Raw genomic sequence first — 99,231 nt, forward strand, 5'->3', positions numbered from 1 at the left:
AAGGACTGGACGGACTTGCACACCCTGCTGGAGAACGTCCCTTCCGGGCGGTGGACCACGTACGGAGACGTCGCCACCGCCATCGGCAGCCACGCCGTACCGGTCGGCACCCACCTCGCGAGCTGCTCCACGTGCCCCAACCCCTGGCGCGTCCTCACCGCCTCAGGACGCGTCAGCTCAGGCTTCCGCTGGCCCGACCCCACCCGCACGGAAACCCCGGAAGACGTCCTACGAGCCGAAGGCATCACCATCGACGCCGGCACCGCCGACCCCCGCGCCCGTATCCCCCTGGAAGACCTCACACGCCTGCTCGGCGCCTGACCGGTACGTGCCGTCGCCCGCAACGCCCCCATAACGGGGCGTTGCGGAAGGGTCAACTCCTCTTCATAGGGCCTGAATCGGCATGTCAACGGCGGAAACCCGAGTTTGCGCCAAATCGGCCTGCTGTGCCCGGCCACCCGTGTCGATGCGCCCGGTTCGCCCGATGTAAGGCCTGACCTGAGGATCATCGTCGGGTGTGCGGCCGGAACGTGCACGCCGGAGGGCCCGTGTGGTGGTGCGGGTGGGGAAGGTGTGACAAGGGTGCGGCGCCCCAGGGGCGTTCACCTGGCGGTTCCTTCCTTACCGGCCGGTTTTGATTACTTGGCGCGTTTTGCTCGAACCAGAGGGTCACTCTGCGAACATCAACGCCATTCCAGATTGGGCCGTACGGACTGCCGTGGGGGGAGTGGCCATGGGGCTGCTCGGCAATGAGCTGGCGTTTGCGCGTGCGCTGACACCGCGGGAGAACGAGAGCGTCATGGCTCTCGGGAACCGGAAGCACTACGAGGCCGACGCCCATCTCCTGACGGAGGGCGACCGGTCCACTCACGTCATGATCATACTTCAGGGGTGGGTGACCGTCTCCGTGGCGACGGACCGCGGTGCCACCCGGCTGATACTCGGACTGCGCGGCCCCGGTGAACTGCTCGGTGAGATGGCCGCGTTGGACAGCCATCCGCGCAGCGCCACCGTACGGGCGCTGGGCCCGATCGAGGCGCAGGTCATATCCGGGGACGCGTTCCGCCGGTTTCTCGCGCTGCACCCCCGGGTCAGTGGTCTGGTGATACGGCAGCTCACCTTCCGGCTCCGCAGCGCCGACCAGGAGCGGTCCGCGCTCGCCTCCCTGACGGTCCTTCAGCGTCTGGCCAGCCGGCTGACCGAGCTGTCGCGGGCCGAGCCCTCCGGCCCGTACACCCCCTCCGCCCTCCCCTCCGCGCCGGGCACCTCGCACCCGGGCACCGTCGTCCATCTCGCCCAGGACGAACTGGCCGCGACCGTCGGCGCCACCCGGGAGGCCGTCGCCAAGGCGCTGCGGCTGCTGCGCAGCCAGCAGATCGTCCGTACCGGCACCCGGAAGATCGAGATCCTCGACCCCGCGCTGCTCGCCCTCCTCGCCGACGGTCATCAGGAGCATCACGAGTAGATCCCCGCCCTGTCGTGTGTAAACGGCTACAGACGGCCCTTCGTCCCGGGCCGGAAGCTGAGGTGGGACGGCAAGCGGGCAAGGCGGAGAAGGACTGGGGGCTCGGGGTGGACGTGGACCACGGCGCGATGGATGTCGCCGAAGCGCGGTACGAGGTGGTGATCATGGTCGACGCCCGGCGTTCCGGGGCGTACGACGATGTGGACAAGCCGCGGATGCGCGCCCGGATCTACCGGGTCGTGGAGACGGCGCTCGCCCACGCGAAGGTGGCGCGCGACGCCGTCCACATGGAGGACCGCGGCGACGGTGTGCTGATGTCGGTGGCCGGCCGGATCCCGGTGACCCGGCTGCTCGGCCTGTGGATGGTCGAGGTGCACGAGAAACTGCGGGACGAGAACCGCGCCCTGCGCATACCGCTGGGGCTGCGCGTGGGCATGCATGTCGGCCCGGTCCGGTACGACACCAAGGGCATCAGCGGACGGGCCGTAGACCTCGCGTGCCGGCTGGCCGACGCCCCTGTCGCGCGGCGGCTGCTCGACGCCGAGCAGGCCGACCTCGTACTCGTGGTCTCCAATTCGCTGTACGAGGACGTGGTCAGCGGCGGCGGCAAGTTCATCGAGCCCGAGCGCTACTCGCCGGCCCGGCTGGACCTCAAGGAGGGCGAGGTCACCGGCTGGTGCCAGCTGCCCGGGCGGTCCGCTCCGGAGATCCCGGCGGCGGACGACGGTCCGCCGCCCGCCGCCGGGACGGGGACGGGGACGGCTGCACGAACGGCTTCGCGTACGGCGGAGAAGCCGGAGGCCCCGGCGCCCGGCACGGATGGCGCGGATGGCGCGGAGGCCAAAGCCACCGATGCGGATGACGTCCCGTCGGACACCTCCGACGCTCAGTACATCGTCCACGGCGACATGTCCCAGCACACCAACAACGAGTACCACCAGCCCGTCCACATCGGACGGATCACCGGCACCCCCCGGCCGCGGAAGGACTGAGCGACGTGGCCGACGACCAGCAGGCGGGCGACTCCCCCGACCGCGCACCCCAGAACGACGCCAGGGACGACCGGCCCGGCGACGACCGGCCGCCCAGGAACGACGGCAAGAACGACGGCAAGGCGGACGGCGACGCGGGCTCCTCCGACAGCGACGCCTCGGAGAAGGACAAGGAGAAAGAGAAGGAGAGGGAGCGCGAGCAGGAACGGGAGCTCGCCGCGGGCCGCTTCAAGGAGTTCACCCGCGATCCCCTCTCCGAGGAGCAGGACGACGACGGCCCCACCGACCTCGGCGCCGCCGAGCGGACCCGCCGCGCCACCCGGACGCTGTTCGCCACCGGCCGGGACCACAACAGCTTCCAGCACTCGACCATCCGGAGCGCCCACATCGGCGACATCCATGTGCGGATGGACGCCCGCCAGTCCGGTACGAGGATGCGCAGCGGGCCCGTACCGGAGGAGGAACTGCGCAGGCTCCGCCGCATCCATGTGGAGCCCGAGGGGTACTTACGGCTGCGCAAGGCGCTCACCGCACGGCGGCTGCTGGTGCTCGGTGCCGCGCCCGGCACCGGCCGTACCAGCACCGCGCTCTCCCTCCTCGACGAGGTCACCAAGCAGGTCGCCGCGCCCACAACAGGCGCCGGCGCGGACCCCGCGCCCGGCCCCCGCGTGGAGCGGGTCGACCCTGTGGGCGGAGTACGGCGGCTCGCCGACTCCCTCGCCACTGAAAACCGGGAGGCCCGGCCCGCCACCGGCTACCTCCTCGAACTCCCCCTCACCGAGCCCGGTTCGCTGCCGCCCGACGCCATGGACCTCGACGGGCTGGCCGCGGCCCTCGACGCCCGCGGTTCCTTCGCCGTCGTCGTCGTGACGGTCGGGTCGGCGGCCAACCCGCTGCTGGCCGGGCGGTACGGCATGCTCTGCCCGCCCGCGCCCACCCAGGAACTCCTCACCACCCGGCTGCGGGAACGCCTGGAGGAGCATGTCGCCGAGGCCCCGGACGGTGCCCCCCGACTGGACGAACTGCTGGCCCGCGCCGAGGAGTTGGCGGACAGGACCGAGATCCGGGACGCGGTCGGCCTGAACGATCTGCGCCCCGCCGAGGCCGAGCTGTTCGCGTCGCTGCTGGCCGGGCACCTGCTGGAGGACATCTCCCACGAGGAGCTGCTGTCCGGCTGCCGGAGCCTCGCCGCGGGCCAGGCCCAGGAGTGGTTCGCCGGGGTGGACCGGGCACTGACCGTCGCACTGCCGGCCGGTACGGACACACTCACAGCCACGGGTACGAGGGGGAGCGCGGCGCGGCCGGGTACGGCGGCCCTGTTCCACCCGGTGGCGTTCCGTATCGCGCTCGCCGTGCTGGGCGGGGCCTCGCACAGCGTCGTCGCCTCCGCCGCCCATCTGCTGACCTGGGAACTGTCCGTACAGAGCGATCCGGACAACACCCCGGCCCGCCCGCTGTTCTGTGACGACCCGGACTCCGATCTGGCGCTCTCACGCGCCGAACTGAGCAAGGGCCGGGTCGAGGTGGCCGGTGCGGAGGTGGACGCCCAGCTCATCTGGTACCGCGGGTCCGCCCTGCCCGCCGCCGTGCTGACCGAGGTCTGGGACCGGCACTTCCCCGTACGGGCACCGGTCGTGCGCTGGCTGCGGCTGCTGGCGGACGATCCGCGCCCCCAGGTGTGGATGCGCGCCGCGGTGGCCGCCGGTGAGCTGTGCGTACGGGACTTCGAGCACGGTTACGCGGAGCTGATCCGGCCCCTCGCGGAGGCCGCCACCCCGCGCCGGCGGATCTTCGCGGCCACCACGCTGGACCAGGCGGCCGGCCATGCCTCGCACCGCAGGGCGGTGCACAAGCTGGTCGGCGACTGGAGCGTGTACGGGGCGAAGTCGCTGCGCTGGACCGCTGCGATGGCACTGGGGTACGGGAACGCCGCGGCCACCACCGACGACACCCTCGACGCCCTGGCCAGGATCGGGATCCGCGACAAAGGGGAGCAGCTCGCGGTCGCCTCGCTCAATGTCGTACGGCTGCTCGCGCTGCCGGACCCCGCGGCGGTGGTACGGCGGATGGCCGCCTGGACCCACCACAAGCAGGAGGCGTACCAGGACCTCGGTCTGGTGACCACCGTCCGGCTGGCGGCGACCCGGGTGTCCGAGGTGCTGGACGACGAGCCGGACGCGCCGCTGGGCGGGCGCGGCGACTGGCCGCTGCTGCTCGCGCTGGCCGCGACGCGCCCCGAACTCGTGCGCCCGATGGCCGACTTGCTGTGGACCGCGCTGAACACCGCGCGGTCGAGAGATGTGGCGATGGACGCGCTGGAGGCCTTGCTGCGGACGGCCGTGCGCAAGGACGGCGCCGAGTGGACGCGGCAGGGCCTTGCGGCGCTGCTGCCCGCGCTGGCGGCCGAGGAGCCCGACCGGCGGCGGCTGGACTGGCTGCTGCGCCGAATGATGAACGATCCGGAGAATCCGCTCCCCGACGCGCAGGCGCGCTCCCTCTGGTGGCTCGCCGTCCCGTCGCGGGACCGGAGGGGCAGGGAGGAAAGGCATGGCTGAGGACCAGGGCGCCGGTTACACGAGGATGCCCGCCGGGCCCGGGAACGGGGGAGCGGGCCCGGGGAACGGGGCCGCCGGCCCGCAGCACCCGGGTCCGTACCTGCGGGAGCACACGGCCCCGGGCCCGTTCCCGCAGGCGAACACCCGTACGGCCCTGGTGGTGTTCTACCGGAACGGCGGCCACAGCGTGGCCACCGTCTCCGGGACCCAGCACTACGGGAAGCGGGCGCTGGCCCGGCCGGCCACCGTCTGCGAGATCGCCCTGGGCACCTTTGTGGCGACGCTCCAGATGGAGCTGCCGGCCGCGGGCGGCACCACGTTCTTCAAGGCCGAGGTGGACATCCACTGGACCGTGACCGATCCCCATCTCGCGGCCGTCGAGGTGGTGACCGATGTGGCCCAGCGGCTCACCGCGCCGGTGCTGGAGCGGCTGCGCGAGATCTCCTCGGAGTTCCCGGTGGCGCACGCCGAGCAGGCCGACCGCGCCATCACCCGCTACTGCGCGAGCGGGCGGTGGGACGACCTGGGCTCCGAACTGGGCCTGCGGGTACGGCTGTACGTACGCCTCCGGGTGGACGACAGGACGATCCACCACATGGACAGCGTCCGGGACGCGCAGGCCTCGGCCGAGGTGACCCGGGTGCACCAGGACACCTTCCGGTCGATGCTGCGCGGCGGGGAGCTGGAGCAGCTCAGCTACATGCTGGCGGCCGACCCCGGCGCGGCCAAGGACTTCCTGGAGAAGATCCGCCAGGAGGGCAGGCAGGACGAGAAGGAGCGCGTCGAGCGGCTCTTCGACATGGTCGCCAGCGGCCAGATCCAGTCCACCGACGTGGAGACCCAGGCGCTTGAGCTGCTCAACCAGGGCCGCCACCGCGTCGACGGGCCCATCGGTTCGCTGCCGGCGCGCCGGGACACCCCGCGGCTGGAGCGCTCCAGAAGCGAGCCCGAACCGTTCACCCCGGACTGGGTGTCGGACGAACCGCCCTCCCGGCCGGGGCACCGGCCGGACCCGCGCGAGGACTCACGGCCCGACCTGCGAGAGGCCCCGGTGGAGGACGCGCGGCCGGTCGAGGACTCACGGCCGGTCGAGGACGCCGTACCGGAGGCGCCGCGCCGCCGCGGCCGTGGCAGGGACGACGGATGGGCCTGGGCGGAGGAGGACTGATGGCGGGCGACGGGGGCGCGGGGACCTCCCCCGACCCGGTCGTGCCGGTGCCGGACGGGGGTCTGCACGGGCACGGCCGGGCGGGGGAGTGCACAACACGCGAGTGCGCGGCACCGGGGGAACGCGTGTCCGCCGGTGAGCGCATCGCGGAACGGCTGCTCAACACGGTCAGGGAGGACCTCGGCCGGGCCGACTCGAAGGCCGCCGTCCTGCTCTCGGGAGCGCTGGCACTGCCCGCGTTCCTGATCGGCCGGCACGGCGTACCGGAGTGGGACGGGCCGGCCGACGTCACCCTGGCCGTCGCGGGCGTGCTCTGGGGGATAGCGGTGGTCGCGCTGGTACGGGCGCTGTTGCCCCGTACCGGCACGGTCCGCACCCGCGACGGGGTGACGTTCTTCGGCGACCTGCTGACCCCCGGTGACATGGCGCGGCTGTCCGCCGAGGTCACCGACGCCGGGCGCGATCCGGCCCGCTGGCTGCTGGTCCAGGCCGTGGACGTCAGCTCGATCCTGTCCGCCAAATACCGGGCCATCCGCTGGGGGGCGGGCGCGCTGGCCCCTTCGGCGGCACTGGCACTGGCGTGGAGTCTGACCGCGCTCTGACCCGCGCCGTCACCGGCGGCGCGCCACTACGCACACGACGCAGAGACGAAACACAAAGGGGACGGGCCGTGGGAACAGTCAGCGAAAGACGCCGGGCAAGAAGGAGCGGGCCACACCGCTGGGCACACCGCCGTACACAGCGCCGTACACAGCGCTGGGCACATCGCTGGGCACACCGCCGGCCGGACCGTCCGACACCGGAGCATCGGACACCAGACCGTCGGACACCGGACCGTCGGACACACCGCGGGCCGCACCGCTGGGCGCACCGTGGTGCGGTCTCCGTGCTGGGCGGTGCCGCGGTGCTGATGTCCCTGCTGGCACCCCCCGGCCCCGGTCCCGTACCGGCGGCGGCGTCCGAACCGGCCTTCACCTCGGTCAACTACGCCGTCGCCGTGGACGAGTCCGCCAGTCTCGCGCCCGAGGACATGAAGGCCGAGAAGGCCGCCGCCGCGCGGATCGCGCTGGGCGATGTCTCCTCGTCCTCCCATGTCACGGTCTTCGGTTTCGCCGCCGCCGAGTCCGGCGACCAGCGGGCGGTGGACCCGGTGTGCCCGCGGACCACACTGGACGCGGCGGGGCGCGAGGCGGTCGGCGCGTGCGTCGGCAAGCTGCGCAGCCGCAAGAAGGACGAGGGCACCGGCACCGACTTCCCCAGCGCGATACGCCAGGGCGTGCACGAGCTGAGCACCGGCACCGACCCGTCGGAGCCCCGGGTGCTGTTCCTGCTCACCGACGGGGAGATGGACGTCACCGGCAGCCCCCAGTACGGCGACCCCGCGCACCGCGAGGCCGAGGGCGAACGGCAGTTGGAGCTCGAACTCAAGAACGCCGCCGCCCAGCGGGTGCAGATCTGGCCGCTGGGCTTCGGCCCCGCCCCGGACAAGGCGCAGCTCGACCGGATGGCCGCCGGCGGCTACCAGAAGGGCTGTGTCGAACTGCCCTCCGCCCGCCCCACGGCCGGCAAGGTCTCCGGGGCGAAGGACGTCGGTCCGATGCTGGAGAAGATCTTCGCCGCCGCCCACTGCCTGCGCTACGAGCAGGGCCCCAGCAAGCGCCCGCCGGCCACCCTGGAGATCGGTATCTCGCCGCTGGCGACCGTGGGCAGCATCGTGGTCGACAAGGGCGACCCCGCGGTACGGATCACCTACCTCGACCCGAGCGGCCACCCGGTCCCGACCTCGGGCACGTACCGCGAGTCACGCTTCGAACTCGCGGGCGCCGGCGGCCCCGTGGAGGCGCTGAGGATCACCGACCCGGTGCCGGGTGTCTGGAAGGTGAGGGCCGAGGCCGCCGAGGGACACCGTTCCCTGCCGGTCGGGGTCAGTGTGCTGTGGCAGGGCGAGCTGCGCGGCTCCATCACCATGGACCCGCCGTCGCCGCAGGCCGGCCAGAAGACCACCGTGACCATGCGGCTCCAGACCCGCGAGGGGTACGAGATCAAGGACCCGCGCGACTACGAGGGACTGCGGGTCAGCAGCGAGCTGACCGGCGACGGTTTCGCCCCGCTGGAGCTGCGCCTCGCCGACGACGGAAAGGCACCGGACCCCGGGAAGAGCGACGGCTCCTTCACCGGTTCCGTGACGATCCCGAAGAGCGCGAGCGGTGCGCTGAAGGTGAGCGGCACCCTGACGGCCTCCGGGCTGAGCGCCGACACCCGCAGCGAGGGCGGCCAGATCGCGCCCGGCGTGCTGCCCGTCACCACCGCGCTCACCCTGCCCGCCGCCGACACCCACCCCGGCGCCACCGTCACCGGCACCCTGGCCGTCCACAACACCAGCTCGTCCCCGCACACCCTGCGGCTCTCCGTCGCCGACCTCCAGCCCGGGCTGCTCTCGATCACCCCGGCCCAGATCGTCGTCGAGCCCGGGAAGTCCGAGACGCGGGAGGTGACGGTCGAGGTCGCCCCCGAAGGCGTCTTCGGCGACCGCCTCGGTGACGACGGACTGCGGCTCGGCGCCACCGTCACCGTGGTCGACACCACCGACTCCGGCCGTACGCTGGTGCGCTCCCCGCTCTCCGTACGGGTGACACCGGAGCCCGGGATCTGGGACACGTACTGGTGGGCGTTCCTGTCGGCCGCCGCACTGCTCGCGCTGGCCGTGGTGGCGGCCCTCGCCCTGCTGCGCCAGCGCCGCAGCCGCAGGGACCCGTTCGGACTGGTGCTGCAACTGGTCTCCGAGGACGGCGACATCCTCGGCGAGCACCCGGCCGGGCACGGACACAAGCAGTGGTACGAGTTCGCCGTCGTCGAACCCCACCGCAGCCCGCGCATCGAGCGCCGCAACCACGGCCCGTACGCGGTCCGGCGCAGCCCCGAGGGCGGAGCGGTCCTGCGCAGGCGCGGTGCCGGAAAGACCCGGCTGCCCGCGAACGGCCGGGTCCCGCTGACCGAGGCGCTGAGCCTGTCCCTCGGCGAGGAGACCCGTACACGTACCCGTACCCGTACCCCCAGCGACCGCAGACCACGGCCCGCCACCCCGGACTCCGCCACGGCCACCGCCCCCGCGACCGGCGAGGGCGGCAGCGGCGGCTACGGGTCCTACCTCTGACCGGCGCGGGCCGGGCCGGTACGCCACCGGCCCGGCCCCGCACGGCACTGCTCCACCGAGAAACGCACAGCACAGCCGCACCGAGGACGTACGTACGAACCGGCCGCCGACACGGCCGCAACGGGAGGAAACCCATGAAAATCTTCCAGCCGATGCTCTTCGTCGGTCTGGGCGGCACCGGCGGCCTGGTCGGTGCCGAGCTGGAACGCAAGCTGCGCGCCGAGCTGTGCGGTCCCGACGGCGTCGCGCTCAGCCATCTCAGCGGCCACGCCCCCTACCAACTGCCCGACTGCCTCCAGTTCGTGTACGCGGACTACAGCGAGTCCGATCTCCAGCGGCTGCCGCAGTTCAATGTGGACCCGTCGCTGCGCGCCGCGTACGCCCGTACCTCCCGGGCCACCCACAACCTGCTGCCGAACTTCGACAGTTCACCGGAAGTCACCAAGATGCTCCGGGCGAGCCTGCGCGACGAGGTCGCCGAATGGCTGCCGCCGCGCGTCGACGAGCCGAAGGTCACCCCGCTCCACAACGGCGCCGGCCAGCTGCCCACCGTCGGGCGCGCCGCCCTCTTCGCCACCCTCCGGCACAGCCTCGCGCCGGTCCTCGAACCGCTGCTCCAGGCGATCGACGCGATCGCCAAGTCGGCCGGTGAACTGGCCGAGCTGGGCGGCGGCAAGGTCAACGGCTGCGATGTGTTCGTGGCCTTCTCGGTCGCCGGAGGCACCGGCGCCGGGATCTTCCTCGACTATCTGCACCTCATCAACTACGCCTTCCAGCTCCGCCGGTTCGACGGCGTGAAGATCTATCCGCTGGTCGTCATGCCGTCCTCGTTCTCCTCGTCCGCCGGCGGCGGACGGGAGGCGGACCTCAACGCGGCGCGTGCGCTGGTCGACCTGTTCCGGCTGGTGGACGGGCAGAACGCGCCGACCGAGGGGGCGGAGATAGGGGACCTGGACCATGACTCCGGGTCCGGCATCCGCTACCCGGGCACCACACCGGTCCGGCTGCGCACCGGCATCCTGCCCACGGCGTTCCTGTTCAGCCCGACCGCGGGCATCCGCCAGGACGACCTCCGCCGCTCCATCGTGTCCCTGGTGATGTCCCTGATCGGCACCGAACTGGGCGACGGCCGCTCCCGGGGCCGCAAAACCGCCGCCGACGACGACTTCCAGACCTTCGCCGCCAGCTTCATCAACCGCGGAGTGCACCGCAGCGCCCTCTCCCCCACCGGCATCGGGCGGCAGGGCGTCTCCACCAGCCTGGTGGCCTCGATGACCGCCCCGATGGACCAGCTCGCCGATCTGGTGGCCGGCCGCCTGCTGCGGGAGGCGGTCACGGATCTGGTGGAGCGGCCGCGTACCGCGCTGCGCGAGACCGCGGTGCCGCTGATCCGCCAGCTCTTCGCCGACTCGCACCTCGAAGAGCTGTGGGAGCGCAAGCAGTTGCCCGTACCGGAGCCGGATCCGCTGCCGCGCGGCAGCAGGGCCATCGAGCAGGCGCTCGGCGAGCGGGTCGCGGACATGCAGCGGCTGATCTCCGACCTCCAGTCCATCGCCGACCGCCAGGCCGGCTCCATGGCCGACCGGTTCTCCCCGCGCCCCGCCATCGACAAGCTGCTCCGCGGCGTGGACCCGTTCCTCGCCGAACGCGTCGTCCGGGGCGTCCCCGGCAGCGAGGAACCCATCGCCCGGCTCGGCTTCCTCGGCATGCTCGCCAACCGTGCCGTCGCCCCCCAGCGCCCGCCCGGGGTCACCGAGCAGCCGCCCAAGGCCCCCCGGATCAAGGGCCGGCTGGCCGGCATGTCCCCGGCACGCTGGGGCGACGACGACGTACAGGCGGCCCTCCACGAGCAGGACACCTGGTACCAGTGGCGCAGCCGGACCGTCTGGCACGAGGCCTGGCGCGAGCAGCAGCAGCGCTGGCAGTCCCAGGCCGACACGGCAGGCACCGACCTCGGGCGCCTGGTGAACGCCTTCCGCAAACACTCCGACCAGGAGCGCAAGGTCTCCGCGCAGAAGGGCCTCGAACTGTACGAGGACCGCACCGGCATCTCGTACCTCCTGCCGCCGCAGCGCACCCTCAACCACTTCTACGAGGACCTGGTCACCCGGCTGATCCGCCGCGAGGGGCTGCGCGAGAACGAGGACGAGGCCACGCTCCTGCTGAAGATGATCGACGGGGACACCTGGCGCTCCGTCCACTCCCTCAGCCGCCGCAACCCGGACGGCGCGGTGGCCAACGTCAAGGCGCAGTTGGAGGCCCGGATCACCCGGCTGTTCGCCGAGAGCGGCGAGCATCTGGAGGAGCGGCCGCTGCTGCCGCCCATGAGCACGCTGCTGGCCGCCGCGGCGGGCGACGCGGACGCCACCGAGCAGGTCAGCAAGGAGGCGCTCGACCTGTTCGGCCGCAAGCTGACCGGGCTGCTGCCGGTGGGCTTCACCCCCGAGGGCACGGGACCGCTGCGGGCCCTGGTCACCTACCCGCGCGTCCAGGCCGTGGAGGAGGTGCAGGAGTATCTCGGCAAGGCGCTGCGGCTGCCCTCCGACGCCAAGAACTCCGTGGAGTACCGGGGAGTCGAGAGCGACTCGATCACCGTGGTCCTGTTCCGCAGCGAGATGAGCCTGACCCAGGTGCCCGAGGCCCGCAAGGTGCTGCGCCAGTGGGCCAGGGCGAAGGATTCCGAGCAGGCGCAGGACGTGCTCCGGTGGCGGCAGCGGCTCGGCTTCCGCGACAGCTGGATGGTGAGCAGCGAGGAGGACCGCCGCACCATCCTGCACCGGCTGCTCTGCTGCATGTGGAACGGCCAGGTCGATGTGGTGGACGGCGACCCGTCGTCGCCGGGCCGGGTACGGCTGCGCCTGTTCCCGGAGTCCGGCGACAACGTGCCCGGTGTCCGGCTGCGGCTGGGGGACTTCCCCGGCGACGTGTCGAGCTGGGCCGAGCTGCTCCGCTCGTACGAACGCTGGACCGTCCTCGACGACGAGCGGACCGTCGAGGACTACTGCCGCGAACTGATGGCGGCCCAGCCGATCGGTCTCGCCAGGTCCGTCGGCAAGCCGCATCCGCTCTTCGTCGAACTGGTCGAGAAGATCGCCCCGCGCCAGCTCCAGCTGCTGGAGGACCGCCGGGAGCGCGGCGGCGAGCGGGTCGAGGGCTGGGTGCGTCCGCTGTGGGAGTTCTGGGCGGAGACCCTGCCGGCCGCGCTGGACACGGAGTTCGGGGACCAGCGCGCGGTCCAGCCGACCTTGCGCACCCTGCTGGAGCAGGTACGCGGAGGTACGCCGAAGCCGCGCGTCCGCAGGGACCGTCCGGAGCCCGTGCGTGCCACGGCCGATGACGACGACTGGGGTACGGCGCCGCGTTCTTCGACACCCCGGGCCTCGGCGGACCGGGCCTCGGCGGACGCCCGGGTGGGCGGCGGTGGCGAGGAGCGCGGGCGGCGCGCCTCGGTGGACGACTATCGCGCGCCGGCGGACGAGGACGGGTACGACGGCGGGTACGGCGACGGGCGCCGACGTGGCACGGCCGAGCGGGACGAGCGGCAGCCGCGTGTTCCTGGCGGCCATGACGACGGCGACGCGTACGGCGACAGCGCCCGCCGCTCCCCCGCCGACCGCGTCAACGGCCACTCGGGCGGCACCCGCCGCCCGTCGGCCCCCTGGGACGACGACCCGGACGACCCCGGGGAACCCGGCGACTCCGGGGGTTCGCGCTCGGGCGCCGGCACCGACGCCGGCACCCGGCCGTACGACGAGACCAGGTCCGCCGACCCCCGCCCGTACGGCAGCCCCCGCGATCCCCGTTCCTACGGCGACGCAGACGACTCCCGCTCGTACGGCAGCCCCCGCGACCCTCGCTCGTACGACGACCCGGACGACCCCGGGGGCTCCGGCTCGTACGACGACCGCGGCGACCGCGGTGCTTCGCGCTCGTACGACCACCGCGAGGACCCCGGCCCGTACGGCGGCTCCCGCTCGTACGACGCCCCCCGCGACTCCCGCTCGTACGGCGACGACTCCGCCGACTCCAGCTCGTACGACGACAGTTCCGACCGCGGCGCCCGCTCGCCGCGCAACCCCTGGGACGGTGATCCGGAATGATCACGACCGAGGACATCGGCGCCGTCATCCATCTCGACCTCCGCGCGGGCGCGGCCGAACTCGACTCCGGCCCGGCCCTGCGCACCAGGGTCGCCCGCCAACTGGGCCCGGCCGGGCTGCCGGAGCCCGACCACCCGCTGTTCCTGGTGGTCGACACCCCGGCAGGACTGACCGACCACCAGCGGCAGTACGAACTCCTCACCGCCTACCGGGCCGTGGGCGAGGTACGGATCCTGGTCCTGCTGGTGGGCAGCGCGCCCGGTTCGTACGCCGGTGACGGCGAGCCGTTCCAGCCGGACCGCCGGCTGGTACGGCCCGCGGTACTGCGCTCCTCCGCTACGGCCCTGCTGTGGGCGGGCGATCTGCGCTCCGCCCGTACGGCGCTGGAGCGGCCCGCGCCCGACGACCCCGGGGCACTGGCCGTACTGGTCGACCTGCTCTCCGTACCGGACGTCTTCCTGCGGGTGCTCGACGACCTGCGGTCGCTGCCGGACGCCGTCGCCGCGCCCGGTGTGCGGCTGCTGGAGCAGGACCTGCCGCCGGAGGTACGGGACCGGGCCTGGCGGGACGCGCTCACCCGGTTCGCGGGCGAGGACGCCGAACTCCCCCCGGATCTGCCGGTGGCCGCCTGGTCCGGGGCCGAACTGCCGGAGCCCCTGCGGGGGCTGGCGGCGGGCCGGGCCTCCCGCGACCAGAAGCACCGGGAGCCGGACGGGGTGGCGGACGGCGCGTACCGCGCGTGCGCGGAGGCGCTCGGCGACGCCGAGGCGGCGCTCGCCGGGCTGCGGGCCCTGCCCGGGCTGCTGAGCACCTCTCGTAAGCACGCCTTCGCGGCGGACCTCGACCGGGCGCACCAGGCGCTCGGCGAGTACCGCGACCTCGTCGACTCCGCCCTGCGCGGCGACGGCGGCTCCGGTACGGCACCGTCGTCCGCCGAGGCGGCGGCCCGGCTCGCGGCCCTCGGTCTGCGGGTGCCGCCGGCCGAGGGCGTGGGCGACCGGATCGGCGAGGGGCTGCGGGAGTACGCGGGGAAGCTGCTGGGGCAGGGTCTTGCCCTGCGCGCGGTGGCCCAGCGCTTCACCGGGCTGGCCGGACGGGTGGAGCCGGTGCCGGGTTCGGCGCTGCTGCCGAAGCTCTCGGGCCACTCGGCCGACGCGGTGGCCCGGCAGTCCGTGGCTGCCGCGAGCGGCCCGGCGCCCGGCCGCCCGGCCGGTCCGCTCGCCGCAGCCGCCCTGGCGGGGCTGCTCGGCGCGCTGTGGCAAGGGCCGCTGGCGGCGCTGGCGCTGGTCGTGCCTCTGCTGTTCTTCGCGGTGGCGGCGCTCGGTGCCTCCCGGCTGCGGTTCGCACTGAGTCCGGGCCGGTGGGTCACCGGCCCCCGGGCCGCGGCGCTCGCCGGCGCCGTCGCCGGGGTGGGCGTGGCGTACGCGGCCGGGCCCCCGCTCTGGCTGAGCGCCGCCGGGCTGATGGCGGGTCTCGGCGTCGCCGTGGAAACGGGGCGCCGGCTCTGGCGCAGGGCCGCCGGAGCGTGGGCCGCCGACCAGGGGACGGGCGCGCTGCGCCGGGCCCTGGACGGGCTCGACGCCCTGCTGGCCGAGGCGGTCCGTGAGCACTGGGCCGCCGAGGAGCGGCTGTACTGCGCGGACGCGGCCCGGTCCGTCGCCGGCATGCTGCGGGCGACGGCCGCCGCCGCGGACGCCGAGGCGGTGCCCGGACCGGAGCAGCCGACGGCCGGAGGCGCGTCCAAAGGCGCTTCCGGTGGTACGTCCGGCGCTTCAGGCGCAACAGGTGCCTCGGGCACCTCAGGCACCGAGCCGCTCGACGCCGACGACTGGCTGTCCAGCGCCTCGGCCCTGGACACGGACACCTTCGCGGTGTCCGACGACGGGGACGGCGACTGGGCGGGCGCGTACGTCTGGGACGACGAGGCGCCCTGGGACCAGCCCGCCGAGCCCGCCATGACCACCGAGCCCGCGGACCGGCCCAGCGCCCCCGCCGGCCCCTCGGCGGACCGTACCGCCGCGACTCCGCGCTGGCTGGACCGGGAGAGCGGCGAGGGCGGCCCCGAACTGGTCGCCACCCTGGCCGGCGATCTGACGGACGCCGCGATGGTCGCGATGGCGCCCTACTGGGGTGCCGTCGAACGCGGCCAGGCCGGCGCCCTCGCCGTCCGCCGCACCGAGGAACGGGTCCGCGATCTGCTGTCCACGGCCCGCCACCACCTCCAGCGCAACGGAGTGCTGGCCCCGCCGCCCTTCGCCGCCGCGCACCGCACCCGTACCACCTCGGCGAACCTGCTGGGGACCACCCCGCACGGGGTGGCCGAACTGGTCGGCGCCGAGGCCGACCGGCAGGCCGTGGTGCAGCTCTCCTCGCCCGAGCAGGGCACACTCCTCAGCCGCGACCCCGCGGCGGCGGTGTGGATCCGGTTCGCGCCGGAGGCCGTACGCGGCGAGGTCGAGCAGGCCTGGCGGACGAGCGGTCAGTTCCACCCGGAGGACGCGCTGTGGACCTCCACCGGCCGGTACGCGGGCCTGATCCGGCTCACGCCGCTGCGGATGGGAGTGGTGGACACCGTCCGCTCCCGCCAGAGCGCCGAGCCGGAGCGGATGGACCCGTACGAACGGGCCGGCCAGGTGGATCCGTACGACCGGGCCGACGCCCGCGAAGGGTTCGGCCAGGCCGACGCGTACGAGCGAGACACGTACGGACGAAGGGACGGCGACCGCTGGTGACCAGTACCTCGCAGCGCGGCGGCCCGGTGGCGCCGGACAGTCCGCGCCGTACCACCCTCGCCTTCACCGTCCCCTCCGGACAGCACCGCGTCACCCCCGTGCGCTTCGGCCCCGAGTCCCGCCGCGATCCGCTGCTCCCCCAGCGGATCCGCAACGGAATGCTCGACGACGAGGGACAGAAGTGCGTCCAGGTGCGTCTGACCGCCGCCGACGCGGCCAACCCGGCGGCCCGCGCCCTGCTCGACGCCGAGGCGGGCACCGCCCTGCATCTGCACCGGGTGCTCGACGGCACGGAGTACGCACCGCTCTTCCCGCGGATCATTGGCTACGAACTGGACACGGCCGAGCCGTACCTGCTGTACGCGGCGCCGCGCGGCGAACCCGCCGGGCTCATCCATGTGATGGGCGCGAGCGACCAGCGGGTCTTCGCCCGTGACCTGATGCTGGCCCTCTGTCTGCTGGAGGGCCAGGGTCTGGTGTTACGGGGCATCTCGCCCGCCACCGTGCTCTGGGACGGCACGTCCGTCCAGCTCTGGGGCCTGGAGGGAGCGGCCCGTACGGGCAGGGCCAGGACCCGGTGGGGCCGGGCGCCGTACTGCCCGCCCGAACAGCGCCGCGGCGAGGGGCTCGTCGACCCCCGGGACATGGTGTGGAGCGCCGCCCAGGTGCTCTACCAGCTCGTCACGGGACGGGCCGGGCCCACCGACCGGGCGCCCGCCGATCTCGCCGCGCACCGGGTGCTCGCCGAGACCCTGCGCGGCGCCTTCGACCCGCTGGCCGCCGGCCGCCCGGCGCCCGCCCGGCTGCTGGACCTGCTGAAGCCGGGGGCGGCCCGCCGTATCGCGCTCGCCGTACCCGCCGACGAGACGCGCCCGCACCGGGAGGCGTTCGCGCAGGCGCTGGACCTCAAGCGGCAGGCGCCCGCCGCCGAACCGCCCGGCGGTCCCGCGGCCGCCGACCGGAGCGGCGGCGAGGTGATCTGCCCGTACTGCCTGGAGACGATCCAGCTCGACCTCGGCGCGCTGTTCGTCACCGACAGCAGGATGCAGTACAAGCCGCTGAACGTCTCGGGCATCGGCAATCCCCTGCGGCGCCAGGACGTCATGCGCGGCGCCGTCCAGAAGTGCACGGCGGACCCGGAGTTCCCCGAGCACTTCATCCCGGTGCCCTATCTCACCTACGGCCGGCCGCTGACCGTCGCGATGGTCGGCCAGTCCTCCACCGGCAAGAGCCATCTGCTGACCCAGATGATCGCGGCGATCACCGACGGCGGTCTGGAGCCGTTCGGACTGAAGTGGCAGTCCGTCAACCCGGAGCAGCACGCGCGGTTCGTACGGGATCGGGTGCAGCCGCTGCGCAACGGCAAGGTCCTCAGCCACACCGGCGGCGTCGGTCTGGAGGGCTTCGCACGGTTCGTGGAGTCCCTGCTGATCACGGACGCCCGGGGGCAGGTGCGTCCGGTCGCCTTCTTCGATCTGGGCGGTGAGGACCTCGTACGGACGGACGCGGCGCTCCGTTTCCTGCTCGGGGTCGACGCCCTGGTCTTTGTCGTCGATCCGGCACTGGCGCTGCCGCTGCCGCATCTCGACCGGGCCAGGGACCGGTGGGGACTTGAGGTGAACCGGGACGGCGATCTCGCCTTCGGCACCGTCCTGGACCGGCTGCCGAAGAACGGCCCCTATCTGGAGGTGGCGGCGGCGATGGTGCTGGGCAAGGCCGATCTGCTGCGGTTCCAGCCGCCGGTCGACCGGTGGCTGGGCGAGGCACCGCCCACCGCGCTCGACCCGGCGCGGATGCTCGAAGAGAGCCGGGACGTGTACGGACTGCTGCGCCACCACGCGGGCCAGGCATGGCTCCGGCCCTTCGACGCGATCCGCCGGTGCACCCTGCATGTCGCGTCGGCGACCGGCGGCCTGGAGGACCGCGGGCGCTACCCGGCGGGGGCGGGGCCGCGGCGGGTGCTGGAGCCGCTGCTGTCGCTGCTGGCGATGCACGGGCTGATCGACGTACCGGGCGGCGCGGAGGCGTTCGCGGTGGGGACAACGCCGGCGATGGAGGCGGTGCCGTCGCCGTCGCCTTCGGAGGCCGGGGGCGCCGGGGCTGTGAGAGCTGCGGGAGTTGCGGGAGGGGAAGCGGAGTGAACGGGTTCGGGGAGCGCGGGTACGGCGGGGCGGGGGGCCAGGGCGAGTTGCGCGGCCCGGGCGGGTACGGCGGGGCGGGCGGCCAGGGCGAGTCGCGTGCTCCAGGCGGGCACGGCGGGACGGGGGGCCAGGCCGTTCCTGGGGGCCAGGGCGAGGTGCGGGCGCCGGGCGGGTACGGCGGTGGGGGTGGCGGTGCGGCGGCCGGTTCGGTGCACCAGGTGGTCTTCCGGTGGGACGGCAACCAGGGCCGCCAGGGCACCGGCATGAACGCCGTCGCCCACTCCTGCCCGCCCGAGCGCGCCGAGGAACTGGGCCGGGAACTGGGCCCGTTGCTCTGGGTGTCCGGTACGGCGGCCCCGCGCCGCAGTGTCGTACGCACCCTCTCCCGCGACGGCGACGCCATGCTCGTCCAGCGCTGGCCCACCACCGACCGGGGCGGCCGGCCCAGCACGGTCAGCCATGTCCTGATCGGCGACCCGCGGACGCTGAAGACCCGCCAGTGCCTCGGCCTCGCGCACGGCGGCTGGGGCAGCCGGGAGTCCGCCGAGCAGGCCGCCGGGCGGCTGAGCACGGTGGAGGCCGAGGCACTCGACAAGCTGGCCCGCAAGCGGCTGCCCGGGATGCTGGACCTGCTGCCGACGGTCAAGAACGCGCTGATCCTGACCGCCGCGGAGTGGCTGCGCGATCCGGCGCAGCGTGTGTCGCTGCTGGTGGACGAGGAGGAACTGCCCGGCTGGCCGGACCGGGACGCGGCGCCCGTGGTGTATCTGGGCCTGTTCATGCTCTTCGGCTCCTGGCCCGGCCAGGAGTGGACGTTCGCCACGTACGACACGGCCGACACCCACCAGCTCCGGCTGATGTGCGTCCCGCGCTGGGAACCGGACACGGGCGGGTACGGTCCGCTCGCCCGGATCATGGGCCGCCCCCCGGCCGAGCCCCGCTTCGAACACGCGGCGGCGGCCCGCCTGGTGGACCACCTCCTGAAACACCCGGAGCAGCCCCCGGGCGTGCCACAGCTCATGGAGGGGCTGCGGGACGGCGCGGGCCTGGAGTGGCCGCGGCGGCGGACGCTGCTGAAGGAGATCCTGTCGCCGGGCGCCGGCCGGCCGGGCGGCCGCGCCGCGACCGCACCGTACGACGCGCCGTACGACGCCCCGGATGGGGACCTGGGCCAGGGACCAACCCAGGCGCCGGCTCCGGCCGATGAGCAAAAACAGGAACAGGGCCGGACCTGGACGCGGGAACAGGACCAGGCGCGCGCCCGGGCACGCGAGCAGGAACAGCAACCGGATCCGGGGCCGGAGCCGACCCCTGAGCACGATCCGAACCCGGCCCCGACCCCGGCCCCGGCCCCGAACCCGAACCCGAACCCGAACCTGGAACCGAAGCCGGAGCCGAACCCTGCGCGGGCACAAGAAGCGCCCTCACTCCACGACGACCTACGGACCCACCGCCGCGGCAACACCCTGGAGCGCCGCCGCCTGGCCGACCACCTGCACACCCTGTCCGACGACCGGCTCCTCGACGAACTGCGCTCCGGCGAACTGCCCCCGGACTCCATGGACCTGATCCTGGAGGAACTGGGCGACGACCACCGCGTCCGGATGCGCCGCCCGACGATGCGCCACGAACTGTGCGCGGAGGTGCTCCGTAACGGCCTGTACTTCACCCCGAACTGGCAGGACGCGGAACCCCTTTCGCGAACGGCCGTCGCCAGACGCGCGGCGGACCTCTTCATCTGGGCGGTCGCCCCGCTGGCCCGGGACGAACGCTATCTGCGCGATCTACAGGAACTGCTCCACCGCATCGGCCGCGACCGCCATCCCGCCGCGAGCAACTGGCTCCAGCAGACGGTCGTTTCCCCCGCGAACGGCCAGGCCCCCGATCTGCCGCCCGTTCTGTGGCAGCAGATCCTGCGTGATGTGATCGTCCAGAACCCCGCGCCGTTCACCCCGCCCCCGATATCCACATCCACGTCCACATCCACGTCCACATCCACCACACCCCCTCAACCCGCCACCCTCGGCACCCGCCTCTCCGACCTGACGAACAACCCGGGCTGCGTGGTAGGCACGGCCATCGGCGTCATCGCCGTACTCATCGCGATCGCTGTGATGCTGGCCTGAGTACGGATGCTCATGTGCCCCGACAGGGATGGTGTTTCGCTGACCCCATGGCTGAACGCACCCCCGGCGGCTGCGCCGCCATCGCCCTGGCCGCGTCCGAACTGGGCGCCCTGGCCCTGATCTTCCTGGCCTGGTCGGCCGACACCTACTTCTCCTGGGACCCCCAGCACATCGGCGGTCCCGTTGGCCCCTACATCCTGAAAATGGCCGTGGTAGCCGCCATCGCCGCCGCGGTGACAACAGTGGCCGCCCTACGCCACGCGCCAAGAACGCTGATCCGGAGCCAGGCGGCGATGACAGCCCTCACCCTGGCCGCCATGGCCGGACTGCACGCCCTGGGCGCAACCGCAGAGGAGCAACAACGCATAGAAGCCTGCCACTCAGGCCTGGCCGCCCCCTGGTGTGAAGACCTGCGCCAGGGTGCGTATCGAGTCGTGATCTAGTGGCGCAACAGCCAACGCCAGCGAGGCTGTTCGAGCACGACCGACGTCGGGTGTCCCGACGACGGCCGGCAGTCCGATCAGCAGGACCAGCGCGGCGATCGCGACCGCCCAGTCGACCCGGTGCAGCGCCCATGGGGTGGCCGTCCAGCCGATCAGTTCGGTCAGGAACCGCAGCCCCGAGGCGGCGTTGGTGCGGTTCGGGGAGTCGGCGGCCTGGGTCATGGTCCCTCCCCGGCATGGAGCGGCGCGGTGTCGGGCCCGCCGCTGGCGGCCTCGGTCAGCATGCCGTTGATCAGCGTGTCGACGACGAACCGGTAGCTGTCGGCGGGATCGCGCCCCATCAGGAAGGCATCGTCGCTTTCGAGGCCGACGAAGCCGTGGATGACGGTGCGCAGGGCTCGGACCGCATCGACGGCGCGCTCGTCGGTCAGCCCGAAGCCGGCGACCGCGTCGAACAGGATCTGCACCGATTCGTGGGCCACGGCCTGGTATTCCTCGTCTTCGGGGCGCGGGGCGCGGACGCTGGCGGCGTACCGGCCGGGGTGGTCGAGGGCCCACTTCCGGTACGTCTCGGCGATCGCGCGGACCGCGTCCGGACCGGACCGGCCGACGGCGGCCCGGGTCAGGACGGCGCCGATGTCGCGGACGGCCTGGAGGCCGACGCCCCGCTGGAGGGCGTTCAGCGAATCGACGTGCTTGTACAGCGACGGTGTCCGCACGCCGACCCGCTCGGCCAGCAGGCCCATGGTCAGGCCGGCGAAGCCGACCTCGTCGGCGAGTTCGGACGCGGCCGCGATGACCGTGGCCCGGTCGAGTCCGGCCCTAGGCACGGGCCGTCTCCAGGAACGAGCGCACCAGGCCGACCACTGCCGAGGGGAACTGGACCTGCGGGTAGTGGCCCGCCCCCGGGAGCATCTCAAGCCGGCCGACGCCCTCCGGCAGCGCGGCCACGATGGCCTCGCCCTCGGCCTTCGGGTCACCCCAGTCGGGATCGAGGGTGCCCATGACGACCAGGACCGGGCAGTGCACGTTGCCGAGTTGGGCACCGGCGTCGGCGGCGCTGTTCATCTGCTTCTGCAGGGCCTTCATCCGGCCCGGCTCGCGCAGCATGGCGTCGGTGCGCTCGATGCTCGCGGCCCAGTCCGCCGGGCGCGGCTCCGGGGTCGCGATCTCCAGGTATTTCCGCCACTGCTTGTGGCTGCCGAGCATCGCGACGGCCGAGATCGCCGTCGCGGCCTTGCGGTAGCGGGACACGCCCAGGGCGCTGAGCGGGTACTCCACCTTGCGGGTGAACGGCGCCAGTTCGACGACGGCACTCACGAGCGTCGGCGCCTTGGCAGCGGCGATCGTCGCGGCGCCACCGGAGATGGAGTGGCCGACCAGCACTGCGGGACCGCCGAGGTGCCCGATCAGTGCGATCAGGTCGCCGGCGATGTCGGTGCGGGTGTAGGACGGCCACGTCGCGGTCGACTCGCCGCTGCCTCGCAGGTCCACGGCCGCGACCCGGTAACCGGCGGCCACCAGCTCCGGGACCATGAACCGATAGGCGTCGCGGCTCTGTCCGATCCCATGCGCAAGCACCATCAGCGGCCCGGAGCCGGTCACCTCGTAGGCGAGGGTGCCGCCTTCCACGTTCAGGAACTCAGTCATGTCGACCTCCATAGCTAATTTCGATAGCTAGAAGGCTATTCGAGTTAGCCAAAGCGGTCAAGGCCGGTGCGCGAGGATCCATGGCAAGCCCGGTGAGATGGGAACCGTCCGGCGCCGCGGGCGGGAGGAGCGCGGCACGGCACCACCGACGGCCCCCGCTTCCTGCTCACCCATGTCGAGGACATCGAACTCTCCGAGTGGGCCTTGGCAGCCAAGTACGGTGCTTATGAAGGATCGCCCCTGTACGAGTCATTCAGTGGCCTCCGCTCCCTTGCGGTACGAGGATGGATGTACGAGACGGAAAGAGGGCGGACGCGTGGCGGGGTCGGAGGCGGCGCTGGGGCGTACGGAGCGGCAGGTCGTCGCCTGTGTGCGGTGTCCCCGGCTGGTGGCGTGGCGGCGGGAGGCGGCGCGGCAGGCGCCGGCCCGGTTCGCGGGGGAGGAGTACTGGGCCCGGCCCCTGCCGGGGTTCGGGGACCCGGCCGCCCGGCTCTATGTGCTGGGGCTGGCCCCGGCCGCGCACGGCGGAAACCGTACGGGCCGCAGCTTCACCGGCGACGCGTCCGGCGACTGGCTCATCCGCGCGATGCACCGGACCGGCTACGCCAACCGCCCCGTCTCCCTCCACCGCGGCGACGGCCTGCGCCTGACCGGCGCGTGGATCGCGTCCGCGGTGCGCTGCGCGCCCCCGGAGAACCGGCCCACCTCGGCCGAACGCGACAACTGCCTCCCGTACATGACCGCCGAACTCGACGCCCTCAAGGACGTCACCGTCATCCTCACCCTCGGCGCCTTCGCCTGGAACGCCGCCTGCCTCCAGGCCGCCGTCAGCCCCCGCCCCGCCTTCCACCACGCCGCCGAATTCCGCCGCCCCGACGGACGCGTCCAGCTCGGCTGCTACCACCCCAGCCGCCAGAACACCGCCACCGGCCGCCTGACCGAACCCATGCTCGAAGCCGTCTTCCACCGAGCCCGCCACCTGACGGCGCCGCTACCGGGGTGACGAAGAGCCGCCTTTGCGAGCCTCGATCATGGATCAGACGGCTACCGAGCGGTGACCGGTCCATGCCCTGGCGGCCTCTGTGAGGGCGCTGCGGTGGGGCATCACGCGCAGCGTGTCAACCAGCGCGGGCAGGTCTCCTGAGCCCGGGGACAGGTCAGGGTGCCGGCCCTCCAGAAACTCGTATCCGCAGAGCAGCCAGCCGCCGGCCTCGACTTCCCAGAGCAGCGATGGGGCGAGCGAGGCGGCGTGCGTCACCTGCGCCTCGGCGCGGTACATCCACGCCGCGGGAGCGTCCACCGGTGTGCCCTTGACGAAGACGCGCCCGGCGCTCGTGCGGAGCGTGCAGGCGAGCGGGGACATCACTCCCTCGCTCGCCGTTTCGGCTCCCTCAAGGGGACCTGTACGGCGCACGACGGCCCGTCGCGTCAAGATCGGAAGTTCATCCCAAGCTGTGCGCTGCAAGGCGGTGCCCTCCTGGACAGAGGGCCGGCCCCCGACCGGCCACAGCGTGGCACAGGACGGGGGCCGACAGGGTGGAGACGCTCGGACGGTGCTCAGACGGTCTGAGCGGTGTTACGCCGGCTGCCGTCCGGAACTGTCCCGCAGCACCGAGAGCTTGTCCTTGTACAGCGGGCCGGCGTAGTAGGTGGCTTCGTCGCGGGACGGAGCGGACTCCTCGATCAGGTGGTGGGCCCGGGCCTTGAGGTCAGCCGCCCACAGCAGTACGTGCTGCTGCGCGCTCTGCCCGCACTCCTGCGGCTCCCCGGGCAAGCACAGGGGAAGCTCCGGCCCGACCTTGTTGACCGCGTGGCGCACGTACCGTGCGATGTGGGCCCACTCCTCATCCGTCCGCGACACCACGCGCCTCCTGCAATCCGATCTGTCCGGGCGCCCCGATCGTAGCCGCGTCCGCCGGCCGGGGGTCGCAGTTCGCGACCGACGGCACGCACGGGGCACAGGGGCCGCACATGGGCAGGAACTGCGGCGGAGTGCACGCCTCCGCCGAGGCGCCCCCGGGTCCGTGCGCGGCCTCGATCTCCCGGCGGGCGTCCGCCGTAGGGACACCGTTCCAGATCTCTTCCAGCGGTGTGTCCTGGACGTTGCCGAGACTGATGAACCGGCCCAGCACACACGGCCATACGTCACCGTCCGGGCCGATCGCCGCTTTGCCGTGGGCGCAGTGGCCGCACAGGTCACCCACAGTGGGCCGGCCTCCCCGGCTGCCCCGTCCGAACCTCCGCGTGTGGTCCGCGCCCACGACCGTCAGACCCAGGGCGGTGAGATCCCGCAGAGCGCCCTGCGTGCGCTGCCCCTGACGGACGGAGATGATGCCGCCGCGCAACGGGATGCCCAGCTCGCGTGCCCGCTGGATGTTCGCCCGGGTGCGGGCGTGGGAGCCGCGCCGCTCGGTGACCTTGTCGTGGTCGTCCGCCTCGTCCGAGTAGTACGACGTCGCGAGGCTGACGCCGTGCTCGGCGAACGCGGACCACAGCTCGTCCGGGACGTGCGTCAGGTTCGAGAACACCTCCACCCCCAGGCCCGCGCCCCTCGCGTGGGCCACCAGCTCGGCGAGGTACGGGTACAGGGTCGGCTCGCCGCCGATCAACTGGACGTTCCGCGTTCCCATCGCGGCGAGTTGGTCGATGCAGTCCTTCCAGCGGGACACGGTCATGCTGCCGTGCGTGCCCTGCGGGGACGAGTCGGCGTAGCAGTGGATGCATTCGAGATTGCAGAATCCGGTGACCTCCAGCCACGCGAACGCCAAGGCCTCGGTGTCCGTCCCGTACTCAGGTAAGGATCGGATAGACATGTGCTGCCCTCTCTTCTTGTGGATGGGTGGGCACCGCCTCGGCCGGGGTTTCCTGGCGGGAGTCATCGGCCGAGGCGGGGACCACTGGGAGTGCCCGGCCCGCGCGCAGGGGCGGACGGGAGCAGCGCTTCGGCGCGCTGGGCCAGCGCCTGCTCGCACATTGGCGCAGACGGTCATCGCGCCGGTTCCTGCTCGGGGAGGTCCGCGTCGTACCGGGTGAGCAGCCACGCGCAGTCGAGCGCGAGGAGCCGTACCTGTACGTGCGCGGCCAGCCTGCTGGCAGCGAGGGGCTCTTCGACCTCGGTCGAGATGCTGTTCAGGCGAGCGGCCAGGACGTACCACTCCCGGCTCCCGCGCCACAGGCGGTCGGCCCGGGCCTGCGCGACGGGAAGCAACTGGGTGATATGGCCCCGGAGTTCCCCGGCCAGCCTGTCCAGTTCCTCGTGCGTGCATGCGCCATGGCCGACCACCCGGGCCCTGTCGATGGCGATCTGTACGGCGCTCGCGGCGTCCGTCTCTCTGCCCATGGCTCCTCCGTGCGCACTCGTGCCAGGTATCGCGCGCGGCGCGGCGCGAGGCGCCCGGAATGCCGCTGTGCCGACCGTAGGGAGCGAGTGTGTGCGCACACCAGGAATGTGCAGATATGTGCGCGCCTCCCAAGTTGCCCGCGACGGTGAGGAGTTCGCGCTATTGACCAAATACCCTGTACGAATGATGGTGGTGCACACAACTGCACAAGCCGACACCGGAGGCGGCCATGCCCCTACTGTTCATCGGAATTGATCCCAACACAGGCGACAAACAGAGCCCGACCGTCTGGGTTGACCAGGACGAACAGGAGCTTGTCTTCCAGGGCTGGAAGCCGAGCGTCGCTCTCGAAGCGGAGTGCGCGGCAACCGAGATCCCGGGACACGCCAAGGGAATCCCGGACAACGAAGCAGTGATTCGTATCCCCGCCAGGATGGTGCCGATGATCAGGGAGGCGTGCGATGCAGTCGAGCGTTCCCACCTTCGATGAGCTGATCTCCAGGTGCACACACTCCGCCGTGCACCTGGAGATGCGGGATTCCTACGCCGTCGACTACGAGGAGGGCCCGTTCGCGAAGTGGCGTGCCGGCTTCCGCCACGACCCTGCCGACCGGGCATCCTGGTGGCGGCCGTGGCTGGACCTGATGTCGGAGACAGTGGCTCGGGGCGTTGTCGTGCGCCGGGCCCGTATCGTGTCCGAACCGGTCAGCGAATACATCCGGTACGAACACTCCGGCACCTTCACCAACGTGGCTGCCGGCGAGCAAGTCCGCTGGCTCCCCCGCCGTAAGGCGTCCACCATCGCCCTGCCGGGAAACGACTTCTGGCTCTTCGACAAGCAATGGGTCCACTGGAACTACTTCGCCGGCGACGGCTCGTCCACAGGCGAGGAGATCACCGACGATCCGGCCGCCGCGAAGCTGTGCGCCGAGGCATTCGAGGCGGTGTGGTCGCGCGCTGTCCCACATGACCAGTACGAAATCCACTGACAGGAAGCATCGGACGGCCAGTTCATGCCCATCTCTCCATCGTCGTCCGCCCAAGCCGCCCGCGAGTCGGTAGCGCGACGCTTGCGCGACCTCCGCAAGGCGGCCGGACTTACGGTCACCGAACTGGCCGACCGATGCGCCTGGCACCACGCGAAGACATCTCGCATCGAAAACGCCCGCACGGCGCCTTCCGCCAAGGACATACTCCTGTGGTGCCGGGCGTGCGGCGACGAGGGCCAGGCGGAGGATCTGATCGCCCAGTCCCTCAACGCGGAGTCGATGTACAGCGAGTGGCGGCACCAGGTCCGCAGCGGGCTGAAGCAGCTACAGGACAGTTGGGTGCAGTTCTTTCACGACACCAGCCTGTTCCGGGTGTACTCCTCCACCATGATCCCCGGCCTGCTCCAGACCGAGGGATATGCCGCGGCTCTGCTCAGCACGATTGCGGACTTCCGGGAGATCCCCACGAACGACGGAGCGGAGGCGGCAGCCGCCCGGGTCGCCCGGTCACGTGTCATCCACGAGCCCGGGCACCGTTTCGTACTCCTCGTCGAGGAAGGCGCACTGCGCTACCAGTTGGGCGACCAGGACGCGATGGCAGCACAACTCGGCTACCTGCTGACCGCCGGCGCCTTGCCGTCCGTATCACTGGGGGTGATCCCCATGGCGACGAGAAGGCGGATGTGGCCGCAGGAGACGTTCCATGTGTACGACGACACGCTTGTGTCCGTGGAACTTCTGTCCGCGCAGGTGAACATCACTCAGCCCTCCGAGATCGCCCTGTACCTCAAGGCATTCGAGGAGTTGCGGGGTATGGCCGTGTACGGGGCCGAGGCCCGGGCGCTGATCGTGAAGGCCATCGACGCGCTGTCCTGATCCCGGGTACGACGAAGAGCCCCGCCGCTCCGAAGGGGAGGTGGCGGGGCTCAGCGTTGTGGCGCGCGGGTCATGCGTCGAGGGTACGGGCGAACTCGCCTGCCTTGACGCCCTCTACGAACGAGGCGAACGCGCCGACGGGGAGGTCCAGAACCGGACCGCTCGGATTCTTGGAGTCGCGCACGGGAACGATGCCGCGCGTGACGGCAAGGTTGGCGGCGACCTCGATGCAGGCGCCGCCGTTGTTGCTGTACGAGGACGTGAACCAACGGGGCGTTTCGGACGTCACAGGGTGCCCTTTCACGCGCCGAAGGTACGGGTGAACTCGCCTGCCTTGACGCCCTCTACGAACGAGGTGAACACGTCGGCGGGGAGGTCCAGAACCGGACCACTGGGGTTCTTGGAGTCGCGGACGGGGACCACGCCGCGCGAAGTGGCGAGGTTGGCAGCGACCTCGATGCACTGGCCGCCGTTGTCGCTGTACGAGGACGTGAACCAACGGGGGGATTCGGTCGTCACGGGGTGCCCTTTCGTAACTGCTCAATCATGGCCACAGATGCCGCCTGGGAGAGCGCTTCGGCCTGCAACTGATGGTAGGCCGTCAGCATGGGTAGTACAGACTTGCTGTCCCGTTCGAGATGGCCCCGCTGTGCGGACTCGGCGTACGACATGAGTGACCGGTCTGGCAACGTGAGTACCGTAATCGGCAGCCTGAACGAGCTGCGGTGCCCCATGGTGAACTCCGCGATCTGAAAGACGGTGTTCGGCAGTTCCGCGAACTCAAGCAGTCGCGCCAATTGCGCGTCCATGACGGCGGGCTCACCGATGGGCCGACGAATACAGCTCTCGTCCAGCACGACAAAGACCAGCGGCGAGGGCTTCCGGGCCAGCGCCGCTTGCCGCTCAGCGATGAACGAGATCCGTTCGCTTGCCTGGTCGGGCGTGATCGCTCCCCGCTTGACGGCGCTCTCGGCGAGCACGGTGGCGTACTCCGGTGTCTGAAGCAGACCGTGAATGATGCCCACTTCGTACAGCCGGATCTCCGCCGCCCGTCCCTCACGTTCGACGTATTCGGGGAACCCCTCCAGCAGGCTGCCGTGCCGGATCTCGCTCCACTCGCGCTCGAACGAGTCTGCGGTGCCTTCGGTGCCGAAGGCGCGGTCGGCGCTACGCACAAATCGCAGAGTCGGAGGCTTGCGACCAGTTTCCACGGCCGAAATGTGCACGCTGGAATATCCCATGCGTCCCGCCAACTCGTCCTGCGTCCAACCGCGCTTCTCCCGTGAGCTGCGGAGACGTGCCCCGAAGGCTGCTTGAGGACCGCTGTCGGGATGCAACTCCTTGACATTCAAAGGGGTTCCGCCCGCCCTTCCTTCGCCGGTGAAACGTTGAAGAGGCCCCAACTCTACGCCACTCTGAGTGCTCCCGGTAGCCGTATCGCTACGGAGAGGAGCGGGCCTTGCCATGCAAGCGCACTCCGCCCAAGTCCCGTAGCGGTGCCGCCGAGTTGGCCGAGAGTGAAAAAGGGCAGATGGAGGCCGTGTGACATGTACGGGAAACCCACGCCGAACCCAACGAACCCAACCGGCAGCCGCGTTGTGCTGCGCTGGAGCCCGGATCCGCGGTGCGTCGCGTTCGCGCGGCAGGAATTGCGGAAGGCGCTGGCCGATTGGGGGCTGTCCGTCCTGGAGGATTCCGCCGTTCTGATCTTGTCCGAGCTGCTGAGCAATGCCGGTCTGCACGCGAAGGTCACGCCGGAACAGGTCATCGAGACGCGCTACTTCCGCAGCTCGGGTGCCCTGCGGATCGAGGTGCACGACGGTTCGCCGGACCGGCCACGGCCTCGGTCGGCCGGTCCGGAGGCTCCGGACGGGCGGGGACTGCTGCTGGTCGAAGCACTTGCGGACGAGTGGGGAGTGGCCGACCGCGCCGGCCCGGGGAAAGTGGTCTGGGCGTCACTGTCGGTGCCGCTCGTACGGCCCGTTGAGCGGGACTGCTCATGACCGCGCCGGTGAGCAAGCCGACGGGTAAGCCTCCGGTCGTGCCGTACATCGCGTGCTGGTCGTCCGAGCACCGGCCCCAGGGCACGCTGATCATCCGCGGCGGCGGCATCGCATACGCCGACGAAGGACCGTACGAACGCGACGACCTCGGCATCCTGTGGAAACGCGTCGGCATCAGCCCCGGCAAGGGACGCCCGGAGTTCGGCAACGTCCACTTCCTCCGCCAGCGCCGCGCCATGCGCAAACTGCTGTGCCAGATCTGCGGCGGCCCGTCCGACCGTACCGACGACGGCACGCTGTGGATCGTGGGCGAGGACGCGGACTACCCGGAGCTGCACAAACCCGGCTTCGTCACCACCCACCCACCCCTGTGCGTACCCTGCGCGGTCGCGTCGGTCGGAGCCTGCCCCCACTTACGCAAACGGCATGTCGCGTTGCGCGTCAAGACATTCGTCGTGGCCGGCGTGCACGGGGTCGTGTACCAGCCGAACGGGATGCTCCCGGTCATGTACGAAGCAGGCGGGGTCGCCTTCGAGAGCCGACGGCTCCCCTGGGTACTCGCGGGCCAACTCATCATGGAACTCCAGGAGTTCACGGTGGTGGACCTGGACGCGGAACACGCCGCCTACCTCAAGCGGACGGAGGCGCGGAGCCAGATCTTCGGGGCACGTCTGAAACGCGCGTCCCAGTAAGCGCAGCCGCGCAGCGGGCCGGCGCTCTCTGCACCGCAACTACTCACACCCGTAATCACGTTTCAAGAAGGTCCGTTCACTCGTTCGGTGGGTTCGTATTTGCCTTGGGGGACGTGGTGGGCGGGGGCTTGCATAGTGGGGGGCGTCGCTGCGAGAAGGGGGTTGTCCATGCGGGCGGAAGCGGTTGAGCGGGTTCGGGTTGTGTTCGGGCTGTTCGATGTCGACGGCAATGGATATCTTGAGGCCGATGACTTCGAGCTGATGGCCGAGCGGGTCATCCGGTCGGTGCCCAGTGCCGGTGATGCGGCGAAGCGGGCGATGTTGGATGCCTTTCGGCGGTATTGGGGGACCCTGGTCGAGGAGCTGGACGCCGACCGGGACGGGCGGGTCAGTTTCGACGAGTACACCGCCTGCGTTCTCTCTCCGGAGCGGTTCGACGGCGCCATCGGGGAATTCGCCGAGGCGCTTTCCCGGCTGGGGGATCTGGAGGGGGACGGATTTGTTTCGCGGCCTGTTTTTGTCGCGCTGATGACCGCCATCGGGTTCCGGCTGCCGAATATTCATGCGCTCTTTGACGCGTTCGAGCCCACGGATTCGGACCGGATCGCCAGGGAGACCTGGGACCTCGGAATCAGGGAGTATTACGGGCCCGACAAGGCGGGCATTCCCGGTGACCATCTGGTCGGCGACATGGCGGCCTGAGCACCTGCGGCCCGAGCGGCCGGGCGGGCCCCTGAGGTCCCGCCAGGCCCGCGCCTACCCGCGCCCGTACCCGTAGCCGCGCCCGCGCCCGTACACCCGCGTCCGCTCCGTACCGCGTCACTCCGCCCCGCGGCCCCATGCCGTGCAGACCGCCAGGGACAGGTCGTAGAAATCGGGGGACGCCAGTTCGCGGTATGCGGCGTCGAAATCAGGGGCGGTCGCGAGGCCGGCGGAGATGATGGCCTCGCGGGACTGTTCCAGGTTCAGGCGCCACCACTGCGACTCTTCGTCACCGCCCCTGACCACATGGAGGCGGGCGTCCAGACCGATATCGGTGAGGCCCGCTTTCTCCAGGGGTACGGGGAGTGTCCGGGCCCAGAAGGTGTCCGAACCCACCGAGCGCTCAAGGTGCGTACGGAAAGCCCGCATGATGGTGCGATAGGCCGGGTGCGGGGAGTCCATCACGGGGAAGGACGCCGGTTCCTCGACCAACAGCACACCGCCTGGCTTGAGCCACTCCGCCAGCCGGGCAACTGCCTTGTCCGGATCGGGCAGATGGATCAGCACATAGCGGGCATGGATGAAGTCGAATGATCCGGGCGGGAATTCCTCGGTGTACATGTCGTGCCGCAGTACCCGTACGCCCTGTTCCGCCAATTCCTCAAGGAATGTGGTGTCCAGGTCCGTTACGGTCACTTCGGCGCCCTGTTCGGCCAGCCAGCGGGCCACCGAGCCGCCGCCGCCGCCGACTTCGAGAACCTGATGGCCCGGCTTCAGCCCAAGTGCCTCGAAACGCGCACGGGTATGCGCGTCCAGGAGGGATTCCAGCAGAGTGAGCCGCTGCCGCTCACTGCCTATCTCATGGCTGAACATTCCGTCCCGGTAGCGCGCCTGCGTCCACTCCCAGCGTTCCCCCACATCCATGGCGTCACGATCGCAGCCGCGGATGGAAAAGACATATGTTTGGCGTGGAGTTCACTCGATGTGATGATTCGATACGCAGAAATCGGCAACCGGACGGGAGCCATGATGGGACCCGTGATCAGCCCTCGCGCCATCGAACCGGGCCGTACGGAAAGCTCGTCGCCACAGCACGTCTGGTACGCCTCGTACGGTTCGAACACGTACCTCGGCCGCCTCGCGTACTACATCACCGGCGGGCGCCATCCCGGCGCCGCCCGTACGTACCCCGGCTGCCGGGACCGGCGGCTTCCCGAGCGGTCCGTACCGGTGGAGCTGGACGGGGTCCTGTACTTCGCCACCGAGTCGGCCGTCTGGACCGGCGGGCGCGCGTTCTACGATCCGGACGCCGACGGGCGCGTACTCGCCAGAGCGCACCTCGTCACGGCACAGCAGTTCTCGGACATCGCTGCGCAGGAGATGTACAGGCAGCCGGGGAACGAGCTGGACCTCACCGGCGTACTGAGGCATGGCCGGGCGGTGCTGGGAGAGGGACGGTACGAAACGCTGGTCTGCCCCGGCACTCTCGACGGGGCGCCCGTGCTCACCTTCACCGCGCCCTGGCCGGTCGCGGACGCCGAGCTGAACAGCCCGTCCGCCGCGTATCTCGCCTTCCTCGCCCGCGGTCTCCTCGAAGCGGGGGCCTGGGACGCGGCCGCCGTCGCCGCGTACCTGGCGGGATGCCCGGGCGCGGCCGGCCACTGGACCGCACAGGACATCCGCCACCTGATGACGGCGCCGGGCGCACCATAGCCCCGGCGCCGCCGATCGTCAGGCTCAGTCGTTCGTCAGACTCAGATGTTCGTCAGACTCAGATGTTCGTCAGACTCAGGCGTTCGTCAGACTCTGCCGTTCGTCAGGCTCAGGCGTTCGGGTCGAACGGGATGCCGGCCGGCTTGGCCCGCTCCAGGTGGTAGTTGAAGTTGCCGTCCTTCAGACCGAAGACGGCACTGCCGAAGTTGGCCTGACTCAGCTTGTCGCGGAAACCCGCCGGGTAACCGTTCCAGCCGACCAGCCGCGGGAACTGCCACCCGCGGTAGTGGTTCTCCGGCGGCTCGTCGTTGTTGTTCGCCGGGCGGAACGCGTGCGTGCTCACGCCGTCCTTGTGGTAGACGATCTTGGGGTGCGTACCGTCCCAGCGGATCTGGTCACGGTTGTAGACATTGAAGTTGCCGTGTGCGGAGGTGGAGACGTACTTGGCCTGGTTGTCCTGGACCCAGACCACGACATGCTCCCAGTCGTGGCGGTGGCCGCCGAGCCCGCTGCCGGCGACGGCCTGGTCCTTCTCGAAGTAGAGGCCGTACATGATCGCGCACCAGCCGTTGTTGCACTTGTACCGCGCGTACCCGTTGGTGTTGTCGAGGTCCCAGGAGTCGCGGCACGAGCCGTTGAGGGCGCCCGAGGGATTGAGGCCGGGGGCTATGGTCCCGTCGGAGCCGATGGCCGGGGTCGGGTAGCAGCCGTCGGTGTCGTAGTCGTACGCCGGCTGGAACGTCTGCTCCAGACCATCCGCGTTGGCGGGCAGAGCCGTGGGGGGATCGGCGAACGCCATGCCGGGGAAGGCGACAACCATCGCCATGGCGCTGCCGAGGATGACCGAGATCTTGCGGATGCGCGAGTTTTTCTTCACTGCGTGCGTCCTCCTGATCGACCGTGGCGTGGGGCTCACGGTTCCACTGAGCGGATTGTGACGGGAGAGACGGCTGAAGTGAAGGTGGCCTCAGGCGAGTTGAAGGCCTGAGGCGCTGCCCGGCGGATCAGCGGGTCATGCGAGGAAGGCCGTCAGGCTGTCCAGGAGCATGGTGGTGCCCTGCTCGGCCATGTCGCGCTCGTCGGCGGTGTCGCAGGTCTGGGCCACCACGATGCGAGTCCGGTCGGCACTCTCCTCGGCGAGTTCGACGGTCATGAGCGCCTGCTCGTTCTTCCCGGGTACGTCCATGCCGATCACCAGACGCCGGTTCTCGTCGACCTCGGAGTAGGAGCCGGTCAACGGGAACTGCCCGCCGTCCGGGGTGACCATCGTCGCCTTCCATGCCCCGCCCGGCCGCACGTCCATCTCGACGGATCCGGGAGCGGCATAGGACCACTGTGCGTAGGACTCCGCAACGGTCCAGGCCTTCCACACCGCCGCCACAGGAGTCTCCAGCGTCCGCTCCAACGTGTAGGAGAAACCCTCGGCCGTCGTCTGTTCCGTGGTCATTTCGTGCTCCCTGTCTCGCTCTTGTGAGGTTGTCGGACTGTAGACAGGGGCCGGCCCCAAAACTCATCGGTCTCCCGCGCCTTTTCTTTTCTGAGCAGGCAACCAGTTCCCGGGCCCCCAGACCCCAGCCCCGTCCCCCTCACCGCCCCGCGAACCTCACCGCCCCACGAACGGCACCTCCGCCGTCTCCGCCCGCTCCCCCGCCTCCGCCGTCGGATGCCGCCACAGCCCCTGGCCCGCCAGCAGGGGCAGGACGCCCTCGCCGAACCAGTACGCCTCCTCCACATGCGGATGCCCGGACATGATGAACTCGTCGATCCCCAGCCGGTGATACTCGACGATCCGCTCCGCCACCTCCGCATGGCTGCCGACCAGCGCCGTTCCCGCCCCGCCGCGCACCAGCCCGATGCCCGCCCACAGATTCGGCGAGACCTCCAGATTCGCGGTGCTGCCGCCGTGCAGACCGAGCATCCGGCGCTGCCCCTCCGACTCGCTGCGGGCCAGCCCGGCCTGGACGGCCCGTACCGCTTCCTCGGAGAAACCGTCCAGCAGCCGCTGCGCCTCGGCCCACGCCTGCTCGGACGTGTCACGTGTGATCACATGCAGACGGATGCCGAACCGTACGGAACGCCCCTCGCGCGCCGCCAGTTCACGGATCCAGGCGATCTTCTCGGCGACCTGCGCGGGCGGTTCGCCCCAGGTCAGGTAGACATCACTGTGCCGGGCCGCGACATCGCCGGCCGCCGGTGAGGAGCCGCCGAAGTAGATGGGCGGCACCGGATCGGGCACCCGCGCCAGCTTCGCGTCCTCGATCTGGATGTGCTCGCCCTTCAGCGTCACCGACTCGCCGCGCCACAGGGCCCGGACGACCTCCAGGAACTCTCCGGTACGGGCATATCGCGCGTCCTTGTCGAGGAAGTCGCCGTACGCGCGCTGCTCGTGGCTCTCGCCGCCGGTCACCACATTGAGCAGCAGCCGCCCGGGGGCATGGCGCTGGAAGGTGGCGGCCATCTGCGCCGCGAGGGTCGGCGACAGGATGCCGGGCCGGAACGCGACCAGGAACTTCAGGCGTTCGGTCTCGCGCGCCAGCATGGCGGTGGTCAGCCAGGCGTCCTCGCACCACGCGCCGGTGGGGGTGAGCGCGCCCTCGAACCCCAACTGCTCGGCTGCGCGGGCGATTTGGGTGAGATAGCCGAGAGTCGCGGGGCGCTGTCCGCCGGCCGCACCGGCCGGCAGACCGTGGCCGCCGCCGACGACATGACGGCTGTCGCCGTAGGTGGGCAGGAACCAGTGGAAGGTGAGGTTCACGGGTGTCTCCGAGGGTGGGTGACCGGACCGGGGGGAGGGGGAGTGGAGGGGGACGGGGGTACGAAACGAGGTGGGCGAGGCGGAGGGGGCGGGGAGCCCGGGGCCGGACCGTACGGGACGGGATCCGCGCCGCCTCAGAGCAGGCCGTGCCGGGGCGGCCGCGTACCGCTCAGCACGTACCGTCCGATGTGCTGCACCTTCCAGCGGACCGGATCGTGCAGCGTATGCGTCCGGGCGTCGCGCCAATACCGGTTCAGATTCAGGCTGTCGAGCGCCGAGCGCGTACCCGCCACCTCGAACAGCGCGCTGCTCGTCTCGACCGCCGCCTCCGCCGCCCGTACCTTCGCCGCGGCGACCGCGATCGACGCTTCGGCCGCGCTGTCGTCCGTGAGATCGGCCGTCGCCGCGTCCACCGCGTCCGCGGCGGCGGCGAGCAGCGCCTCTCCCGCCCGTACCTGAAGGGCGAGTTCACCGAACCGCTGGATCAGCAACGGGTCCTCGGCCGCCGTCTCGTACCCGCTCTCGAACCACGGCCGGCTCTTCGTACGCACGAACTCGGCCGCCTCCGCCAGCGCCGCCGCCGCGATACCCGCGTCGATCGCGGCATGCAGAAGCTGCGCGACGGCGCCGTGCAACTGCGGCCCCTGGAAGGTCAGATGGTGCGGTACGACCCGGTCAGCCGGGACCGTCACATCGGCCAGCCGGACCGTACCGCTCGCGGTGGTGCGCTGCCCCATGCCGTCCCAGTCGTCGAGGACGGTCACGCCCGGGGCGTCACGCGGTATGTACGCGACATGCAGGGCGTCGTCCTCGGCGCGCGCAAGAACCGGGATCCAGTCGGCGAAGAGGGCGCCGGTGGAGTAGTGCTTCTGACCGTTGAGCAGGTACGAGCCGGAGCCCGCGGCAACGCCATCGCCACCCGAGCCGCTCCCGGCCGCGCCACCCGAGCCGTTCTCACCGGCGGCGCCGTTCTCACCGGCGGCGGGCACCGGCGTCAGCCGCGTACGGATGTCCTGGACATGCTTGGTGCCGGCCTCCGACTGCGCGTTGCCGAACCGCCGCCCCGCCAGCACCTCCCCGAAGAAGAACTCCCGCTGCTCCGGAGTGCCCTGCCGCCGCAGCACATTGATGTACACGAAATGGCTCTGCGGGATCTGGGCCAGGCTCGCGTCCGCGCCCGCCAGCAGCCGGAAGATCTCGGCGAGCGTACGCGCGGACACATCCGCACCGCCGTATTCGCGCGGCACGGTGACGCCGAGCAGACCGCTGGCCGAGAGGCGTTCGAGTTCGGCGCGCGGCAGCCGCCGCTCCTGGTCCCGCTCGGCGGCCCCCGCCCGGAATTCATCGGCCAGCTCCCGGGCCAGGGCGAGCGCCTCGGCGTCGTCGGCCACCGTACGGACGGGGGCGGGGCCGGGGACGGAGCCTGGGGAGGAGGCGTTACGAGCGGGTGCGGCGGTCACGGTACGGCCTCCAGAAGGGGGAAGGGGCCCGGCACGCCCGGCCCTTGCACGCCCCGGGCACACCGGATGAACGGCTCACATGGTGATGTACGTACGGAACCGGGAACCCGGGCGCCCAACGGGCGGCACACAGGGGTATCCGGCGTATCCGGAAGAGTGAGATCCGCTTCGGGATCCGGTCAGACGCAGACGCCCGGCCGACAGAGGGCACTGGAAACGCGTACGAGATCGACGTGCCGGCGCCGGGTGAGATCGTCCTGCCGCGACTGCAACACGCCACCTCCTTCCGCTTCTGATGCCTCCGAACAGACGTCGCCACCGTACCGGCGCCCTCCTCCCCCCGTCCATCAGGCATCTTCGTGCCGGTGATCGGAGTCCTCGACGCCGTCGGCCGCCGACCGCGGATAGTCCGGCGCTGCCCGGGAACGAATTCGCGCGGGGTCGTTTCGTCCGGAGTCCTTTCGTCCATGGAATGGGGATCACATGGCAGACAGAGAGCGCGGCGGAGAGCTGGCGGGCAAGGTCGCCCTCGTGACCGGCGGGTCGGCCGGTATAGGTCTCGCCGTCGCCCGCCGCTTCGCCGCCGAGGGCGCGACGGTGTACGTCACCGGCCGCCGCAAGGCGGAGCTGGACGAGGCGGTGGAAATCATCGCGGCGGACGGCCGGGCCGACGGGAGCGTGGCCGACGGGGGCGGGGGCGGGGGCGCAGCCATCGGCGTACAGGGCGATGTCTCGGACCTCGACGATCTCGACCGCCTCTTCGCGACGGTCAGAGCGCAGAGCGGACGGCTGGACATCCTCGTCGCCAACGCCGGCGGCGGCACCTTCGCCCGGCTCGGCGACATCACCGAGGAGCAGTACGACCGTACCTTCGGCATCAATGTCAAAGGACTCGTCTTCACCGCACAGAAGGCGCTCCCCCTCCTCCCCGACGGCGCCTCCGTCATCGTCCTGTCCTCCACCAACGCCTCCCTCGGCATCGAGGCGATGAGCGTCTACAGCGCGACCAAGGCCGCGATCCGCAGTCTCGCCCGCTCCTGGGCGGCCGAACTCGCCGGACGGAACATCCGCGTCAACGCCATCAGCCCCGGCCCGGTCGACACCCCCGGCGTCGACGGCCTGGCGGGCCCCAGCGCCCGGGTCCGCCGGCGCCTGAAGGACGGTTACGCGGCCAGGATCCCGCTCGGCCGGATGGGCCGGCCCGAGGAGGTCGCCGACATGGCACTCTTCCTGGCCTCCGACCGAAGCTCCTTCACCACCGGAGCCGAACTCTTCGTCGACGGCGGCCTAGCCCAGATCTGAGCCCGCCACCCGTCCCCGCGCCCGCCACCCGCACGTGCCGATACGGAGGCCGACCGCCCCACGCCGATACGGACGCCGACCGCGAGGTCAGCCGTGCTCCGGCCCCTTCGGCGCCCCCTTCGGCGTCCGCGGCCCCCGCACCCCCCGCACCCCCCTCTGCCCCTTCTTCCGTCCTTCCTCCCGTCGCCACCGCGTCAGCGTCTCCCCCGGCGCCAGCCGTTCCACCACCTGGGCCAGTTCGTCGCAGGCCTTCTCGATCCGCAGCCGTACGTTCTTCTGCTCGGTGATGATCGCCGCCAGCAGCAGCGAGGTCAGGGCCGCGGACCCGTTGAGCGCCTGGAGGCTGACCATCCGCTCGATGAGGTTGTGGTGGGCGAAGCCGCCGACACGGTCGGTCGCCTCCGAGATCGCCAGGACGGAGACGAACAGGACGTACGGCGCGCTCCCCGGCAGTTCGAATCGCAGCGCGGCCCAGATCAGCACCGGGAAGACCAGGAAGAGCAGGGTCAGCGAACTCATGGTGGCGATCGGTGTGATCACGGCCGCCGTGATCACCAGGGCCGTCGCCTCGGGCCAGCGGTAGTGGTCCACGCGCAGCCGGAATCTACGGAGGACCAGCAGGAAGGGCGTGACCACCAGCACCCCCATCGCATCGCCCGCCCACCACGCCGACCAGATGGCCCAGAAGCCCCCCGGCGCCAGTCTGCCGCTCAGGATGAAGGACGCCGTACCGATCGTCGCGCTGATCAGCATCCCGGCGAGCGCGCCCAGGAACACCAGGGCGACCCCGTCCCGCAGCCGGTCCAGTTCGATACGGAAACCGACCCGCCGGAGCATCAGATAGGCGCAGACCGGAGCAAGGGTGTTCCCTGCCAGGATGCCGAGATCGGCGGGCACGAACGGGCCGAGGGTCAGGATGCTGCCGAGGGTGCCCAGGGTGATCCCCGGCCAGACGCCGGGGCCGAGGAGGAGCAGGGCGGTCAGAGCGACACCGGTGGAGGGCCAGAGGGGGGTGACGGTCGCACCCTCGATCCGGACCTGCTTCAGCAGACCGAGCTGTCCGGCCCCGTAGTAGGCGACGGCCATGCCCAGAATCCGGAGTGCGGCCATGGCGGCCGGGGGAAGTCGTCGGTTCTCCTCGCTACGCACCACTCGGCCATGAGACAACGCCCCCGGCACCGGTCGGCCGTGACACGCACTGCCGGACCCACTCGTCACCCCGAGTCACCCCGAGTCACCCCGCCCCGTCCCCCTGCACCCCCGACGCCACCACATGCGGCCTGCTCACTCGCGGTGACTCGTCCGACCGGCCGCCCGGCCGTGCGACGTGCGACGCGGCCCCGTCCGGCTGCGCCCCCGGCGGCCCGTCGTGCCGCAGTACGAGTACGGCGGCGTCGTCCGTGTGCCCGGTCAGCTCGGCCACCTTCATCACCTCCGCCGCCAGATCCCCCGGATCGGCCGAGACCCCCGCCTCGACCGCCCTGGCCACCCGCGCCATCCCCTCCTCGATCGGAAAGGAGGGCCCTTCGACCACACCGTCCGTGAGCAGGACGAACGCCCCCGCGCTCAGCAGCGGGCGCCGGGTCACCGGATACTTCTCGCCCGCCATGATCCCCAGCGGCAGCCCGCCCTCGTCCTCGGCGCAGCCGGACCAGCCGTCGACCGTCGCCCACACCGAGGCGACATGCCCGGCGCGCGCGCTCTGGATCTCCCACCGGACCGGGTCGAAGCGCAGGAACGTACAGGTCGCGAAGAGTCCGGAGTCCACCGACATCAGCAGGTCATTGGCCAGGCTCAGTACCTCGCCCGGGTCGTGCGCGCTGGCGGCGACCGCCCGCAGCCCTATCCGTACCTGCCCCATAAAGGCAGCGGCCTCCACGTCGTGCCCCTGCACATCGCCCACGGAGAACGCGAGCGAGCCGTCGGACAGCGCGAAGCCGTCGTACCAGTCGCCCCCGATGTCGAGGCCGTCCTGCGACGGCGCGTATCTCGCCGCGGTCCGCAGGCCCGGTACGGCGGGGAGCCGCGCGGGCAGCATGTCGCGCTGGAGCGCCTCGGCCAGCTCCACGCGGGCATGCTGGAGCTCCGCCCCTTCCCTCGCCTGGGCGGTCAGCCGCCCAAGTGTGGTCAGCAGGTCGTCGGCGCTCGTCGAGCGCGGGGGACGACGCCGGGTCATGCACCGCCTCGCTACCGAGTAGGGGTCGATGGTCCGCGCTGCTGCGCAAACCACAAATCATCATATTTCTGGAATGTGACATCTGCTGAACGAGATCCTGCGCACGGCTCCTCACGAGGCGAGCGGCCTGCCTGCCCGGTCCGCCGCGCCTCCCGCGCCCAGCAGCGTCACCGGGGTCCCGGCGGCCTGCGGCTCCAGCTCCGGCATGTGCTGCCGCCCGTGCCGGGCCACGACCGCCGGGAGCGCTCCCCGTACGAACTGCGCCGCCCGCAGCCACGGCTGCCCGTACACATGGCGCGCCCGCCGCTCGACCCCGGCGGCGAGCCGGTCCACCGCCGGGCCCAGGGGGTACGTACGCCCGGCCGGCCAGGGCAGCCTGGCGCGCAGCTCACGCAGCGCGGCCACCTGCTCGCCGCCCCGGACCATATCGGTGTCGGTCCAGCTCAGATAGCCCACACCGATCCGTACGCCATGGTGCGCGACCTCGGCCCTGAGGGTGTGCGCGAATGCCTCCACCCCGGCTTTCGACGCGCAGTACGCGGTCATCATCGGCGCGGGGGCGAGGGCCGCGAGCGAGGCGATCTGGAGGTAGTAGCCGCGCGAGTTCAGCAGGGCGGGGAGGAAGGCGTGCGCGGTGTTGGCGCCGCCGATGAGATTGACCTCGATCACCCGCCGCCACACATCGGGCGTGCAGTGGCGGAAGAGCCCCGCCGCCGCGACTCCCGCGTTGGCGACGACGACATCGACCGTACCGAAACGCTCCTCGACGCGCCGTGCCGTACGGATCATGGCCTCGGCGTCGGTGACATCCGTATGCCAGTACGCCGCCTCCGCCGCGCCGGTCAACGACGCGGCGACACGGGCGAGTTCGGCCTCCTCCAGACCGACGAGCGCCAGTCTCGCGCCACGCTCGGACAGGGCGCGGGCGAGGTGCTCGCCCACACCGCGCGCGGCGCCGGTGACAACGGCGGTCTGTCCATGGAACGGCAGGTTTCCGCGCATGGGCGGGCCTCCAGAAGGGGTCGGGGGACCGTCCCCCGGGTGCCGGACGAGGCCCGGAGCGGGGGACGGCATTCCGTACGGCGGTACGGCCGCACGGCGAATCCGTACGGCGGTCCGTACGGCAAGGGGTGTTCCGTACGGCAGGCGGTACGGCAAAGGGGGCCGTACGAATCCGTACGGCACGTACAGCAACGGCAACGGAGACCGCGACGGTGACGGGGACGGTGACGCGGCCAGGCGCTTCCCGGGGCAGTCGGCCGGGCCTCGCCTCCCGAAGCCTTGGGCGTCCCGGGGCCTCGGGCCTCCCGCGCCCGCCGGTCAGGCGCGTTGCAGCGCCAGCACCGCGTTGTGCCCGCCGAAGCCGAAGGAGTGGCTCACGGCCCGGTCGATCCGCCGCCGCAGCGGCTGCTTGGTCACACAGTCGATGTCGAACCCGTCGGCCGGCGCGTCCAGATTCGCGATCGGCGGCACCACCCCGTGCTGAAGGGTCAGTACGGTCAGCCCCGCCTCGATCGCGCCGGCCGCGCCCATACAGTGCCCCAGCACGCCCTTGGGCGCCGTCACCGAGGGCCGGTGCGGGAACACCCGGCTGATCAGCGCGGCCTCGGTCGCGTCATTGAGCGGGGTCGATGTGCCGTGCGCGTTGACGTGCTCGACGTCACCGGCCCCCCATCCCGCGTCCCGGAGCGCCGCCTCGACCGCGCGCTGGGCGACCGCGCCCGAGGGGTGCGGGCTCGTGGGGTGATGGGCGTCGGTGGTGGCACCGGCGCCCGCGACCAGCGCACGCGGCACCGCGCCGCGCGCCCGCGCGTCCTTCTCCCGCTCCAGCACCATGATCGCCGCGCCCTCGCCCATGACCAGCCCGGCGCGGTCGGCGGCGAAGGGCCGGCACAGCACGGCCGGATCGACACCGGGCCCCGCCGTGGCGGCCACCCCCGAACGCGCGAACCCGGTCATGGCGAGCGGGCAGATCATCGCCTCGGTGGCACCCGCCACGGCGATGTCGCACTGCCCCGCCGCCAGCAGGTCACGCGCCACGGAGAGCGCCGTGACCCCCGAGGAGCACGCCGTGCACGGCGCCATGCTGGGCCCGGTGGCGCCCATCGCCACGGCGATCTCCGCCGCCGGCATATTGGGGATCGTCAGCAGGACACCGGACGGCGAAGTGGCCTCGGGGCCGCGCCGGTCGAGCGTCACGGCCTGGTCCGCCACGCTCGCGGAGCCCCCGCTGCTGGTCCCGACCACGACCGCGACCCGGGTCCCGTCCCAGGCCGCCGGGTCGAGCCCGGCGTCGGCGACCGCCTCGCGCGCCGCGATCAGGGCGAGCTTGACGTATCGGCCCATCCGGAACACCGTACGCCCGCCGACCGCCGCGGCCAGGTCGATGCCGTCGACCGTACAGGCGAAGTCGACGGCGCAGCCGTGCAGTTCGGGGAGGGTACGGGCGTACGAGACGCCGGCGCACACCCCGTCCCAGGTGGACCCGGTGTCGTTCCCGGCCGGGGTGATCATGCCAAGACCGGTGACGGCGACGGCGGGTCCGCGCACCGGCCGGACGGCGGGTCCGCTCATCGGCCGACGCCCACGGCCGTTGTCGCATCGTCGAGGAACGCGGTGATCTCGGCCAGCGTGGCGCCCTTGAGGAGGGCGTCGGAGTCGGTGTCGATGCCCAGCGTCTCCTTGATGATCACGGCGAACTCGGCGACGGCGAGAGAGTCCATCTCCAGGCTGTCCATGGTGGCCTCGGGGAGGATCTCGGCTGCGGGCACCTTGAAGGTCGCGGTCAGTACCTCGGTGATCCGCGGGTGGATCTCGCTCATGGCATGTCCTTGTGTCGGTGGTGGATGGGGTGGTCGGTTCGAGGGGTCGGCGGGGCCGGTGGGGTCGGTGGTTTCAAGCGGGTACGGAGTGCCAGGCGGCCTTCGCGTCGTCGTAGGCGTCCACGTAACCGGCGCCGGAGATGGGCCAGTCCGCGAGCATCTCCTCGGGCAGGGCGAAGGCGTCGACAAGGGTGGGGGCGTGGCCGGCCAGCTCGGCGACGAGCCGCTCGACGGCCTCCACGAGCCCTTCGGTGTGCCGGGGGGCCAGCCGGCCGGCGGCCAGCAGATCGCCGCTGTTCCGGTCGATCCAGCGCAGCGCGAACAGCCGGTGCAGGGAACGCAGCAGCTCATGGGCCTCGGTGCCGGGTTCCAGACCGTCCACCGCCGCCGCGAACGCCTCGGCCGCGCGACGGTACGCATGGGCTTCGACGGCGCGCAGCGCGGCACCGGAGGCGGCGTTCCAGCGCGCGAGCGAGTCGGCGTGCGGAGCGGCCCGGCTCATCCGGCGCCGGGCGCGGGCCAGCCAGAGGTCCTCGACATCGGCGAGGAGCGAACCGAGGAAGCAGGTGTCGGACAACTCCCGCACGGCCAGGGACTCGTCGTCACCCGCGCGGCCGTCGCCGCGACCGCCCTGCCCGAAATCGTCCTGCCCGGAGCCGACCGCGGTGTCAGCCCGCGCGGCACCGGCCCGCGCCGAGCCGCCCGTACACCCGTCGCCGCAACCGCCCTGCCCAAAACCGTCCTGCCCGGAGCCTCCCTGCCCGGAGCCGCCCCGCGCCCAGCCGTCCCGGAAGCCGTCCCGCCCCGGTGCCTCCCGCCGCAAGTCGTCCCGGCCGTCTTGGAAGCCGTCCCGCCGAACGCTTTCCCTCGCCGGCGCCCCCGCCGAGAACAGCATCTCCGCCGCCGCCTTCGCGTAGATCGCGAGATTGTCGCCCTCCGCCGTGATCGCGCCCTCCGCGCCGGCCATCAGCTCCGCGAGGCCGTTGCTCTCCAACAGCCCCTGCGCCCCGCACCGTTCGCGAGCCTCCAGGATCACGCCGCGCGCCTGCCAGGTGATCCAGCCCTTGGCAACGGCCACCGCCCGCTCCGCCTCGCCCTTGGTCTCCTCGGTGTGCGTCAGCCACGCGTCGAGGGCCGCGCGGTGCAGCAGGCTCATCGCGAACACCGTGGCCAGGGCCCCGACCAGCGGGCCGTGGTGCGTACGGTGTGCGAAGACCGGCACGCGGTCGACCGCCCTGGCGCCCGAGATCAGCCGGTGCCCGCCGTACCGTACGGCCAGCGCCAGCGCGACCCGCGCCCCGCCCAGCGCGCCCGCGCTCATCGAGAGCTTGCCCGTGGTGACCCGGCCGATCGACGTCAGAAAGCGGCGGCGGCGGTTGCTCTGCTCGCTGCTGAACCGCCCGTCCGCGCCGAGCCGCCCCTGAGCCCCGCCCAGCAGCGCGCTCCGCGCCACGAAGACCTGGTCGAACGAGGTCAGCGCGTGGTCGACCGGGCTACCGAACACCGCGGGCAGCCGCCGCACCCGTACCCCCGGCAGGGCCCGCTCGCCGTCGGTCAGCGGGGTCAGGAACAGAAAGACCCCGTGGTCGGTGCCGTCCACCAGCAGCCGCGCCGCCACCACACCCGACTTGGGGCCGCCGACCGGGCTGGTGTTGGGCATGAACTTCTGCGCCCCGGCGTGCGGGGTGTGCAGGACGAAGCCGTCCCTGGCGCGGTCGTACGTCGCCGTCGTCTCCAGGGCCGCCGCGTCATTGCCGTGCGCCACCTCCGTACAGAGGAAGGTGCCCACTCTGCGCAGCCCCAGAAAGTCCGCCAGTTCCCGCGGGTCGCGCTGGTCCCGCGGGTCACGCGGATCCCGCTGGTCCCGCGACGGCTCGCCCGCCTGCCCTTCCGTACTGCTGGCACCGCCCGCGAACGTACCGCCCGCGAAGCCGTGGTCGAGCAGGCTGCCCAGGAACAGGTTGTAGTGGATGCCCGCCACGGTCGTGAGGCACGAGTCGACCGGGCCCAGCCATTCGTACAGCGCCACCAGCCGGCGCGGATCCGCCGCCAGCGCCAGTGGGCTGTCGAGCGAGTGATTGACCGTACGCAGCCGTGTGTACGCCAGCGCGACCCGCTCCCCGGCCGTGGCGTCCACCGGGCGGCGGAACGGTTCCGCCGCGACGAGCCGTCGCCACGGCGCGTGCACGCGCGCGAATTCCGCACCGAACAGCACCCGCGTCAGCCGCGCCGCCGTGGTGTCCGGTGAGTCCGTCGAGTTCATCGAATCCATCGAGTCCGCCCGGTCCGCCGGGCCCGCGGGGTCCACGGAGCCCGTGGATTCCACACCGTCATGGTCGATCAGTACGCTCACGCGAAAAGAACGATCAAGGAGTGGCGAAGAAACGACTCTTCCCCACCGCGGACCTCAAAACATTCATTCGAAAGGCCCCCCTGACGCACGGCCCCCGCCCTCACGCGCGACAGAACGCCAGCGCCACGTTGTGCCCGCCGAAGCCGAAGGAGTGGCTGACCGCGGTCTCGGTCCGCTGCCGCCGTGGCTCCTTCGTCACACAGTCGAGGCCGAACTCGGGGGCGGGCGCGTCCAGATTGGCGACCGGCGGAATCACGCCGTGTTCCAGCGTCAGTACCGTCGCCACCGCCTCGATCGCCCCGGCCGCGCCCAGCGTGTGCCCCACCACCCCCTTCGGCGCGGTGACCGGCGGCCGGTGGGCGTAGACCCGCTCGATCAGGGTCGCCTCCATGGCGTCGTTGAGCGGTGTGGAGGTGCCGTGCGCGTTGACGTGCTGCACGTCGTACGGACTCCAGCCCGCGTCCCGCAGCGCCGCCTCCACCGCGGCCTGCGCTCCCCGGCCGTTCGGCTCCGGCGCGGTGGGGTGGTACGCGTCCGTACTGGAACCGGCGCCCACCAACAGCGCGCGCGCCCTCCGGCCCCTGGCCCGGGCCCCGTCCTCCCGCTCCAGTACGACCATGGCCGCGCCCTCGCCGAGGACGAACCCGTCCCGGTCCGCGGCGAACGGGCGTGACGCCCCGCCCGGGTCGTCCGTACGCGTCGACAGCGCGCCCATCCGCGCGAACGCCGTCACCACCAGCGGTGTCAGTACGGACTCGGCGCCCCCGGCCACCACCACGTCGCACTGCCCGCCGGCCAGCAGATCGCGTCCGAGCGCGATCGCGGTGGCGCCCGAGGCGCAGGCGGTCACCGGCGCCAGGCTGGGCCCCTGCGCCTTGAGCGCGATCGCGACCTCCCCGGCCGCCGCGTTCGGGATCATCATCGGTACGAGCAGCGGGGAGACCGAACCGGGGCCGTGCTCCCGCAGTTTCAGCGCCCCGTCGGCCAGTACGGAGACCCCGCCGACGCCCACCCCGAGCACCACGCCCACCCGGCCGCCCTCCCAGGCCGCGGGGTCGAGCCCGGCGTCCGCGACCGCCTGCCGGGCGGCGATCAGCGCCAGCTTCGCGAACCGTGCCATGCGCCAGACGGAGCGCCCGCCCACCGCGGCGTCCACGTCGAGGCCGTCGACCGCGCAGGCGAAGTCGACCGGCATTCCGGCCAGTTCCTCCCGGCGCCGGGCGACCGACCGCCCGGCGCACAGCCCCGCCCAGAAGGCCCGCTCGTCGCCGCCGGCCGGGGTCACCACGCCAAGACCGGTCACCGCGACCGCGCCGCCGCCCCGGCTTGCCCCCGGACCGGCCGCCTTCGCCGCTTGCTCCGTCATGATCCGTTCCTTCCGTCGTGGGCCGCGGCCCGTGAAGTGCCCGGGGCCTCGGGCGTGTCTTCAAAGTCCCGTCTGCCCGGCGACGCCTGGCACGCACGCTCGCCGCGTTGTCGGGATCATCCAAGTACGTCCAGTACGAGGATGACCCTCCGCCTTGCGATCGCACGCACCAGACGCCGCCAGGCCCGCCCTGCGGGCGGACGACGCTACTTTGAAGACACGCCCTCGGCCTGTGAAGTGCCCGGCCGCGGCGCGTCCGGCCGTGGTGTGCCCGGCCAGCGGAGCGCCGCCGTGCCCCAGGTCAGCCCGCCGCCGAAGGCGGTGAGCAGGACGCGGTCGCCCGTACGGAACCGCCCCCGGTCCTGCGCGTCCGCCAGGGCCAGCGGGATGGAGGCCGCGCCCGTGTTCCCCACCCGGTCGAGATGGGTGACACAGCGGTCCGCGCCGATACCGACCCGCTCGGCGACGGCGCGCAGGATCCGGGCGTTGGCCTGGTGCGGTACGAAGTGGTCGACCTCGGCCGGGTCCCAGCCCACTTCGCCCAGCAGGGAGCGGCAGGAGGCGGTCATCCGCTCGACCGCGTGCTGGTAGACCGCCCGGCCGCGCATCCGGAAGTACGGGTCGCCCTCGCCCGGCGGCCGCCCGGCGGCCCGGGACCGTGACCCGCCCGCGGCCACGCTGATCAGGTCGTATCCGGTTCCGTCGCTGCCCAGGTCGAAGGCGAGCAGCTCGCCCGGGGCGCCGGCGGTGCCCGCGCCGATGAGCGCGGCTCCCGCGCCGTCGCCGAACACCACGCCCGAGGAGCGGTCGCGCGGGTCCAGCCAGGTCGAGTACACATCGGCGCCGACCAGCAGCACCCGGTCGTACAGCCCGGACACCACCAGGCCCTGGCAGACCGCGAGACCGTAGACGAAGCCGCTGCACACCGCGCCGATGTCGAACGCGGGCACCGGCCCGAGGCCGAGCCGCGCGGCGAGGGCGGGGGCGGTGCCGGGACAGGGATGATCCGGCGTGGCCGTGGCCAGCACCACGGCATCCACCGCCCCCCCGCCCCACGCGCCACCCCCGGACCCGGACCCGGAACCCGCCGCGGAACCACCCCGAGCCCGGCCCTCGGCCGCCGCCGACGGCCCGCCGCCCGCAGCACCCCGAGCACCGGACCCGGAATCCGCCCCCGGCCCGTCACCCGCACCGGCCCCGGACCCCGGCCCGGAACCTCCACCGCCTCCGGGCCCCTGGCCGCCCCCGCCCATCAGCCGGCGCGCCGCCTCGTACGCCAGGTCCCCCGTCGACACCCCCCGGCCCGCCCGGTGGCGGCTCGCGATCCCGGTGCGCGAGCGCACCCACGCGTCGTCCACCCCCCAGGCCGCGGGCAGCGCCTCATTGGGCACCGGCTCCCCGGGCACCCACCCGGCGACGCCCTCCAGCACCGCCGTCCGCACCTCGCGGGCCCCCCGGGTCCCCGGGGCGCGCGGCGCCCGCTTTCCCGCGCGCCCGTACAGCGCGTATCCGCTCGCCACCCACGGCCCCCATCCGGTAAAAACTCACATTGACCGGATGCCAAACGCCCTGGCGCACAAGCGAGTTACTGCACCATATGGGGGACTGGTCGCACAGATTCCCAGCCCGGCAGTGAAATCCGCGCGGCCGAGGTGCCGATTCCATTCGGTACGGGCGGGATCCAGTGCCCGATACCCGCGCGTTCCTCGAGCAGTTCGGACTCCTTGTACCGCCGGCATCCCCGGTGCCACACCAGAATGCCCGCGAGCCAGTTCTCCAGCTCCTTCACATAACCGCCGAGCACCCGTCGCGCTTCGTCGTCCAGTCCGAAGTCGTCGTACAGCACCGGCAGTTCATGGGCGACGACATGCTGGAACTGGCTCATGCGCGAGTTCATCAAATCGCCGACGATGGCGAGAGCCGTCGGGTAGTCGCAGCCGAAGAAGTTCTCCACGACCAGAACGCCATTGTGGATCTCGCCCTCGAACTCGATCTCCTTCTGGTACGAGAACACATCGTTCATCAGGCACGCGTAGTCCTGCGCCGCGTTCTCCATGGACCTCACCGGGCCGCTCCGGTAGATCTCCGGCGGCACCACCCGCCCATGGCCGAGCCGGGACAGGCTCATCGTCATGTGCGAGCCGAAGGTCTGCCGCCGCATCTCCATATAGTCGACGGGGTCGGGGATACGGTTCTGCGCCTGGTTGGTCAGCTCCCAGAGCCAGCTCCCGATCATGTCCTCGACGGCCTGCCGGAACACGCGCCGCCCGTCCCGGTCCATCGGCCCCGCCGTACGGGCCCACAGATCGGCCAGCCCGCGCTCCAGCCCGGTGGCCGGCACCGGAGTCCCGTCCGTCCCGACCGGCATGAACAGCAACAGCCGTTCGTTGCAGGCCTTCGCGCCCGCCAGATCGCGCCCGTTGCCGTACACCACCGGGTAGTAGTCGTCGCCGTACGTCCCCCAGGTCAGCCAGTCCGAGGTCAGATCGAGCCCCTCGGGGGTGGCGTCCGGATGGATACCGGCGGCGCAGAGCGGCAGATCGATCCGCCGGAGCCGCTCCTCGTCCCACACATCGGAGCCCGGAATCCCCGGCTGCGCCTCCAGGATTCCCATCCGGTGCGCCCACTCGACGGTGTTCTCCCGCGAGCGGTCGAGATACGGGCTCAGGGTGGCCTCGAACGGCATCCGGAACTCGGGCAGCACGGAAGGCCCGACCCGCTGGAACGGGACATGGCTGTGCCTGCGCGCTCGGGCCCCGGCGCCCCCGCCGATCGCCTTCGCGATATCGGCCGCGACCGTCCCGAGCCCGACCGGAGTCATCGAGAACCCCGGAATACCGCCGGCAAGCGCCCCGTCCGGCCCCGCACCAGCGCCTGCGTCCGCCCCCGCCCCCGCCCCCGAGCCGTTCATATAGCGGCTGGACCGCATATGCCACTCATGGCCGCCCGACTGCCAGTCCTGAAGCCCCTTCACATAGCCCAGCGTGTCCGCGCAGAGCCCCGGCGCGAGCCCCTTCTCCGCGAAGAGCGGCCCCAGTTCGGTCAGCGCGGTGTGCTCGAACTGCTGGATCCGCGACGTCAGCAGTTCGTTGACGGCATCGGCCGCCTCCTGGGTCGTACAGCCGAGGAAGGTCTCCAGGACGAGCACCCCGTTGCTCAGCTCGCCCTCCTCCTCGATCTCCCGCTGGTACGAGAAGAGGTCGTTGCGCAGATGCACAGCGTCCGAGAACGTGTCCTTCAGGACCCGCAGCGGCCGGGACCCGGCGATCTCGGCGGGGACCTCGGCGCCCGCCGCGTACTCGATGAGCCCCGCCGACCAGGGCGCTCCGCCGACCTTGCGGCGCATCTCGATGTACTCGACGGGGTTCGCGATCCGCTCCGCGTTGATGTTCGCGAGCTCCCAGTCGGACTCGTTGAGCAGATTCTCGGTGCTCTCCGCGAACCGCTCGCGCCAGCCCATGGACATGCTCGGGACCGTACGGGCCCAGAGATCCGCGAGCCCGGCCTCGACCGGATTGGTGGGCTCCGGGAATCCGGCGGAGAGATCCATCGGCATAAAGGCGGCCAGCCGCTCCAGATACGCCTTGCCGCCCTCGCGGTCCTGGGGACGTTTGTAGACCTCCAGGAAATGGTCGTCGAAGAAGAACACCCACACATACCAGTCGGTGACCAGAGAAAGCGCGGGACCGTCGCAGTCCGGGTGGGTGTACGAGCAGAGCAGGGCGTAGTCGTGGGAATCGAGATCGTGCTCCTCCCAGATCCCCGATCCCTCCAGCATTCCCATGTCCCTGGCCCATTTCTTGGAGTGCTCCCTCGCCTCCTCCAGGTGGGGATTGAGCCGGGCCGGATAGGCCATATAGAAATCCGGCAGTTCAAAGGGCTGTGTCACGGATGAGCGGCCTTTCCCGAAGGTTCCGGAATATGTCCCCGACCGGAATGAACCGGTCAGGGAATACCGACACCACTCGTACCGCCCCCCTGTCCGTCTCACCCGGTCGGCTCAGACCTACCCCGCCGCCGGTTGCGCCATCCGCACCAGCAATTAGTCATATGAACAGACAGAAACTGCGTGGTGTACGTGCGTCACGGCGGGGCCCGGGTGATCATCGGGGCATGAGCACCAGGATCCGGCTGGCACAACAGCCCGAGGCCGACGAACTCCTCGGCCGCAGCCCGCTGGCCGCGCTGACCGGCATGCTGCTGGACCAGCAGGTCCCGATGGAATGGGCGTTCACCGGCCCGTACACCATCGCCGTACGGATGGGCCGGGACGATCTCGACGCGGGCGAGATCGCCTCGTACGACCCCGAGGCCTTTGTGGCACTGCTCTCGGAGAAGCCCGCGGTGCACCGCTATCCGGGCTCCATGGCCCGGCGCGTCCAGCAGCTCTGCCAGTACCTGGTCGAGCACTACGACAGTGATGCCGAGGCGATCTGGCGGGATGTCGCCACCGGCCGAGAGGTACTGGCCCGGCTCAACGCGCTGCCCGGCTACGGCGCACAGAAGGCGCAGATCTTTCTGGCCCTGCTGGGCAAGCGGTTCGGCGTACGGCCGGAGGGCTGGCGCGAGGCGGCGGGCGCGTACGGGGACGAGGGGTCGTACCGCTCGGTCGCGGACATCACAGGACCCGAGTCGCTCGCCAAGGTCAGGGCGTTCAAGCAGGAGGCGAAACGCGCGGCGAAGGCGGCGAAGAGCGCCAGGCCCCCGGGAAAGCGCTGACGGGTACGCCCGGGCAGGGACCGGGCCGGCCGACCCGCCGGCCGGCCCGCTCACTCGCCCACTCGCCCACTCGCTCGCCGGAAGTTGATGTGACCTGCGACACAACAGTTCACAGCCGTGGCGCCGGTCGCTAGCTTTCCCTGACACCTGCTCATCCGTTCGTGCCGGAAGGACTCTTGTGAACGCAACTCCCCGCGGAATCCTGGCTCTCACAGCCGCCGCCGCGCTCGCCGCGCCCCTGCTGCTCTCCGCCTCCCCCGCCGCCGCGCGGGCGCACGACCCGGCCAAGGAAGCGGCGAAACTCTCCCGGAAGCTGGTGCGCGAGGCATCCGCCAAGGACGCCTTCAAGCACCTCAGGGCGTTCCAGGAGATCGCGGACTCCGCCGACGGCAACAGAGCCGCCGGCACCCCCGGCCACGACGCCTCGGCCGCCTATGTGTACGAGAAGCTGAAGAAGGCCGGCTACCGCGTCTCGTACGACACCTTCGACTTCCCCTTCATCGAGACACTCGCCGAGAAGCTCTCGGTCACCTCTCCCACGCCCCGTGACATCGGGATAGTGGCCATGTCGTTCACCAAGTCCACCCCGGAGGGCGGCACCAGTGCCGCCGTCGCCGCCGTCCCGGTCGACGCCACCACCGGCTGCGAACCCGCCGACTACGCCGCCGGCGCCTTCACCGGCAAGATCGCGCTGATCCAGCGCGGCGGCTGCGACTTCGCCACCAAGCAGCGCGAGGCCGGCGCCGCGGGCGCGGTCGCCGCCGTCATCTACAACAACACCGAGGGCGCCCTCAACGGCACGCTCGGCAGCCCCGAAGCCGGAGTGATCCCCACCGGCGGCATCACCCAGGCCGAGGGCAAGGCGCTCGCCGCGGAGGCCGCGAGCGGCACCGTCACGGTCTCCCTGGAGCTGCGCCAGTTCCAGGAGCGGCGCACCACCCGCAATGTGATCGCCGAGACCAAGGGCGGCGACCCGGACCGTACGGTCATGCTCGGCGCCCACCTCGACTCGGTCACCGAGGGCGCCGGCATCAACGACAACGGCTCGGGCTCCGCGGGACTGCTCGAAGTGGCCCTCGAACTCGCCGAGACGCACGACAAGCCCACGAACAAGGTCCGCTTCGCCTGGTGGTCGGCCGAGGAACTGGGCCTGCTGGGCGCCGAGTCGTACGTCACCCGCCGCACCCCGGAGCAGCGCGCGGACATCGCGCTCTACCTCAACTTCGACATGATCGCTTCGCCGAACGCCGCCCAGTTCGTCTACGACGGCGACGACTCGGACGCCACCGGCGCGGGCGCGGGACCCGAGGGCTCCGCCCAGATCGAGAAGGGCATCACCGACTTCCTCGACCGCCAGGGCGCCCCGCACGAGGGCACCGACTTCGACGGCCGCTCCGACTACGGCCCCTTCATCGAGGCGGGCATCCCCTCCGGCGGCACCTTCACCGGCGCGGAGGGCGTCAAGACCGAGGCCCAGGCCAGGAAGTACGGCGGTCAGGCCGGCGTCGCGTTCGACAAGTGCTACCACTCCGCCTGCGACAACATCTCCAACATCAACATGAAGGCCTTCGCCACCAACATCGGAGTCATCGCCCACGCCGTCGGCACCTACGCCCACGACCTGCGCTCCCTCTCCGCCCCGGCCCAGAAGCAGCCCGCCCCGGCCCGCTTCACCGTCGGCAACACCCTGCCCGCCCGCGGCCACACACCCACCGCGTGATCATCCGGTGAAGCGCGCGCTGTGGACGCCGGACCCCGGTGTCCACAGCGCGCCACACCCGGCCGCCGCACCCGGTCCACGGCCGGGCAGCGGCCCTCCGCTCACATTTCGCTCCCGCTCTGACACGGAATGCCGCCTTTGTCACGCTGCGCCATGGCTGCGCCCGGAGCCGGTCGCCCGGTAGGCTTTCCGTGTGATCTTCAAGCGCATCGGTAACGGGCGGCCGTATCCCGACCACGGCCGGGAAAGCACCCGGCAGTGGGCGGATGTCGCGCCGCGCCCGGTCCGCCTCGATCAGCTCGTGACCACCAAGGGCCAACTGGACCTGGAGACGCTGCTCGCCGAGGACTCCACCTTCTACGGAGACCTGTTCGCGCATGTCGTGAAGTGGCAGGGCGATCTCTATCTGGAGGACGGGCTGCACCGCGCCGTCCGCGCCGCGCTCCAGCAGCGCCAGGTGCTGCACGCGCGTGTGCTGGAGCTGGACCTGGGCTGACGCGGGTCCGACCGGGTCCGACCGGGTGCGGACTGGGCCTTTCGGGCCCTTTACCACTCCGTACAGCCCAACCCATTGATCGTTTAATAGGACCTGGCCATGGGCGCGCACTACGCTGCGCTCATGAGCATGCTCACTCCCCCTGGCCTGGGCGGCAAGTACCGCATCACGGGTGACAAATACCCCCGGATGCGCCGCCCCCGGCACCGTCGCAGGCTGCTGCTCGCGGGTACCTCCGCCCTGGTCGCCCTCGGCCTGGCCGGCTGGGGGACCACGCAGCTCGTCGATGTCTTCTCGGGCAACGCCAAGAAGCACGCCGCCGGCCGGAAGGCGGGCTGCGAACCCGACACCGCCGCTTCGGCCGTCGCGCTGCCCAAGCCCGGTCAGATCACGGTCAACGTCTACAACGCGACACCGCGCGGCGGTCTGGCCAAGACCACCGCCGACGAGCTGAAGAAGCGCGGATTCCGTATCGGCAAGGTGGGCAACGCCCCGGCCAAGTTCGACAAGAAGATCCCGGGCGCCGGGATACTGCTGGGCTCCCCAACCGTCTCGAACGACGCGCTCACCGTACTCGCCACGCACCTCAAGGGGGCCACACCGCAGGCCGACGCCCGGAAGACCCCGGACGTCGATCTGTTCATCGGTACGGGCTTCACCGCGCTGAACGACATCAAGGCCGCCGACCAGGAACTGGCGGTCCTGATGAGCGCGAAGACCGAGCCGGGCTGCGAGGACACCGCTCCCAAGGCGCCCGCGAAACCTGCCGCCGAGCCCGCCGCCGAACCGCAGGGCGAACCCGCAGCCGAACCCCTGGGCGAGCCCGCCGCCGCACCACAGGACGAGCCTGCCGCCGCGCCACAGGAGGAGGCCGCCGCCGAACCGGAGGAGGAGTGACCCGACGCCCCTCCCGCACCGGCTCCGGACGCACCTCCCACGCCGGCTCCCGACGCCCCTCCCGCACTGGCTAGAGACCGGCCGTGCGCCGGCTAGAGACCGGCCGTGCCGTACATCCGGTCGCCCGCGTCGCCCAGCCCCGGCACGATATAGCCCTGTTCGTTCAGCCGCTGGTCGACCGCCGCGGCCACGACCGTCACCGGCGTGCCCGCCAGCTCCCGCTCCATCACCTCGACGCCCTCGGGCGCCGCGAGCAGCACCACGGCCGTCACATCGTCCGCGCCCCGCTTGATCAGCTCACGGATCGCCGCCACCAGCGTGCCGCCGGTCGCCAGCATCGGGTCCAGGACATACACCTGGCGCCCGGAGAGGTCCTCGGGCATCCGGCTCGCGTAGGTGGACGCCTGGAGGGTCTCCTCATCGCGGATCATCCCGAGGAAGCCCACCTCGGCGGTCGGCAGCAGCCGTACCATCCCGTCCAGCATGCCGAGCCCGGCCCGCAGGATCGGGACGACCAGCGGACGCGGGTGGGACAGCCGTACCCCCGTGGTGCCCGTCACCGGGGTCTCGATGTCGACCTGCTCGGTCCGTACGTCCCGGGTGGCCTCGTACGCGAGCAGGGTCACCAGCTCGTCGGCGAGCCGCCGGAAGGTCGGGGAATCGGTGCGCCGGTCGCGCAGCGTGGTGAGTTTGTGCGCCACCAGCGGGTGGTCGACGACATGAATCCGCATGGCGACACAGTAACCGGGGGCCAACGCCCTACGCGCTGCCACCAAGGCCCGGGCATCAACCCCCGCTCACGAGGGAAGAGGCAACGGGGGGACCACAGCCTGGGGCGGGGAGGCGTCGATGCCGGACGGGGAACAGCGAAGGCAGGAACAAGAGCAGCCGGCGGACGCGGCAAACCCTGACCCGGCCGAAGAGCCGGATCAGCCCGGGGAGCCGGACGCGGACCCCTCCGGCCCCGACACGTACGAGAACGAGCGCCGGCGGCGCCGCGCCCAGTTCCTGCGCGAGCTGAACGAGGCCAAGGCCCTGCGTGAACGCGTCAAGCCCCGTACGGCGCGCGCCGCGCGGATGCGCCAGCAGATGCGGATGCGCACCTTCCGCTGGTAGGCAGGGAGGAGCCACGCCGGTCCGGGCGGGTGGCATGCGCGCCGATGTGCGGGCCGCGTGCAGGGGGCCCAACAGGGTCCTAATAAAATGGGCTGACGACGCAACGGTGGAAGACCTCTCGCGAAGCGCTCGTTTCTGCCACGATTCCGAGTAGGCGGGGCAGAGCAGCGCACCGCCGGATCGTCACACCTCTGACCAGTGGGAGAGTCACGGTGTACTTCGCCGCACTGCTCGCGCGCACCGAAGACGGGTGGGAAGCGAGCGATACAGAGCTCGACGATGTGGAGACCCTGTCGGACCTCACCGACCTGGCCCGCGAGGCCTCGGTGGACGAGGACACGGTGCTCGTCTTCATCGAACAGGAGGATGCCTGGTTCGGCATCGTCCGTGTGGAGGGCGAGGAAGACCCTCGTATCTATGTCTCCGACGCGGCCGCGGCCGCACGCTCCTCGTACGGGGAGATCCTCATTGACGAACTGCTCGGCCGGGATGACGACGACCCCGCCGACGACCTGGACGCGCTGGACCTCGACGGTACGGAGGACGGCGAGCCGGAAGCACAGGACCGGGACGACGACAAGGACGACGAGTACGACGACAACGACGACAGCCCCGTGACCGACGGGGAGACCGTGCCGGCGGGTGCCGTCGGCGACCGTGAGATTCTCAGCGACCTCGGACTGTCCGAGGCGGATCTGCTGGCGCTGGATTCGGACGCGATGGCCGAGATCGCGGAGGCTCTGGGAGCCGCCGAAGTGCTGGAGACCGTCCGCTAGTGACCGGGTACGGCCCGGTGTCAGGACCGGTGTCCGGCTCCTCGGGCCCGGTGAGCGATCCCGTACGCGATCCGTGGCGGGCGTCCATGCGCCTCGCCCTGGACGAGGCGGCACGGGCTGCCCGCTCCGGTGATGTGCCGGTCGGCGCTGTGGTGCTGTCGCCGAACGGTACGGTGCTCGGCGCCGGCCACAACGAACGCGAGGCGACCGGCGACCCGACCGGCCATGCGGAGATCCTGGCGATCCGCAGGGCCGCCGGGAAGGTCGGTTCCTGGCGGCTGACCGGCTGCACGCTGGTGGTGACCCTGGAGCCCTGCACGATGTGCGCGGGCGCGCTCGTGCTGGCCCGGGTGGACCGGGTGGTGTTCGGCGCACGCGACGAGAAGGCCGGCGCGGCCGGCTCGCTCTGGGACGTCGTACGGGACAGACGCCTCAACCACCGCCCCGAAGTGATCCAGGGAGTACTCGCCGACGAGTGCTCCGCCCTGCTGACCACCTTCTTCCGCAACCGCTGACCTCCCGAACCGCTGCCCCCTCACCGCCCCTGCCACCCGCCCCAACGGCGGCTCCCAGGCGACCCCGAGGCGGCCCCGGTCCGGCTCCGGTACGGCTCCGATCCCCGTACCGAGATACCGATTTCGAACCTCGGCCCTCTGTGGGCTAAGCTCTCTCTCGGTAGCGTGTCCGAGCGGCCGAAGGAGCTCGCCTCGAAAGCGAGTGTGGGGAAACTCACCGAGGGTTCAAATCCCTCCGCTACCGCTCTTGACGAAAGGGCCCCGGTGCTGTGTGCCGGGGCCCTTTTCGTGTGGGTGAGGGTCCGGCCGGTGGGCGGGGGCGTTCATACGGTTAGACTCTCGCGCGATCGCACTGGGCACAGCAGGGGAGGAAGCGGCCCATGGGGCAAGCGAGAAAGATCGTGCTCTACGCGCTGGCCGTATTCGTGCTGTACACGATCATCACATCCCCGGCCCGGGCCGCCGATCTCGTCCAGGTGGGGTTCGAGGGCATTTCGAGCGCCGCCCAGGGTGTTGGCCAGTTCATGACCGAACTCATCAATTAGCCGTCCCCCAAGGAGTGCCCTTGATCCGCCACCTGGTCCTCTTCAAGCTCAACGAGGGTGTCTCGCGCGACGAGCCGCGGGTGATCGCCGGTGCGCAGGCCTTCGAGCAGCTCGGTACGCAGATCCCCGAGCTGGAGTTCTGGGAGTGCGGCTGGAACATCAGCGACCGGCCGATCGCCCATGACTTCGCCATCAACTCGGCGGTCTCCGACCGGGATGCGCTCCGGCGCTATGTGGACCACCCGGCCCATCAGGCGGCCGCCGGTCAGTGGCGGGAATTCGCCACCTGGGTGATCGCCGACTACGAGTTCTGAGCCGGCCCCGAGTCGGCCACCCCTGGCCGCCCCATACCCCGCACCCTTGAGGTGTGGGGTTTTTGGGTTTATTGCCCCAACTTACCGTCAACACGGTTTTATCCGGTGCTTGCACACAGTGGACATGTCTTGTGATGCTATGACCGCTTTTGCCGGATGAGTTGACGTAGTCGACCGCAAAGGGGTGGCGTGACCGTGACGGCCAGTACTGCGCCTCAAGTGCCGCCCCAGACCGAGACCGAGCCACGCCCCGCGGCGCAGAGCCGGGGTGCCGACACCAGGGCCCTGACCCAGGTCCTCTTCGCCCAGCTCAAGGACCTGGAGCCGGGCAGCGGGGAACACACCCGGGTGCGCGGGGCGCTCATCGAGGCCAATCTGCCCCTCGTCCGCTATGCCGCCGCCCGCTTCCGCAGCCGCAACGAGCCGATGGAGGATGTCGTCCAGGTCGGCACGATCGGCCTGATCAACGCGATCGACCGGTTCGACCCGGACCGCGGGGTGCAGTTCCCGACCTTCGCGATGCCGACCGTCGTCGGCGAGATCAAACGGTACTTCCGGGACAACGTACGGACCGTGCACGTGCCGCGCCGGCTCCATGAGCTGTGGGTCCAGGTGACCGGCGCGACCGAGGACCTGACGACGGCTCACGGCCGCTCCCCGACCACCGCCGAGATCGCCGAGCGGCTGAAGATCTCCGAGGACGAGGTGCTGGCCTGTATCGAGGCCGGGCGTTCGTACCACGCGACCTCGCTGGAGGCCGCCCAGGAGGGCGACGGACTGCCGGGGCTGCTGGACCGGCTCGGGTACGAGGACCCCGCGCTCGCCGGGGTCGAACACCGCGATCTGGTCCGCCATCTCCTCGTACAGCTTCCCGAACGCGAACAGCGGATCCTGATGCTGCGCTACTACAACAATCTGACGCAGTCGCAGATCAGCCAGGAGCTGGGCGTCTCCCAGATGCATGTGTCACGGCTGCTGGCCAGGAGCTTTGCACGGCTGCGGTCCGCAAATCGGATCGAGGCATAACCCGCGCGGGTAGACCCGCTCGGCCTCTTCTCCCGGCACCAAAAGCTGTAAACCCTCTCTTTCCCGGGCGGATCCACCCCCTACTTGTCGACAAGTCACTACAGCGTGTTGCCGACATGTGACATTCTGCTGGAACCGCGTTTGCCGCAGTCGCACCGCCGGTATTCAGGTGGAGGCTGCGTTCCTCCGACGGGAGCGGCCGACGCGACCGTCCGCGACCTCAAGGGGGTGGCATGTCCGTAGAACAGGGCAGCTCGAAGGTGCTCACGCTCACGAAGAGCGCTCCCGTGCCCGATGCTCTCGACCATGTGGCACAGCCGCGTGTGTCCCAGCCGGAAGCCATCGACACCCGCACTCTGTCCCGCTCCCTGTTCCTGCGGCTCGCCGTGCTCGACCAGGACAGCCCGGAGCGCACCTATGTACGCGACACCCTCATCGAGCTGAACCTGCCGCTGGTGCGGTACGCGGCGGCGCGCTTCCGCAGCCGCAACGAGCCGATGGAGGACATCGTCCAGGTCGGCACGATCGGCCTGATCAAGGCGATCGACCGGTTCGACTGCGAACGGGGCGTGGAATTCCCGACGTTCGCGATGCCGACGGTCGTCGGCGAGATCAAACGCTTCTTCAGGGACACCTCCTGGTCGGTGCGGGTGCCGCGCCGGCTCCAGGAGCTGCGGCTCGCGCTGACCAAGGCCAGTGACGAGCTGGCGCAGAAGCTGGACCGCTCGCCGACCGTGCCCGAACTCGCCGCCGTACTGGGGGTGTCGGAGGAGGATGTCGTCGACGGCCTCGCCGTCGGCAACGCGTACACGGCGTCCTCGCTGGACTCGCCCTCGCCCGAGGACGACGGCGGCGAGGGCTCGCTCGCGGACCGGCTCGGGTACGAGGACATGGCGCTGGAAGGCGTGGAGTACCGCGAGTCGCTGAAGCCGCTGCTCGCCAAACTCCCGCCCCGCGAGCGGCAGATCATCATGCTCCGCTTCTTCGCGAATATGACGCAGTCGCAGATCGGCGAAGAGGTCGGTATCTCGCAGATGCATGTCTCACGGCTGCTGACCCGTACGCTGGCGCAGTTGCGCGAAGGGCTCATCTCGGACTGAGGTTCGGGGACCCCGCCCTTCGTCCGGCATGCCGGACGACGCTCCGGAGAAGGCTCCGGGTGAAGCTCGCGGGCGGGGTTCCGGTCCGGTGGACGGTACGGCCACGGCCGTACCGTACGTACAGTCGAGACGGCCGGTACGGTCAGCGCGGCGCATACGGCCGGTACGGCCAGCGTCCGCACATACGGCTCGTACGGTCCGCGTCCGCACATACGGCCAGTACGGCCGGTACGGTCCGCGTCAGCGCATACAGCCGGTACGGCCGACGTCAGCACGTACAGCCAGCACGGTCAGCGCGTACGGCGGCCGTACGGTCAGACGAAGGCCAGCCAGGCCACGACGGCCAGGACCACGACCACCGCGACGACGCCGACGATCACCCCGGTCTTCGGACCGCTCTGCTGCTGGGGCGCCTGCCTGCGCTGCGGCTCGCCGTCGTCGACGAACGCACGGAACATCTGAGTGCTGCCCGCGGGGTCGGGAGTGCCCTCGGGGCCCTGTGGGGCATGGGGGTTGTGTGCCATACGCCAGGACCCTAGCGAACGCCGGGTCCCCGCCCAACCCCGGGCCCGTCCCCGGCTCCGCCGCCGCCCGCCCGACCTGCCGCCACGCGGGGCGTTGACCCGGACCAGACGAAGCCTTTCCGGTTCCTTTACCCCCACTCCGCCCGATTTCGCTTGCCTGTAGCAACCAATGACTTCTATGGTTCTATGGTTGCCCCAAGCAACAAGGTATCGGGAGGCTCCCATGGCCGCACAGAGTCAGTACGCGGAACTGGCCCGGCAGCTCAGCGCCGTCGGCGCCGTCAAGCGCGGCCTGGAGCGCATCCTGCCGGCCGACTGCCCGGGCGGCTCCGCCACCGTACTGACCATGCTGGACCGGCATGGCGAGATGCGGATGAGCCGCCTCTCGGAGCTGCTCTCCGTCGACATGTCGGTGACCAGCAGACATGTCGCCCACGCCGCGGAGCGCGGCTGGATCGAACGGTCCCCGGACCCCGACGACAAGCGCTCGCGCATCCTGCGGCTGACCCCCGCGGGACGGGACCTGCTCGACGAGCTGGCCCGGCGGACCACCGAGATGTTCGCCCGCACGCTCGACGACTGGACCGACGAGGAGGTCGGACAGCTCAGCGCGCTGCTCGACCGGCTGCGCCGCTGCTTCGACGACCGCAGGGACCGGCGCCTCGAAGGCTCGTACGCCCTGCCGCCCCCCGTCCGGCAGCACGCGGCCGTGCGGCAGGAAGCGCCCGTACGGCAAGAGACGCCCGTACGGCATGACACACCCGTACGGCAAGAGACGTGACGTAACGACGTCAAGAGACGTAACGACGTAAGGCAAGGAATCCAATGGCTACGACCACACCAGTGGGTGTGCGGGGCGGCCACGCCAAGCATGGGGGCGGCCCGACCACCGCACCCGTCGCACCCGGCACCCCGATGACACACCGTCAGATCATGGAGGCCCTCTCCGGGCTGCTTCTGGGCATGTTCGTCGCGATCCTCTCGTCGACGATCGTCTCCAACGCCCTCCCCGAGATCATCTCCGACCTCGGCGGCGGCCAGAGCGCCTACACCTGGGTGGTGACCGCGTCGCTGCTGGCGATGACGGCGACCACCCCGCTCTGGGGCAAGCTCTCCGACCTCTTCAGCAAGAAGCTCCTGGTCCAGATAGCCCTGGTCATCTATGTCGCGGGCTCGGTCGTGGCCGGACTCTCGCAGAACACCGGCACCCTGATCGCCTGCCGGGTGGTCCAGGGCATCGGCGTCGGCGGGCTCTCCGCCCTCGCCCAGATCGTGATGGCCGCGATGATCGCGCCGCGCGAGCGGGGCCGCTACAGCGGCTACCTCGGCGCGACCTTCGCCGTCGCCACCGTCGGCGGCCCGCTCCTCGGCGGTGTCATCACCGACACCTCGTGGATGGGCTGGCGCTGGTGCTTCTACGTCGGCGTGCCCTTCGCCGTGATCGCGCTGATCGTGCTCCAGAAGACCCTGAAGCTCCCGGTCGTCAAGCGCCAGGTCAAGGTCGACTGGGCCGGTGCCTTCTTCATCAGCGCGGCCGTGTCGCTGCTGCTGGTCTGGGTCACCTTCGCCGGCAACAAGTACGACTGGATCTCGTGGCAGACGTACGCCATGGTCGGCGGCTCGGTCGCGCTCGGCCTGCTCTTCATCCTCATCGAGTCGAAGGCGAGCGAGCCGATCGTCCCGCTGCGGCTCTTCCGCAACCGTACGATCACGCTGGCCTCGCTGGCCTCGCTCTTCGTCGGTATCGCGATGTTCGCGGGCACGGTCTTCTTCAGCCAGTACTTCCAGCTCGCGCGCGACAAGTCACCGACGATGTCCGGGGTGATGACCATCCCGATGATCGGCGGTCTGTTCATCTCGTCCACCGTCTCGGGCCAGATCATCACCAAGACGGGCCGCTGGAAGGCCTGGCTGGTCAGCGGTGGTGTGCTGGTGACCGCGGGGCTCGGGCTGCTGGGCACGATCCGGGTCGACACCCCGTACTGGCACATGGCCGTCTACATGGCGCTGATGGGCCTCGGCGTGGGCATGATGATGCAGAACCTGGTGCTGTGCACGCAGAACCAGGTCGACCCGCAGGACCTCGGCTCCGCCAGCTCCGTCGTCACCTTCTTCCGCTCCCTGGGCGGTGCGGTCGGTGTCTCGGCGCTGGGCGCGGTGCTCGGCAACCGGGTCACCCACTACGTCAAGGACGGTCTGGCGGACCTCGGCCCGCAGGGCGCGGCGCTCGGCCACGGCGGTACGGGCGGCGGCTCCATCCCGAACCTGGACACGCTGCCCGCCCCGCTGCGGGGCGTCATGGAGGCGGCGTACGGACATGGCGTCGGCGATGTCTTCCTGTACTCGGCACCGGCGGCGCTGGTCGCCCTGCTGCTGACGCTGTTCATCAAGGAGGTCGCGCTGAAGACACGGTCGGGCGGCGAGGCGGCTGCGGCTTCTGCGGCGGCTGAGGTGGCGGGGGCGGTCGAGACGGCGGGGGCTGCTGAAGTGCCGGTGGCTCTGGTGGGCGCTGGGGCTTCGGTGGGCACCGGTGCTCCGGGGGCTGCTGAGGCTCCCGTGGGCGCTGAGGCCCCGGTGGCTGTCGGTGCTCCGGGGGCCGTGGGTGCGCCCGCCGTGGGTGCTCCTGCTGGCGCCGGGACTGCCACCGCCGCGATACCCGCGCAGGCCGGCGCGCCCACGGAGGCCGTTTCGGCGCCGGTGTACGGAACCGCCGTACGGGGCGTGGTGCGCGGCGCCGAGGCCGCCGCGGTGCCCGGCGCCGCCGTCACCCTGATCTCCCTGGGCGGACGCCAGCTCGCCCGCTCGGTCGCCCAGCCCGACGGCGGCTATGTCCTGGACGCCCCGGGCCCCGGCTCGTACGTCCTGATCGCCTCCGCCGACGGCTTCCAGCCGCAGGCGTCCACGGTCGTCGTCGGCGACGAGCCGCTGGCGTACGACATCCTGCTCTCCGGTACGAGCGGACTCGCCGGGTCCGTACGGGCCGCGGACGGCGGGCTGCCGGTGGAGGGCGCGATGGTGATCGTGACCGATGTGCGCGGCGATGTGCTGGCCACCGGGAAGTCCACGGAGCAGGGCGAGTTCGCGTTCGGCGAGCTGGTTCCCGGCTCGGTGACCCTCGCGGTGAACGCCACCGGCTTCCGGCCGCTGGCCCTGCCCGTGGAGATCGGCGGCCAGGGAGTGACCCGTATCGAGGCGCTCCTCCGGTCCGGCGCCACCGTCCAGGGCACGGTCAGGGCCGGTGCCGACCGGCGGCCCGCGCCGGACGCCCGGGTGACGCTGGTCGACGCGGCCGGGAATGTCGTCGCCACGGCGACGACCGGGGACGACGGGGCGTACGCCTTCGCCGACCTGGACGCGGGCGAGTACACGGTCATCGCGACCGGCTACCCGCCGGTGGCCGGCGCGCTGACCGTGACCGGGCGCGGGTTCGACGGCTACGACATCGAACTCGCCCACCCCGGCGAGTAGGGCCGACGAGCAGTCCGGCGAGTAGGCGCCGTCCGCCGTACGGGATGCGGCGGGCGGCGCGCGGGACCCCTGGGCGGCGCGGCGCTCCGTAGCGGAGGCGGCGGGCCGGCCCAGTGCGGAGGGCCCCGGTGGGGGGTGACGGGCAGGGACGGCCCGTACGCCCGCAACCACCGGGGCCCGGTTGGCCGTTGACAGTACGAGCACGGCTCGTCGACAGTGCCAGCGGACAGAAAGCCCGGGCGGAGAAGACCGGACGGAGAAGACCGGACGGAAGAGACCGGGCGGGAAAGACCGGGCGGAATCCCGCACAGCAAAGTCAGCAAAGACAGTGCGGACAGCACAGTCAGCACGGACAGCAGAGTCGGCACAGACAGCGGCAACAGCAGAGAGGCAAGCACGATGGGGCTTCGCGGACAGGTACGGACGCGGGACGGCTGGGCCGTCCAGCACGCGGTCGTGACCATGACCGATATGACCGGCGCCCAGGTGCTGCGTACCGGCGCCGAGGAGGACGGCAGCGTCAGCTCCGACGTGGCGCTGGCGCCGGGCCCGTACACCGTCATCGTGACGGCCGTCGGTTACGCGCCCGTCGCCTCCACCGCGCTGGTGACGCGGAGCGGGCGGGCCGAGGTCGGTACGGTCGTACTGGCCCGGCAGGGCGGCGCCGAGCTGCCTCCGCCGGGCGCCTGGAGCCTGGACCCGGCGCATTCGTCGGTCGGCGCGGTGGCACAGCACCTCGGGATCTCCAGCGTGCACGGGCGGTTCAAGGAGTTCGGCGGCCGGATCGAGATCGCCGGCGACGCGGCGGGCGGGTACGAGGAGTCGCGCGTCGAGGCGGTCATCGCCGCGGCGAGCATCGACACCGGGAACTCACTGCGCGACAAGCACCTCAGGTCGCCCGACTTCCTGGACGTCGAGCGCTTCCCCGAGATCACCTACAGCGGTACGGGACTGACCCCGGCGGGCCCCGACCGCTGGACGGTGCACGGGCGGCTCTCGCTGCACGGCGTCGTCCGCGAGGTGGATCTGCAGCTCAGCTATCTGGGCACCGGGCCCGACCCGTGGGGCGGCGAGCGGGCGGCCTTCCACGCGACCACCGAACTGAGCCGCGAGGACTTCGCCATGAACTACAACCAGGTGGTACGGGCGGGGGTCGCGGCGATCGGGACGACGCTGCGGGTGGAGCTGGACATCCAGGCGGTACGGGGGGAGAGCCTGCCGGGGGCGTGAGGGGGGCGGGGTGTGTGCCCGGGTCCGGGTTGTGGACGTGCGCCGGGGTCCGGGGTGTGCGCGCCGGCCCCGGCGGCCCGAAGTCGTAGGCTGCGGACCATGGCACCCAACATCGCAACGAACACCCCCGTGAACCGCGACGAGCTGCTGGAATTCGTCCGCCCCCGGCACCGGGCGATCCTGCTCACCACCCGCTCCGACGGCCGCCCCCAGGGCTCCCCGCTCACCTGCGGGGTGGACGACTCCGGCCGTATCGTCGTCTCCACGTACCCCGAGCGCGCCAAGACGCGCAACGCCAAGCGGGACGAGCGGGTGAGCCTGATCGTCCTGTCGGACGAGTGGGACGGGCCGTGGGTACAGATCGACGGCACCGCCGAGGTCCTCGACTCGCCCGAGTCGGTCGAGCCGCTGGTGGAGTACTACCGGAACATCGCGGGCGAGCACCCCGACTGGGACGAGTACCGCGAGGCGATGGTGAAGCAGGGGAAGTCCATCATCCGCGTCACGCCGGAGCGCTGGGGCCCGCTCGCGACGGGCGGCTTCCCGGCACGACTGGCGCCGCAGTAGGGGCCGTACGGGGGCGGGCTTTCGGGGGCGGCCCGTGGGGCGGCGGGGAGGCCGTACCGTACTGCGACGGCGGGCCGGGGCGGCGGGGCCTCCGAGGGCTCACGGCTCAGCCGCGGACGCGCATCGCCTCGATGCCCGCGATGAGGAGTTCGACCGCGAATGTGAAGTCCCGCTGGCGCATCTCCGCCACCGTCTCGCCGCCGCGCGCCGCCGTGATCTCGTCCGCGTTCGCGAACGCCGCCTTGAACCGCGGCTGTTCGCCGATCGCCCCCATCGCCTGCTGGAAGTACTCGTCCTGGCTCACCCCCGCGTCGGCACAACGCTGTACGAAATGCCCCTCGATCGTGCCGAATCCGTACACGAACTGGAAGACCGCGGAGATCGCGCCCATCTGCCCGTGCGGCGCCAGGCCCGTACGGCGGACGACCGCCCGGACGGCGGCGGAGAAGGCCGTCGAATGCGGGCCGATGTTCAGGTACTTGCCGATGAGCGGCGAGACCCAGGAGTGGCGGACGAGTACGGTCCGGTAGCTGGCGGTCAGTTCGCGGAGCTGGTCGCGCCAGTCGGCGGTCTCGTCCGTCAGATCCGGTACGCGGACCTCGCCGAAGACGCGGTCCAGGGCGAGTTCGAGCAGGTCGTCCTTGGTGTCCACGTACCAGTACAGGGACATGGCGGTCACACCCAGCTCAGCGGCGAGCCTGCGCATGGAGAACTTGGCCGCGCCCTCCGCATCGAGCAGCCGTACGGCGACGGCGGTGATGCGGTCGCGATCGAGCCCGCCGTGCTGATCGGAGGACCGGGCGGAACGGACGGAGTCCTTGCCGGACGAGCGCTCGACGGGCTGACTGGAGTCCTTGTCGGCTGACCGCTCAGCGGGCCGGCCGACGGCCTGGCTGGAGTCCTTGCCAGCTGTCTGCTCGGAGTATTTGCCGGCTGTCCGCTCGGCGGGCCGGCCGGATTCTTTGCCGGCTGTCCGCTCGGCGGATCGGTCGGGTTCTTTGCCAGCCGTCCGCTCGGCGGACCGGTCGGCCGAGCGATCCGCGCGGTCCCCTTTGCGGCCCCGGCCGGTCGGCTTGCCCTCCAGCCAGACACTGGTACGGGTCGGCCGCTTGGCCCGATCGGCTTCCGGCGCCATGGGTGAGCCTCCTCGGTTCCCTCCGGCCGGACGATGACCGGACTCCTGTTACCTGCCCGCTGTTGCCTGTCCGCGCTTTACCCGTCCGCGTCACCTGCCCGGCGCAGGCCCTCACCGGCTCCGGTGGCCGGGCGACGGGCGGCCCGCCGCCGGGAACCCGAAGCCGGAGTCCGGCAGTCCGGCCGGAACCGATGCTATGCCGCCCCCGCGAGAGTCTGCCCGCCCGGCCCTGTGCGGCAGCAGCGCGGTCGCCAGTCCGCCCGCCGGTACGGCCACCACGCCGACGAGCTGACTCGTCAGCAGAAAGAGTGACCCACTCATGCCGCCAGGAGCGGTCCTCGGGGGTGCTGGTCCTTGGACGTCCTTGTGCGGTGTACGGGACTGCTCGCCGTACACCACACAAGGAATCAACTCTCCTACGCCGTAAGGCGCTTATCCGCAGGGCGGTGCGCCCCGGCGCGTCAGGAGGCCTTCTGGGTCAGGTCGTAGAGCGTCGTACCGTCCACAGTGACCTTCTTGAAGGTGGCCTCGACCCAGGTGGTGATGGCGGAGTTGCCACCGCCGGGACCTCCGCCTCCGGCCAGGAAGTAATGGATCCTTCCGTCGGTGACGTACTGCTTGAACTGGGCGAGCGTCGGGCACGGGTCGCTGCCGTTGAAGCCGCCGATCGCCATGACCGGCTTCTCGGTGGCGAGTTGGTAACTGGCGGCGTTCTGGGAGCCGATGGCGGCGGCCATCCAGGTGTAGTCGGAGGCGTTCCGCGTCAGGGTCGCCTCGACCTCGGAGCTGACGCTCGGACCGTTGAGGAGACCGCCCATGCCACCGCCACCACGACCGCCGCCGCCTGCGCCCGGGAACCCTTCGGGCATCGCGTTCCAGCGGCCGGTCCCTTGGCCGGTCCCGGGCCGGCCGTTCTGCTGGTCGGGCTGGGCCTGCTGACCACCGGCGGCCGGAGGCCGTCCCCCGCTTGTGCCCTGGCCCTGCGCCTGACCTGTGCCCTGCCCCTGCCCCTGCCCGAGTGCTTGGCCGGTGCTTGGCCCGGCGAGCGCATCCCACCGCCACCGAACCCGCCCCGCGCCGACGCCGGCCCCGCCGTCACGATCGAGCCCGGGAGTACCGGTCGCGTCGACCGAGAGATGTTCCCGGGCCGGGAGCGTGGGCGGGAGCGTGGCTGGGAGCGTGCTCCGTGGGGGTCGGTTCGCATGCCCACGACACTCGACGGGCGCGCTGTCACCGCAGTGTGGTGAGCCTGTGACCTGCCTGTGAGTCGGTACGGGACTGAGGGGGCAGGCCGGGCCGCCCCTGAGCGGCGGGCTGGCACGGGGTAGCGGGCTGGCACGGGGTGGCGAGGGCCGGAAGGCGTACGGCGAAGACGGTCCGGCCGGGCACGCTCCGTACGCCCACGGTGCCGCCGTGCGCGGTGACCACCGCCTGGACAATCGCAAGACCGAGCCCTGTGGAGCCGGCCGCGCGGGAGCGCGAGGCATCGCCGCGTGCAAAGCGTTCGAACACATGCGGAAGGAGCGCGGACGGAATACCGGGCCCGTCGTCCTGGACTTCAAGAACGACGGAGGAATGGAGGGAGGGGCGGGGGGTGGGGGCGGGGGGTAGGGGGGCCGGAAGCTGAGCGTCGTTCTTGGGCGCGCGGGCGCCTGCCGGGACGCGGTCCCTTCGGAGCGCCTGGTCACTTCTGCGGACGCGTGCCGTGACCGTCGTACCGGGAGGTGTGTGCGTACGGGCGTTGGCGAGCAGATTGACGAGCACCTGGTGGAGCCGGGCGGCGTCGCCGTGCACGGTGGCGGGAAGACCGTCGGGTTCCGGCAGTTCAAGGCGCCAGTGATGGTCCTGGCCCGCGGCCCGGGCGTCGCTCACCGCGTCCACGACAAGGCCGGCGAGATCAGTGCTCTCGTACGAGAGCGGGCGTCCGGCGTCGAGCCGTGCCAGCAGCAGGAGGTCCTCGACCAGGCCGGTCATCCGTTCCGCCTCGGACTCGATCCGGCCGAGGGCGTGCCGGGTGTCGGGGCCGGTCTTCTCGTGGCCGCGCCGGGTGAGTTCGGCGTACCCGCGGATCGAGGCCAGCGGTGTCCGCAGCTCATGGCCCGCGTCGGCGACGAACTGCCGTACGCGCATCTCGCTCTCCTGCCGGGCGGCGAGCGCCGAACCGACGTGCCCCAGCATCCGGTTGAGCGCGGCGCCGACCTGTCCGACCTCGGTACGGGGGTCGGCCTCGGCGGCCGGGACGCGTACCAGCGGGGCCACTTCCCCGCTGTGCAGCGGCAGTTCGGAAACCCGGGTGGCGGTCGTGGCGACCCGCCGCAGCGGCCGCAGCGCGACCCCGACCAGGGCGCCGCCCGCGATCCCCGCGGCGAACAGCCCGGCCACGGTGACGCAGATCTCCACCAGCACCAGGGTGTTGAGGGTGTTCTGCACCTGGGTGAGCGGGACGCCGACCAGGAAGCGGCCGTTGCTGCCGGTGATGTACTCGATCCGGTAGTCGCCGCGGCCGGGCAGGGTGACGGTGTGCGGGCCGCCGTCGCGCGGGACGGTGGCGAGGACAGCGGTCTCGGCGCGGGTGAGCGGCTTGTCGGCGATCGGACGCCAGGATTCGTCGGAGTCCTGCTGGATGCTGACCACGGCCCGGCTGATAGCGCCGCCGCGTGTCACCTCCGCGCCGACGGTCCCGACGGGCGCACCGCCGCCGGTCACGATGCGCAGCGGGTCCTTGCCGCTGAGTGGTTCGATGCCGGGCTCGTCCGGCGCATCCGGCGCGTCCAGCGCATCCGGCGCGTCCAGCGCATCCGGCTCCTCGTTCACCGGCCCTTCGCCGGCCGGACCCTCGCCGGCCGGGCCTGCTTTCGGGGGTCCGGCGGCCCGCGTGGCGATCGCTCGTACCTGCCCGTCCAGTTGGTCGTACAGGTACGAGCGGAACGCGATGGTCGTCACCGCACCGATGACCGCCGCCACCACCGCGATCAGCGCGACGGCCGAGACCACAAGCCGGGTCCGCAGGGACCACCGCCGCCGGGGCGCCCCCTTTCCGGCCCTCTTTTTGGCTTGGCACCTTCGCTCACCGGGGTGCGTCGGCCGGCTCGCCGGGCTTGATCAGATAGCCCGCTCCCCGCCGGGTGTGGATCATCGGCGGGCGTCCGGCGTCGATCTTCCGGCGCAGATAGGAGATATACAGCTCGACAACATTGGCCTGGCCGCCGAAGTCGTACGACCAGACCCGGTCCAGGATCTGCGCCTTGCTCAGCACGCGGCGCGGATTGCGCATCAGATAGCGCAGCAGCTCGAACTCGGTCGCGGTGAGATGGATGGACTCGCCGCCACGGCTGACGTCGTGGCTGTCCTCGTCCAGGGTCAGATCGCCGACGACCAGCAGCGACTCACCGCGGACGGCCGCCGCGCCGGACCGCCGTATCAGTCCGCGCAGCCGGGCCACGACCTCCTCCAGGCTGAACGGCTTGGTGACATAGTCGTCGCCGCCCGCGGTCAGCCCGGCGATCCGGTCCTCCACGGCGTCCTTCGCGGTGAGGAAGAGGACGGGCACCTGCGGGAGTTCGCGCCGCAGCCGCCCCAGCACGGCCAGCCCGTCCATATCGGGCAGCATCACATCGAGCACCACCGCGTCGGGCCGGAAGTCCCGGGCGGACCGCACCGCGCCGGCACCGTCGCCCGCACTGCGCACCTCCCACCCTTCGTAACGCAGAGCCATGGACAGCAGCTCGGTGAGCGAGGTCTCGTCGTCGACAACCAGAACGCGGACGGGAGCGCCGTCCGGCCTGAGCATTTCGGTGCGCCCGCGGGGCGAGGTGATGGTCATGCTGCTCAACCCTGCGGAGCACCTCTGAGAGCGCTCTTTCCGGATCCTGTGAATTCCCTGAGAAACGTTCCGAGGGCACCGCGGCACCCGGCCGCACCACGCCGGACCGCGCTTGGGCCCTCAGCCTGCCCTCACCCAGCGGCCCATCCTCACCCGTCTTCCAGCGCGAAGAGCCGGGCACCGTTCTCGTAACAGACCGCGCGCAGCCAGTCGTTGCCCAGCTCCAGCCGTTCCAGGGCCTCAAGCTGGTGGAGGTACGAGTACGGAATGTTCGGGAAGTCGCTCCCCAGCAGGATCCGGTCCCCCAGGTCGGCGAGCCGCCCCCGCGCCTCCCGGGGAAAGGGCGCGAAGCGTTCGCTGAAGTCGGTGAACGCCATGGTCGTGTCCAGCCTGACCTGCCCGTACCGCTCGGCCAGATCCAGAAAGTCGGTGTACTCCGGCATCCCGAGATGCGCCACGATCAGCGGCAGCCGCGGATGGCGCGCGAGCAGCCGCCCGACCGGTCCGGGCCCGGTGTACTTGCCGGGCGCGGGCCCCGAGCCGCAGTGCACAACCACCGGCACCCGGGCCTCGGCGAGCAGCCCCCAGACCGGTTCGAGCCGCTCGTCATTCGGGTCGTACGCCCCCACCTGCAGATGCGCCTTGAACACCCGCACCCCGCCCTCGACAGCCTCCCGTACGTACGCCTCGACGCCCTCCTCAGGAAAGAACGTCGCCGTAGACAGACAGCCGGGCGTACGAGCCGCAAACTCGCCGGCCCACCCGTTCAACCACCGCGCCATGCCCGGCTTGTGCGGATACAACATCGACGTAAACGCCCGCACCCCGAACCCCCGCAACAGCGCGACGCGTTCGTCCTCCTCATGCCGATAACTGATGGGCCACGCCATCCCGGTGAGCGGCCCCACAGCATCGAAGTAGGCCCACACCTTCCTCAACACCCGCTCGGGCATAAAGTGCGTATGAACATCAACCAGCCCAGGCAACCGACTCCGCCCCAAGAACCCCCGCACCCCCGCGCTCTCCCGCTCACCCATCCCCCGCCCTTCCCTTCCCCTCATAGCGCACATCACCATGCTTCCGGAGCCGTAGGCTCCCGCCCGTCCATGAACCGGGTGTCCAGGATCACCAGCCCGCCGTCGACCGTGGCGAAATACAGATCGGCCCCCGCAGCAACAACCAGTCGCCGCCCACCAGCCCAAGCCCCGTGCCCGTTGGCCGACGCCACCCCTCCGAGCCCGGAGACCCGTTCCGACCAAAGCAGCCCAGACTGCGACGCTTCGCTCCGTGGAACAAACATCAACTCCCTCGCACGGCTGGCCGAACACCGCAGCCAGCCACGCCAACGAGCCCCTCGACGGTGATGTCGGCCCTCATCACCCCTGACCCCAGCCACCCGCAAAAGACACGATGGGATCATTTATGAATAAAGCATCAAAAGAGACATTTTGCCGTTTTGGGCATGTCGGTACCGCTTAGCTGATAATCATGCCACTACAGCTTGCACTCACCAGGAGGTTGAAATGCTTCTCACAGATCTCTGCTCAACGCTTGGCAGTTCTGTCAACTGGTACGGATTACAAAGTACCGAATATGGAATCAGGGAAGAGCGAGAAGAAAATCTGAACTATGAGGTACCGGAAGTTCGGGAAGTATCCAACTGCGCACCACTAACACCATCACTTTTGCTAATCACTGCACCCGCTGCCGTAGGGAAGAGCACCGCAGCCTCCTTCATGAGCAACAGACTTAATGCCCCTATCCTCGATCTCTCCCGCCTGCAAGTCGGTGACGGAACACTCGAGGGGGCTTTAGCAAAATCACTCGGAATTAGAAAGAATGCCGAGTTCTCGGAGGCCATGCTTGAAAGTGCCGCAACGCTAATCATAGACGCACTTGACGAAGCAGAAGTCAGATCCGGACAAGCAAATTTTCGAGCTTTCGTGCGCGGCGTCGCAGACACAGCTTCACAGATCTCTGGAAATAGCGCCGCAATAGTCATCCTATCTCGCGCAGAAAGTTCTCGAACCCTACAGGATCTCTTCAGCGAGAGGGGTCTTCAATATGCACACTATGAGATCAGGCCATTCGGAAAAACTCAAGCCGAACGGTATCTTGAGAGGAGAATCAGCGACGTATTCCGCCGTCGAGGTAAAGATTTGTTCCATTTGAGGCACGCCCAACCCTATAAATCAGCGCGGGACAGTCTGTTTTCTGTCTTGGCATCAGCAATCACACAGAACGCGGGCGATGTTTGGAGTAATGCGGAGGTTCGTGATTTTCTCGGATACGCGCCAGTTCTTGACGTTGCCGCAGAATATTTGGCAGTTGAGAACTTCTCCAATCTCGGAAGTTCAATCAGCCAGTCACAGGGAATCAGTTTTATGCACTGGGATCTCGTCGCTAATGTCATTGACCAGTTGCTGCTGAGGGAACAGACTAAATTTTTTCAACAGTACAGCGAGACTGAAGCGTTCCAACCTAATGCACATGCAACACTCAGGCCAGTTCTTTATTCACCCGAGGAGCAATGCGCCCGCCTGCTTGACTACGTCGAGAACATGAGGCTGGACCTGGACATTCCAGCAACTCTTCCTCCGGAACTACGAGAATCCTACGAAGCGGCCGCCGACACGCAATTGTCCAATCACCCATTCCTTCGAGGGGAGGGCTGGTTTAACGTAATCTTCCGTGATTATGTCACGGCGCGCGCACAGAGCAGTGCTCTCACCTCTAGTAAGTCGTCTCAGGCCATCAGAAAGAATGTACTTACCACCGGGTGGAAACATTCACCAATGTATGCATTCTTTTCATACAGCTTGGGCCGCACCGCTATGGAAAATTCCTCCTCTTGCCATTCCGAGGACATCGGTGCTCTGTATGAGTCTTTGAAATCCGTGTGTGAGGCCGAAGATCGACTCCTTGTTACCGTCGGCAGAGTAGGTAACCGCCTCATTGCCACCTTCTCGATATATCGCGAAAAAGTCGACACGCAAGCGACACCTCTCAATTTCATCACCCACGAAGGAACTACAAGTGTTTCATTTCCGCGAGAGCTGAGTAACGCCAACATCTGGAGCGTCCCGGAGGTGACCTTGGGCGGAGATCATTCATCATTCAAGTTTGGCCCCAACGTTTATATTTCATGCGGTGATCTACTTTTATCTTCAAATGAAATCCAAGCCTACGTAGAGAAGGATGAGAGTCCCATTCTCCTAACGGTTGGATCACTGACTAGCGATAACGTAAAAATCCAGGCAGACCCCTCCGAATTCTTCGTAATTTGCGAAGACGATCTAACCTTTCCGTGGTCCAGGTACCAGCGTCGACTTGATGTAGGCGGACTAGCCGCCGATGCCCGCGAAAGCAGAGCCCTATATTTGGAGTTCAGGAGAATTGTATTGCGATTCAAAGACGCAAAGAACGGAGAAGCTGCAGTTTATCAGCCAATGATGGACAATCTGGTAGTAGGAACCAATAAGAGAGCTAGGATGATCTTGGATTATCTCCAAGAAATGGGCTACGTGAAGCTTTCGAGCAGTATGTACTTGCTGGATTTGGCCATCTTTGCACAATTGGGAATCTCGCGTTCACAACTTCGTGACCTCGATGCGACGAACGCCGCAACTCGCGTCTCCAGGAATATTCTTGAATATTCTAAGAAACGACCACCCAAGGTGTAGTCACATGGAGCAGATCCGGCAGGATCTCTACCTGGATCTCGAATGGTACGATCTGCCATTGACCCTGTGTTCCCGGGCAGGTTTTTTACCTGTCCGGGAAGTTGGTAATTAACCCCTGGACCTCATTCGGCACAGACCAATAGAAAGTTGTTGCTCAGGATTCCGTTGGGATGTGCCAGAGCGAGACTGTGCACTGCTCCGGGTGGCTGGCGATCAGTAGGCTCTGAGGTATTAGCGCTGGGCGCCCAGGAGTGACGGCTTCGGGGAGGCGGCGGAAGGTTGTGTGGGGAATCTGCGACAGGCACACCTCTGTCTCGCGCTGGGTGACCTGGTCGTGAATCATCTCGGGTCGAAATCCTTGGTGAGACTGGATGCCCAGCCAGGCAGCCTTGTTGCATTTGTGGTCGATTTCTGATTACCCGCAGATCTCACAGCTGAGCCGTTCCGCCTCATGAACACTGGCCGTTGACATCACTCCACGGGCCAGGCGGTTGCGTCTCAACACCTTGTCCATGGCCGCTTCATGGTGGTCGGACACTCTTCACACACTTCGCACGGACCGCAAACTCCGCGGGCCGTGGCCGTGGGCATCGCTGTCGCTTCGGGCAGGGACTATTCCAAGCGGCAAGCGTAAGTGCGTCGGCGAGCAGGCTACGGGGGCGTGGTTCACAGCTCTCAGCGAGAATGTCACTGCCGATGTCCAACAGGTCAATGACCGTCAGGGCCAAGTGCAGTTGTTGCCTGATGCCTGCGGTGCCGCGCTCGGGATCGATGAACACAAATGGCTGCGGGAGTTCTCAGACCCGACGGGGAAGCATGGAGCCGACGGGGACAGGGAAGCAACGTCGGTGGGCCCATGAACGACTCGGGGCCATGGACCTCTGCCCGCTGCCGGAGCCGGTACCGCGGGCAGGTCGCCGTTCCGCAAGCTCACCGCTCGGCACGAGCCGGCATGCTCTCTGGACGGCAGTTCGCGGATGATCTGCGAACTGGTCACCAACGCCATCACCTACGGAGTGGCCGAAGAGGAGTGGCGTGTTCGGGTGAACTGGTGGTGCGAGAACGGCCCCTACCAGTAAACACGCACAACCCCGGCTTTGCCACGAATATCCGCATGCGCCAACCAGCCGCCGCCACACACGGCCGGGGGCCGCACCTGGTCAACAAACTGTCCGACAGCCGGCACGCGAGGGCGAGTCCCGGCGGAGGACGGAGGTGCCATTCGCCATCCACAGGCGTGGCCGCCGCAAGGCTAGTACTCCAATTGCAGTTTGCTATCGTCGCTGGTCAGGAGCCTGTCTCCGAGTGTAGCGAGCTGACAGTCCGTCATCTGGCGGGAGTTCGTGACCGGCGGTGCTCGATCGATGTTGTTCTGATCGTGCAAGATGATGTGTGCCCTGATGTGTGGGCGGGAGAGCTGGACGAGGCGCTGTTGCGGGTTGGCCACCGGTTTGGGCGGGCTGATCTTCGGCGGCGGATGCGAGACTACGTGCGGGCACTGCTTGGGCCCGTTGGTCGGAAGAACAGCTGGCAGCTTGCTGAGTACGCAGGTCACAGTGCGCCTCATGGGTTCCAGAACCTTCTCAACCGTGCACTGTGGGATGTGGACTCCGTCCGCGACGATGTGCAGGCATATGTGGCCGAGCGGCTTGGCGAGCCCGACGGTGTCTTGGTCATCGACGAGACAGGGTTTTTGAAGAAGGGCGACACGTCGGCCGGAGTGCAACGGCAGTACTCAGGCACTGCGGGACGCACCGAGAACTGCCAGGTCGCGGTGTTCGCCGCGTATGCCTCCCGACGAGGCCGGACGCTGGTGGACCGGGAGCTGTACCTGCCGAAGTCCTGGACGTCCGACCGTGAGCAGTGCCGGGCGGCGAAGGTGCCTGACAGCCGTGGTTTCGCCACCAAGACCGAGCTGGCCCGGACTCTGGTCGCCCGGGCACTGGCCTCACCGCTACCCATCTCCTGGGTGACCACGGATGCCCTCTACGGTCAGGACTGGCACTTCCGCCGCATGCTTGAGGAAGCCGGCCTCGGATACGTCGTGGCAGTGCCGAAGTCGCAGCAGATCAAGTCGCTCGCCGGTTGCTGGCGCATCGATCAGCTCATCGGCGACGCACCCGATGATGCATGGGAGCGGCTCTCGTGCGGGGACGGCGCCAATGGCCCCCGCCTCTATGACTGGGCAGCCGCTATGGCCGCCAAGGGCGGAACGGAAAGGGGGCCGCAGAAACGGATCTGCTCTCGCGCCCCTCACCCTGGCAGAAATCCGAAGACTCATGGCAACTTGCCGCCCCAGGGCAGGACAATAACGGCACATTGATCAGGTACTGAGATGGTCCCGATGGCGGCGCCGTCACCAGGCGACTGCCAGACGCTGTCACTACAAGCGTCGCACCCCCGGTCACGAACTCCCCGCCACATGACGGACTGTCAGCTCGCTACACTCGGAAACAGGCTCCTGACCAGCGACGATAGCAAACTGCAACTGGAGTACTAAAAGAGGTCAGCCGAGATGGGGTCGCTCACGGTGCTGCAGGAAGTGGCGGATCCGGAGCCGCTGCGTGTGGTGCATTGGCAGTTGATCGATCTCTTCCGGCTGGACGAATCGCAGCTCTGTGGACTCGTCCGAGATCGCGAGTTGGCCGCCGACCGTGCGGGCGGTGAAGCAGACGTTGAACTGTCGGCGCACCTCACCGTCCGAGTAGGCGATGACATGGCGAGGGTCGGTGTACGTGCCTACGAGCCCGGTGATTTCCACGTCCAGGCCCGTTTCCTCCTTCACCTCGCGGACAGCAGTTCCCGGAAGCGAGTCGGTCATCTCCATGCCGCCACCAGGGAGAGCCCAGAGATGTCCCGCCGGCGCTGAAGGAGAATACGTCCTTCGTTGTCGATCACCACGGCGGACGCGGCGACCACCAAGCTGTTCGGCTCGGGCGCTGCTGGGTCGTCGTAGTACTCGGTCCGTGCCATGGTCACCCTTCTTGTACCGGCGTCGCGGTTTCCCACACCGCATCGAAGCTGCTGGCGTAGGTGTCGAACATGCTGCCCTCTCCGCTGCGCCGAAGATGCCACACGGGAGCACCGTAGGTATTCACGCCCCAGACATGGGCATTGACCATCACCTGATCGTCCGCACGATAGATCGAGTTGTAGAGCGTGGTGGCATGAGTCCGCACCTCGAAGCCGGATACCCCGGCAAGTGGGCGATAGTGCATGAGGGCAAGTCGGCACCGGGACTCAGTCCCGTGGCCGAACTTCCCTTCCGTGCCGCGCTGTTGGACATTCACGCTGTCCGGATCGCCGATCGCGATACGGACCGCACACCCGTCGGCAGCTCGCTCTCGCAACAGGTCGTTGAGCCGCGGGTATGCCTCGTGCAGGAAGACGGCGGCATACACCAACACGTCGATCTGCTCGTGGGCTTGGGCCAGCATGTCCACGAAGGTGGAGACAGGGATGCCCGCCCGCTGGTCGTAGAGAGCCACAAGTTCCGGGCTGACGGCGCGGGCAGGGCGTGCCTGCCGGAGTGCGGGCCATAGAGCGTGCACGTCTTCTCCCAGCGTTTCCGCTGCCAACAAGGCCGTAGCACGGCGCGGCGTACGCCCCAAATTGACCCATCGTTCGACGGACTTGGGATCGACTTCGACCTTGTTCGCGAGGGCGGTGAACGTCCAGCCGCCGGCCGCCGTGGCAGCACGTAGCCTCTCGTTCGGCATCCCGATCTCTCCCAACCCCCGGGGACGGCACCAGGGACGTTCTATCCGACACGGGACGTCCCGAAGTGGGGTTTGTCAGTGGTTCCAAAGTCCTGATGGGCGGCAGGATGCTCGTCCGCATGGCGAGCAACCAGCAGACCAGACCAGGCATCGGTGAACTGGCGTAGGACAGTGCCAGTGGACTTATTAGCGTCGTCATGGGTGAGGTCGGCGCCCGGGTGCAGATGTAGACCGGCCGCGCGATGGTCGGTCAGGATTTGTTCGACAGCCTCACGCACTTCGTGGTCGTCCACAACGGGCAGTCGCGCGAGCGGGCCGAGCGGATCACAGACCAGGCGGTGGCCTTCGTGGTCACCGCAGCAACCGCCACCGTCTCCATGGTTCCGTCGGACGACGTGGATCTCGGCCTGCACGCGCTCATCCTGCACACGAAGGAGTACGCGGAGCTGTGCGAGCGGCACGCGGGCCGCTTTCTGCACCACAACCCGAAGCCGGGCGGAGGGTCCCGTGACCCGCAGAAGGTTGCCGTCTCCGCACACGCGATGAAGGCGGCCGGGTTCATGGTCTTTGACGACCTGTGGACCGTGGACGGCACGAACCTCGCGCAGTGCGACTCGGACTGCGGCCGACCGTACGGTCAGGCGCAGCGACACGACACCAGCGACGCGGTCGGCCTCGATGCGAGATTGGCCGCGTTGCCCGGAAGGAGAAGAGACGTTGTCCGGGACACCCCCTGAACTGCCGAGCGTCGTGCTCGACGCACTCATGCCCAAGACTCAGCGCCTGGTCGTCAACCGCCGGGGCTCAATGGTCTGGAAGGTCGAGAGCCATCGGGGTCGGTACGCCGTGAAGGTCGGTTACCCGATCGAGGCTACGGCCGACTGGCCCGCCCAGCCGTGGACGGCACTCGCCCCCGCACGCGAAGGTGCCGTGCTGAACCGACTCCGCTTCGATGACTTCGCGTACGGCGAATGAGAGCGGGGTACTTGGAACTTCCAGCCGTGGCGCAAAGGGTCCGACCTCTACGAGCTGTGGAAGCCCTGTCGCAAGCCGGACTCTCGTATTGAACCGCACACCAGTGTGACCCTCGGCTGCATAGGGGCGCTGGCCGAACTGCACGGCAAGGGCTGGGCCCACGGCGACGTGCAGCCCGCGCACTTCATCATTGGGCCAGAGCGGACGCACCTCATCGACCTGGCCTTGGCACGGGGCGGGCACGTCCCCGAGGGGTACGACTTCCCGTTCCGCGGCTGCCTGGTCCACTACGAGGCACCCGAGATCGCCCGGAGCGTGCTCGCCACCGGGGAGGCCGAGCCGACCCAGGAAGCCGACATCTACGCGCTCGGTGCCTCCCTGCTCATCTCCGCTACCGGCTGGCGGGCCATGGAGTACCCGGATGACTCGCCCCGCGCAGTGCAGAGAGAGGCCGTGGCGAACGGTCGGCGGCGACCGGTGAAGGCACCCGGCGAGCTGGGAGAGCTGATCGGCGCAATGCTCAGCCATGCACCGGAGGACCGGCCCACCATCTATGAGGTGGGCAAAGCCCTGAGCTGATTACGATGCGTCGGTTCATCGGCGCCGCTCGTGCGGCTACGGCCGACAAGACAAAGACCGGGCTGCCCCTCGGCCTGGACAGCATTCCGGGTGGTCCGGGCGCGGAAGCCCTGACTTGTCGGCGACGTGTTGAGGGGTGACGGCAACGATCCGGGCGATGACGACGGCGCGGCCGGTGGCCTCGTAGCCGTCTGATCCGCCGCCGAACGCGGTTGCCGTCGTCGTACACCGCCGTACCGACACACGTCAGAGGCCCTCAGGATTTCTCCTGAGGGCCTCTGGGCTGCTGTGCACTCGGCAGGATTCGAACCTGCAACCTTCTGATCCGTAGTCAGATGCTCTATCCGTTAAGCTACGAGTGCTTGGCGTTCCGGGGTTTTGGGGCCGGTCTGCGTTGCGGGGACAACATTACATGACCTGCGGCGCCAGGTGAAATCCATTCCCTGCACCTGGCCTGACCTGCGGAAACAGTCGGAATCGGCTCGGAAACGACCGAAGCCCCGGCCGGGTGGCGGGGCTTCGGTGATCTTTGCGCGGAGGCGGAGGGATTTGAACCCTCGATGGGCTTTAAGGCCCAAACCGCATTAGCAGTGCGGCGCCATAGACCGGACTAGGCGACGCCTCCAGCATCACCCGCGCGTGCGCGAGTGGTGTGCAGATGATGACACAGCCAGGTGGGGTGTCACCAATCGCTCCTCACGGTACTAGGCAGGTGGGGCGGAGAGCAAAGCCCTTCCGGGTGCGCAACGCCGGGGCTTGACGCGCGTTAGAGATGTCGGGGGCCATCCCCCTGGGTCGGTCCCTCCGGATCGGTCCCCCGGATCTGTCCAGCGGATCCGTCGGCCGTCATCCGTCGCCCGCAGCAGTCCCGGTCCCGGGCCCCCCGGCCCGTGCCCCGCGCCCGTACCTCCTCAGGAGCCCCCATGTCCCGTCGCCCCGTCCTCGCCGCCGCCGTCTCCCTCGCCGCGGCCGCCGCCGTGCTCGGTGTCCTCGCGCCCCCCGCCCTCTCGCACGACGCCCCCGTCCCGCTCCCGCCCCTGGAGGCCGGCGCCGGCCAGGCCGCCCCCCACGAGCCCGCCGAGCTGACCGTCGGGGTCGCGCACAGCGGGGTCGCGGGTGGGGACGGTACGTACAAGCTGACCTGCGGGCCGGCCGGTGGGACCCATCCGCGGGCGCGGGCCGCGTGCGACCGGCTGGCGGAGCTGGCCGGTGCCGGGCAGGATCCGTTCGCGCCGGTGGCCGCGGGCGCCATGTGCACCATGCAGCACGGCGGCGACGCGACCGCCCGTATCACCGGCACCTGGCGCGGCCACCGCGTGGACGCCACCTTCAGCCGGAAGAACGGCTGCGAGATCGCCCGCTGGCGCACCCTGGAGCCCGTCCTCCCCAACGCCGGGCGCTGAAGCAGTCACCGGCCGCCCCCGACACGCCGCCCTGCGACACGCCCCGTAAGGGAAATCCCAAGAGATCCCAGAGATCCCAAGAGATCCCGACAGATCCCGAGCCCATTCCGGGGCCATTCGCACAGAACCCTCATGAGGGCTCCGGCTCATCCGCCGCCGCGGTCACCTCCCCAGCCCTTAGACTCCCTCCAGTGACATGCCGGGACCCGAGAGGCAAGATGGGTGCGGCCGTCCGCAAGGTGCAGTGGTTCAGGGAGGAAGCGTCGTCGTGAGCAGCAGGCCATCCCGAGGCGCTGCTCGCCTCGCGGCGATACTCGACGCACTCCCCGACGGCTTGGTGCTCGTCAACGCCAACGGCACGGTCGTCAACGCCAACACCATCGCGCTGGAGATGTTCGAGACCCCCGGCACCGCGCTCGTCGGCCGCGGGCTGCTCGATCTGCTGCCCCAGTTCGACTCCAAGCTGATCCCCGGCTCGATGCGCCGCCCCGACACCGCCGACGCGCGCGGCCGTACGAAACCGACGCGCATGATCGCGCGGCGCACGGACGGCGGCGAGTTCCCGGCCGAGGTCACCAGCGCGAGCCTGGAGGACGGCAGGGACGCGTACAACGACTCGCACAGCTACACCGGCGACGAGCTGCTGATGCTGGTCGTACGGGACCTGTCCGGCACGGTCGACACCGAGGCCGAGCTGGCCCGCTCGCAGCGCCAGACCGAGATGATCCTGCGGGCCGCGTCCGAGGGCGTGGTCGGTACGGACACCGAGGGCCGGGTCGTTCTCGTCAACCCCGCCGCCGCGCAGATCCTCGGCTTCCGCGCCAGCGACCTCGGCGGCCATCAGCTCCACCCGCTGATCCTGCACTCGCGCGCGGACGGCGAGCCGTTCCCGTACGAGGACTCGCCGCTCGCCGACACGCTCAGGTCGGGCCGCAAGCACCGGGTGCGCGGGCAGGTGCTGTGGGCGAAGAACGGCAAGCAGGTGCCGGTCGATCTGACGACCGCGCCGGTACGGGACGGTGACCAGCTCGTCGGCGCCGTGATGACCTTCACCGACCGCCGCCCGTACAACGAGCTCACCGACCGGCACGCCGCCGAACTGGCCGAGGCCGCCGAGCGCCACACCGCCGAGCTGACCGCGACGACCGAACGCCTCACCACCGAGCTGACCGGTACGCGCGACCGGCTCACCGCCGAGCTGGCGGAGGCGGCCGAACGGCACGCGGCCGAGCTGGCGGACCGCAGCGACCGGTACGCGGCCGAGATCGAGGAGCTGACCGAGCGGTACGGGGAGCTGGCCGGCAGGCACTCCCAGCTCACCGCCGTCCTCGGCGAATCCCTGCGCGGCCCGCTGGAGGAGCTGCGCGGCGAGCTGGGCACGCTCGCCGCCGACCCCGCGGGACAGCTCTGGCCCGAGGCGAACCAGATCCTGCACCACCTCGCCGCCGGATATGCCCGGATGACGACGCTTGTCGACAATGTCCTCGGCTATCAGCGGCTGGACGCCGGTACGGAGCAGCTCACCAAGACGAACGCCCTGCTCGACGCGGTGGTCGCGGCCGGGGTGGAGGGCGCGATCGAGCTGATCGGGCCGGGCCGGGCGCAGTTCGCGGTGCACGCCCCGCCGATCGAGGCCGAGGTGGACGGGGCGCGGCTGGCGACGGCGCTGGCGCATCTGGTCGCGGATGTGGCCGGGGTCGACTCGACCGGCCGGGCGCGGCTGGTGCCGGGCGGCGGATATGTCGACTCGACGATCGTGGTGGCCGCGGCGCAGCGCGGTGATGTCGTACGGATCGAGGTGCGCGGGCCGTTCGCGGGCGGCGATCCGGTGCACGAGCCGATTGTGCGAGGAATCGTACGAGCACACGGTGGCGTGTTGCAGACGCATGAGATGCCGGGCCTGGGCGGCAGCGCCTATGTGCTGGAGCTGCCGTTGGGCGAGGGCGCGGGTACGGTGCCGCCGCCCGCCGCGGCACCGGCGCAGGCCCAGCCCGCGCTCCCCGCGCAGCAGCAGGGGCCCGGGACGTCGGGTGGCGGCAGGCGGCGCGCGCGGCGGGCGTCGACGGACGCGTTCCTGGACGGGCCGGGCGAGGAGGTCGCCGGGGAGCCCACGGGACGGCGCCGGGCGCGGTCGGCCGAGACGGGAGCCGGTACGTCGGGCGGGTCCGGTGTGCCGTCGGTGCCCGGTGCGTCCGGCGCTCCCGGAGCCGAGGGGCAGCGGGAGCCGGCTGCGGCGCAGGACACGACCGGGGGCGGTGGCAGCACCGGTGGCGGTACGGGGCGCCGGCGCGGGCGGCCGAGTCCGGCGGAGGAGACCGGCGGCGGGGCGCCGGGGGCCGGTTCCGCTCTTGCGCTGCCTGGCGCCGCGCCTTCCGAAGGGTCGGTCGTGACGGCCGCCGAGGGCGCGCATCCGACCGGGCGGGCGGCGCTCGGCCAGGCCGTACCGCCGCAAGGTGTGCCGGTGGACGCGGCGGCGGCCGGTACGGGACGCCGGGCGCGGCACGGCGGACAGCGGGCACTTCCGGCGCTGCCTGCCGGACCTGCCGCACCAGCGCCGGCGCCGGCATCAGCACCCACGCCCGCGCCTCTGGCCGCCGGGCCCGGGGCCGCCGCGGGACCTGTCGTACCACCGTCGCCCACGCCGGTCGCACCGCAGATCCCGGCGCCGATGCCGGCTCCGGTGCCCGGCCCCGTACCGAACCAGCCTTCCGCACCCGCGTCCGCTCCGGCTCCCGCGCCGCTGCCGCCCGCGCAGCCGCTGCCGGGGCAGTCGGTCCCTGGACAGCAACCGGGACAGCCACTGCCCGGGCAGTCACTGCCGGGACAGCCACTGCCTGGGCAGCCGGTTCCGGCCGGGGCGCAGGCGCCGGGGCGCCGTGCCCGGCGGGCGCTGGCGCCCGCGCAGGAACGGCATGCCGGGTCCGCGCCGGCGGCCGAAGCGGACGGGGCCCGCAGCGCGTTCGCCCTGCCGCCCGCCGCCGCCGACCGCGCCCCGGCCCAGGCTCAGGCCGCCGCGCCGAGCCGGCCGGCCGCGCAGGACGCCTCGCTTCCGGGCCGCCACGACGCCGTACGTACCGAACCGGACGCCGACCACACCCCGCCGCAGGCCCACCCGCTGCCCTCAGGACGCCGCCGCGCCGGTACGGGCGGTGCGGGTGGTACGGGCGACATCCCGGCCGCGCCGCCCGAGTGGCCGGGGGCCGCCGGGGGCGCGGACGGCCGTACGAGCAGCGGTACCGGCGCGATGCCCGTCGACCCGAACGGCTGGGGGGCCACCCCCGGCGCGGGCCCGGTGCCGGGTGCGCCGGCCCCCAACAACGCCATGTCCAACGGCCAGGGCATGCCCACCACTTCGGGCTTCGGCATGATGACCGGCCCTCCCGGCTGGCCGGACGACCCCCGCACCAGCGGCGCGGGCACGGACGGGCGTACGAGCGGCGATACGGGCAGCGTCCCCGCGGCACCGGGCGTCCCAGGCACACCGGCCGTCTCAGGCGCACCTGGCATCCCCGGCGCCCCATCCGTACCGACCGCTCCGGGCGAGTCCGCCGTCACCGACCCCCGGCGTGGCGCACATCAGCCACTGCCGCCCGCCCAGCCGCTCCCCGAAGAGGCACCGGTCTCGCCGGACTCCACCCAGGGGCGTGCCTTCAGCGTGCGGACGCTCGGCCAGGGCGTTCCCTTCGCACAGCAGCTCGTCCCGCCGCAGCCCCAGCCCCATCAGCCTCACCAGCCGCAGGCCCCCCAGGGATCTCAGCCGCATCAGCCCCACCAGCCCCAGCAGTCGCACCAGCCCCCGGGGCCCCAGGGACAGAACCCCGGCCAGCCCCCCGCCACATCCCCCGGCCGCCGCCGCAAGCTCGGCACCCCGCCGACCGACAGCGACGACCGCGCCGAGGGGACCGGCAGGGCCGAGGCCGGCACCAGGCCGCACCCCCAGTCCCCGCCGCCTCCCCAGTCCCACCAGCTCCACTCCCCTCAAGGACCCGCGCAGCCACAGCCCCAGAGCGGCCGCCCCCTGAGCCCGCCCCAGCCCGGTCCCGACCGGCCAGGCGGCTCCCAGGGCGGTTCCCGGATGTCCGCCGCCCACTCCGAGGGCCGTTCGTACGCGATCGGCGCGCCCGACGAGGGCGCCGAGGGCCCCGAGCCGCTGGACGGCCCCGGCGGCGCGGTCGAGGTGGCCAACCGCCCCCAGCCCCGCCCCGTCGACGACGAACTCCCCCCGGAGCCGCTCGACAACCCCCGCCGTCTGCTCGTCTGGCCCGCGCCGGACGTCGCCACCCAGCAGGCGCTCAGCGACCGCGGCTACCGCCCGGTGGTCGTGCACTCCCGCGAGGAGGTCGACGCCCAGATCGCCGCGTTCCCCGCGGCCCTGTTCGTCGACCCGCTGACCGGCCCCATCACCCGTACCGCCCTCCAGTCGCTCCGCCAGGCCGCGGTCGCCGCCGAGGTCCCCGTCCTGGTGACGGCGGGTCTGGGCCAGGCGACCCGCGAAGCGGCGTACGGCGCCGACCCCGCCGTACTCCTCAAGGCCCTGGCGCCGCGCGACAGCGAACAGCACCCGTCCCGCGTCATGCTGATCGAGGAGCACGAGGAGATCGCGTTCGCCCTGACGGCCACGCTGGAGCGGCGCGGTATGCAGGTCGGCCGCGCGGCCACCGACGACGAGGCCGTCGCCCTCGCCTCCCAGATGCGGCCGAACCTGGTCGTCATGGATCTGATGCAGGTACGGCGCCGGCGCGCGGGAATCCTCGACTGGCTGCGCGCGAACGGCCAGTTGAACCGGACCCCTCTGGTCATCTACACCTCGGCGGGCATCGACCGCGCGGATCTGCCGCGGCTCGTGTCGGGGGAGACCGTACTGTTCCTCGCGGAGCGCTCGACCAGCGCCGAAGTCCAGTCGCGGATTGTCGAACTGCTCGCGAAGATCGGGACGAATTGAGCGAACGGGCTGTACGGGCCGGACTGACGGACTGAGCGGACTGAGCGGGCTGAACGGACCGGGCGGACCGGGCGAACGGGCCGGACTGAACGAACGGGCCGAGCTGACCGTATCGGCCGAGCTGGCCGTACGTACGAGCCGGAAGGCGGGGCGCAGCTCCGGAAGCGCGCCCCGGCCCACCGCTCCAGCCCTCGTCACACGAGCGTGACCTCCAGTTCCCCCTCCGCGTACTGCTTGCGGATGACCTTCTTGTCGAACTTTCCGACACTCGTCTTCGGCACGGCCGACACCACCGCCCACCGCTCCGGAAGCTGCCACTTCGCGATGCTCCCGGCGAGGAACTCCTTCAGCGCCGCGTAGTCCGGCGCGGCACCGTCCTTCAACACGACCGTCGCGAGCGGCCGTTCGCCCCACTTCTCGTCCGGTACGGCCACGACCGCCGCCTCCGCCACCTCCGGGTGCGCCATCAGCGCGTTCTCCAGCGCCACACTGGAGATCCACTCCCCGCCCGACTTGATGACGTCCTTGGCGCGGTCGGTGAGGGTGAGATAGCCGTCGGGGCTGATGACCCCGACATCGCCCGTCCGCAGCCAGCCGTCGGGGCTGAACTTGTCCTCGGGCCTGAAGGGTTCGGCGCCCGCGCCGCCGTAGTAGGCGCCCGCGATCCATGGCCCGCGTACCTCCAGCTCACCGGCCGACTCGCCGTCCCATGGCAGGAAGTCGCCACCGGGCCCGGCGAGCCGCGCCTCGACACCGGCCGGGAACCGGCCCTGGGTGATGCGGTACGGCCACTCCTCGTCGGCCGTCAGCCCGGACGGCGGGTTGGAGGTCGTACCGAGCGGCGAGGTCTCCGTCATGCCCCAGGCGTGACAGAGCCGTACGCCGAGCTTGTCGTACGCCTCCATCAGCGCCGGCGGACAGGCGGCGCCGCCGATGGTGACGCGGACCATCGAGGTCAGATCGCGCGGGCGCTCGGTAACCTCGGCGAGCAGCCCCTGCCAGAGGGTGGGCACGGCGGCGGCGTGCGTGGGGCGTTCGGTCTCGATCATCTCGGCGAGCGGGGCGGGCTGGAGGAAGCGGTCCGGCATCAGCATGTTCACGCCGACCATAAAGGTGGCGTGGGGCAGGCCCCAGGCGTTCACATGGAACTGGGGCACGACGATCAGCGTCGTGTCCTTGTCCGTCAGCCCCATCGACTCGCCCATATTGGCCTGCATGGAGTGCAGATAGATGGAGCGGTGGGAGTAGACGACGCCCTTGGGGTCGCCGGTGGTGCCGGAGGTGTAGCACATGGCCGCGCCGGCGCGTTCGTCCAGCTCGGGCCAGTCGAAGGTGGCGGGACGGCCGGCGATCAGCTCCTCGTACTCATGCACCCGCACCCGTACCCGTCCCTGACCCTGGCCCTCTCCCTGCCCCTGGCCCTGACCCTGACCGGTCACCGCGTCGAGCGGCGCGCGGTCGCCGGGACCGGAGACGATGACGTGTTCGACGGTCGGGAGATGCGGGAGGAGCGGGGCGAGCAGCGGGAGGAGGGAGCCGTTCACGATGACCACGCGGTCGGCGGCGTGGTTGACGATCCAGATGAGCTGTTCGGCCGGGAGCCGGAGATTGAGGGTGTGGAGGATCGCGCCCATGGAGGGGATGGCGAGATACGCCTCCAGGTGATCGGCGTTGTTCCACATGAGGGTCGCGACGCGTTCGTCGGCGCCGACGCCGAGTTCGTCGCGGAGCGCACCGGCGAGCCGCGTCGCCCGGGCACCGACCTCGGCGAAGCTGCGGCGCTCCGGCTCGCTTCCGCCGGTCCAGGTCGTGACCTGTGACGATCCGTGGATGGTCATCCCGTGGTGCAGGATGCGGGTCACTGTCAGTGGTACGTCCTGCATGGTGCTCAGCACGGCGTCCTCCCGGTGGGCGCTTGCGCTACGCGGCAGATGGGTTGCGCAGATTCTGCGCACGTACCGCGCGGTATGTCACTACCCGGGAGTAGAACGGCCCGTGTGGATGTCCGGGCCGGGGCCTCACGGCGTACGTACGGCCGGAAGAGCCTCACGACGTACGGCCTGGGAGGTACGGCCCCGATGACGGCCCGGCTGTCAGCGGACCGGGGACAGGTCCGGGTCCTCCCGGAGTTTGCCGAGCGCCCGGGACACCGCGCTCTTGACCGTACCGACCGAGACCCCGAGCACCTCGGCGGTCTGGGCCTCGCTGAGATCCTCGTAGTAGCGCAGGACCACCATCGCCCGCTGACGGTCCGGCAGTTTCATCACCGCGCGCCACATCGCGTCGTGCAGCACCTGCCGCTCGGCGGGGTCCGGCTCCGGCAGATCCACGGGCTCGGGCAGTTCGTCGCAGGCGAACTCGTCGACCTTGCGCTTGCGCCACTGCGAGGTACGGGTGTTGAGCAGGGCGCGGCGGACATAACCGTCCAGCGCGCGATGGTCCTCGATCCGGTCCCAGGCGACATAGGTCTTGGTGAGGGCCGTCTGGAGGAGGTCCTCCGCGTCCGAGGGGTTGGAGGTGAGGGAACGGGCCGTACGCAGCAGTACGGGCCCCCGCGCCCGTACGTACGACGAGAACGACGCGTAGGTCGTGCAGACGGAGTGGGACACGGACGCGGAATGGGACACGGACGGCGCGGCATGCTGTGCCGACGGCGCGGTGCGCTGGGCGGACGGCGCGAGATGTGTGTACGGCGCGTGCATGGCCGGCTTGGCGGCGATGGAGGCGCTCGTGCAGACAGGCGTGGTCATGGCTCCACGCTAGGAGTGAGCCCCACCTCGGGGGATCGGCCCAAGGTCCCGAAGCCATGTCCCCCTCAGGGTGTAGGGGTGGTGCCGGCCCCACCTCCTGAAGGTGGAGGAGGCCGCGGCTCCCCTCAGGGTCGCGAGGGCCGGGCCGGGCAAGGGTCGCGCTGGGCATGTGGCGCGCGTACGCCAGCGGGCCGGGCCGGGTGCGGGGCCACCGACGGCAGCGGGCCGGGCGTACGACTGGAGACGGCCGCGCGGTGCGGCGGGCACAGCGCAGCGCCCCGCGACGCCCCCCGCAGCGCCCCGCAGCGCCCCGCCGGAAAACGGACTGCGCGACGGCACCGAAGTGCCGCCGCGCAGATATCGTTCACCCCTCGGTCACGCCCCCCGTCGGGCCGTGTGTCACCAACGGTGGCCGAAGTTCACCGCGATGTTCTCGTTGGACTGGTCGATGGTCGTGAAGCCCGCACCGATCACGTTTGCCGTGTTGTTCTGGTTGGACGCGCCGGCACCGGTCGCCACCTGCTGGGTGGTCGTCGAGTTGCCGAAGTTGTGACCGCCCACACCGCCGACCAGTGTGGCGACGCTCGCATTCCAGTCGGAGAACGCGTCGTCGTCGGCCTGGGCCACGCCGGTGAACAGCGCTGCGGCGAGGGGCAGCGCGGCAAGAGCGGCGAAGGCACGAGCGGTACGGAAGCTTGCCATGTCATTCCTCCAGGAACGAGAAGTACGGGTGTGTCCAAGGCAGTTGGCCGACCGCCCCGGTCGTTGTGTCGACGTCGCGACCTCAGATTGCCCACCGAATCCCCCGCGAACCAGCCCGGAGGTGCCGATTCCCTCGCAAGCGTGATGACAAGTCGATAAACCCCTATGCGCCCCGAAACCGATAGTTCACCCCTCAAGGTGTCGACAAATCCCTGTTCCTATCCGCAGTCGATGGAGGGCAGAGCCGCTGGCAGGCAAGGGGTGAATCGTTTCTCCACAACCCTGCCCACCCACCCGGGGACGGTTTCCCCTTTCTTTCTTCGAACGTCTGTACGAACATAGAAGCATGGCCACCACCGCCCGGCACACCACCACCCTGGCCCTCGCTCACGCGCTGTCCGCCGCCGAACGCGGGCTCCCAGTCATCCCCCTGTCCCCCACCAAGCTCCCGGCGCTGCGCTCACCCCACCGGGACGAGCCCGAGCGGGCCCACTGCCACGGCGAATGCGGACTTCCGGGCCATGGGGTGTACGACGCCACCACCGATCCCGCCGGCGTACGCGCTCTGTTCGCCGCCGCACCGTGGGCGACCGGCTACGGCATCGCCTGCGGCCGGCCACCGCACCAGCTCATCGGGATCGACCTGGATGTCACGCCGGCAGGAGGGGGCGGATCGGGGTCGGGCTCGGGGTCGGCGTCCGGGCCGGGATCAGGGACGAGGCCGGGGTCCGGGCCGGGGCCGGCTTTCGCGGGGTCACCGCCGGATTCGCTCGCCGCGCTTCAGCAGCTCGCCCTCCAGCACCTCTTCACACTGCCGGAGACCGTGATCGTCCTGACGCCCAGCGGCGGCCGCCACATCTGGCTGACCGGCCCGCCGAACGTCGTCGTACCCAACTCCGCGGGCCGACTCGCCCCCGGTATCGACGTGCGCGGCGCGGGCGGCTATCTGGTCGGCCCCGGTTCGGTCACGTCCCGCGGTGCGTACCGGCTCGCCCCCGGTACGGAGCACCTCGCGCCCGCGCCCTGCCCCCGCGCGCTGCTGCGCCTGCTCACGCCTCCCCCCGCACGCCCCCACCCCCATCAGGGCCCGCCCGCGCGCGGCGACGGCCTGGTGCAATTCGTACGGGCGGCACACGCGGGCCAGCGCAACACCCGGCTGTTCTGGGCCGCCTGCCGCGCGTACGAACACGGCTTCGGCGAGGCGCTCGTCGAGGCCCTCGTCGACGCGGCCGTACGCACCGGCCTGACCGAACAGGAGGCCCGCGCCACCATCGCCTCGGCCGCCCGCCTCACATCCCGCCCGTAACACCCAACTTGTAACACCCTGTCCGTACCGCCTCCGGACACCCTGCTCGTACCGCCCCCGGCGTACGGGCAGCGCCCCCGGGTCACCCGGCGAACGCCCACCCGCTCCAGCGCTCCACATGGATGGCGACAACGGGCCCCTCGGGCGGCCGGTCCCGGTACTGCTCGTACTTCCCCCGCAGCAGCTCAACGGCCGCGCCCCGCCCGCTTCCCGCCTCCCACACCTCGGCCCGCCCGTCGGCCCGGGCCCACCACAGCTCCGACCAGTCGTCGGCGTAGTGATCCACCAGCACGGACACCCGCGGGTTCTCCCGCACATTCCTCAACCGCCGGAGATCCCAGGTCCTCTTGGGCTTGTGGTCGACCGCGAAGAACACCACGTCCCCGCTGACCACGAACGTCACCGGCACGACATGCGGCACCCCACGGGCATCAGCGGTCCCCAGCCGCCCCACCACCCCCGCCCCGAACCGCGCCCGGGCTTCCCCAGAACCAAGCTCCACAAACGCACCGTAACCCCCGAACAACCCCGAGCCCGCCCCCGACCCGGTCGTTTGATGCCGCCACCTCCTACCCGCTTTGATGCCGGTGGTCAGCGTGCGGTGGTGCGGATCGGCGAGAGGCGTCTTGGGTATGAGGGGCAGGCGGGCGCTGGGGCGGCCGTTCGGATGGTTGTGGGCAGCGTTCGCGGTCAGTGCGTACGGCACCTCGCTCGGGTTCGGTGCGTTTCCCCTCATCGCGATCCTCGTACTGCACTCCGGGCCGGCCCAGGTGGCAGCGCTGTCCGCCGCGGGGCGGGCGGTGGGAGCACTGGTCGCGGTGCCGCTCGGGCCCTGGGTGGAGTTCCGCCGTAAGCGGCCGGTCATGGTGGCGATGGACCTGACCCGGTTCGCGGCGCTGATGAGCGTCCCCGCCGCGTTCGCGCTCGGCCGGCTCAGCTTCGCCCAGCTCCTCGTCGTCTCCGTCGTCGTCGCCGCGGCCGACATCGCCTTCAGGGCGGCCGGCGGCGCGTATCTGAAGGCGCTCCTCCCACCGGAGGACCTGCTCGTCGCGAACAGCCGGTTCGAATCCACGACTTGGACCTCGACCATGGTCGGACCACCGCTCGGCGGGGCCGCGATCGGGCTGTTCGGCCCGGTGTCGACCGTGGCGGCCAACGCGGTCAGCTATCTGCTCTCGGCGCTGGGCATCCGCGCCATCGGCGGCACCGAACCGTCTCCCGCCCGGACCACCGGCGCACCGCGGCTGCGAGCAGGCGATCTGCTCGAAGGCTGGCGCTACATCCTCGCCCACCCCACGCTGCGCCCGCTGTTCCTCAACGCGATCACGGTCAACGGCCTGATCATGGCCTCCGAGCCGCTGCTCGCCGTACTCCTGCTGGACCGCCTCGGGTTCGCACCCTGGCAGTACGGTCTCGTCTTCGCGGCACCGTGCGTCGGCGGCCTCATCGGCTCACGCCTCGCGCACCCCCTCGCGGCACGGTTCGGACAGCACAGGGTGATGCTCACTTCCGGGGCGCTGCGTGCGTGCTGGCCGCTCGGACTGGCATTCGTCCAGCCCGGCGTCCCCGGGATCGTCCTCATCATCGCCGTCCAACTCGGCCTGGTGACCTGCTGCGGCGTGTTCAACCCGGTATTGGCCACCTACCGGCTCGACCACACCGACCCCGCCCGGGTCGCCCGCACCCTGTCCGCCTGGTCGATCAGCAGCAGCACCGCCATCGCCGCCCTGACCGCCCTGTGGGGTCTACTGGCCGCCGCCACCAGCCCCCGCACCGCAATCGCAGCCGCCGGAGCCCTCCTCCTGACGACCCCACTGCTGCTTCCGCGCCGCCGCGCCAGCCGCGAGTTGGCCGCGGCCGGAACGCGGTAGGGGTGTCTCACAGTGTGTGAGACACCCCTACTCACCAGCGCTTGAACCGGACTGTGCCGCGTCAGGCTCTGCGTGTTCTGACTCCGTCGGGTTCGAAGTCGAAGATCTCGCGGTTGATGCGGAGGCCGTCGACGGCGCCGATCCACATGAAGTCGCGGCCCTTGCCGACCGCGGCGGTGTAGATGGTCGGCTTCGCGCCGCCGTCGTTGAGCGAGGCCTTGAGCTCCTGGAAGGTGCACTCGGCGGCCTGGGTGCACGAGGTCTCGTTGCCCGTGAGGTACCAGAAGCCGGTCGTGGTGGCGTCGATGAACGGGCTCCAGCGGTTCGTGACCGGGGCGGCGTCCGGTACCCAGACCATCGTGGAGTAGTTGTCGGCCGGGAGCGCGCTCAGGTTCGGGTCGATCTCGAACCTGATGTTCGGCATGTTCTCGGCGCCGCCGTAGCCGACGTTCTCGTTGGTCTGGAAGACACGGAACCCGACCTGCTTCAGGGCCAGCACGGAATCCCCGAAGAAGTCGACCTCATTGCCGAAGTCGACCTTCTCGCTCGGCGGATTCAGCGAGGTGGAGTCGTCCGCCACCTCGATTCCCAGGCTGCCCTGTCCGTAGGGCGGCCTGGAGGACGGGCCTGTCACGCCGAACGAGCCGTACGGGCCGTACCGCAGGGCGGCGACGGGGGAGCCGATCGTGTTGCGAGTGATCACGCCCCAGTGTTCTGAGCGCGACCGGTTTCCGTCCGCGACAGCGGACGCCGATGCTGGGACGGTCGAGGCGACGATCGCGGCCAGCGCTGCGACCGCAAGCACCTTTGCCCGACTCACGCCAAAGCGAGCGTTCACACTCACTCCTTCTGGATAGCTGAAAGGCCAGACATGCGCCGGCGCCCGGCGGACGCGGCAGACGTCACCGTATCTGACTCTCAGTAGCCGAAGCGGTCGCGACATACTCAACACATATACGGCTATTCATGAACGCAATGCTGCGACTGTCGCTAAATATGCTTACTCTACGTGTCGAATGGCGGAGTCGGTCCGGGCGGTGTCAATCCCGGTGGTGTCGGTCCAGGTCCACAGGCGGGACAGCGCCTGCGCGTTCAGCTCGTGGCCTTCCGTCCACAGGCCGGCCGCCGCGTTCAGTACCGAGCGGCGGTCCGACTCCCCGGATCCCGGCTTGGCCGGGAGCAGAGGCAGGGCCGCGCTCGCGCGGAGGCGGACCGCGCGGTGGCGGCGGGCGAAGGCGGTGAGGGTCTGGCGCGGGCCCGCCTCGACCAGCAACACGTCCTCGGCGGCGAGCAGTTCGTCCAGGGCGGGCAGGAAGTGGACGGTGTCCGTGACCTGCCGGGCCCAGAAGCGGGGGCTCCGGGCGTCCTCGGGGCTCATCAGGGTGCCGGTGTAGCCGGAGTAGAGGGGCAGCGCCGGCTCGCGGAACGGGACCGCGCCGTACTCCTTCTCCAGGGCGTCGGAGGCGGGGGCCATGGCCGGTGAGTGGAACGGGCTGGTGGCAGGCACGGTCACCACGGTGATGTCGTCCGCCCTGAGCCTCGCCTCGACCGCCGCCAGCGCGGGCGCCGAACCGGCCAGCATCACCTGCTGGTTGGCGTTCACGGCGGCGAGCGCGACCTCGTGGTCGAGGTACGGGCGTACGCGCGCCGCGCTCGCCCCCACCGCGAGCATGCCGCCCGGCGGGATCCTGACCGCTTCCCGTACGCGGGCCATCACCATCCCGGCCGCGTCGGCCAGCGACATGACGTCGGCGAGGGTCGCCGCGACAAGTTCGCCCGCGCTGTGGCCGAGCAGCGCCACCGGTCGTACGCCCCAGCCGAGGACCATGCGGCCGAGCGCGTAGTCCACCGCGAACAGCAGCGGCTGCGCCCGTCGTACGTCGTCGATCCCGATGTGCGGGGTGCCGGTGGTGAGCCAGTCCTCCCGGATGCGCGGCCCGTCCGGGCCCATGTGGGACAGGGCCGCGTCGAGGGCCGCGGTGAACACCGGTTCATGCCGGTAGAGGCCGGCGGCCATGGCGGCGTGCTGGGAGCCCTGCCCGGGGAAGAGCAGTGCCACCGGGCGCGGGGAACGTACGGTCACCGCCTTCGCGGACGCGACACCGGCCGCCGCCTGCCCGGCGTCGGTGACGACTGCCGCGCGCACGGGAACGGGTCCCGTGGCGGGTCCGGTGGCGCCGGGGCGTGCGGTGGGGAGGTGCGGGAACGTCTCGGTGTGCTCGTCGCCGAGCAGCGCGAGCAGTTCGGCGCGGACCCGGGCCTCGTCCTCTTCGTCACGGCCCGACCAGAGCAGCAGCCGGTGGCGGCCGGGGTCGGCCGTGTCGCGGCCGTGGCAGAGGGGGTGTATCGCCGGAGGCGTGTCGTGATCGTCGGAGCCGGTGTTAGTGCTGGCGTCGGCGTCGGTGAGGTGCAGTACTCCGTGTACGGCGTCGCCGTCCGCGACCGCCTCGGCCGCGCGCTTGACGGCGTACACCGTGATCTTGCCGGGGCCCGGGCTGCCGAAGCCCACGACGAGCGCGAGATCGGCGGTGCCGTCGAGGAGTTCGCGGTGGGCGAGGCGCAGGGCGCGGCCTTCGGTGGGCGCGGTGCGGACCGGGAGCGACTCGTGTCCGGCGGGGAGCGACTGGTCGCCGGCCGGGGCGCCGACGTGGACGACCGTCCGTACGGGCAGCATCCGCCCGCTACGGCCGAAGGCGTCCAGCACGGCCGAGACGGCGGTGGACAGCGCGGACGGCGGGGAGTTGGGCGCGGCGGGATCCGGTGCGGCGGGATCCGGTGCGGCGACGACCAGCCGGTGGACCACCGCGCTGTGTGCTGTGAGCGACATGGTTCCCTCCTCGTGGGCCGCTCTCCGTACGGCGGGGCCCGGTCAGGGGTGGAGTCACGGCCGCCCCGCCCGGACGGGACGGCCGCGGACGGCGTAACTCAGTCCGTCGTGGACCCGGAGGCGTTGACGAGGGCGAGGAGCGCGCCGGGGGTCTCGGCTTCGGCCACGGCGTCGTCCGGGATGGCGATGCCGTACTCGCGCTGTATCAGGCCGATGACCTGGAGCAGCGCGAGGGAGTCGTAACCGAGGTCTATGAAAGGGGTGTCCAGGACGTCGCCGTCCAGATCGACGCCCTCCTCCTCGCCCGCGCTCTCACGGAGCATGCGGGTCAGGTCGGCCAGGGTGACGGTGGTCTGCGTGGTCATGTTCGGTGCTGTCCTCTCGGTGGAGCGTCGGTGGGACCGGATGATGTGGCGGTGGTACGAGTGCGGGTGCGGATACGGATGCCCGGGCCGGTGGTACGTGTACGGAGCCGGCCGGCAGGCGGATGCGAGTGCGCAGCCGTGCCGTACAACGGACGCGGTGCCTGCCGTACGACAGACCGACGCCACGCCCGTACCGCGGACGCCCTGCCTGACAGCCGTACGGCGAACGCCCCGCCGTACGACCGAACACCCCGTCCGACGACCCGACGCCACGCTCGTACGGCCGACGCCGTCAGGCCCCGCGCCGTACCACCAGCGCCGCATTGAAGCCGCCGTGGCCGCGTGCCACGACCAGGGCGTTGCGCAGCGGCGCCTCCCGGGGGTCGCCGGTGACCAGGTCGATCCGGTGCTCCGGGTCGGCCTCGGCGACATGCGCGGTGGGCGGGATGACGCCGTCGCGCAGCGACAGCAGAGCCGTCGCCGTGTCCAGAGCCGCGCCGCCCGCCAGCAGGCGTCCCGTACCGGCCTTGGGCGCGGTGACCGGCACGCCGTAAGGGCCGAACACCTCGGTCAGTGCCGCCGCCTCGGCGCGGTCCAGCGCGGGCACCCCGGAGGCGTCGGCGAAGACGACGTCGATGTCGGCCGGGACCAGCCCGGCGTCGGCGACGGCGTTCGCGACCGCCCTGCTCAGGGCGGGCGGACGGGCCCCGCCGGGGGCCGGGTCGAGGGTCGCCGCGTATCCGGCGATCTCGCCGTAGATACGGGCGGCGCCCCGGCCGCGGGCCGCTGCCGCGTCCTCCACGACGAGGATGGCGCCGCCCTCGCCCGGTACGTAGCCGCTCGCGTCCGCGGCGAACGGCAGATAGGCGCGCCCGGGATCGTTGACGGTGCTCATCAGGCCGGAGGCGATCTGCGGGACCCAGCCCCACGGGCAGATCGCCGCGTCGACGCCGCCGGAGACCATCACGGGGGTGCCCTTGCGGACGCACCGGCGGGCCTGGCCGAGCGCGTCGATGCCGCCCGCCTGTTCGGTGAGCAGGACGTTGCTCGGGCCGCGCAGCTTGTGCCGGATGGAGATCTGGCCGGTGTTGACCGCGTAGAACCAGGCGAAGGACTGGTACGCGCTGACGTACTCCTTCCCCTTGCTCCAGAGGTTCTCCAGCTCCCGCTGGCCGAACTCGACGGCGCCGCCCGACGCGGAGGTGACCACGCCGATGCCGTACTCGGCGTGTTCGGCGGGGTCGATCCCGGCGTCCTGGAGGGCCCAGCCCGCGGCGGTCAGGGCCAGCCTGGTCATATGGTCGGTCTGGGGCATCAGCCGGCTGGAGATATGGTCCTCGGCCACGAAGCCCGGCACCTCCCCGGCGATCCGCGACGGGTACTGCGTGGCGTCGAAGCGGGTGACGGGGCCGATCCCGGACTCACCGGCCAGGGTGGCCTTCCAGAAGTCCTCGGTCCCCAGACCGTTGGGCGCGGTGATCCCCAGTCCGGTCACCACGGCGGCCGTGCTCATACGGTGTTCCTCTCGGGTCGGGCCAGGACCATGGCGCTCTGGAAACCCCCGAAGCCGCTGCCCACGCTGAGGACCACGTCGGCCCGCTGCTCGCGGGCGGTCAACGGGATGTAGTCGAGGTCGAGTTCGGGGTCGGGATCGTGCAGATTGGCGGTGGGCGGCAGCACCCCGTGCTCCATCGCCAGGGCACAGGCCGCGATCTCCAGGGAGCCGATGGCGCCGAGCGAGTGGCCGACCATGGACTTGATGGAGCTGATCGGGGTGCGGTACGCGTGGTCGCCGAGGCTGCGCTTGAAGGCGCCCGTCTCATGGCGGTCGTTCATCTTGGTGCCCGAGCCATGGGCGTTGATGTAGCCGATGGTGTCGGGGGCGAGCCGGGCCTCGTCGAGCGCGGCGTCGATGGCCGCGGCCATCTCCACGCCCTCGGGCTTGAGTCCGGTCATGTGGTACGCGTTGCAGCGGGACGCGAAGCCCGCGATCTCCGCGTAGATGTGCGCTCCGCGGCGCCGGGCGCTCTCCAACTCCTCCAGTACGAGTACGGCCGCGCCCTCGCCCAGGACCAGGCCGTTACGGGTCCGGTCGAAGGGCCGGCAGGAGCTCTCCGGGGTGTCGTTGCGCGGGGTGGTCGCGTGGATGGCGTCGAAGCAGGCCGAGGTGATGGGTGAGATCGGGGCTTCGGTGGCGCCCGCGATCATCACATCGGCGGTGCCCTCGCGGATGAGGTCCACGGCGTGGCCGAGCGAGTCGAGTCCGGAAGTGCAGCCGGTGGAGACGACGGCGGCCGGTCCTTCCGCGCCCGCGGCCCGGCCGACCTCGGCCGCCATGGAGCTGGGCACGAAGTGCCGGTACAGCTCGGGGATGGCGTACTCGTGGTCGACGTTCCACTTGGCGCCGCCGTCGCTGACCACCGCGTACTCGCGCTCCAGGCTGGTGGTGCAGCCGACCGCGCTGCCCAGCGAGGTGCCCGTGCGGCCGGGGTCGAGCGCGGTGAAGTCGAGCCCGCTGTCGGCCATCGCCTCGCGGGTGGAGACGACCGCGAACTGGGCGGCCCGGTCGAGCCGGCGTATCTCCTGCTGCGTCAGGCCCGCGGCGACCGGGTCGAAGTCGCACTCGGCCGCGACACGGGAGCGGAAGGGCGAGGCGTCGTAGAACGTGATCGTGCGGGTGGCGGTACGGCCTGCTGTGAGCAGGTCCCAGTACTCCTTGACCCCGACCCCGCCCGGGGCCACGGCTCCCAGTCCGGTGATAACGACTCTGCGCATGGCCTACCTGACCTTCGACGGGGCCGGGCACGGTGATACGCGTCGGCCGGATGGAACTGCGGGGGTCACTGTCGATCCCTTCGTCCGTGCCGCTATGGAACGTCCGTGCCCTTGACCGCCACTCGCGCGAGCGTGGACCTGTTGTGGTGACGGACCGCGCGTACGAAAAGGACCGGCCTGGGGCCCCGTGTTCTGGGGGGGAGGGAGGCCTCCCCTTTACTAGGGTTGAGGGGTGGTTTCTTGTCAGCCTCCAGCGGCCCGTGTCGGTTTCGGGGTCCACCTCCAGT

84 protein-coding genes, 3 tRNA genes and 5 pseudogenes (1 of these 92 cut by a window edge) are annotated in these 99,231 nt (G+C 70.8%); 45 read left to right on the plus strand and 47 right to left on the minus strand.

From position 1 onward, the window contains the following. The 12 genes from ACFU9P_RS27975 to ACFU9P_RS28030 all read left to right on the plus strand — a co-directional run. Positions 1–321 carry the 3' portion of a DNA-binding protein gene (locus tag ACFU9P_RS27975; RefSeq protein ID WP_384085944.1) on the plus strand. The gene continues 1,089 nt to the left of window position 1, outside the view, so 321 of the gene's 1,410 nt are visible here — the last part of the coding sequence; its start codon lies off the left edge, out of view; its stop codon occupies positions 319–321. 412 nt (positions 322–733) lie between these two features. Next, positions 734–1,465: a Crp/Fnr family transcriptional regulator gene (locus ACFU9P_RS27980; protein WP_376381268.1), complete on the plus strand. Its 732-nt coding sequence runs from the start codon at positions 734–736 to the stop codon at positions 1,463–1,465. Positions 1,466–1,527: 62 nt separating this feature from the next. Then, on the plus strand, positions 1,528–2,457 hold the full coding sequence (locus ACFU9P_RS27985; RefSeq protein ID WP_384085946.1) for a hypothetical protein: 930 nt from the start codon (positions 1,528–1,530) through the stop codon (positions 2,455–2,457). Positions 2,458–2,462: 5 nt separating this feature from the next. Further along, positions 2,463–5,012: a hypothetical protein gene (locus ACFU9P_RS27990; protein WP_384085949.1), complete on the plus strand. Its 2,550-nt coding sequence runs from the start codon at positions 2,463–2,465 to the stop codon at positions 5,010–5,012. Continuing rightward, positions 5,005–6,180, plus strand: a complete 1,176-nt coding sequence (locus tag ACFU9P_RS27995) for a hypothetical protein (RefSeq protein WP_384085952.1) — start codon at positions 5,005–5,007, stop codon at positions 6,178–6,180. The genes ACFU9P_RS27990 and ACFU9P_RS27995 overlap by 8 nt, the downstream gene beginning before the upstream one ends. Further along, the gene (locus tag ACFU9P_RS28000; protein ID WP_376381279.1) at positions 6,180–6,782 is read left to right on the plus strand and encodes a Pycsar system effector family protein; all 603 of its coding nucleotides are present in this window, start codon (positions 6,180–6,182) and stop codon (positions 6,780–6,782) included. Before ACFU9P_RS27995 ends, ACFU9P_RS28000 begins: the two co-directional genes overlap by 1 nt. 284 nt (positions 6,783–7,066) lie before the next feature. Further along, positions 7,067–9,334 (plus strand): VWA domain-containing protein, encoded by a 2,268-nt coding sequence (locus ACFU9P_RS28005; protein WP_384085956.1) that lies wholly within the window; start codon positions 7,067–7,069, stop codon positions 9,332–9,334. A 134-nt stretch (positions 9,335–9,468) separates the two neighbouring features. Then, positions 9,469–13,434, plus strand: coding sequence for a tubulin-like doman-containing protein (locus ACFU9P_RS28010; protein ID WP_384085959.1), 3,966 nt, complete (start codon positions 9,469–9,471; stop codon positions 13,432–13,434). Continuing rightward, positions 13,431–16,166 carry a hypothetical protein gene (locus ACFU9P_RS28015; RefSeq protein ID WP_384085962.1) on the plus strand — a complete coding sequence of 912 codons (2,736 nt, stop codon included), beginning with the start codon at positions 13,431–13,433 and terminating at the stop codon, positions 16,164–16,166. The genes ACFU9P_RS28010 and ACFU9P_RS28015 overlap by 4 nt, the downstream gene beginning before the upstream one ends. After that, positions 16,163–18,307 carry a hypothetical protein gene (locus tag ACFU9P_RS28020; RefSeq protein WP_384085965.1) on the plus strand — a complete coding sequence of 715 codons (2,145 nt, stop codon included), beginning with the start codon at positions 16,163–16,165 and terminating at the stop codon, positions 18,305–18,307. The genes ACFU9P_RS28015 and ACFU9P_RS28020 overlap by 4 nt, the downstream gene beginning before the upstream one ends. Then, positions 18,304–20,433 carry a hypothetical protein gene (locus ACFU9P_RS28025; protein WP_384085968.1) on the plus strand — a complete coding sequence of 710 codons (2,130 nt, stop codon included), beginning with the start codon at positions 18,304–18,306 and terminating at the stop codon, positions 20,431–20,433. The genes ACFU9P_RS28020 and ACFU9P_RS28025 overlap by 4 nt, the downstream gene beginning before the upstream one ends. 47 nt (positions 20,434–20,480) lie before the next feature. Beyond that, positions 20,481–20,876 (plus strand): hypothetical protein, encoded by a 396-nt coding sequence (locus tag ACFU9P_RS28030; protein ID WP_384085971.1) that lies wholly within the window; start codon positions 20,481–20,483, stop codon positions 20,874–20,876. On the opposite strand, the gene ACFU9P_RS28035 is transcribed toward ACFU9P_RS28030, so the two are convergent. The 3 genes from ACFU9P_RS28035 to ACFU9P_RS28045 are packed head-to-tail and all read right to left on the minus strand — an operon-like array spanning position 20,814 to position 22,526. Then, a complete protein-coding gene (locus ACFU9P_RS28035) occupies positions 20,814–21,098 on the minus strand; it encodes a hypothetical protein (RefSeq protein WP_384085973.1) in 285 nt (94 codons plus the stop codon). The two genes, ACFU9P_RS28030 and ACFU9P_RS28035, sit on opposite strands and share 63 nt — an antisense overlap. Continuing rightward, positions 21,095–21,706, minus strand: coding sequence for a TetR/AcrR family transcriptional regulator (locus tag ACFU9P_RS28040; protein WP_384085976.1), 612 nt, complete (start codon positions 21,704–21,706; stop codon positions 21,095–21,097). Before ACFU9P_RS28040 ends, ACFU9P_RS28035 begins: the two co-directional genes overlap by 4 nt. Then, positions 21,699–22,526, minus strand: a complete 828-nt coding sequence (locus ACFU9P_RS28045; protein WP_384085979.1) for an alpha/beta fold hydrolase — start codon at positions 22,524–22,526, stop codon at positions 21,699–21,701. The genes ACFU9P_RS28040 and ACFU9P_RS28045 overlap by 8 nt, the downstream gene beginning before the upstream one ends. 316 nt (positions 22,527–22,842) lie before the next feature. On the opposite strand from ACFU9P_RS28045, the gene ACFU9P_RS28050 reads away from it, so the two are divergent. Next, on the plus strand, positions 22,843–23,529 hold the full coding sequence (locus tag ACFU9P_RS28050; RefSeq protein ID WP_384085982.1) for a uracil-DNA glycosylase: 687 nt from the start codon (positions 22,843–22,845) through the stop codon (positions 23,527–23,529). 33 nt (positions 23,530–23,562) lie between these two features. Here the strand turns inward: ACFU9P_RS28050 and ACFU9P_RS28055 are convergent, their stop codons facing one another. The 4 genes from ACFU9P_RS28055 to ACFU9P_RS28070 form a co-directional block, all read right to left on the minus strand. Continuing rightward, entirely contained in the window at positions 23,563–23,889 is a 327-nt protein-coding gene (locus tag ACFU9P_RS28055) for a hypothetical protein (protein WP_384085985.1), read from the minus strand. A 213-nt stretch (positions 23,890–24,102) separates the two neighbouring features. After that, on the minus strand, positions 24,103–24,387 hold the full coding sequence (locus ACFU9P_RS28060) for a hypothetical protein (RefSeq protein WP_384085988.1): 285 nt from the start codon (positions 24,385–24,387) through the stop codon (positions 24,103–24,105). Then, entirely contained in the window at positions 24,371–25,339 is a 969-nt protein-coding gene (locus tag ACFU9P_RS28065) for a radical SAM protein (protein WP_384085991.1), read from the minus strand. Before ACFU9P_RS28065 ends, ACFU9P_RS28060 begins: the two co-directional genes overlap by 17 nt. A gap of 173 nt (positions 25,340–25,512) precedes the next feature. Further along, positions 25,513–25,866: a DUF6415 family natural product biosynthesis protein gene (locus ACFU9P_RS28070; protein ID WP_384085994.1), complete on the minus strand. Its 354-nt coding sequence runs from the start codon at positions 25,864–25,866 to the stop codon at positions 25,513–25,515. 230 nt (positions 25,867–26,096) lie between these two features. Here ACFU9P_RS28070 and ACFU9P_RS28075 point away from each other — a divergent pair, with 230 nt between their 5' ends. Genes ACFU9P_RS28075 through ACFU9P_RS28085 form a run of 3 tightly spaced genes read left to right on the plus strand, consistent with a single transcriptional unit; the run spans position 26,097 to position 27,732 of the window. After that, a complete protein-coding gene (locus tag ACFU9P_RS28075) occupies positions 26,097–26,357 on the plus strand; it encodes a hypothetical protein (RefSeq protein ID WP_384085997.1) in 261 nt (86 codons plus the stop codon). Then, positions 26,329–26,856, plus strand: a complete 528-nt coding sequence (locus tag ACFU9P_RS28080) for a DUF6879 family protein (protein WP_384085999.1) — start codon at positions 26,329–26,331, stop codon at positions 26,854–26,856. Before ACFU9P_RS28075 ends, ACFU9P_RS28080 begins: the two co-directional genes overlap by 29 nt. Before the next feature lie 24 nt (positions 26,857–26,880). Then, entirely contained in the window at positions 26,881–27,732 is an 852-nt protein-coding gene (locus ACFU9P_RS28085) for a helix-turn-helix domain-containing protein (protein WP_384086002.1), read from the plus strand. A 70-nt stretch (positions 27,733–27,802) separates the two neighbouring features. Here ACFU9P_RS28085 and ACFU9P_RS28090 read toward each other — a convergent pair whose 3' ends face one another. Genes ACFU9P_RS28090 through ACFU9P_RS28100 form a run of 3 tightly spaced genes read right to left on the minus strand, consistent with a single transcriptional unit; the run spans position 27,803 to position 29,084 of the window. Beyond that, positions 27,803–28,021, minus strand: coding sequence for a DUF397 domain-containing protein (locus ACFU9P_RS28090; protein WP_384086005.1), 219 nt, complete (start codon positions 28,019–28,021; stop codon positions 27,803–27,805). 11 nt (positions 28,022–28,032) lie between these two features. Further along, positions 28,033–28,251, minus strand: coding sequence for a DUF397 domain-containing protein (locus tag ACFU9P_RS28095; RefSeq protein WP_384086008.1), 219 nt, complete (start codon positions 28,249–28,251; stop codon positions 28,033–28,035). Then, complete coding sequence (locus ACFU9P_RS28100; protein ID WP_384086011.1) at positions 28,248–29,084, minus strand: Scr1 family TA system antitoxin-like transcriptional regulator; 837 nt, start codon at positions 29,082–29,084, stop codon at positions 28,248–28,250. The genes ACFU9P_RS28095 and ACFU9P_RS28100 overlap by 4 nt, the downstream gene beginning before the upstream one ends. Before the next feature lie 195 nt (positions 29,085–29,279). Here ACFU9P_RS28100 and ACFU9P_RS28105 point away from each other — a divergent pair, with 195 nt between their 5' ends. The 3 genes from ACFU9P_RS28105 to ACFU9P_RS28115 all read left to right on the plus strand — a co-directional run bounded on the left by ACFU9P_RS28105 (position 29,280) and on the right by ACFU9P_RS28115 (position 31,129). Continuing rightward, the gene (locus ACFU9P_RS28105) at positions 29,280–29,735 is read left to right on the plus strand and encodes an ATP-binding protein (protein WP_384086014.1); all 456 of its coding nucleotides are present in this window, start codon (positions 29,280–29,282) and stop codon (positions 29,733–29,735) included. Next, entirely contained in the window at positions 29,732–30,427 is a 696-nt protein-coding gene (locus tag ACFU9P_RS28110) for a hypothetical protein (RefSeq protein ID WP_384086017.1), read from the plus strand. Before ACFU9P_RS28105 ends, ACFU9P_RS28110 begins: the two co-directional genes overlap by 4 nt. 168 nt (positions 30,428–30,595) lie before the next feature. Next, positions 30,596–31,129 carry an EF-hand domain-containing protein gene (locus ACFU9P_RS28115; RefSeq protein WP_384086020.1) on the plus strand — a complete coding sequence of 178 codons (534 nt, stop codon included), beginning with the start codon at positions 30,596–30,598 and terminating at the stop codon, positions 31,127–31,129. 117 nt (positions 31,130–31,246) lie between these two features. Here the strand turns inward: ACFU9P_RS28115 and ACFU9P_RS28120 are convergent, their stop codons facing one another. After that, positions 31,247–32,053 (minus strand): class I SAM-dependent methyltransferase, encoded by an 807-nt coding sequence (locus ACFU9P_RS28120; RefSeq protein ID WP_384086023.1) that lies wholly within the window; start codon positions 32,051–32,053, stop codon positions 31,247–31,249. 114 nt (positions 32,054–32,167) lie between these two features. Between ACFU9P_RS28120 and ACFU9P_RS28125 the strand changes: the two genes are divergently transcribed. Continuing rightward, the gene (locus ACFU9P_RS28125) at positions 32,168–32,842 is read left to right on the plus strand and encodes a histone deacetylase (RefSeq protein ID WP_384086026.1); all 675 of its coding nucleotides are present in this window, start codon (positions 32,168–32,170) and stop codon (positions 32,840–32,842) included. A gap of 109 nt (positions 32,843–32,951) precedes the next feature. Here the strand turns inward: ACFU9P_RS28125 and ACFU9P_RS28130 are convergent, their stop codons facing one another. The 5 genes from ACFU9P_RS28130 to ACFU9P_RS28150 form a co-directional block, all read right to left on the minus strand. Beyond that, positions 32,952–33,719, minus strand: coding sequence for an NPP1 family protein (locus ACFU9P_RS28130; RefSeq protein WP_376381346.1), 768 nt, complete (start codon positions 33,717–33,719; stop codon positions 32,952–32,954). 135 nt (positions 33,720–33,854) lie between these two features. Continuing rightward, positions 33,855–34,289 (minus strand): SRPBCC domain-containing protein, encoded by a 435-nt coding sequence (locus tag ACFU9P_RS28135; protein ID WP_384086030.1) that lies wholly within the window; start codon positions 34,287–34,289, stop codon positions 33,855–33,857. 156 nt (positions 34,290–34,445) lie between these two features. Further along, the gene (locus ACFU9P_RS28140) at positions 34,446–35,597 is read right to left on the minus strand and encodes an LLM class flavin-dependent oxidoreductase (RefSeq protein WP_384086033.1); all 1,152 of its coding nucleotides are present in this window, start codon (positions 35,595–35,597) and stop codon (positions 34,446–34,448) included. A gap of 134 nt (positions 35,598–35,731) precedes the next feature. Continuing rightward, the gene (locus ACFU9P_RS28145; RefSeq protein ID WP_384086374.1) at positions 35,732–36,988 is read right to left on the minus strand and encodes an acyl-CoA dehydrogenase family protein; all 1,257 of its coding nucleotides are present in this window, start codon (positions 36,986–36,988) and stop codon (positions 35,732–35,734) included. Between the two features lie 248 nt (positions 36,989–37,236). Beyond that, positions 37,237–37,332 carry a putative leader peptide gene (locus ACFU9P_RS28150; RefSeq protein ID WP_376381354.1) on the minus strand — a complete coding sequence of 32 codons (96 nt, stop codon included), beginning with the start codon at positions 37,330–37,332 and terminating at the stop codon, positions 37,237–37,239. A 208-nt stretch (positions 37,333–37,540) separates the two neighbouring features. Between ACFU9P_RS28150 and ACFU9P_RS28155 the strand changes: the two genes are divergently transcribed. Next, on the plus strand, positions 37,541–38,359 hold the full coding sequence (locus ACFU9P_RS28155; protein ID WP_384086036.1) for an SDR family NAD(P)-dependent oxidoreductase: 819 nt from the start codon (positions 37,541–37,543) through the stop codon (positions 38,357–38,359). A gap of 87 nt (positions 38,360–38,446) precedes the next feature. On the opposite strand, the gene ACFU9P_RS28160 is transcribed toward ACFU9P_RS28155, so the two are convergent. The 9 genes from ACFU9P_RS28160 to ACFU9P_RS28200 form a co-directional block, all read right to left on the minus strand. Further along, a complete protein-coding gene (locus tag ACFU9P_RS28160) occupies positions 38,447–39,469 on the minus strand; it encodes an MASE1 domain-containing protein (RefSeq protein WP_384086039.1) in 1,023 nt (340 codons plus the stop codon). A 124-nt stretch (positions 39,470–39,593) separates the two neighbouring features. Beyond that, positions 39,594–40,535, minus strand: a complete 942-nt coding sequence (locus ACFU9P_RS28165) for a PP2C family protein-serine/threonine phosphatase (RefSeq protein ID WP_384086042.1) — start codon at positions 40,533–40,535, stop codon at positions 39,594–39,596. A gap of 111 nt (positions 40,536–40,646) precedes the next feature. Beyond that, positions 40,647–41,537 (minus strand): SDR family oxidoreductase, encoded by an 891-nt coding sequence (locus ACFU9P_RS28170; RefSeq protein WP_384086045.1) that lies wholly within the window; start codon positions 41,535–41,537, stop codon positions 40,647–40,649. Positions 41,538–41,855: 318 nt separating this feature from the next. Continuing rightward, positions 41,856–43,085: a beta-ketoacyl-[acyl-carrier-protein] synthase family protein gene (locus ACFU9P_RS28175; RefSeq protein ID WP_376381480.1), complete on the minus strand. Its 1,230-nt coding sequence runs from the start codon at positions 43,083–43,085 to the stop codon at positions 41,856–41,858. 20 nt (positions 43,086–43,105) lie between these two features. Beyond that, positions 43,106–43,357, minus strand: a complete 252-nt coding sequence (locus tag ACFU9P_RS28180) for an acyl carrier protein (RefSeq protein ID WP_376381370.1) — start codon at positions 43,355–43,357, stop codon at positions 43,106–43,108. Positions 43,358–43,430: 73 nt separating this feature from the next. Further along, a complete protein-coding gene (locus ACFU9P_RS28185) occupies positions 43,431–45,620 on the minus strand; it encodes an acyl-CoA dehydrogenase (RefSeq protein ID WP_384086378.1) in 2,190 nt (729 codons plus the stop codon). A gap of 190 nt (positions 45,621–45,810) precedes the next feature. Continuing rightward, entirely contained in the window at positions 45,811–47,076 is a 1,266-nt protein-coding gene (locus ACFU9P_RS28190; RefSeq protein ID WP_384086048.1) for a beta-ketoacyl-[acyl-carrier-protein] synthase family protein, read from the minus strand. A gap of 206 nt (positions 47,077–47,282) precedes the next feature. Then, positions 47,283–48,506, minus strand: a complete 1,224-nt coding sequence (locus ACFU9P_RS28195) for a beta-ketoacyl-ACP synthase 3 (RefSeq protein WP_384086381.1) — start codon at positions 48,504–48,506, stop codon at positions 47,283–47,285. Positions 48,507–48,661: 155 nt separating this feature from the next. Continuing rightward, a complete protein-coding gene (locus ACFU9P_RS28200) occupies positions 48,662–50,965 on the minus strand; it encodes a germacradienol/geosmin synthase (protein ID WP_384086051.1) in 2,304 nt (767 codons plus the stop codon). Between the two features lie 224 nt (positions 50,966–51,189). On the opposite strand from ACFU9P_RS28200, the gene ACFU9P_RS28205 reads away from it, so the two are divergent. The 4 genes and pseudogenes from ACFU9P_RS28205 to ACFU9P_RS28220 all read left to right on the plus strand — a co-directional run. After that, a complete protein-coding gene (locus ACFU9P_RS28205) occupies positions 51,190–51,795 on the plus strand; it encodes an HhH-GPD-type base excision DNA repair protein (protein WP_384086054.1) in 606 nt (201 codons plus the stop codon). Positions 51,796–51,973: 178 nt separating this feature from the next. Next, the gene (locus tag ACFU9P_RS28210; protein WP_384086057.1) at positions 51,974–53,515 is read left to right on the plus strand and encodes a M28 family metallopeptidase; all 1,542 of its coding nucleotides are present in this window, start codon (positions 51,974–51,976) and stop codon (positions 53,513–53,515) included. A 193-nt stretch (positions 53,516–53,708) separates the two neighbouring features. Then, the gene (locus tag ACFU9P_RS28215; RefSeq protein WP_023540426.1) at positions 53,709–54,011 is read left to right on the plus strand and encodes a type II toxin-antitoxin system VapB family antitoxin; all 303 of its coding nucleotides are present in this window, start codon (positions 53,709–53,711) and stop codon (positions 54,009–54,011) included. A gap of 123 nt (positions 54,012–54,134) precedes the next feature. After that, positions 54,135–54,737: pseudogene (locus ACFU9P_RS28220) on the plus strand (LytR C-terminal domain-containing protein); the annotation flags it as partial. A gap of 263 nt (positions 54,738–55,000) precedes the next feature. Here ACFU9P_RS28220 and upp read toward each other — a convergent pair. Then, positions 55,001–55,639, minus strand: coding sequence for a uracil phosphoribosyltransferase (upp, locus tag ACFU9P_RS28225; RefSeq protein ID WP_376381389.1), 639 nt, complete (start codon positions 55,637–55,639; stop codon positions 55,001–55,003). A 118-nt stretch (positions 55,640–55,757) separates the two neighbouring features. Between upp and ACFU9P_RS28230 the strand changes: the two genes are divergently transcribed. The 8 genes from ACFU9P_RS28230 to ACFU9P_RS28265 all read left to right on the plus strand — a co-directional run bounded on the left by ACFU9P_RS28230 (position 55,758) and on the right by ACFU9P_RS28265 (position 60,300). Then, on the plus strand, positions 55,758–56,024 hold the full coding sequence (locus ACFU9P_RS28230; RefSeq protein WP_384086060.1) for a hypothetical protein: 267 nt from the start codon (positions 55,758–55,760) through the stop codon (positions 56,022–56,024). A gap of 212 nt (positions 56,025–56,236) precedes the next feature. After that, positions 56,237–56,800 carry a hypothetical protein gene (locus tag ACFU9P_RS28235; RefSeq protein ID WP_376381394.1) on the plus strand — a complete coding sequence of 188 codons (564 nt, stop codon included), beginning with the start codon at positions 56,237–56,239 and terminating at the stop codon, positions 56,798–56,800. 86 nt (positions 56,801–56,886) lie between these two features. Continuing rightward, positions 56,887–57,315 carry a tRNA adenosine(34) deaminase TadA gene (tadA, locus tag ACFU9P_RS28240; RefSeq protein WP_079023683.1) on the plus strand — a complete coding sequence of 143 codons (429 nt, stop codon included), beginning with the start codon at positions 56,887–56,889 and terminating at the stop codon, positions 57,313–57,315. A 159-nt stretch (positions 57,316–57,474) separates the two neighbouring features. Then, a tRNA-Ser gene (locus ACFU9P_RS28245) sits at positions 57,475–57,559 on the plus strand. 136 nt (positions 57,560–57,695) lie between these two features. Continuing rightward, positions 57,696–57,860: a hypothetical protein gene (locus tag ACFU9P_RS28250; protein ID WP_376381397.1), complete on the plus strand. Its 165-nt coding sequence runs from the start codon at positions 57,696–57,698 to the stop codon at positions 57,858–57,860. Between the two features lie 20 nt (positions 57,861–57,880). Then, a complete protein-coding gene (locus ACFU9P_RS28255; RefSeq protein ID WP_376381400.1) occupies positions 57,881–58,174 on the plus strand; it encodes a Dabb family protein in 294 nt (97 codons plus the stop codon). Positions 58,175–58,369: 195 nt separating this feature from the next. Continuing rightward, a complete protein-coding gene (locus ACFU9P_RS28260; protein ID WP_376381403.1) occupies positions 58,370–59,200 on the plus strand; it encodes an RNA polymerase sigma factor SigF in 831 nt (276 codons plus the stop codon). Between the two features lie 233 nt (positions 59,201–59,433). Then, positions 59,434–60,300, plus strand: coding sequence for an RNA polymerase sigma factor SigF (locus tag ACFU9P_RS28265; RefSeq protein ID WP_376381406.1), 867 nt, complete (start codon positions 59,434–59,436; stop codon positions 60,298–60,300). 314 nt (positions 60,301–60,614) lie between these two features. On the opposite strand, the gene ACFU9P_RS28270 is transcribed toward ACFU9P_RS28265, so the two are convergent. Further along, entirely contained in the window at positions 60,615–60,824 is a 210-nt protein-coding gene (locus tag ACFU9P_RS28270) for a hypothetical protein (protein ID WP_376381409.1), read from the minus strand. A 223-nt stretch (positions 60,825–61,047) separates the two neighbouring features. On the opposite strand from ACFU9P_RS28270, the gene ACFU9P_RS28275 reads away from it, so the two are divergent. The 4 genes from ACFU9P_RS28275 (at position 61,048) to ACFU9P_RS28290 (ending at position 66,089) form a co-directional block, all read left to right on the plus strand. Further along, positions 61,048–61,605, plus strand: a complete 558-nt coding sequence (locus ACFU9P_RS28275) for a MarR family winged helix-turn-helix transcriptional regulator (protein WP_384086066.1) — start codon at positions 61,048–61,050, stop codon at positions 61,603–61,605. Between the two features lie 44 nt (positions 61,606–61,649). Next, positions 61,650–64,292, plus strand: coding sequence for an MFS transporter (locus tag ACFU9P_RS28280; RefSeq protein WP_384086068.1), 2,643 nt, complete (start codon positions 61,650–61,652; stop codon positions 64,290–64,292). 399 nt (positions 64,293–64,691) lie between these two features. Then, positions 64,692–65,522, plus strand: a complete 831-nt coding sequence (locus tag ACFU9P_RS28285; protein ID WP_384086071.1) for a YceI family protein — start codon at positions 64,692–64,694, stop codon at positions 65,520–65,522. A gap of 99 nt (positions 65,523–65,621) precedes the next feature. Next, a complete protein-coding gene (locus tag ACFU9P_RS28290; protein ID WP_376381420.1) occupies positions 65,622–66,089 on the plus strand; it encodes a PPOX class F420-dependent oxidoreductase in 468 nt (155 codons plus the stop codon). 106 nt (positions 66,090–66,195) lie between these two features. Here the strand turns inward: ACFU9P_RS28290 and ACFU9P_RS28295 are convergent, their stop codons facing one another. The 6 genes from ACFU9P_RS28295 to ACFU9P_RS28320 form a co-directional block, all read right to left on the minus strand. Then, positions 66,196–66,849 carry a TetR/AcrR family transcriptional regulator gene (locus tag ACFU9P_RS28295; protein WP_384086385.1) on the minus strand — a complete coding sequence of 218 codons (654 nt, stop codon included), beginning with the start codon at positions 66,847–66,849 and terminating at the stop codon, positions 66,196–66,198. A gap of 486 nt (positions 66,850–67,335) precedes the next feature. Continuing rightward, positions 67,336–67,545 carry a hypothetical protein gene (locus ACFU9P_RS28300; protein WP_384086074.1) on the minus strand — a complete coding sequence of 70 codons (210 nt, stop codon included), beginning with the start codon at positions 67,543–67,545 and terminating at the stop codon, positions 67,336–67,338. 140 nt (positions 67,546–67,685) lie between these two features. After that, entirely contained in the window at positions 67,686–68,042 is a 357-nt protein-coding gene (locus ACFU9P_RS28305) for a glycosyl transferase (RefSeq protein WP_384086077.1), read from the minus strand. A gap of 412 nt (positions 68,043–68,454) precedes the next feature. Continuing rightward, complete coding sequence (locus ACFU9P_RS28310; protein WP_384086080.1) at positions 68,455–70,218, minus strand: ATP-binding protein; 1,764 nt, start codon at positions 70,216–70,218, stop codon at positions 68,455–68,457. Positions 70,219–70,291: 73 nt separating this feature from the next. Further along, positions 70,292–71,047 (minus strand): response regulator transcription factor, encoded by a 756-nt coding sequence (locus tag ACFU9P_RS28315; RefSeq protein ID WP_376381488.1) that lies wholly within the window; start codon positions 71,045–71,047, stop codon positions 70,292–70,294. A 149-nt stretch (positions 71,048–71,196) separates the two neighbouring features. After that, positions 71,197–72,084, minus strand: coding sequence for an amidohydrolase family protein (locus tag ACFU9P_RS28320; protein WP_384086083.1), 888 nt, complete (start codon positions 72,082–72,084; stop codon positions 71,197–71,199). A gap of 486 nt (positions 72,085–72,570) precedes the next feature. Here ACFU9P_RS28320 and ACFU9P_RS28325 point away from each other — a divergent pair, with 486 nt between their 5' ends. Then, complete coding sequence (locus ACFU9P_RS28325; protein WP_384086085.1) at positions 72,571–74,730, plus strand: hypothetical protein; 2,160 nt, start codon at positions 72,571–72,573, stop codon at positions 74,728–74,730. Between the two features lie 521 nt (positions 74,731–75,251). On the opposite strand, the pseudogene ACFU9P_RS28330 reads toward ACFU9P_RS28325, so the two are convergent. Then, positions 75,252–75,512 (minus strand): annotated as a pseudogene (locus tag ACFU9P_RS28330) (DUF1152 domain-containing protein); the annotation flags it as partial. A gap of 332 nt (positions 75,513–75,844) precedes the next feature. On the opposite strand from ACFU9P_RS28330, the gene ACFU9P_RS28335 reads away from it, so the two are divergent. Then, entirely contained in the window at positions 75,845–77,053 is a 1,209-nt protein-coding gene (locus ACFU9P_RS28335) for an IS701 family transposase (protein WP_384086088.1), read from the plus strand. A 183-nt stretch (positions 77,054–77,236) separates the two neighbouring features. Here the strand turns inward: ACFU9P_RS28335 and ACFU9P_RS28340 are convergent. Beyond that, positions 77,237–77,703, minus strand: a pseudogene (locus tag ACFU9P_RS28340) (NUDIX hydrolase). 2 nt (positions 77,704–77,705) lie between these two features. Then, on the minus strand, positions 77,706–78,449 hold the full coding sequence (locus ACFU9P_RS28345; RefSeq protein WP_384086091.1) for a helix-turn-helix domain-containing protein: 744 nt from the start codon (positions 78,447–78,449) through the stop codon (positions 77,706–77,708). A 242-nt stretch (positions 78,450–78,691) separates the two neighbouring features. Here ACFU9P_RS28345 and ACFU9P_RS28350 point away from each other — a divergent pair. Together ACFU9P_RS28350 and ACFU9P_RS28355 are read left to right on the plus strand one after the other, a co-directional pair. After that, positions 78,692–79,093, plus strand: a pseudogene (locus tag ACFU9P_RS28350) (glycine-rich domain-containing protein); the annotation flags it as partial. A 73-nt stretch (positions 79,094–79,166) separates the two neighbouring features. Next, positions 79,167–80,003, plus strand: a pseudogene (locus ACFU9P_RS28355) (protein kinase). Between the two features lie 289 nt (positions 80,004–80,292). Here ACFU9P_RS28355 and ACFU9P_RS28360 read toward each other — a convergent pair. Further along, positions 80,293–80,365, minus strand: a tRNA-Arg gene (locus tag ACFU9P_RS28360). Positions 80,366–80,537: 172 nt separating this feature from the next. Further along, positions 80,538–80,628: transfer RNA gene (locus ACFU9P_RS28365), tRNA-Ser, on the minus strand. A gap of 298 nt (positions 80,629–80,926) precedes the next feature. On the opposite strand from ACFU9P_RS28365, the gene ACFU9P_RS28370 reads away from it, so the two are divergent. After that, complete coding sequence (locus ACFU9P_RS28370) at positions 80,927–81,406, plus strand: SSI family serine proteinase inhibitor (RefSeq protein WP_384086093.1); 480 nt, start codon at positions 80,927–80,929, stop codon at positions 81,404–81,406. A gap of 268 nt (positions 81,407–81,674) precedes the next feature. Then, entirely contained in the window at positions 81,675–86,348 is a 4,674-nt protein-coding gene (locus ACFU9P_RS28375; protein WP_384086096.1) for a PAS domain-containing protein, read from the plus strand. A 194-nt stretch (positions 86,349–86,542) separates the two neighbouring features. On the opposite strand, the gene ACFU9P_RS28380 is transcribed toward ACFU9P_RS28375, so the two are convergent. From ACFU9P_RS28380 to ACFU9P_RS28390, 3 genes are all read right to left on the minus strand, one after another. After that, on the minus strand, positions 86,543–88,243 hold the full coding sequence (locus ACFU9P_RS28380; RefSeq protein ID WP_384086099.1) for a long-chain fatty acid--CoA ligase: 1,701 nt from the start codon (positions 88,241–88,243) through the stop codon (positions 86,543–86,545). Between the two features lie 198 nt (positions 88,244–88,441). After that, entirely contained in the window at positions 88,442–89,098 is a 657-nt protein-coding gene (locus ACFU9P_RS28385; RefSeq protein WP_376381447.1) for a SigE family RNA polymerase sigma factor, read from the minus strand. 399 nt (positions 89,099–89,497) lie between these two features. Beyond that, a complete protein-coding gene (locus tag ACFU9P_RS28390) occupies positions 89,498–89,800 on the minus strand; it encodes a hypothetical protein (protein WP_376381449.1) in 303 nt (100 codons plus the stop codon). Between the two features lie 346 nt (positions 89,801–90,146). Here ACFU9P_RS28390 and ACFU9P_RS28395 point away from each other — a divergent pair, with 346 nt between their 5' ends. After that, entirely contained in the window at positions 90,147–91,106 is a 960-nt protein-coding gene (locus tag ACFU9P_RS28395; protein ID WP_384086103.1) for a bifunctional DNA primase/polymerase, read from the plus strand. Between the two features lie 82 nt (positions 91,107–91,188). Here the strand turns inward: ACFU9P_RS28395 and ACFU9P_RS28400 are convergent, their stop codons facing one another. Next, positions 91,189–91,608, minus strand: a complete 420-nt coding sequence (locus tag ACFU9P_RS28400; RefSeq protein ID WP_384086106.1) for a TIGR03668 family PPOX class F420-dependent oxidoreductase — start codon at positions 91,606–91,608, stop codon at positions 91,189–91,191. 130 nt (positions 91,609–91,738) lie between these two features. Between ACFU9P_RS28400 and ACFU9P_RS28405 the strand changes: the two genes are divergently transcribed. Continuing rightward, positions 91,739–92,977: an MFS transporter gene (locus ACFU9P_RS28405; RefSeq protein WP_384086109.1), complete on the plus strand. Its 1,239-nt coding sequence runs from the start codon at positions 91,739–91,741 to the stop codon at positions 92,975–92,977. A gap of 61 nt (positions 92,978–93,038) precedes the next feature. Here the strand turns inward: ACFU9P_RS28405 and ACFU9P_RS28410 are convergent, their stop codons facing one another. From ACFU9P_RS28410 to ACFU9P_RS28430, 5 genes are all read right to left on the minus strand, one after another. Further along, positions 93,039–93,680, minus strand: coding sequence for a hypothetical protein (locus tag ACFU9P_RS28410; protein ID WP_376381455.1), 642 nt, complete (start codon positions 93,678–93,680; stop codon positions 93,039–93,041). 297 nt (positions 93,681–93,977) lie between these two features. Continuing rightward, positions 93,978–95,804, minus strand: a complete 1,827-nt coding sequence (locus ACFU9P_RS28415) for an acyltransferase domain-containing protein (protein ID WP_384086113.1) — start codon at positions 95,802–95,804, stop codon at positions 93,978–93,980. Positions 95,805–95,902: 98 nt separating this feature from the next. Continuing rightward, positions 95,903–96,169: an acyl carrier protein gene (locus tag ACFU9P_RS28420; protein WP_384086116.1), complete on the minus strand. Its 267-nt coding sequence runs from the start codon at positions 96,167–96,169 to the stop codon at positions 95,903–95,905. 292 nt (positions 96,170–96,461) lie between these two features. Then, the gene (locus ACFU9P_RS28425) at positions 96,462–97,682 is read right to left on the minus strand and encodes a ketosynthase chain-length factor (protein ID WP_384086119.1); all 1,221 of its coding nucleotides are present in this window, start codon (positions 97,680–97,682) and stop codon (positions 96,462–96,464) included. Beyond that, a complete protein-coding gene (locus ACFU9P_RS28430; RefSeq protein ID WP_384086122.1) occupies positions 97,679–98,944 on the minus strand; it encodes a beta-ketoacyl-[acyl-carrier-protein] synthase family protein in 1,266 nt (421 codons plus the stop codon). The genes ACFU9P_RS28425 and ACFU9P_RS28430 overlap by 4 nt, the downstream gene beginning before the upstream one ends. Positions 98,945–99,231 lie beyond the last annotated feature (287 nt).

It is taken from the genome of Streptomyces sp. NPDC057617 (assembly GCF_042800555.1).
Classification (GTDB): Bacteria; Actinomycetota; Actinomycetes; order Streptomycetales; family Streptomycetaceae; genus Streptomyces.

Bases quoted from the DNA above. Each gene is read 5' to 3' on its own strand.
- ACFU9P_RS27980 (WP_376381268.1), top strand. From the start codon at position 734: ATGGGGCTGCTCGGCAATGAGCTGGCGTTTGCGCGTGCGCTGACACCG.
- ACFU9P_RS27995 (WP_384085952.1), top strand. From the start codon at position 5,005: ATGGCTGAGGACCAGGGCGCCGGTTACACGAGGATGCCCGCCGGGCCC.
- ACFU9P_RS28000 (WP_376381279.1), top strand. From the start codon at position 6,180: ATGGCGGGCGACGGGGGCGCGGGGACCTCCCCCGACCCGGTCGTGCCG.
- ACFU9P_RS28010 (WP_384085959.1), top strand. From the start codon at position 9,469: ATGAAAATCTTCCAGCCGATGCTCTTCGTCGGTCTGGGCGGCACCGGC.
- ACFU9P_RS28015 (WP_384085962.1), top strand. From the start codon at position 13,431: ATGATCACGACCGAGGACATCGGCGCCGTCATCCATCTCGACCTCCGC.
- ACFU9P_RS28030 (WP_384085971.1), top strand. From the start codon at position 20,481: ATGGCTGAACGCACCCCCGGCGGCTGCGCCGCCATCGCCCTGGCCGCG.
- ACFU9P_RS28035 (WP_384085973.1), bottom strand. From the start codon at position 21,098: ATGACCCAGGCCGCCGACTCCCCGAACCGCACCAACGCCGCCTCGGGG.
- ACFU9P_RS28045 (WP_384085979.1), bottom strand. From the start codon at position 22,526: ATGACTGAGTTCCTGAACGTGGAAGGCGGCACCCTCGCCTACGAGGTG.
- ACFU9P_RS28055 (WP_384085985.1), bottom strand. From the start codon at position 23,889: ATGTCCCCGCTCGCCTGCACGCTCCGCACGAGCGCCGGGCGCGTCTTC.
- ACFU9P_RS28065 (WP_384085991.1), bottom strand. From the start codon at position 25,339: ATGTCTATCCGATCCTTACCTGAGTACGGGACGGACACCGAGGCCTTG.
- ACFU9P_RS28070 (WP_384085994.1), bottom strand. From the start codon at position 25,866: ATGGGCAGAGAGACGGACGCCGCGAGCGCCGTACAGATCGCCATCGAC.
- ACFU9P_RS28075 (WP_384085997.1), top strand. From the start codon at position 26,097: ATGCCCCTACTGTTCATCGGAATTGATCCCAACACAGGCGACAAACAG.
- ACFU9P_RS28080 (WP_384085999.1), top strand. From the start codon at position 26,329: ATGCAGTCGAGCGTTCCCACCTTCGATGAGCTGATCTCCAGGTGCACA.
- ACFU9P_RS28085 (WP_384086002.1), top strand. From the start codon at position 26,881: ATGCCCATCTCTCCATCGTCGTCCGCCCAAGCCGCCCGCGAGTCGGTA.
- ACFU9P_RS28105 (WP_384086014.1), top strand. From the start codon at position 29,280: ATGTACGGGAAACCCACGCCGAACCCAACGAACCCAACCGGCAGCCGC.
- ACFU9P_RS28110 (WP_384086017.1), top strand. From the start codon at position 29,732: ATGACCGCGCCGGTGAGCAAGCCGACGGGTAAGCCTCCGGTCGTGCCG.
- ACFU9P_RS28115 (WP_384086020.1), top strand. From the start codon at position 30,596: ATGCGGGCGGAAGCGGTTGAGCGGGTTCGGGTTGTGTTCGGGCTGTTC.
- ACFU9P_RS28120 (WP_384086023.1), bottom strand. From the start codon at position 32,053: ATGGATGTGGGGGAACGCTGGGAGTGGACGCAGGCGCGCTACCGGGAC.
- ACFU9P_RS28135 (WP_384086030.1), bottom strand. From the start codon at position 34,289: ATGACCACGGAACAGACGACGGCCGAGGGTTTCTCCTACACGTTGGAG.
- ACFU9P_RS28155 (WP_384086036.1), top strand. From the start codon at position 37,541: ATGGCAGACAGAGAGCGCGGCGGAGAGCTGGCGGGCAAGGTCGCCCTC.
- ACFU9P_RS28160 (WP_384086039.1), bottom strand. From the start codon at position 39,469: ATGGCCGCACTCCGGATTCTGGGCATGGCCGTCGCCTACTACGGGGCC.
- ACFU9P_RS28165 (WP_384086042.1), bottom strand. From the start codon at position 40,535: ATGACCCGGCGTCGTCCCCCGCGCTCGACGAGCGCCGACGACCTGCTG.
- ACFU9P_RS28170 (WP_384086045.1), bottom strand. From the start codon at position 41,537: ATGCGCGGAAACCTGCCGTTCCATGGACAGACCGCCGTTGTCACCGGC.
- ACFU9P_RS28180 (WP_376381370.1), bottom strand. From the start codon at position 43,357: ATGAGCGAGATCCACCCGCGGATCACCGAGGTACTGACCGCGACCTTC.
- ACFU9P_RS28185 (WP_384086378.1), bottom strand. From the start codon at position 45,620: ATGAACTCGACGGACTCACCGGACACCACGGCGGCGCGGCTGACGCGG.
- ACFU9P_RS28190 (WP_384086048.1), bottom strand. From the start codon at position 47,076: ATGACGGAGCAAGCGGCGAAGGCGGCCGGTCCGGGGGCAAGCCGGGGC.
- ACFU9P_RS28205 (WP_384086054.1), top strand. From the start codon at position 51,190: ATGAGCACCAGGATCCGGCTGGCACAACAGCCCGAGGCCGACGAACTC.
- upp (WP_376381389.1), bottom strand. From the start codon at position 55,639: ATGCGGATTCATGTCGTCGACCACCCGCTGGTGGCGCACAAACTCACC.
- ACFU9P_RS28230 (WP_384086060.1), top strand. From the start codon at position 55,758: ATGCCGGACGGGGAACAGCGAAGGCAGGAACAAGAGCAGCCGGCGGAC.
- tadA (WP_079023683.1), top strand. From the start codon at position 56,887: ATGCGCCTCGCCCTGGACGAGGCGGCACGGGCTGCCCGCTCCGGTGAT.
- ACFU9P_RS28250 (WP_376381397.1), top strand. From the start codon at position 57,696: ATGGGGCAAGCGAGAAAGATCGTGCTCTACGCGCTGGCCGTATTCGTG.
- ACFU9P_RS28265 (WP_376381406.1), top strand. From the start codon at position 59,434: ATGTCCGTAGAACAGGGCAGCTCGAAGGTGCTCACGCTCACGAAGAGC.
- ACFU9P_RS28270 (WP_376381409.1), bottom strand. From the start codon at position 60,824: ATGGCACACAACCCCCATGCCCCACAGGGCCCCGAGGGCACTCCCGAC.
- ACFU9P_RS28275 (WP_384086066.1), top strand. From the start codon at position 61,048: ATGGCCGCACAGAGTCAGTACGCGGAACTGGCCCGGCAGCTCAGCGCC.
- ACFU9P_RS28280 (WP_384086068.1), top strand. From the start codon at position 61,650: ATGGCTACGACCACACCAGTGGGTGTGCGGGGCGGCCACGCCAAGCAT.
- ACFU9P_RS28285 (WP_384086071.1), top strand. From the start codon at position 64,692: ATGGGGCTTCGCGGACAGGTACGGACGCGGGACGGCTGGGCCGTCCAG.
- ACFU9P_RS28290 (WP_376381420.1), top strand. From the start codon at position 65,622: ATGGCACCCAACATCGCAACGAACACCCCCGTGAACCGCGACGAGCTG.
- ACFU9P_RS28300 (WP_384086074.1), bottom strand. From the start codon at position 67,545: ATGAGTGGGTCACTCTTTCTGCTGACGAGTCAGCTCGTCGGCGTGGTG.
- ACFU9P_RS28305 (WP_384086077.1), bottom strand. From the start codon at position 68,042: ATGGGCGGTCTCCTCAACGGTCCGAGCGTCAGCTCCGAGGTCGAGGCG.
- ACFU9P_RS28315 (WP_376381488.1), bottom strand. From the start codon at position 71,047: ATGACCATCACCTCGCCCCGCGGGCGCACCGAAATGCTCAGGCCGGAC.
- ACFU9P_RS28320 (WP_384086083.1), bottom strand. From the start codon at position 72,084: ATGGGTGAGCGGGAGAGCGCGGGGGTGCGGGGGTTCTTGGGGCGGAGT.
- ACFU9P_RS28325 (WP_384086085.1), top strand. From the start codon at position 72,571: ATGCTTCTCACAGATCTCTGCTCAACGCTTGGCAGTTCTGTCAACTGG.
- ACFU9P_RS28335 (WP_384086088.1), top strand. From the start codon at position 75,845: ATGCGCCAACCAGCCGCCGCCACACACGGCCGGGGGCCGCACCTGGTC.
- ACFU9P_RS28345 (WP_384086091.1), bottom strand. From the start codon at position 78,449: ATGCCGAACGAGAGGCTACGTGCTGCCACGGCGGCCGGCGGCTGGACG.
- ACFU9P_RS28370 (WP_384086093.1), top strand. From the start codon at position 80,927: ATGTCCCGTCGCCCCGTCCTCGCCGCCGCCGTCTCCCTCGCCGCGGCC.
- ACFU9P_RS28385 (WP_376381447.1), bottom strand. From the start codon at position 89,098: ATGACCACGCCTGTCTGCACGAGCGCCTCCATCGCCGCCAAGCCGGCC.
- ACFU9P_RS28390 (WP_376381449.1), bottom strand. From the start codon at position 89,800: ATGGCAAGCTTCCGTACCGCTCGTGCCTTCGCCGCTCTTGCCGCGCTG.
- ACFU9P_RS28395 (WP_384086103.1), top strand. From the start codon at position 90,147: ATGGCCACCACCGCCCGGCACACCACCACCCTGGCCCTCGCTCACGCG.
- ACFU9P_RS28405 (WP_384086109.1), top strand. From the start codon at position 91,739: ATGAGGGGCAGGCGGGCGCTGGGGCGGCCGTTCGGATGGTTGTGGGCA.
- ACFU9P_RS28415 (WP_384086113.1), bottom strand. From the start codon at position 95,804: ATGTCGCTCACAGCACACAGCGCGGTGGTCCACCGGCTGGTCGTCGCC.
- ACFU9P_RS28420 (WP_384086116.1), bottom strand. From the start codon at position 96,169: ATGACCACGCAGACCACCGTCACCCTGGCCGACCTGACCCGCATGCTC.
- ACFU9P_RS28425 (WP_384086119.1), bottom strand. From the start codon at position 97,682: ATGAGCACGGCCGCCGTGGTGACCGGACTGGGGATCACCGCGCCCAAC.
- ACFU9P_RS28430 (WP_384086122.1), bottom strand. From the start codon at position 98,944: ATGCGCAGAGTCGTTATCACCGGACTGGGAGCCGTGGCCCCGGGCGGG.